Below are 112081 nucleotides of genomic sequence, written 5' to 3'. Positions count from 1 at the left end.
TCGTCGAACTCCGGCGCCCCCATGTGCGCGACGACCAGCGCGAGCCGCGGGTGGCGGGCCAGGACGCGACGGGTCGACTCCGGACCGGTGAACTCGTTCGGGACCGGGCCGGAGCCGGCGTGCACCACGACCGGCGTGCCGGCGTCCTCGAGCACGCCCCAGACGGGCGCGAGCAGCGGGTCGTCGAGGTGGAACTCCCCCACCTGCAGGTGCAGCTTGAAGACGTCGACGCCGGCCTCGACGGCCTCGGCGACGTACGCCGCCGCACCGTCCTCGGGGTAGAAGGTCGCCGACCGCAGGCTCTCCGGCACCCGCTCGGCGAACCCCGCGGCCCAGTCGTTGAGGTACGTCGCCACGCCGGGCTTGTGCGCGTACGGCAAGGCCGAGAAGCGGCGTACGCCCATCGCCCGCAGCAGCTCGACCCGCTCGTCGACGCCGGTGCGGTAGCGGATCGGCCAGTCCCGGCCGATCTTCGGGCCGGCGCCGTCGAAGACCGCCCACACCGCCCGCTGGATCGGCGGCGGGAGGAAGTGCACGTGCACGTCGAACAGCCCGGGCAGCCCGAGCGCCTCCCAGAACGCGACCACGTCGGGTACGTCGCCGCGCCGGTCGACCGGCTGCTCCTCGCCGGCGAGCGGCGCGGCGGTGGCCGGCTCAGTCACGCATGCCCTTGAGGAACCGGCCGACTGCCTGCTCCTTCTCGCGGTTGGCGGTCCGCTCGGCGATCGAGTTGCGCTTGTCCCACGACTTCTTGCCCTTGGCCAGGCCGATCTCGATCTTGGCGCGACCGTCCTTGAAGTAGAGCGCGAGCGGCACGACCGTCAGGCCCTTCTCGCTGACCCGCCGCTCGATCTTGTCGATCTCGGTGCGGTGCAGCAGCAGCTTGCGCTTGCGCCGGGCGGAGTGGTTGGTCCAGGTGCCCTGGGAGTACTCCGGGATGTGCACGCCGTGCAACCACGCCTCGCCGCGGTCGATGTCGACGAAGCCGTCGACCAGCGACGCCCGGCCCTGTCGCAGCGACTTGACCTCGGTGCCCTGCAGCACGAGCCCCGCCTCGAAGGTGTCCTCGATCGCGAAGTCGTGTCGCGCCTTCTTGTTCTGCGCGATCATCTTCTGGCCCTGCTCCTTCGGCATCCCACCAGTCTCCCAGAGACGCGCAACGCGGTTGCCGGGGACGCCGCGTTGATACCCCCCGGCGGTAGCGGGCGTACCACCTCTTGGTGGTACGCCTGCACCCCACCAGCAGCCGCGCCGGCAGCCGGGCTCAGAAGAACTGCATCGGGTTCGTCGAGGCGCCGTTGGCGAGCGTGGTGAAGTGCAGGTGGCAGCCGGTGGACCAGCCGGTCGACCCGACGTACCCGACGACCTGGCCGCGCTCGACGTGCTGGCCGGGGGCGACGGTGTAGTGCGTGGCGTGGTTGTAGACGGCCGTGATCAGCCGGCCGTTGACCTGACCGACGTTGAGGTAGAGCCGGTTGCCGTAGACCGAGGAGTAGTAGCGCGTCATCACGGTGCCGGAGGCGACGGCGTACATCGGCGAGCCGCACGCGGCGCCGAAGTCGGTGCCGTCGTGCATGCCCCAGTAGTGGTAGATCGGGTGCTCGCGGTAGCCGTACGGCGAGGTCACCGGGCCGTCGCTGGGCCGCATGAGCAGCCCGTCGGTCGTGCCGCGGTAGCCGCGGTGGCGCATCCGGGCGCGGCGGGCCTGCTCGAGGATGCGCTGCTTGATCCGGCGCTCCTTGGCCTTGAGCCGGTCGAGCACGGCCTGGTCCTGGGCGCGGGCACGGGCGGCGGCCTGCTGGGCGGTACGCCGGTCGGCGACGAGGCCGCGCACCTTCGTCGCCGCGCTGCGCGTCTCCTCGTGCAGGACCCGCATCGTGTCGAGGTGCTCCGCGGCGTCGCGCCGCTGGTCGGCGACCTCGTTGGTGGCGTCCTCGACGTTGTTCTCCCGCACCTGCAGCAGCACCTCGGCGGCGTGCAGGTCGTCGTAGGCCCGGGTCTCGCGGCCGACCATCACGTCCTGGGCGGCCATCCGCCGGGTGAGGTCCTCGGGGGTCTGGGCGTCGAGGATGGAGGCGAACGCGAGCAGCTCCGGGTCGCCCTGCTCGTAGATCGAGGTGATCGTGTCGGTGACCCGCTCGCGCTGGGCCTCGAGCGCGACCTGGCCCTCGGCGAGCTCCTCGCGGGCGGCCGTCAGGCGCGCCTCGGCCGCCTCGAGCTTGGCCTGCATGCGCCGGTCGAGCCGCTGGGCGGCACCGAGCCGGGTCCGCGCGTCCGCCAGCTCCGCCTTCGCCTCGCGCAGCTGGGCGACCGCCGCCTCGAGCCGACCCGCGGCCTTGCGCAGCCGGGCGCTGGAGTGCTCGAGGTCGCCGGCGGCGTGCTTGAGGTCCTTCTGGACCTGCTGCTGCTGGTCCTTCAGGTCGTCCTCGGCACCAGCGAGGGGGACGGTGAGCGCACCGACGGCGACGGAGCAGGCGATGGTCGCTGCGGCCAGTCGTCGGCGTGCGGCACGGGGGAAGAAGCGCACCGGGTCAGCCTTCGTCTTCGGCGGATCAGGGGATGGAGAGGCGGGTGTGACTCGTGGTGCCTCTGTGACACCGGGACGACCGTAAGCGACCCGGGTCAGACCTTGAGGTATTTGCGGGTCAGCAGGAGTGTCGGCAGCAGGGTGAGCACCGGCCCGAGCACCGCGATCGCAGCGATGGTCGAGGTGTACTCCGGCAGGCCGATCCACGGCATGAACGTCAGGCCGGTGGCCGCGCGCTCGTGGATGCCGAACCACATGAACGCCCCCAGCGCCCCCGCGGCGAGCGCGACGCCGACCACGGCGGTGACGATCGCCTCGAGCAGGAACGGGAGCGCGATGTAGAGCGTGGACGCACCGACCAGTCGCATGATGCCGATCTCCCGGCGCCGCGCGAGCGCGGCCAGCCGGATCGTGTTGGCGACGAGCATCAACGCCGCGAGGACGAGGAACGCCGCGGTGCCCCACGCGCCGTACTTCAGCGCCGTGATCGACCCGTAGATCGGCTGCAGCACCTCCCGGGCGTCACGGATCGAGGAGACCCCGGGCAGGCCCTGCACCGCGCTGGTGACGCCCTCGAACTCGTTGGGGTCCTCCAGCGTGATCCACACCGACTGCGGCATGTCGTCGACGGTCGCCGCCGGGTTGGGGCCCTCGAACCGCTCGGGACCGAGGAGCTCCTTGATCTTCTCGAAGGCCTCCTCCTTGGTCTCGAAGTAGTGGCTCGCCGCCTCCGGGTTCTCCTCGATCGCCTCGGCGATCGCGTCCTTCTGCGGCTCGGTCACCTCGCTGGTGCAGCGCGGGTTGTCGTCGTCGTCCTTGCACAGCCACACCGTGATCTGCAGCTGCGAGCCCCACTGGTCGGCCGCCTTGTCGGCCTGCTGGTTCAGCAGCAGGCCGAGGCCGACGAGGGTGAGGGAGACGAACAGCGTCAGGACGACCGCGATGTGCATCGACACGTTGCGGCGCAGGCCCTGGCCGAGCTCGGTGAAGACGTAGCGAAGCTGCATGAGGGAGGGGCGCTCTCGTTCCGTGAGGGGTACGACGGGTGGTCGGCGCGGGGCCGTCGGGTCGCTGAGGGTGCGGGGCTGGTGCGGGGCTAGTGCGGGGCTAGTGCTGGAAGCCGTAGGCGCCGCGGGCCTGGTCGCGCACGACCCGGCCGTCCTCGAGCTCGATGACCCGCTTGCGCATCTGGTCGACGATGCCGTGGTCGTGGGTGGCCATCACGACGGTGGTGCCGGTCCGGTTGATCCGGTCCAGCAGCTTCATGATCCCCACCGACGTCGACGGGTCGAGGTTGCCGGTCGGCTCGTCGGCGATGAGGATCATCGGCCGGTTCACGAACGCGCGGGCGATGGCGACCCGCTGCTGCTCACCACCCGACAGCTCGTCGGGCATCCGGTCGGCCTTGCCCTCCAGCCCGACCAGCTCGAGCGTCTCCGGCACGACCGTGCGGATGTCGGCGCGGGAGCGCCCGATCACCTGCAGCGCGAAGGCGACGTTCTCGGCGACCGACTTGTTCGGCAGCAGCCGGAAGTCCTGGAAGACCGTGCCGATCTGACGGCGCAGCCGCGGCACCTTCCAGCCCGCGAGCCGGTTGATCTCCTTGCCGGCGACGTAGACCCGGCCCGAGCTCGGCCGCGCCTCGCGGAGCATCAGCCGCAGCGCGGTCGACTTGCCCGAACCGGACGCACCGACCAGGAAGACGAACTCGCCCTTCTCGACGTCGACCGACACCTGGTCCAGCGCCGGGCTGCCCGTGCCGGGGTAGGTCTTGGTGACCTTCTCGAAGCGAATCACCCGGAAGACGGTACGCGAGCGACCCCACCACCCCGGGGACCGGCGAGCCGCGGCTCACTACGGTGTGGCCCATGCCATCCGGGGTCCGTGCGCTGCTCGCCAGCGTCCTCGCGACCGGTGTCGTCGTCGGCTCCGGCGTGGCGCTGACCGGCCCCCAGGACGCCGCGGACACCGCCGATCGGACCGCTCCCCCAGCCGCCGGGCCCGCGGTCCTCGCCCCCGGCACCGGGCTGGAGGACCTCGAGACCCGGGGCCTCGCCGCCCTCCGCGCGCCCTTCTGCGCAGGCGTCACCGCGGCCGCCGTCGAGGACGCGCTCGGCGGGCCGGCCGTCCGCGCCGAGGCCTACGACAACGGCGAGACCGCCGAGCTCACCCCGCAGGTCACCGACGTCGCCCACGAGCACGGATGCACCTGGGGCGGAGCGCGTACGACGGCGCGCGGCTGGGTCTTCGCCCCGCCGGTCACCCCCGCCCGGGCGCGGGGGCTGGCCGACGGCGCCACGGCCGGCCGGGGCTGCTCGCGCGTCGCGGACGCACCCGACCTCGGCGAGCCGGGCGTGGCGCTCGTGTGCCGGCGCGGCGACGTGCGCGAGGCGTCGTACCGCGGGCTGCTCGGCGACGCGTGGCTGGTCTGCTCGATCACGGCACCGCGTTCGCTGGACCGCACCGAGCACCTCGAGCGCGCCAGCCGCTGGTGCGCCGCCGTCGTCACGGCGACCACAGGCGCGACCGTCCCCGGCTGACCCCGCCCGGGCGGGCCATCTCGTCGACCGATCGGCCCGTGACCGGCGGATCCGCTGCCCGAGCGTCCGTCCGCGGGTTAGTTTCGCTCCGCCATGCGCACCACCTCCTCCCTCCTCGTCCTCGCCCTCGGCGCCGCCCTCGTCCCGGCGGTGGTCGCCCCCGCCGCCGCGGACCGTGCGGACCGTGCGGACCGCCCCGGCTCCTCCTCCGTGACCACGGTGGCGGGCGCCACCGACGGTCCCGTGGTCGTCGTCGACCCGCTGCCCGAGGAGCTCCCGCCGACGGCCCGCCGGTTCGTGCCCCGCGCGCCGTACCCGCTCACGGAGACCTTCGCGCTGCACAGCTCCCCGGGCGCCTCCCGGGTGGTCCACCTCGACTTCGACGGCGCCACCGTGACCGGCACCGAGTGGAACGAGGGGGACGCGCCGTTCCCGTCGGGCTTCCACGCCGGCTGGGACACCGACGGCGACCCGACGACGTTCTCCGCCGGCGAGCGGACCGCGATCCAGGAGATCTGGGCACGCGTGGCGGAGGACTACGCGCCGTTCCGGGTCGACGTCACCACCGAGGACCCCGGCCCGGCCGCGATCCGCCGCAGCGGCCCCGACGACACGGCGTACGGCATGACGGCGCTGGTCACCGACAGCGACGCCGCCTGGGCCTGGTGCGACCGAGAGTGCGGCGGCGTGGCCTACCTCGACGTGTTCGACGTCGTCGACGGCGGCCGGCTGCGACCGGCGTGGATCTTCCCCGGCGGCGTCCAGGACCACCCCGGCCGCATCGCCGAGGCGGTGAGCCACGAGGTCGGGCACACCCTCGGCCTGGAGCACGACGGCCGCGGCTCGGAGGAGTACTACGAGGGGCACGCCTCCTGGGGACCGATCATGGGCGCGCCGTACACCCGCACGGTCACCCAGTGGAGCGACGGGAGCTACCCGGGCGCCACCCAGCGGCAGGACGACGTGTCGGTCGTCGCGGCCTCCGGAGCGCCGCTGCGCGCCGACGAGGGCAGCGCGCTGCCCACGGGCACGGCGTACGTCACCACCCGCACCGACACCGACGCCTACGAGCTCGGCGCGTGCGCCGGGAACGTCACCGTGACCGTGCGCCCGGCCGCCGTCGGCCCGGACCTCGACCCGCGGGTGGCGCTGGTCGACCCCGCCGGGGTCGAGGTCGCCTCCGCCGACCCGCTCGGCCCGGCCGCCGCCACCCTCACCTCCCCCGTCACCGGCAGCGGCTGGCAGGTCGTGGTGGACGGCGTCGGCGCGCCGTCGCTCGGGTACGACGACTACGGCAGCATCGGCGCCTACACCCTGACCGTCGCCGGGTGCGACGGGAGCACGCCCGACCCCGGCCCGCAGCCCGAGCCCGAGCCGGAGCCCGAGCTCGAGCCGGTGGTCCTCGAGCGGCCGGGAGCGGTCGCGCGACCGACGGTCCAGGCGGGCGCCAAGGGCGGCGCGGCGACCGCGGCGCTGCGCTGGCTCGCGCCGGCGGACGACGGCGGCGCGCCGGTCGCGGCGTACCAGGTCCTCGCCTACCGGGTGAAGGGCAGCAAGGTCCTGCAGACGGTGCGGTCGGAGACGCTGACGGTCACGGCCGCGACGTTCGAGGCGGCCGCCGGGAGCCGCTGGCGCTTCGCGGTGCGGGCGCGCAACAGCGAGGGCTGGGGCCCGGTCGGACCCCGCTCGGCGACCGTGCGGGTGCGCTGAGCGCGCCGGTCAGTTCTCCTCGGCGCGGTCGGCGCCGCGGCGCCAGCGGATGCCGGCCTCGAGGAAGCCGTCGAGGTCGCCGTCGAAGACCGCCGAGGGGTTGCCCGACTCGTGCCCGGTCCGCAGGTCCTTGACGACCTGGTAGGGGTTCAGCACGTAGTTGCGCATCTGGTCGCCCCACGACGCCTGCACGTCGCCGCGCATCTCGTCGAGCTGCGCCTTCTCCTCGGCCTTCTTCCGCGCGAGCAGCTTGGCCTTGAGGACCACCATCGCGCTGGCCTTGTTCTGCAGCTGGCTCTTCTCGTTCTGGCAGCTGACGACCGTGCCGGTGGGGAGGTGCGTCAGGCGCACGGCGGAGTCGGTCGTGTTGACCGACTGGCCGCCGGGACCGCCGGAGCGGTAGACGTCGACGCGGATCTCCTCCTCGGGGATCTCGATCTCGTCGGTCTGCTCGAGCACCGGCACGACCTCGACCGCGGCGAAGCTGGTCTGGCGGCGTCCCTGGTTGTCGAACGGGCTGATCCGCACCAGGCGGTGGGTGCCGGCCTCGACGCTGAGCGTGCCGTAGGCGTACGGCGCGTGGATGGCGAAGGTGGCCGACTTCAGGCCCGCCTCCTCGGCGTAGGAGGTCTCGAAGACCTCCACGGGGTACTTGTGCTGCTCGGCCCAGCGCGTGTACATCCGCATCAGCGACTCGGCGAAGTCCGCGGCGTCCACGCCGCCGGCGCCCGCACGGATCGAGACCAGCGCCTCGCGGGCGTCGTACTCGCCGTTGAGCAGGGTGCGGACCTCGAGCGCCTCGACGGCCTTGCGGATCCGGCCCAGCTCGGCCTCGGCCTCGGCCATGGAGTCGGCGTCGCCCTCCTCCTGGCCGAGCTCGACGAGCACGCCGAGGTCCTCGATCCGGTCGGAGAGGCCGGTGAACCGCTCGAGCTCGCCCTGGAGCGCGGAGAGCCGGCCGGTGACGCGCTGGGCGTTGGCCTGGTCGTCCCACAGGTCGGGCGCGGCGACCTGCTCGCCGAGGTCGGCGATCTCCCTGCGCATGGCGTCGACGTCGAGCACCTGCTCGATCGTGCGCATGGTCGCCTGGAGCTGCTTGATCGCTACGTCGAAGTCGGGGCCTGCCACGAGGGTGAAGAGTACGCCGCTCGCCAGGCGCCGCGGGCATCGCGGGCCGGGCGCGGGCCGGGCGCCGGGATCAGGCCCGGGTCAGGACAGCGGGGTGCCGAACACCTGGGCGACGTACCAGACGCCCTCGTCGGACTTCCGGGCGGCGATCCCCATGTGGGTGTAGCCCTTGCGCAGGATGTTCGCGCGGTGGCCCGGCGACTTCATCCAGCCCTTGCGGACGACGGTCTTGCCGTCCGGGTAGCCGTAGGCGACGTTCTCCCCCACCATCGTCAGCAGGCAGCCGTCGAGCAGCGGCCCGAGCAGCTGGTGGAAGATGTCGCTCTTGCCGGCCATCAGCTTGGCCTGGCGGACGGCGGCCTTCTTCAGGCAGGTGCTGGCCTTGAGCTTGGCGCGGTCGTGGTTGGCGCGGACCTTGTTGGTCGTGGAGAACGCCGCCGAGGCGTACTCCGTCGGCGTGACGGCCTGCGCCGGGGAAGGCAGGACGAGGACGGCCGCGGCGAGGGCCAGGCCGAGCAGTGCGGTTCCGAGACGTGCGAGCACAGCAGCACGGTAGAGGCCCGAGAGGCGCGCCGGCAGCCCCTCCGCGCAGGTCTGGCCGATCGGTCAGCCGGTCGTGGTCAGACCGGGACGGCCGTGACGACCACGTTGCTGAGGTAGCGGGTGCCGTCCCAGTCCTCGCAGGTGATGACGACCAGGCGGCCGGGCGCGTCCTGGCTGAACAGCCGCTCGGCGTCCGAGGCGAGGCGGCCCTTGGTGTAGATGCGGACCTTCGCGACGGCGTACCGCAGCACGCCCCGATCGGTGCGCACCACCACCCGGTCGCCCTCCGTCAGCTGCTCGAGGTCGTCGAGGGCGCCGCCGCCGGTGTGGACGGTGTGGCCGGCGACCAGCGCGCTGCCCTCACGGTCGCCGGGCTTGGCGCCGTCGGCCCACCAGCCGAGCCGCTGCGGGTCCGAGGGCGGGACGAGGGTGCGGTCGGGGGCCTTGACCGGCTCGACCGGGGCGTCGACGCCGAGGTCCGGGATCCGCAGGCGGACCGGAGCGCCGGGCCGGCGCGGGGCCGGGACCGCCTCCGCTGTGGTCCCGAGCGAGGGGCTGGTCGACCAGCCGGGCGTGGCCGACGGCTGGTCGGTGACGACCTGGCGCTGGCCGGGGTCACGCGCCAGCCAGACCCCTCCGCCCACGACGAGCGCCGCGGCCACGGCCAGGGCCAGCCAGAGGCCGGCCCGGCCGCGACCGCGGCTCGTCGTCTGCTGCTGGTCAGGCACCCTGACGGCGGCGGACCATGGCGAGGGCGGCGATGCCGAGACCCAGGCCGATCACGATCCAGGGCACGGGCGAGGACACGAAGTCCATCACCGGGCCGTCCTCACCGGCGTCGACGGCCGTGGGCACGGCCGAGTCGTCGTCGTCGGCGCTGGCGGTGGTCCCGAGGACGCCCGCCTCGTCCGAGGGGGACGCCGAGGCCTGGACGCCGAGCACGCCGGCGTCGGTCTCGTCGGCCTCCTCGCTCTCACCGGCGACCCCCGGCGTGGTCGGCCCGTCGGTCGGCTCGTCGGTCGGCTCCTCGCTGGGGTCGACGCTCGGCGAGGCCGACGGGGTCTCGGCGCACGGCTCGACCCAGAACACCTTGGTCTTGGTGTCGTTGCCGTTGCTGCGTGGCGTCGCCACGGTCAGCTTGACGTGGTAGCCCTGCTTCGGGTGCGGCTCGCCGTCGAAGGAGAGGGTGTACGTCGCCACGCCGTCGAGACCGGTGTCGGTGCCCGCACCGCTGGCCGGGTCGCCGCCCACGAACACCGTCGACGGGCCGTCGACGCTCAGGCCGACGTCGCTGGTCGGCGCGTGCATCGCGAAGGTGACCGTCGAGATGATGTCGGCGCCCTCGTCGAAGCCGTACCACTCGACCTGGAAGGTGCAGCCCGGGTGCGGGCTGTTGTTCGGGATGCCGTCCATCTCGCCCAGCGGCGCGATCTTCACGGTGCCGTTGTTGCCGGCCGGGTCGCCGTTGCCGCCGCCGTTGCCCGGCTTCGGGCCGTTGCCCGGCTTGGGGCCGTTGCCCGGCTTGGGGCCGTCGCCGTTGCCCCCGCCGTTGCCCGGCTTGGGGCCGTTGCCCGGCTTGGGGCCGTCCTCGTTGCCGTTGCCGGGCTTGGGCCCGTTCCCCGGCTTGGGGCCGTTGCCCGGCTTGGGGCCGTTCCCGTTCCCGTTCCCGGGCTTCGGGCCGTCCTGGGCGGCTCCGTTGCCATTGCCCTGGCCGGCGCCCTGGCCCTGGCCGTTGCCGTTGCCCTGGCCGGCGCTGCCGTTGCCCTGGCCGTTGGCCTGCTGGCCCGGGGCCTCCTGGCTGGAACCGCCACCGTTGCCGTTGCCGCCGCCGTTCCCGTTGCCCGGGTCCGCGGCCACCGGGGCCATCCCGGCCCACCCGGTCACTGCCACCGCCGCGGCGATGGCGAGGTACTTCTTCGCAGGCGCGACTGATCGCATAGCTGTCTCCGTGTCCTGCCGGGAGTTGCCCGGTGCATGAGTGAGTGATCGGTGCACCGGGTCCCAGCGGCGCAGCCATGTGGACACCGTGTTGCCGCTGGTCAGACCCCCCAAACCACCCACGGATCGCTGGTCTGGACCAGTCCCGCATCACACGTCACCTGATGCCCCTGACACCGGTTGGACATGGCCTCTCCGGCTCCTCCGTCCGCCCGCTCCCCCACGCCGGCCGCCGAGCCGCATGTAACGACAGGTTCGCTGCTGTGTCGGCACGCTGCAACGTGCCGACACAGCGGCGAACGTCGCGTTACATGGGCCGCCGCGGCTGGAAGTCCGCCTCTCCGGCCACACCCGTCCCGTTGTCCACAGATCGCCGGACGAACCCTTTACAGCCCGCGATCGGCGGTGATGATGGAGCGGTCGGCAGCAACCATCTCGGGGGACCTGCATGTCACTGACCCATCCCGCCGCGCCGCCCCGCGCGGACCGCACGGACCTGGTCGAGCAGCTCGACCAGGTCGTCCGCGAGGCCGTGCGCCGCGAGGGCGTCGACCCGCAGCGCGACGCCGCCGTCGTACGCCGCATCGCCGAGTCCGTCGTGCGCGACCACGACCAGCGCAGCCTCACCGGTCAGGTCGCGGCCGTCCACGACCCGAGCGCGGTCGTCGGCGAGCTCGTCGCTCGGGTGGCCGGCTTCGGTCCCCTCCAGCCGTTCCTCGACGACCCGACCGTCGAGGAGATCTGGATCAACGACCCCACCCGCGTCTTCATCGCCCGCAACGGCCGCCACGAGCTCACCAACTTGATGCTCACCAGCGCGCAGGTCGACGAGCTCGTCGAGCGGATGCTCAAGTCCAGCGGCCGCCGCGTCGACGTCAGCACGCCGTTCGTCGACGCGATGCTCCCCGAGGGCCACCGGCTGCACGTCGTGCTGCAGGGCATCAGCCGCGGGTTCTCGGCCGTGAACATCCGCAAGTTCGTGCTCAAGGCCGCCCGCCTGTCCGACCTGGTCGAGCTCGGGTCGCTGAGCCCCCGGGCAGCGACCTTCCTCGAGGCGTCGGTGCGCGCCGGGCTGAACGTGATCGTCGCCGGCGGCACCCAAGCGGGCAAGACGACCATGCTCAACTGCCTGGCCGGCGCGATCCCCGGCGGCGAGCGGGTGATCTCCGCGGAGGAGGTCTTCGAGCTGCGCTTCCACCACCCGGACTGGGTGCCCCTGCAGACCCGGCAGTCCGGACTCGAGGGCACCGGCGAGGTGCGGCTGCGGGAGCTGGTCAAGGAGAGCCTGCGGATGCGGCCCAGTCGCATCGTCGTCGGCGAGGTCCGCGCCGAGGAGTGCCTCGACCTGCTGCTCGCCCTCAACGCCGGCCTGCCGGGGATGTGCACCATCCACGCGAACTCCGCCCGCGAGGCGCTGGTCAAGATGTGCACGCTGCCCCTGCTCGCCGGCGAGAACATCTCCGCCCGGTTCGTCGTCCCCACCGTCGCCTCGTCCGTCGACCTGGTCGTCCACCTCGGCGTCGACGAGCACGGCGTACGCCGGGTGAACGAGGTCGTGGGCGTCCCCGGGCGGGTGGAGAACGACATCATCGAGACCGAGCCCGTCTTCCGCCGCTCCGGCGGCGAGCTGCGGCGCGTGGGTGGCATGCCGCCGCGGGTCGACCTGTTCGAGCGGGCCGGCATCGACGTCCACGCGATCCTCGCCGGGCCGCTCCGCGAGGGCCGCTGAGGTGGGCGCGCTCGTCGGTCTCGGCGTCGGCGTCGGCCTGCTGCTGGTGTGGTCGGCGTTCTTCGTGCCCCGCACTCCGCGCACCGACACCCGCACCGCGGGCAGGACGGACCGGCTGCTGGCCCGCGCCGGCATGCGGTCGGTCTCGCCGGCGTCCTTCCTCGCGCTGTGCTTGGTCTCCGGCGTCGTGGCGGCGGTCGTGGTGCAGGCGGTCTCGGCGACGGCGCCCGTCGCGCTCGCCTTCGGCGCGATGGGCGGCTACCTCCCGGTCGCCGTGGTCTCCGGCCGGGCGCGACGCCGGCAGCGCGAGCTCGCCGAGGTGTGGCCGGAGGCCGTCGACCACCTCACGAGCGCCGTCCGCGCGGGGCTGTCGCTGCCCGATGCGCTGGCCGCCCTCGGCACGCGCGGGCCGGAGCCGCTGCAGCCGGCGTTCGCGGACTTCGCCCTGGACTACCAGGTGACCGGCCGGTTCGGCGAGTGCCTCGACCGGCTCAAGGACCGGCTGGCCGACCCCGTCGGTGACCGGGTGGTCGAGGGCCTGCGCGTCGCCCGCGAGGTCGGCGGCGGCGAGCTCGGCCGGCTGCTGCGCAACCTGTCGGGCTACCTGCGCGACGACCTGCGGACCCGCTCGGAGCTGGAGGCACGCCAGGCCTGGACCGTCAACGGCGCCCGCCTGGCCGTCGCCGCACCGTGGCTGGTGCTCCTCTTCATGTCCTTCCAGTCCGAGGTCATCCGCCGCTACGCCTCCCCCGGAGGCGTGGTCGTGCTGGTGGTGGGCGCCGCGACCTGCGTCCTGGCCTACCGCCTGATGATGCGCATCGGCCGGCTGCCCACCGAGCGGCGGATCCTGTCGTGACCCCCGCGGCGTGGGGTGCCCTCCTCGGGGCCACGACGGCCGCCGGGCTGCTGCTCGTCGCCACGCGCGTCGCCGCGACGCGGCGCCCGCAGCTGTCGGTCCGGGTGCTGCCGTACCTCCGCGACCTGCCGCGCGCCGGCGCCACCGCACCGGCGACGCCGCCCCGGTCGGTGGTCGCGGCCGTGTACGGCCCGCTGCTGCGCTCGGCCGCCGACACGGTCGAGCGCGTCCTGGGCGGGGCGTCCTCGGTCCGCCGCCGACTGGAGCGGGCGGGGCTCGACCGGAGCGTCCACGACTTCCGGGTCGAGCAGGTGCTGTGGGGCCTCACCGCATTCGCCGTCGCGGCGGCGTACGGCGTCCTCGACGCGCTCGCCGACCCCGGCGGCATGCTGTCCTCCGCGGTGCTGTGCGGCGTCGCCTTCGTGCTCGGGATCGTCGCGCGGGACAGCCACCTGACCGGTCAGGTGCGCTCGCGCGAGCGACGGATCCTCGCGGAGTTCCCGACCGTCGCAGAGCTCCTCGCCCTGTCGGTGGCGGCCGGCGAGAGCCCGGTGTCCGCCCTGGACCGGGTCGTGGCCCGCAGCGGTGGCGAGCTGTCGGCCGACCTGGGCAGGGTCCTGGCGGCCGTCCGCACCGGCGAGCCGGTGTCCGCCGCCTTCGACCGCCTCGCGGCCGCCTCCGGGCTGCCGCTGGTCGCCCGCTTCGCCCAGGGCATCGCGGTCGCCGTCGAGCGCGGCACCCCCCTGGCCGACGTGCTCCACGCGCAGGCCGCCGACGTCCGCGAGGCCGGCCGCCGCGAGCTGATCGAGGTCGCGGCCCGCCGCGAGGTCGTGATGATGGTCCCGGTGGTGTTCCTCGTGCTCCCGGTGACCGTGCTGTTCGCCTTCTGGCCCGGCGTCGTCGGGCTCAGCCTGACCACGCCCTAGCGCTCCGACGCTTCACTGATGTCTCGGGAAGGAACCACCATGGAACACCTCGACGCCGCACTCCTGCGGCTCCACCTGGTGCTGCTGACGCTCACCGCGCCCCGCGAGCGCGACGAGCGGGGCGACGTGCCCGGCTGGGTGCTCGTCACCGTCATGACGGCCGGTCTGGTGATGATGATCTGGAAGGTCGCCGACCAGCAGCTGACCCAGATGCTCAACAGCGCCCTGGCCAAGGTGCAGTAGTGCGGCGGGCGGCCGGTCGCGAGCGCGGGGCCGCCGTCGTCGACTTCGTGCTCGTGCTGGTCGTGCTGGTGCCCCTCTTCCTCGGCATCCTGCAGGTCGCGCTGGTGCTGCTGGTGCGCAACACCGTCACCGCCGCGGCCTCGGAGGGAGCGCGGTACGCCGCCACGGCCGGCCGCGACCCGGCCGACGGCGCCGCGCTCACCCGCGACCAGATCACCGGCGCCGTCTCGGGGCGCTTCGCCCGCGACGTCTCGGCCCGGCAGGTGACGGTCGACGGGCAGCCCGGCGTCGAGGTGACGGTCCGGGTCCGGGTCCCCGCGCTCGGTCTCGGCGGGCCCGCCGTCGAGCTCGACGTGAGCGGCCACGCCGTGGAGGAGCGCCCACTGGAGGACGCTCCGTGAGCGCCGTGCTCGAGACCCGGCTGTCCCGTGGCGAGCGCGGCAGCGCCCTGGTCGAGGTCACCTGGCTCGGCATCCTGCTGCTGGTGCCCATGCTGTGGATCCTGCTCAGCGTCTTCGAGGTGCAGCGCGGCGCGTTCGGCGTGGGTGGCGCGGCCCGGTCGGCGGCGCGGGCGTACGCGCTGGCACCGACCGACGCGGAGGGCACCCGGCAGGCCGAGCTGCTGGCCCGGCGCGCGCTCGCCGACCAGGGCCTCGAGGGCGCACCGCTCGCGGTGCGGATCACCTGCACGCCCTACCCCGCGGACTGCCACAGCGGGACGTCGGTGATCACCGTCCGGATCGAGTCCCGCGTCGACCTGCCGCTGATGCCGGAGGTGCTCGGCGGACAGGCGCCGTCCTTCGCGCTCGACGCGACCCACACCGTGCCGATCGGTCAGTACCAGGAGGTGACCGGTGCGGCGGACTGACCGGGCCCGCCGCGGCGAGCGCGGGCAGGTGACCGTGCTGATCGTCGGCTTCGCGGTGTTCCTCGCGATCGCGGTCGCCGTCGTGGTCGACGCGACGGCGGCGTACCTCCAGCGCTCGGGGCTCGGCACCCTCGCCGACGGCGCCGCGCTGCACGGCGCCGACCTCGGCGCGACCGGCGCCGACGTCTACGAGGGCGGCGTGCCCGAGGGGCGGCTCGAGGTGACCGCGGCCCAGGCCTCGGCGGCCGTGCGCGACTACCTGACCCAGGTCGGCGCCTACCGCCGCTACCCCGGCCTGCGGCACACCGTCGCCGTCGACCCGGCCGAGGACCGCGTCACCGTCCGGCTCAGCGCGCCGCTCGAGCTGCCTCTGACCTTCCCCGGATCTCCCCACCGGCCGACGGTGGCCGCGAGCGGCTCGGCGGTCTCCGGGGTCGACCGTCCCTGACCGAAGTGCTGGTCGAAGTCCGGCACGGGACGTGAGGCTGAGCGTGGGACCGGCGACGGGGAGCGACTTCCACCAGTAGTTCGGTCGACGCTCAGGCCAGGGTGCGGGCGAGCAGCTCACGCAGCTGCTCGAAGTGCCGCTCAGCGGCGGCCTCGTCGTACATCGACGTGTCGGCCATCGTGTAGCCGTGCGGCGCCCCGGCGAACACCTCGTTCGTGTGCGGCCGGCCCGCGGCCGCCAGCGCCTCACCCAGCGCCGTGACCGCCTCGGGAGGCATCGACCGGTCCTGGTCCGCGTGCCCGAAGGCGTACGTCGCCGTCGACCCGGCGATCGCCAGGTGCGGGCTGTCCGGCTTGTCAGTCACCAGACCGCCGCCGTGCCAGCCGCCGACCGCGGCCACCCGGTCCGGGTGCCGCCCGGCGGCCCGGACCGCGAGCCGGGCGCCCATGCAGTAGCCGGTCACCCCGACCGGACCCTCCCCGGCCCGCTCCGCGAGGGCGGCCAGCCAGGCGTCGGTGTCCGGGTCGGACCGGTCGGGCGTGTAGGCGCCGACCCGGTCCATCGCCCCGCCGGCGAAGAACGCCTCGCGGGCCGCCGCCTCCCGCAGGTCCCCCTGCGGCGCCAGCTCCGCCGCCGAGCCGTCACGGTGGAAGACGTGCGGCACCAGCACGAAGTAGCCCCAGGACGCGATCCGGTCGGCCATCTGCTCGACCTGGGGACGCAGCCCGATCGCGTCGACGAAGAACAGCACGCCCGGCCGGCCGGGCTCCCCGGCGACGTACGCCTCGGCCGGTCCGTCGGAGGTGGAGATGGTGATCCGCTCGCTCATGTCGCCGACGCTAGCCAGCCGGCGGTCGAGGCAGCGGGAGGGTCAGCGGACGCGGACGACCGACGTCCGCGCGCGCGGACTGGTCTCGGTCGGCAGGGCCACGGCGTAGTAGCGGGTCGCGCGGGAGCCATTGTGGTCGGTGACCCGCCAGGAGCGCCGGCCGTCCTCGTCGACCCGGCTGCGGCGGATCCGGTCGGCCCGCTCCCCGTCCGGGGTGACCCGGAAGAGGTCGACGACCGCGCCGACCGGGAGGTCGTGGGTCCGCAGCACCAACCGGTCGTCGCCGTTGCGGGCCGCGACGCCGGTCGCGGTGAGCGTCGGGATCAGCGGGCTGCACCGGCAGACGATGCCGTAGCTGACCGTCGAGGCCCCGAGCTCCTCCCCCTCGGCGCCGAGGACCCTGCCGGTCAGCACCGTGTGCTCGCCGAGCACCAGGTCGGTCCGCGCGGTGCCGGCCTCGTCGGTGGTCGTCGTGGCCCTGCCGCTCTCTGGCTCGACGCCCGAGGAGGTCCACGAGAACTCAACCGTCAGGCCCGGCACCGGCTCGCCCCCTCGGCCGGCGAGCAGCTCCGCGGTGACCGTCTCCCCGTAGGACCCGACCGGCAGCGAGAGGGCGACGTCCACCGGCGCCTCGTCCCGCGGCGGAGCCTCCTCCGCCCGCGCCGAGCCCGGCGCGAGGACGAGGAGGACGACCGAGAGGAAGAGCAGCAGGCGCCGGGTCATGCTGCGCACTCTCGTACGGCCGGTGGTGCCCGTCACCGCACGGCGATCGTGGCCGAGGAACGCACGGTGTCCTCGGACGGTCCGGCCTTGACGAGGTACCAGGTCCCCTTCCGAGCGTTCCGGTCGCGCACGCGCCACGCGATGCGGCCGTCCCGGTCGAGCGTGCCGTAGCGGATCGGCACCGCCCCACCGTCCGGTCGCTTGCGCATCAGCTTGACCCAGGCGCCGGCGGCCAACTCGTGCCGCACGAGGACCCGGTCGTCGCCGTTGGCGGCGTCGATCGCTCGCAGGTCCGGACGCGGAGGAGAGCAACGGCAGGGCGTCCGCAGGTGGGCGTACCCCTCGTCCCGAGCGGTCGTGACCACACCCTCCGTATCCGTCACCTGCGCCTCGACGGCGTAGGGACCCGAGCTGTCGAGACGGAAGGCGTAGGTCGCGAGGCCGGTCTCGTCCGTGACGCCGTCGACCACCTCGGTCACGTCGGGTCCGGGCCCGGAGCGGAGGAAGGTCACGGCCAGCCCGGCCGCCGGCGCCCCGTCGATCGTGACCGTCAGCCTCGCCGTCGCGGAGTAGGAGGCGAGGCCGTCCGGCACGTCGAGCACGAGCACCGGCGGGGAGGCGGCGACCGCCGGAGCGGCCGCCGAGGGCCCGAGCGGCGCGAGGAGGAGCAGGGCGAGGGCGAGGACGAGCAGCACGACCCGGTTCATGCGGGGAGTGTCCCCCATCCCGACGGCCGTGGGAACCGGATCACTTCACCTCGGAGCGCAGCACCCGCCACACGCCGTACGCCGTGGGGAGGACGAGCCACACGATGCCGGTGACGCCGAGCTGGACCCACTGCTCGCCGGTCATCGTCTCGTCGAACAGAGCGGTCTGGGCGTAGTTGAAGTCGACCCAGGGCTGGAGGTCGGCGAACCACTCCTGGAAGGCCGCGAGCATCCCGAAGACGGTCGGCAGCAGGGCGGAGTAGACGAAGTAGGCGACGATCGCGGGCGCGGAGGACCGGATCACCACGCCGAGCATGAAGCCGACGAGCAGGCCGAGGACGTTCGCGAGGAAGATCTGCGCCAGGGCGGTCGCAGAGACGTCCCAGACGGCGTCGGTGCCGTTGACCGCCGAGCCGAGCAGGTTGCCGAGCACGCCCACGCCGGCGGCGACGACCATCGACACGACCGCCACGGCGACCGAGACGAGGGCCTTGGCCGCGATGACCCGCCCGCGGCTCGGGACGAGGGTGAAGGTGGTGAGGCCGTTGCGCTGGCTCCACTCGCCGGTGACCGACAGGATCGCGATGATCGGCAGGATCACCGCCATCGGGAAGCCGATCGCCGAGGCGAACGACTCGTAGGTGATCGCCGAGTCCGGCGCGAAGACGACCGTCGCGGCCGTCGCCAGCACGGCGAGGATCACGATGCTCGCCATCAGCCAGAAGCCGGACCGGGTGTCGAACATCTTGCGCAGCTCGACCTTCGCGAGCCGGCCCATCGGGATCGGGGCGGGCGCCGGGCGGTCGGCGGTGCGGACCCCGGCGGGGTCGGCGGGGTGGGCGGTGTCGGCGGTCAGGGCGGTCATGCTGCGGCTCCTTCACGGGCGGTGTCGGCGGTGAGCTCGAGGAACATCTCCTCCAGGCCGGCGCCGTCGGCGGCGCGCAGCTCGAGGAGGGGTACGCCGGCGGCCTGGGCGACCTCGCCGACCACCTCGCAGTCGGCGTCGACGCGCAGGGCGCCCGACCCGCCGGCGGTGACCGTCAGGCCGGAGCCGGTCAGCGCACGGGCCAGGTCGTCGACCGCGTGAGCCCGGACGAGCGTGCCGGCCGACGCGAGCAGCGCGGCCTTCGTGCCCTGGGCGACGATCCGGCCCTGGCCGATGACGACGAGGTCGTCGGCGACGACCTCGATCTCGTGGAGCAGGTGGCTGGAGAGCAGGACGGTGCCGCCGCGGTCGGCGTACCCGCGCAGCAGGTCCCGCATCCAGCGGATGCCGGCCGGGTCGAGGCCGTTGGCCGGCTCGTCGAGCACGAGCGCGCGCGGGTCGCCGATGAGGGCGGTGGCGATGCCGAGCCGCTGGCGCATGCCGAGGGAGTAGTCCTTGACGCGCCGCTTGGACTCGGCCGGGGTCAGGCTGACCAGCTCGAGCATCTCGTCGACGCGCCGCCGCGGCAGGCCCATCGTCTCCTGGGCGAGGGTGAGGACCTCGCGGCCGGTGCGGCCGGCGTGCTGGGCGGAGGCGTCGAGCAGCACGCCCACCTCGAGGCCGGGGTTGGGGAGGTCGGAGAAGCGGCGGCCGTCGACGGTCGCGGTGCCGCTGGTCGGCGGGGTCAGCCCGACCATGACGCGCATGGTGGTGGACTTCCCGGCGCCGTTGGGGCCGAGGAAGCCGGTGACCCGGCCCGCCTCGGCGGTGAACGTGACGTCGTCGACGGCTCGGAAGCCGCCGTAGACCTTGGTGAGCGCTCGGACTTCGATCATGGTCCGAGCCTCGCGGCGGCGGTGGGCCCGACGCATCGGGGAACGGCTCGGACGCGACCCTGGCCGCACCCCTGAGCCGACCCCTACCCTGGCGCGCGTGACCCCCGAGACCCTCGAGGTCCCCCTCCCCGCCGTCACGCTCTCGTGCCTGGCGTGGGGGCCGGCGGACGGCCCGCTCGCGGTGCTGCTGCACGGGTTCCCCGACACCGCCTGGACCTGGCGCCACCTCGGCCCGCTCCTCGCCGAGCAGGGCTGGCGGGCGGTCGCGCCGCACACCCGCGGCTACGCGCCGTCCGCGATCCCCCGCGACGGAGACCTGCACGTCGCCGCGCTCATGGCCGACGCGGCCGGCGTCCACGCGGCGCTGGGCGGCGACGACCGTGCGGTGCTCGTCGGCCACGACTGGGGCGCGATCACGGCCAACGCGCTCGGCGCGCACCCGGCGTCGCCGTACTCCCGCGTCGTCACGATGGCCGTCCCTCCGCTCGGCGCGATGACCGGCAACGGCCCGTTCGTGCTGGCCCGGCAGGCGCGGATGAGCTGGTACACGGTGTTCAACCAGCTGCCGGTGCTGCCGGAGCGGACCCTCGAGCGGCTCGTGCGCCACCTGTGGGCCGCCTGGTCGCCGGGGTACGCCGCCGACGAGGACCTCGAGCACGTGCTGGCCGCCCTGCGCGAGCCGGCCCACCGGTCCGCGGCGCTGGGGTACTACCGCGCCGCCGCCCGCCCGTGGCGTGTCGAGGCGGCGTACCGCGACTGGCACCGCACCTGGACCGGGACCCCGGTCGTGCCGGCACTCGCGCTGCACGGCGCGCAGGACGGCTGCCTGCACCCGCGCATCGCCGAGCGCGCCGGCGCGGTGCTGGTCGAGGGCGCGGGCCACTTTCTGCAGCTCGAGCGCCCCGACGAGGTGGGCCGGCTGGTGACCGGGTTCCTGACGACCGAGCCGCCGGCATCCTGAGGGACGGGGACCGCTCAGGCGTCGGGCGAGGCGCCCTCGAGACGGAAGCCGACGCCGCGCACGGCGACGACGCGGTCCGAGACGCCCTGGCTCTCCAGCTTCTGGCGGAGACGGCCAATGGTGACGTCGAGCGTCTTGGTCGAGCCGTACCAGTTCTCGTCCCACACGTCGGCCATCAGCCGGCCGCGGGAGACGACCTTGTCGCGGTTCGCGGCGAGGATGCTGAGGACGTCGAACTCCTTCCCGGTCAGCGGCACCTCGTCCTCGCCGGAGTAGACGCGCCGCGCGGCCACGTCGATGCGCAGGACACCGTCGACCGGCGCGGGCTCGCGGGCGCCGGCGGTGCGGCGCAGCAGCGCGCGGACGCGGGCCTGCAGCTCGGCCAGGCCGAACGGCTTGGAGAGGTAGTCGTCGGCGCCGTAGTCCAGGCCGACGACGCGGTCGAGCTCGCCGGCGCGGGCGGTGACGATCATGATCGCGCCGTCGAAGCCGGCCTCGCGCGCGCGGCGGCACACCTCGAGCCCGTCGACGTCGGGCAGGCCGAGGTCGAGGATCACCACGTCGGCGGGGCGGCCGTCGAGCTCGGCGAGCGCCTTCTCGCCGGTCTCGACCCAGCCGACCTCGTACCCCTCGCGCTCCAGCGTCCGGACGAGGGGGAACGCGATGTCCTCCTCGTCCTCGACGACCAGAACCCGGTGACCCATGCCGATGAGCATAGAGGCCCGGTCCTCCGACGTCCGGGGTACGCCGCAAGCGCGGCCGGGCCCGCCGAGGAGCGGTGGCCGCCCGCGCTCACCCGCCCGCGAACAAGTCGCCGAGGTCGGCGATCCGGTCGAGCACCTCGTCGTACCGGAACTGCCGCAGCCCCTCCTCGTCCTCCGCGCCCTTCTCCACCTCGGCCCAGGTCACCGGCGTGGCGACCGTGGGCCGCTCGCGCCCGCGCAGGGAATAGGGGGAGATCGTGGTCTTCGAGCCGGCGTTCTGCGACCAGTCGAGGAACACCTTCCCCGAGCGGCGGGCCTTGGTCATCGTCGCGGTGACGAGCGTGGGGTGCTGCCTCTGAAGCGTCTCCGCGACCTCCTTGGCCAGCGCGGTGGAGTCGTCGGAGGACATCCGGCGCGGGAGGTCGGCGTAGAGGTGGAGACCCTTGCTGCCGCTGGTGACCGGCTTGCAGTCCAGGTCCCGCTCGGCCAGCGCCTCGCGGACCATCAGCGCCACCTGGCAGCACTCGTGGAGCCCGGCCGGCTCGCCGGGGTCGAGGTCGATGACCAGCCGGTCGGCGTTGCGGGGCCGGCCGTTGCGGCCCACGGTCCACTGGTGGACGTGGAGCTCCAGGGCGGCGAGGTTGACCAGCCAGGTGAGCGTGGCGAGGTCCTCCACGATCGGGAAGACGAGCTTGTCGCCGTTGCGGGAGCTGCCGCGGCTGCCCGTGGTCGGGACGGTGGCGGTGCGGACCCACGCGGGAGCGCCGGCCGGTACGTTCTTCTCGTAGAAGCTGCCGTCCTGGACCCCGTGCGGCCAGCGGATCCGGGTCACGGCACGGTCGGCGAGGTGCGGCAGCATCACCGGCGCCACCTGGGCGTAGTAGTGCAGGACCTCGCCCTTGGTCGTGCCCGTCGCCGGGTAGAGCACCTTGTCCAGGCTGCTGATCCGCAGCCGCCGGCCGTCGACCTCGACCGCGACCTCCTGCTTGTCGACCATCCGTCCCTCCCCCGCCGCTCAGCGGCCGATCGCGATGACCGGACGGGCCGCCGGGTCGAGCTTGCGCATCGCGCGGACCAGGAACCACCGCGGCGCGCTCACGCAGCCCGCGGTCGCGCCGCGCCCGTTGACGTGCAGGAAGATCCCCGACCCGCGGTGACGCACCTGGCGGCGGTTGAAGCCGACGACGACCGAGAACTCGTAGGGCTGCCGGTAGTCGGTCAGGCGCTCCGAGGCGTCGGGGTGGCCGCTGGGCAGCCGCCAGCGGAAGCCGCCCTGCGCCTGGTTGCGGTAGCGGTTGTAGTACGCCGAGGCGTTGTCCTGCACCCAGTGGTCGCCTCGGCGGATCCGCCGGTAGCGCAGGTCCCAGTCCTCGGAGCGGCGGTGCGTGCCGAACGCCCACGGCAGCCGGTAGGTGCCGAGCGGAGTCGTGCCGCTGCCCTGCCGCCGCCGCGGGCCTGCCACCAGTCCGCCGTACCCGACCCGGCCGTCGAGCGCCTGCATCCGCTCGACCCAGCCGCGCCGCGTCAGCGCCCAGAAGGTCACGCGGGCACGGAAGCCGCGGGTCCGGTTGACGGTGACCACCTGGGTGGTGCCCTCGCGCAGCCGCACCGGCACGCCGTCGAGCCTGACGGTGCCGGGCGCGGCCTCCACCCGCGCAGCGGACGCGTCGGGCGCAGCGGGCGCCGGCGTGGCCGGCAGCAGCGACGCGCCGAGCAGGGCGAGGGTGGCCAGCAGCGCTCTCACAGGTCCTCCGGGGCGAGGTCGGTGCGGATCCCCTGGTACGACGGCTGGCGCAGGCGCTGGGCCCGCGAGGTGTGGTGGGTGTCCACGTCGACGACGAGCACCGGCTCGACCCAACGGGTCCCGCGCGCGTCGACCCGCGGCACCTCGTCGGCGAACGGGCTGGAGCTCCGGGCGTACGGCGCCAGCGCCTCGGTCAGCGCGGCGCTCGCCCGGCCGCCGATGCCGCTGCCGACCCGGCCGCGGTACCTCAGCCCGTCCTCCGTCGGCTCCCCCACCAGCAGCGCGCCGAGGCGGGTGGTGCCCTCGGTGGGACGCCAACCGCCGACGACGTAGGACAGCCGGTGCCGGTGGGCGAACTTCAGCCAGTGCGGCGAGCGCGCCTCGGGCGTGTAGCGGCTGGCCAGCCGCTTGCTGACGATCCCCTCGAGCCCCTGCTGGTAGGTCGCGTCGAGCAGCATCGCGCCGTCGTCGTACGACGCGGGGACCTGCCAGCCGGTCAGGCCGAGGTCGGCGAGGCGGGCCCGCCGCTCCTGCAGCGGCCGGTCGAGGAGCTCCTCGCCGTCGAGGCGCAGCAGGTCGAAGACCATGAACGTCGCCGGGACCCGGTCCGCGAGGCGCGCGGCGGTGGTCGCCTTGCGCACGTGCATCCGGTCCTGCAGCACGCGGAAGTCCGGCAGCCCCTGCTCGTTGAGGGCGATGATCTCGCCGTCGACGAGCAGGTCGCGGGCGCCCAGCGGCGGCTCGGCGACGTCGGGCCAGGCGAGCGTCACGTCGTTGTCGTTGCGGCTCGTGAGCCGGGTCCGCCCCTCGCGACCGGTGTCCGCGAGGATCCGCACGCCGTCCCACTTGACCTCGTGCGCCCACTCCACGCCGGCCGGCACCGAGGTGCCCTTGGTGGCGAGCATGGGGCGCATGGAGTCATCCTTACCCCATGCGAGCGATCTGGAAGGGTGCGGTGTCCTTCGGGCTGGTCAGCGTGCCGGTCAAGCTGTACGCCGCGACGGAGTCGCACGACGTGTCCTTCCGGCAGGTGCACGCCAAGGACGGCGGACGCATCAAGTACCAGCGGGTCTGCTCGATCGACGGCGAGGAGGTGGCGTACTCCGACATCGCCAAGGGCTACGAGACCGAGGACGGCGAGATGGTCATCCTCGACGAGGACGACCTGGCCGAGCTGCCCTCGACGTCCTCGCGGGAGATCGCGGTCGAGAAGTTCGTCCCCTCCGACCAGATCGACCCGATGCTCTTCGAGAAGAGCTACTACCTGGAGCCGGAGAAGTCCGGAGCCAAGCCGTACGCCCTGCTGCGCCAGGCGCTGATCGACGCCGACCGGATGGCCGTGGTCACCGTCGCGCTGCGCAACCGCACGACCATCGCGGTGCTGCGCGTGCGCGACGACGTGATCGTGCTGCAGACGATGATGTGGCCCGACGAGGTGCGCACCCCCGACTTCAGCGTCGAGACCGGCGAGGTCAAGGACGCCGAGGTCAAGATGGCCACGATGCTGGTCGAGACCCTGGCCGGCGACTTCGACCCCTCGGAGTTCGAGGACGACTACGCCGAGGCCGTCGAGGCGCTCGTCAAGGCCAAGATCGAGGGCGGCGAGGTCAAGCGCACCCCCACCTCCACCAAGTCCTCCGGCGAGGTCGTCGACCTGCTCGCCGCGCTGCAGCGCTCCGTCGACGCGGCGAAGACGGCCCGCGGCGAGGCACCGCGCGCCTCCGACCTCGACGACGCCGACGACGCCGACTCCGACGCCGACAACGACACCGACAACGACGAGAAGCCGGCGGCGAAGAAGGCGTCCGCGAAGAAGGCCCCGGCCAAGAAGGCCCCGGCCAAGAAGACCCCGGCCAAGAAGACCGCTGCGAAGAAGGCGACCGGCTCGACCACGAAGAAGAGCACGACCAAGAAGGCCGCGGCGAAGAAGGCGAGCTGAGCCCCGGCCCGGCGGGGCGGCCGCAGGGCGACCGCGCGGGCGGGCGAGTTATCTGCGTCACGTCCCCGCAGCACCGCTCAGGCCGGCGCCACGCGGGCCGATGACCGGGCAGCTCGTCCCTCACAGAAACGGGAGCCGCCATGGACCCCCTCGTCGCAGCCGACCCCCGGTCGACGGCCCTGCTGGCCACGTGGACCCTGGTCCACCGGGCCGTGGTGGGAGCCCGCGAGGCGGGATCGGTCGCCGGGGCCCAACGGCTGGTGGAGCAGGCGATGGTCGCCCTCGAGGTGTACGCCGCCGGGGCCGGCCCGGCCGGGGGCGAGGAGCAGACCGACGCGCACGTCGCGCTGCAGCGGGCGACGCTGACCGAGCTCGCCCACCTGCTCGCCGCCCTGGTGCCACCGGCCCCGGAGCTCGTCGCCCCGGCCGAGCAGTGGTCCGCCGGCTCGGAGCTCGAGCTGTGCTCCGCGCCGGTCCGGGCCGGCGACGCGCTGTGCCTGCTGCGTCGCAGCGGGGATGCCCGCGTCGGTGGCGACGACCTGCTCACGCGGGCCTCCGCCGCGCTGCGGGAGCGCGACCAGCTGGTGCAGGTCGACGACGACCACCTGCTCGTCGTGCTGGCCGCCGTCTCCCTGCCGGTGGCGTGGCGGCGGATGAGCGGCCTCGTCGGTGCGCGACCGGTCGCCGGCGGCGGTCGGGCGGTGGTCGTCCACGCGGGCCTGGCCGCAGTGGGCGAGACCGGCCCGGCCGCCGCGCTCGAGGACGCCCGCGTCGCCCTCCAGGAAGCGGCGACCGACGCCGGCGGGCGCATCGCCCTCGCCCGCGCCGCCTGAACCACCCCGGCCCGGCAAACCGCTCGCCGTCGGGCCCGGCAACGCCTACGGTCGGCGTCGTGGAGGTCATCGGCACGCGGGCCCGGAAGCTCCCCGCCCCGCCGCACGTGGTGTGGCGCTCCCTCGCCGTGCCCGACGAACCCCGTGCCCGGCCCTGGCTGGCCCCCGCGCTGCTCGCCGACGAGGTGGTGCCGCAGGTGCTCGAGGCCGACGAGCCCCGCGGCCTGGTGTGGTCCACGCTGTGGCCGCACCGGCCCGACGACCGGATCCTGCTCGAGACCGGCGCGGCACCGGGCGGGGACACCCGGCTGCGATTCACCCACCTGACCCCGCACCCGCTGCCGCCCGAGGCGACCGTCGGCCACCTGCGCAGGCGGGTCAACCACCTGCTCTTCGCCGACCTCCGCTTCTCCTACGGCGGCTAGCAGCCCGACCTCTCGCGGGTCACCGCCCCCGCGCGGCGGCGGAGTCGGCGAAGAAGCGGTCCAGGGTCGCCAGCAGGGCGTCGCTGGCGCGGGGGGCGACGACGTTGACCACCTCGCCGAACGCGCCGGCGAGCGTGCCCACGGTGAGCGGTCGGTCCTCGAGCGCGCGGACCACCTTCGCGGCGGCCTGCTCGGGGGTGGCGCCGCGGCCGGCGTACGCCTCGGTCGGGGCGGTCATCGGGGTCTGCACGAGCGAGAAGCGCATGTTGGTGAAGGTGACGTTCTCGAAGAACGTCTCGCGCCCGGCGATCCGGCTCCATGTGTCGAGCGCGGTCTTGGAGGCGATGTAGGCGGAGAACTTCGGCGCCTTCACCTGCACGCCCCAGGTCACGACGTTGACGACGTGGCCGAACCGCTGCTCGCGCATCGCCGGCAGCAGCCCCATCGTCAGCCGCACCGGGCCGAGGAAGTTGACCGCCATCGTCCGCTCCACGTCGTGGAACCGGTCGTAGGACAGCGCCAGGCTCCGGCGGATCGACCGGCCGGCGTTGTTGACCAGGTAGTCGACGGCGCCGTTCTCCGCGAGCACCCGCGCCACCAGCGCGTCGACGGCGTCGCCGTCGGTGAGGTCGCAGGGGTACGCCGCGGCCGCCTCGCCGATCCGGGCGCGGACCCGCTCGAGCTCCTCCGCCCGGCGGGCGACGAGCAGGACGCGCGCCCCGCGCTCCGCGACGGCGTACGCCGTGGCCTCGCCGATCCCCGAGCTGGCTCCGGTGACGAGCACCGTCCGGCCGGTGAGCGGGCTGGGCCGCCGCAGCACGCGCCGGCCCACCGCGAGCGGGGTCTGCAGGAGCAGGCTCATGCGGTCGCGTACGCCGGCGCGACGAGCGGCCAGGGCCGGGCCGCCTCGAGCTGGGCCGAGAGCGAGAGCAGCGTCGGCTCGTCGTCGGTCCGGCCGACGAGCTGCACGCCGACCGGCAGGCCGTCGGGGGCGGGGCCGCACGGGACCGCGGCGGCCGGGTTGCCGGCGACGTTCCACAGCGCGGCGTACGCGATCGCGGGCATCGCCGCCAGCGCGGAGCGGACCGTCCCCTTCCCGTCGAGGACCCCGACCGGAGCCGGCCGGTGGGCGACCGCCGGGGTCAGCAGGACGTCGACGTCGTCGAAGACCCGGTTGGCCTTGGCCGAGACGGTCTCGGTCATCGCGAGCGCCCGGTCGAGGACGCGCGGGGTGACCCACGAGCCGAGCCGGTAGGTCTGCCGCGTGCGCCGCTCGAGCCGGGCGAAGTGCTCGACGGTGTCGGCCTCGGCGCGGATGCCGCCGAGGAACTGCGGCACGAACGCCGCGGTCGGGTCGGGGTAGAGCGGGTCGACCTCGCGCACGTCGTGGCCGAGCCCGGTCAGCAGCCGCGCGGTGTCCTGGACCGCCCGGACGTGCAGGGGGTCGGGCCGGACGCCGCGGGTGACCGGCTTCGTGGTCCAGCCGATGCGCAGCCGGCCCGGCTCGCGCCGGGCGGCCGCAGCGAACGAGCCGGTCTCCCCCGCCCGCCACCGGTCCACGTCGGTGTGGCCGCGGACGACGTCGTACACGAGTGCACTGTCGAGGACCGAGCGGGCCAGCGGCCCGGCCGTGCCGAGCGCCCACCACAGGTGGTCCCCCGGCGCCGAGGTGACCCGTCCGCGCTGCGGCTTCAACCCGAACAGGCCGCAGTGGGCGCTCGGGATGCGGATCGATCCGCCGCCGTCGCCGCCCATGCCTACGGGCACCATCCCGCTGGCCACCGCGGCGGCCGTCCCTCCGCTGGACCCGCCCGGGGTACGCGTGCGGTCCCAGGGGTTGCGGGTGTAGCCCCGCGAGGACGACTCGGTGTAGGGCCAGGCGCCGAACTCCGGCATCGTCGTCGTCGCCACCACGACGGCCCCCGCGGCGCGCAGGCGGCGCACCACCTCGGCGTCCGCCAGGGCCGGCGTCGAGTTGCCCTCGCCGCCGAAGGTCGTGACGAGGCCCTCGACCGCGAGCTCCTCCTTGATGACGACCGGTACGCCGTGCAGGGGCCCGGGCACCTCGCCCGCCGCCCGCGCGGCGTCGAGCCGGTCGGCGTCGGTGCGGGCCCGGTCGGCTGCGAGCCGGGAGACCGCGTTGAGGCCGCCGTCGCGGTCGGCGATCCGCGCGAGCGCGGAGTCGACCACGGCGCGGACGGTCCGCTCCCCCGTGGTGGTCAGGCGCACGGTCTCGGCCACACCGGCACTCGTCAGGTCGGTCACGCGGGGCGCTGGGTTCACGCGGGCACCCTACGGCTCAGGCCAGCGAGGCCAGCCACGCGTCGTGCAGGTCGCTGTAGCGGCCCTCCCCGCCGGCCACCAGCTCCGCGGGTGAGCCGTCCTCGACGATCCGGCCGTGCTCCATGACGATGACCCGGTCGGCGATCTCCACCGTCGAGAGCCGGTGGGCGATGATCACCGCCGTCCGCCCCGCGAGCACCGTCCGCAGCGCCCGTTGCACCATCCGCTCGGAGGGGATGTCGAGCGACGAGGTGGCCTCGTCGAGGATCAGCACCGCCGGGTCGGCGAGGAACGCGCGGGCGAAGGCGACCAGCTGCCGCTGGCCGGCGCTCAGCCGCCCGCCGCGGTTGGCGACGTCGGTCTCGTAGCCGTCGGGCAGCGCCGCGATGAAGTCGTGCGCCCCCAGCGCCGTCGTCGCCCCGACGACCTCCTCCATCGTCGCGTCCGGCTTCCCGAACCGGATGTTGTCGGCGATCGTCCCGGAGAACAGGTAGTTCTCCTGGGTGACCATCACGACGTGCTCGCGCAGGTCCGCCGAGGACAGCCGGCGCACGTCGGTGCCGTCGAGGAGGACGCGGCCCGCGACGGGGTCGTAGAACCGGGTCGCGAGTTTGGCGAGCGTCGTCTTCCCGGCGCCGGTGGTGCCGACCAGCGCCAGCGTCTGCCCGGCGGGAACGACGAGGTCGAGGTCGGGCAGGACCGGCCGGCCCGGTGCGTACTCGAAGACCACGTGGTCGAAGCGCACCTCACCGCGTGCCTCGCGGACCGGGACGGGGTCGGTCGGCTCCGGCACCCCCGGCTCCTCGTCCAGCACGCCGGCGAGCTTCTCCAGCGCGGCCGAGGCGGACTGGAAGGTGTTGTAGAACTGCGAGATCTCCATCATCGGCTCGAAGAACGCCCGCAGGTAGAGCAGGAACGCGGCCAGCACGCCGACGGTGACGTCGCCGTGGAAGGCGAGGTAGCCGCCGTAGAGCAGCACGACCCCGATGGTGACGTTGCCGATCAGGCGGATGCCCGGCATGAACCAGGCGACCAGCCGGAAGGCGTGGAGGTTCGCGGCGCGGTACTGGTCGTTGACGTCGTCGAAGATCTCCTGGTTGCGCGGCTCCCGGCGGAACGCCTGCACGGCACGGATGCCGCCCATGGACTCCACGAAGTGGACGATGACCAGCGCGACCTTCTCGCGGGTCCGGCGGTAGCTGTCCGCGGACGCCTTGCGGAACCAGTTGGTCAGCCACGCGAGGAACGGCCCGCACAGCAGGGCGACCAGGCCGAGCTCGACGTCGAGGAAGAGCAGCAGGCCGGCGGTGCCGATGAGGGTGAGCGCGGCGGTGACCAGCCCGTCGAAGCCGGTCTCGAGCATCTCGTAGATCGCGTCGACGTCGGAGGTCTGCCGGGAGATCACCCGGCCGGACGTGTAGTCGTCGTGGAAGGCCGGGCTCAGCGCCTGGAAGTGGCGGAAGACGCGACGGCGCACCTCGAGGAGGAGGTCCTGGCCGATCCGGCCGGACCGGACGAGGAACACCTGCCGGGCGACCGCCTGGGTCAGCGTGGCGACCAGCATGATGCCGACGATCGTCAGCAGCGGCACCAGGTCGTCGTCGCGGCGGATCGGCGCGATGCCGGTGTCGATGCCCTCCTTGACGAGGTACGGGATCGAGAGCCGGGCGGCGTTCTCGACGACCACGACGAGGACGAGCAGCTGGACCGCCCGCTTGTACGGCCGCAGCAGCTCGCCGAGCAGCCGGCGCGAACCGCTGCCGAGCCGCCCGGCCAGCTCCCGCTCGCGGGCCTCGACGTCGTCGACCTCGGCGACGCCGCGCCACGAGGAGCGCTCGGGGCTCTGGGGGCTCTGGGGGCTCTGGGGGCTCTGGGGGCTCTCGGGGCTCTGCGCGCTCACGCGACCACGCCCGGGACCTCGGCGGGGTCGGCGTCCGCGGCGAGCAGCTCGCGGTACGCCGGCACGGTCTCGAGCAGCTCGCGGTGCTGCCCGACGTGGGTGATCGTGCCGCCCTGCAGCAGCGCCACCTTGTCGGCCAGCATGACCGTCGAGGCGCGGTGGGCGACCACCAGCGCGGTCGTCGACCCGAGCACGGAGGCCAGCGCCTGCTCGACGAGCTTCTCGGTGTGCACGTCCAGGGCGGAGAGGGTGTCGTCGAGGACGAGCACCTCGGGGCGGACCAGCACGGCGCGGGCGAGCGCCAGCCGCTGCCGCTGGCCACCGGACAGCGCCATCCCCTGCTCGCCGATCCGGGTGTCGAGCCCCCAGGGCAGGTCGTGCACGAAGCCGGCTTGCGCGACCTGCAGCGCGGACTCGACGTCCTCGTCGCTGGCGTCGGCCCGGCCCAGCGTGACGTTCTCCCGCGCGCTCATCGAGAACAGCGTCGGCTCCTCGAAGGCCGTCGCGACCAGCCGTCGCAGGTGGCCCAGGTCGAGCTCGCGCACGTCGACGCCGTCGAGCGTGACGCGGCCGGCGGTGACGTCGTGCAGGCGCGGCACCAGCGCGGTGAGCGCGGTCTTGCCGGCCCCGGTCGCGCCGACCACGGCGACCGTCTCACCGGGCCGCAGGTCCAGGTCGACGCCGCGGAGGACGGGCTCGTCCGGGGCGTCGGGGAAGGCGAAGTCCACGCGCTCGAAGCGCAGGTGGCCGCGCGGCTCGGCGATGGTGCGGGTGCCGCCGACGATGTCGGGCTCGGTGTCGAAGATCTCGAGGATCCGGGCCGCGGCGGTCATCGCCTCCTGCGCCATCGCGAGGATGACGCCGAGCGAGGAGACCGGCCAGACCAGGGAGAGCAGCAGGGTGATGAACGCGACGAGCTCGCCGGGGGTGAGCGCGCCGCGGCCGACGCCGATGGCGCCGAGCAGGAGCACCACCACGACCGCGAGGTTGGGGATGACCTCCAGGAACGTCCAGAACCGGGCGGAGAGCCGGACCTTGTCCATGCTCGTGGCCTGCAGCCGCCGCGCGGCCTCCTCGTAGCGCCGGGAGACGTGCTCGGAGCGGCCGAAGGACTTGATCACCCGGATGCCGACCGCGCCCTCCTCGGCGTGCGTCGCGAGGTCGCCCTGCTCGTCCTGCACGCGGCGGGAGACCACGACGTAGGCCTTCTCGAAGCGCATCGAGAGCCAGATGATCGGCACCGCGGCGAGCGCCACGACCAGGCCCAGCGGCCAGTACATCGTCAGCAGGACGATGGTCACGACGGTCAGCTGCAGGATGTTGATGACGAGGAACAGCAGCCCGAACCCGCTGAAGCGCCGGATCGCGCTCAGGTCGGTCGTCGCCCGGGAGAGCAGCTGGCCGGACTGCCAGTGCGAGTGGAAGCCCATCGAGAGCTCCTGCAACCGCGCGTAGAGGTCGCGGCGCAGGTCGGTCTCGAGGCCGAGCACGGCGTTGGACTGCACCCAGCGGCGGACCCAGACCAGCACGGCCTCGAGGACGCCGAGCGCGAGGGCCAGCAGGCCCAGCGGCAGCACCCCCGAGACGTCGCGGTCGGTGATCGGCCCGTCGATCAGCGCGCGGGTCACCAGCGGGATGGCGATCGAGAGCGCGACCGCGCCGACGGCGGCCGCGGCCATGACGACGAGGGCGGGCACGTAGGGCCGGAGGTACCCCCGCAACCGCCAGAGGGAGTGCACCCCGGCAGGCGGGTCCGAGACGGGGATCGTTGACATCGTCATCGACCCTAGGGGCCGCCCCCGACAGTGACCCAACCGTTATCGCGACGGCTCCGAACACCCCGGGAGCCGCCTCACCCGAACGCATGAGCCGCGAGGGCGTCGGGTAACGGGGGCTCGCACCGGAGGGTGCCCGGACCACGGGCATGCAGCACCGCAGCTCCACCAGCTGCACGACCAGGGAGGACGGTGACGGTGTCCGCGACCCCTGATCTCGTCGTGCTGCTCGACGAGGACGGCCGCCCGTGCGGGACCGCCCCGCGGGCGAGCGTCCACACGACCGACACACCGCTGCACCTGGCGTTCTCCTGCTACGTGCTGGACGACGACGACCGCCTGCTGCTCACCCGTCGCGCGGTCACCAAGCGCACCTGGCCCGGCGTGTGGACCAACTCCTTCTGCGGCCACCCGCGCCCGGAGGAGGACCCGGTCGCCGCGGTCCACCGGTACGCCGGCCACGAGCTGGGCCTGCAGGTCACCGACGTGCGCTGTGTGCTGCCGCGGTTCCGCTACCGCGCGGTCGACCCGGGCGGCATCGTCGAGAACGAGCTGTGCCCCGTCTACGTCGCCCGCACCGACGGCACGCCCCGGCACCACCCCGACGAGGTCGAGGAGAGCGTGTGGCTCCCGCTCGACCGGGTCCGCGCGGCGCTCGACGCGGCGCCGTGGGCGCTGAGCCCGTGGCTGCGCGAGCAGGCTGCCGAGCTCGAGGCCGCCGACTGGTTCGCAGCGCCGACCGGGGCGACGGCATGACCGGGGCGACCGGCGTGAGCGGCGACTGGGTCGCGCGCGAGCTCGACGAGCAGCTGGGGTCCCCCGCCGGCGCGACGGCGGGGCCGGACGAGTCCGCCCTCACCCGCGCGCTCGCGGACGCGACGACCGGCGGCAAGCGCTTCCGCCCGCACCTGGTGGAGTCGGTGCACCGGCTCCTGGGCGGCCGCCGAGCCGACGCCGTACCAGCCGTCGGCGCCGCGCTGGAGCTGCTGCACACCGCGTTCGTGGTCCACGACGACGTCATCGACGGCGACGACACCCGCCGCGGCCGGCCGAGCGCTCCGGGCACCTTCCGCGCGCACGCGCAGCGCGCGGGCGCCTCGCCGGCGGCCGCGGACGCCTACGCCCTGGCCGGCGCCGTGCTCACCGGCGACCTCGCGCTCGCCGCGGCCGTCCGCGCGGTCGCGACGGCACCGGCTCCTCCTGCCACCGTCGCGCGGCTGCTCGACCTGCTGGACGCCGCGCTGCGCATCTCCGCCGCCGGCGAGCTGGCCGACGTCCGGTTCTCGATGGGCCTCGCCGAGCCGTCGCTGGCCGACGTGCTGACGATGGAGGAGCACAAGACGGCCGTCTACTCCTTCGAGCTCCCCCTGCAGTACGGCGCCGTGCTGGCCGACGCCGAGGAGTCGGTCGTCCTGGGCCTGGGCCGGGTCGGTCGCCAGCTCGGCCTGGCCTACCAGCTGCTCGACGACGTGCAGGGCGTCTTCGGCGACCCGGCCCGCACCGGGAAGTCCGCGCTCGGCGACCTGCGCGAGGGCAAGCGCACGCCGCTGGTCGTCCATGCCCGGACGACGTCGGCGTGGCCGGTGGTCCGACGACACCTCGGCGACCCCCACCTCGGGCCCGCCGGTGCGGCCGAGGTCCGCCGGGCGCTCGAGGCCGGCGGTTCCCGGGCGTTCGTCGAGGAGCTCGCCGCCGGCTACGTCGCCGCCGCCACCGCGCAGACCGCCGAGCTGGGCCTGCCCGCGGAGCTGGTCGCCTGGGTGGGCGACATGTCCCAGACCCTGACCCGAGGAGCAGCATGACCGCGATGGAGCGCACGCCGGGAGGCTCCGAGGAGCAGTCGCAGGGCCGGCCCGCGTGGGCCGGCCGACGGGGCGGCGCGACGCCGGGCAGCCCCGCCGACGACTACGACCGGGTCGCGGAAGCCGCCGCCGCGGTCGTCATCAAGCGCTACTCCTCGTCCTTCGGCCTGGCCACGCGGCTGCTCGCCGAGCCGGTCCGCACCCACGTCCGCAACGTCTACGCGATGGTCCGGGTGGCCGACGAGGTCGTCGACGCCCCCCGGCCCGACGGCACCCGCGCCCACCAGGCGCGCGTCCTCGACGCCCTCGAGGCCGACGTCCACGCGGCGATGGCCACCGGGCACAGCGCCAACCTCGTCGTCCACGCCTTCGGCCGCTCCGCCCGCGCGTGCGGCATCGACCGGTCGCTGGTGGACCCGTTCTTCGCCTCGATGCGCACCGACCTGTTCCGGGTCGAGCACGACGCCGAATCGTTCGCGCGCTACGTGTACGGCTCGGCCGAGGTGGTGGGGCTGATGTGCCTGCGCGCGTTCCTCGCCGACGAGCCGGGTGGCCACGCGACGTACGACCGCCTCGCCCCGGGGGCCCGCCGGCTCGGCGCGGCCTTCCAGAAGGTCAACTTCCTGCGCGACCTCGCGGCCGACGACGGGCAGCTGGGACGCCACTACTTCCCGGGCCTGGACCCGGCGCGCCTCGACGACCGCGCCCGCGACCTGATCCTCGCCGACATCGAGGCCGACCTCGACGCCGCCGCCGAGGCGATCCGCCAGCTGCCGGCCGGCTGCCGCAGCGCGGTCGCCCTCGCCCACGGGCTCTTCGCCGAGCTCTGCGCGCGGCTGAGCGCCACCCCGGCCGAGCGGATCCGGACCGAGCGGGTGCGGGTGCCCGGGCCGGCCAAGGCGCGCGTCGTCGCCCGGACCCTCGTGCGGGGCACCCGATGAGGGACCCCGGGACGGCCGTCGTCATCGGCGGCGGCATCACCGGCCTGGCCACCGCCGCGCTGCTGGCGGCCGACGGCTGGTCGGTGGACCTGCTCGAGCAGCGCGACGAGGTCGGAGGGCGCGCCGGCTCGTGGGAGGCCGACGGCTTCCGCTTCGACACCGGCCCGTCCTGGTACCTCATGCCCGAGGTCTTCGAGCACTTCTTCGCGATGCTCGGCACGACCGCGGCCGAGCAGCTCGACCTGGTCCGGCTCGACCCGGGCTACCGGGTCTTCTTCGAGGGCCGCGACGAGCACCTCGACATCGCCGCGGACCGGGACGCCAACATCGCCCTCTTCGAGTCGGTGCAGCCCGGCGCGGGCGACGCGCTGGCGGCGTACCTCGACTCCGCCCGGCACGTCTACGACCTCGCCGTGCAGCAGTTCCTCTACACCAGCTTCGAGTCCTCCGCCTCGCTGCTGAGCGCGAACATTCTGCGCAACGGACCGCGCCTGTCCGGCCTGCTCACCCGCTCGCTGGAGAGCCACGTCGCCGCGCGCTTCGAGGACCCCCGGCTGCGGCAGGTGCTGGGCTACCCCGCGGTCTTCCTCGGCACCTCGCCGGAGCGGGCGCCGAGCATGTACCACCTGATGAGCTGGATGGACCTCGCCGACGGCGTGCTCTACCCGCGCGGCGGCTTCACCACGCTGATCGAGGCCGTCGCACGGACGGCCGAGCAGCACGGCGTGCGGATCCGCACCGGCTGCACGGTCGAGGAGATCCGCACCAGGCCGGCCGCGCGGGGCCGCGCGGTCGCGACCGGGGTGGCGTACGTCGCCGCCGACGGCACCCGCGAGCAGCTCGACGCCGACGTGGTGGTCGGCGCCGCCGACCTGCACCACCTCGAGACCCGGCTGCTGCCGCGGCCGCTGCAGACCTACCCGGAGTCGTGGTGGCGCAAGCGCGACGCCGGTCCCGGCGCGGTGCTCGCGCTGCTCGGCGTCGACGGCGGGCTGCCCGAGCTGGCGCACCACTCGCTGTTCTTCACCAGCGACTGGCGGGCGAACTTCGACGACATCTTCGGCCGCGCCCGGCGGGTGCCCGACCCGGCCTCGATCTACGTCTGCCGGCCCAGCGCGACCGACGACACCGTCGCCCCCGCGGGCAAGGAGAACCTGTTCGTGCTGATCCCGGTGCCCGCGGACCCCGCGATCGGGCACGGAGGTGTCGACGGTGCCGGCGACCCGGCCGTCGAGAAGGCCGTCGACGCCGCGATCGACCAGGTCGCGACCTGGGCCGGGGTGCCGGACCTGGCGGCCCGGGTCGAGGTGCGCCGGACCATCGGCCCGGCCGACTTCGAGGACGGCCTCAACTCCTGGCAGGGCGGCGCGCTCGGGCCCGGCCACGTGCTCAAGCAGAGCGCCTTCTTCCGCGCCGGGAACGTCTCGCGCAAGGTCGACGGGCTCTTCTACGCCGGCTACGCCACGCGCCCCGGCATCGGTCTGCCGATGTGCCTGATCTCCGCCGAGCTCGTCCTCAAGCGGCTGCGCGAGGACCGCTCGACCGGCCCCTCCCCGGAGCCCGCCCCGGAGCCGCACGCGTGAGCGCGCTCTACCTGCTGTCGATCCTCGTGCCCACCGTCTGCATGGGGCTGGTGGACCGGCGCTGGCGCCTGTTCCTCTTCCGGGCGGGCTCCGCGCGCCGCGCGCTGGCGGTCGTGGCGGCCGGGACCGTGCTGTTCCTCGTCTGGGACCTCATCGCGATCGGCGCGGACATGTACCACCGCGGCGAGTCCGACGCGATGACCGGCATCGAGCTGGCCCCCGAGCTGCCGCTGGAGGAGCTGTTCTTCATCGTGTTCCTCTGCTACCTCACGATGGTGTTGCACCAGCTGTTCCGGCTCCTGCTGGCGCCGCGCGTGCGGAGCGAGGCATGACCTACGCCGGCCTCGCGGGGATCTTCCTCGTCCTCTCCGCCGCGGTGCTCGTGGTCGCGGCCGCGCTCCGCCGTCCCGGCCGCGCCTGGTGGGCCGCGACCGCGCTGACCGCCGCCGCGCTGTTCGTGCTGACCGTGGTCTTCGACAGCCTGATGATCCTCGCCGACCTCTTCCGCTACGGCGAGGGCGCCGAGCCGGCGTTCCTGCTGTGGAAGGCGCCCGTCGAGGACCTCGCCTGGCCGCTCGCCGCCGTGCTCGCGCTGCCCGCCCTGTGGCTGCTGCTGTCCGAGGAGGAGGATCGGTGACCGTGACCGCCACCGCGCCCGCCGGCCGCCGCGCACCGCGCCGAGGACCGATCCCGCTCCTGGGCCAGGTGCTCGGGTCCTCGCGTCCGCTCTCCTGGGTCAACACCGCCTACCCCTTCGCCGCGGCGTACCTCCTCGCCGGCGGGGACGTCGACACCCTCCTCGTGCTCGGCACCCTGTGGTTCCTCGTGCCGTACAACCTGCTGATGTACGGCGTGAACGACGTCTTCGACTACGAGTCCGACATCCGCAACCCGCGCAAGGGCGGCGTCGAGGGCGTCGTGCTCGACCAGTCGGTGCACCGGCTGACGATCGGGCTCGCCATCGCCACGAACCTCCCGTTCGTGGCCTACCTGGTGGCCGTCGGTGACGGCGCCTCCCGGCTGGTGCTCGCGGTGAGCGTGTTCGCGGTGGTGGCGTACTCCGCCCCGGTGCTGCGCTTCAAGGAGCGGCCGTTCCTCGACTCGCTGACCTCCAGCACCCACTTCGTCAGCCCGGCGGTCCTCGGCCTCGCGCTGGCCGACGCGCCCGCGGACACGACCACGGTCGCGGCGGTCCTCGGCTTCTTCCTGTGGGGCATCGGCTCGCACGCCTTCGGCGCCGTCCAGGACGTCGTCGCCGACCGGGCCGGCGGCATCGCCTCGGTGGGCACCGTCATCGGCGCCCGCGGGACGGTCTGGTTCGCGCTCGGGGCGTACGTCGCCGCCGGGCTCGTCCTGCTCGCCCTCCCCTGGCCGGGCACCCTCGCCGCGGCGCTCGTCCTGCCCTACGTCGCCAACGTCGCGCCGTTCGTCCGGGTCACCGACGCCACCTGCGAGGGTGCCAACGCGGGCTGGCGGCGGTTCCTGTGGCTGAACTACGTGACCGGCTTCCTCGTCACCCAGCTGTTCATCTGGATCTCGCTGCGCTGAGCGGCTCCTGGCGGGTGTCCAGCGACCTCGTGGTCGCTCCACACGCGTCCTGCGCATGGTGCAGCGACCACAAGGTCGCTGAAGAGGGAGTCAGCGCGAGAACCGGTCGCGCCACCGCAGCCACGGCGGCGAGACGGCCCAGTTGACCTCGAGGGTGCGGCGGGCCCGGTCGAAGCGCCGGCGCAGCTGCGCGCGGCCGCGGAGGCTGCGGCCCGAGACGCCGACGACCAGCATCGGGTCGAGGCGGATCCGGCGAGTCGGGCCGAGCACGAAGGCGAGGTCCATGTCGTCGTGCAGCTCGGGGTCGAGCCGGTGGACGTCGGCCCGCACCGCCTCCCAGGTCGACCGGCGCAGCGCCATGCTGGAGCCCCACAGGGCGGTGTGGCCGAGGGCGAGGTGGGTGAGCAGGTAGTACGCCCCGAGGTACGCCGCCGCCGCGACGTGCCGCACGCCCCACGGCAGGTCGTGGAACGCCCCGACGCCGGTCGCGGCGTCCAGCCCGGAGTCGCTCATCCGGCGGGCGACGCGCTCGACCCAGCGCGGGCCGGGCCGCGAGTCCGCGTCGAGCCGGGCGATCACCTCGCCGGTCGCGGCGTCGTAGCCGGTGGCGGCCGCCGGCGGGATGCCGACCCGCGGCTCCTCCACCACCCGTGCGCCGAGGTCGCGGGCGACGGCCGCGGTGTCGTCGGTCGAGCCGTTGTCGACGACGACCACCTCCAGCGGGGCGACCGTCTGGCGCGCCAGCAGGTCCAGGCACCGCCGCAGCGCGGGCGCGTCGTCGCGGGCGGGGATGACCACGCTGACCGTGGGCAGCGGGCGGCTCGGGCGGGTCACCGGCGCGCCCCGCGCAGCAGCAGCCCGCTGCCGAGCAGCACCCCGGCGACCAGCGCCCCGACCATGCCGGCGGCGAGGTCGCCGACCGTGTCGTCGTACCCCACCTGGATCCGGCTGTCGAGATAGGTGTGCCCGTACCACTCGCCGAGCTCCCACACGACCGCCAGCGCCGTCCCGGTCGCGGCCGTCAGCACCGTCACCGCCGAGCGCGGGAAGCGCAGCGCGGTCTCGGCCGCCGACGCCATCCCGACCCGCACCAGCACGACCTGCACCAGCGCCGCGATTACGCCGGTCGCGGCCGCGTGCACGACGACGTCGAGCCACGGCACCTTGAGGTACCAGTCGAGCACCGCGGCCCAGGCGGCCACCAGGATGGTCAGGCAGTACGTCGCGTCCAGCGCACCGGGCGCCGACGCCGCCCGCGGCACCATCGTGCCGCCGAGGACGAGGAAGAACACCGCCCCCGCGATCCCGCCGTACGCCGCCAGGCCGACCACCAGGCTGACCAGCGCCGCGACCCGCAGGCCGTCCGCCGCCACCAGCCTGTCCACGCAGCCGAGCCTAGAGGGGTCGCCGCCGCCGGCCGCGCTCAGGTGAGCAGCCCCCGCACCACCCGCAGGGCGACCGAGAGCCGCGCGAGGTCGGCGGCGTCGTCGGCGCAGATCTCCTCGAGCGTGGCGGCGGCGCGGCCGACGACGACGCCGTCGGCGTCCTCCCAGCTCGCGACGCGGGCGGGCGCGGGGTCCTCGGCGGAGGTGCTCCGCAGCACCTGGGCGGTGAGCTGGGCGTGCACCGAGTGGAGGTCCTCGCGCAGCGCCGCGCGCGCCATCGTCTGCCAGCGGTCCTGCCGCGGCAGTGCGACGATCCGCTGCACCACGGCCGGCAGGCCGAGCCGCTCGCCGAGGGTGAAGTGCACGCGCGCCACGTCGGCCGCGTCCAGGTCCTCGCGGGCGGCGGTCTCCACGATCCCGAGCACGGCGTACGCCGGCGACAGCACCGCCACCCGCTCGGCCAGGTCCGCGGGCACGCCGTCGCCGGCGAGCCGGTCGCGGCGCCCCTCGAAGGACGCGAGCTCGCGGCCGGTCATCAGCTCGGGCAGCCGCCCGACGACCGCCTGCACCGGCCCGCGGAACTCCTCGACCGTCGCCTGGCTGTCCAGCGGCGGCCGCCGGTGGGCGACCAGCCAGCGGGTGGCCCGCTCGACGAGCGTGCGCATCTCGATCCGCATCCGGGTCTGGACGCGCGCGTCGAGCCGGTTGTCGTAGCCCTGCAGCTCCAGCCGGAGCGGCAGCGAGGCGAAGATCTCGCGGGCGACGAAGTTGGCGCGGGTGAGGTCGGCGACGTCCGCGCCGGTCTCGCCGGCCAGCCGCGGCACGAAGGTCATGCCGGCGCCGTTGACCAGGTCGTTGACCACCTGGGTCACGATGATCTCGCGGCGCAGCGGGTGGCTCTCGACCTGCGGCCCGAAGCCCTCCCGGACCGGCTGGGGGAAGTAGTTGCGCAGGTCCAGCTCGAGGTAGGGGTCGTCCGGCAGGTCGGAGGCGAGCAGCCGGTCGGCGAGGACGATCTTGGTCCACGACAGCAGCACCGAGAGCTCGGGGACGGTCAGCCCCTCGTGCCGCTCGATGCGGCGCCGCACCTCCGCACGCGAGGGCAGGCCCTCCACCTCGCGGTCGAGCACGCCCTGGTCCTCCAGCCGCCGCATCCACTCCTCGTGGACGTGCAGCAGCGAGGGGGCGTGCGCAGCGGCGTTGGCCAGGGCGAGGTTCTGCTCGTAGTTGTCGCGCACCACCAGCTCGGCGACCTCGTCGGTCATCTCGGCGAGGACCGCGTTGCGCTGCTTGGTCGTCAGGTCGCCGTCGCGCACCACGCGGTCGAGCAGGATCTTGATGTTGACCTCGTGGTCGGAGGTGTCGACGCCCGCGGAGTTGTCGATGAAGTCGGTGTTGATTCGGCCGCCCTCGCCGCCGACGCCGGAGCGGGCGTACTCGATCCGGCCGGCCTGGGTGAGGCCGAGGTTGCCGCCCTCGCCGACGCAGCGGGCCCGCAGGTCGCGGCCGTCGACGCGGATCGCGTCGTTGGCCTTGTCGCCGGCGGCCGCGTGCGGCTCGTCGGAGGCCTTGACGTAGGTGCCGATGCCGCCGTTCCACAGCAGGTCCACCGGGGCGCAGAGGATCGCCCGGATGAGCTCGTGGGGCGTGAGCCGCTCGACGTCGTCGGGCAGGCCGAGCACGCGGCGTACCTGCGCGGAGACCGGCACCGACTTGGCCGACCGCGACCAGATGCCGCCGCCCTCGGAGAGGAGCGACTCGTCGTAGTCGCGCCAGCTCGAGCGGGGCAGGTCGAAGAGCCGGCGCCGCTCGGCGAAGGACGTCGCGGGGTCCGGGTCGGGGTCGAGGAAGATGTCGCGGTGGTCGAACGCGGCCACCAGCCGGGTGTGCTCGGAGCGGAGCAGGCCGTTGCCGAAGACGTCGCCGGACATGTCGCCGATGCCGACGGCAGTGAAGTCCTCGGCCTGGCAGTCGATGCCGCGCTCGCGGAAGTGCCGCTGCACCGAGACCCAGGCGCCGCGCGCGGTGATGCCCATCGCCTTGTGGTCGTAGCCCACCGACCCGCCGCTGGCGAACGCGTCGCCGAGCCAGAAGCCGTAGTCGGCGGCGACGCCGTTGGCGATGTCGGAGAACGTCGCCGTCCCCTTGTCGGCGGCGACCACCAGGTAGGTGTCGTCCCCGTCGTGGCGCACGACGTGCGGCGCCGGCACCGTCGCCCCGTCGACGAGGTTGTCGGTGACGTCGAGCAGCCCGCGGATGAACGTCCGGTAGCACGCCTGGCCCTCGGCGAGCCAGGCGTCGCGGTCGGTCTGCGGCGGCAGCTGCTTGCAGTAGAACCCGCCCTTCGCGCCGACCGGCACGATCACGGTGTTCTTGACCATCTGCGCCTTGACCAGGCCGAGCACCTCGGTGCGGAAGTCGTCGCGCCGGTCGGACCAGCGCAGCCCGCCGCGGGCCACCGAGCCGAAGCGCAGGTGCACCCCCTCGACCCGCGGGGAGTGCACGAAGATCTCGAACCGCGGTCGCGGCGCGGGCAGGTCCGGCAGCTGGGAGGGGTCGAGCTTGAAGGACAGGTAGCGCCGCGGCGCGCCGTCCGGCCGGTCGCCCTCGGGCCGGAAGTAGTTGGTGCGCAGCGTCGCGCCGACGTGGGCGAGGTAGGAGCGCAGGATCCGGTCGTGGTCGAGGCTGACGACGTCGTCGAGCGCGCGGAGCACCTGCTCGCGCAGCTCGCCCTGCCGGGCGGCCCGGTCGTCGGGGTCCGTGCCGGGACCCTCGCCGGCGTACGCCGGGTCGAACCGCGTCTCGAACAGCTCCACCAGCAGCCGGGTGATGTCGACGTTGCCGACCAGGGCACCCGCCAGCGAGCTCAGCGCGAAGGGCGACCCGCCCTGGCGCATGTAGCGCGCGTAGGCCCGGAGCACCGACGCCTGCCGCCAGGTCAGGCCGGCCGCCAGCACGAGCGCGTTGAACCCGTCGGTCTCGCTGTAGCCGTCCCACACCGCGCGCAGGGCGTCCTGCACGAGCTCGCGGGCCTGCGCGGGCAGGTCTCCGCCGTGCCGCAGCCCGAACTCGTAGACGAAGGACCGCCGCCCGAGCCCGGTGAGCTCGTAGGGCCGCTCGTCGACGACCTCCACGCCGAGCGACGAGAGCATCGGCAGCACGGTGGAGAGCGACAGCGGCTCGCCGATCCGGTAGACCTTGAGCCGCACCTCCCCGCGCCCCGCGTCGAGCTCCTCGTGCAGGGCGAGGTCGATCCCGTCCTCCCCCGGGATCGCCTCCAGCCGGCCGACGTCGATCGCCGCGGTGCGCGCGGTGAAGTCCTCCTGGTACGCCGCGGGGAACGACTCGACGTAGCGCCGGGCCAGCGCCGTCCCCGCCTCCTCGCCGTGCCCGGCCAGCACCGCGGTCGTGACGTCGTCGCGCCAGCTGCGGCTGGCCTCGGTGAGCCGGCGCTCGAGGTCGGCGGTGTCGAGGTCGGTCTCCGCGCCCGAGGCCCGCGCCTCGGCCGGGAGGTGCACCACGAAGTGCACGCGGGCGGTCGTCGACTCGTCGATGCGGACCGTGAACTCCACCGACTCCCCGCCGAGGCGCTCGGCGAGGATCGCGGCGAACCGCTCGCGGACCGCGGTGTTGTAGCGGTCGCGCGGCAGGTAGACCAGCACCGAGACGTAGCGCCCGTAGGTGTCGGGCCGCGCGAAGATCCGCACCGCACGCCGCTCCCGCGCCTGCATCGCGGCCTCGGCGACGGGCGCCAGCTCGTCGACCGGGGTGTGGAACAGCTCGTCGCGCGGATAGGTCTCCAGCGTGTCGAGCAGCGCCTTGCCGTCGTGGCTGCGCGGGTCGAAGCCGGAGCGGGCCAGCACCGCGGCCGCCTTCTCCCGGACGAGCGGGATGCGCATGAGCGACTCGGTGTACGCCGCGCTGGAGAACAGCCCGAGGAAGCGCCGCTCGCCGACGACCTCGCCGGCCGCGTCGAACGTCTTGACGCCGACGTAGTCGAGGTACGCCGGCCGGTGCACCGTCGAGCGGGAGTTGGCCTTGGCGAGCACCAGCAGGGTCTTCTCGCGAGCCTTCGCGCTGACCTTCTCCGGCAGCCGGCCGGACTCCTCGGACTGCGGCGGGTCGAAGCGCAGGATGCCCAGCCCGGTGCCGGGGTCGGCGCGGAGGTGGTCGTGCCCCTCGCGCTCCTCGAGGTGGTACTCCCGGTAGCCGAGGAACGTGAAGTGCTCGTCGGCCAGCCAGGTCAGCAGCTCGCGTGCCTGCCGGACCTCCTCGGGGTCCAGCGGCGGCGGCGACTGCTCGAGCCCGTCGACGATCTCGCGGATACGGGCGTGCATCTTCGACCAGTCCTCGACCGCCTCGCGGACGTCGCCGAGCACCCGCTGGAGGTCCTCCTCGAGCGCCGCGACGTCCTCGTCGTCGGCGAGCCGGTCGACCTCGACGTGCATCCACGACTCGCGGACCGCGTCCTCGGCCGGCTCCTTCGCGCCGTCTTCGACGGGCGTGACCGACCGCAGCGCCCCGGCGACGTCGCGGACCACGTCGAAGAGCGGGTGCACGACGACGTGGACGTCCCGCAGCTGGCGGGAGAGCTCCATGGTCAGCGAGTCGACGAGGAACGGCATGTCGTCGACGACGACCTCGACCACCGAGTGCCCGCCGGCCGACCAGCCGTGCTCGGCCACCGTCGGTGTGGAGACCCGGACCGCGGCGCGGCCCTGCGGCCGGTCCTCCGCGAGGCGGTGGTGGGACGCGAGGGCGCCGTACACGTCGGTCTCGCTGCGCTCGAGCAGGTCCTCGGGCGCGACGTGACGGTAGTAGCCGCGCAGCAGCTCACCGACCCGGTCGTGCGGCGGCCCGCCGCTCCCGCGGCCCGCCCTCGCCAGCTCGATCGCCCTGCCGAGGAGGTCGGCCTTGTCCCGGTCCTGCGTCGCCCTTGACACCCCGGTGACCCTAGGCCGTGGTGACCTGGCTCTCAACACGGCGGGGGGCTCCGGCGTACCGGCATGATGGCGCCCATGAGGCTCCGTCACGACCTGGTGTACGACGCGCCGCCGCAGGCGGTCTTCGAGATGCTCGCGGACCCGGTGTTCCGCGAGTCGGTGTGCACCGCGATGGGGGTCGTCTCGGCCGAGGTGGGCCTCGAGCGGACCGGTACCGGCTTCACCCTCACCGTCGACCAGGTGCAGCGCACCGACGACCTGCCGTCGTTCGCGCGCACCTTCGCCGGCGAGACCACCCGGGCGGTCCAGCACGAGGAATGGGCCGACACCACCGGGGGCACGGTGCGGATCGAGGCGCCCGGCAAGCCGACGACCGTCACCGGGACCGTCACCCTCCGCGCCGAGGGGTCCGGCACCCGCGAGGTGGTGGAGCTCGAGGTGAAGGTGAAGGTCCCGCTGGTCGGCGGCAAGCTGGAGAAGCTGATGTCCGAGAAGATCGTCGCCGGGCTGGAGGCCGAGCAGGCCGTCGGCACGGCGTACCTGAAGGGGGCCTGATGGCCAAGCAGATCACCCACGACCTGACCTACGACGCCCCGGCGAGCGCGGTCTACGCGATGCTCACCGACGCGTCGTTCCGCGAGGAGGTCTGCGACCGCTCCGGCGTGCTGCGCCACGACGTGACCGTCAGCGGCGAGGACCTCACGAACGGCGCGCACGTGCGGATCCAGCAGTGGCAGAGCGCCGACGGCATCCCCTCGTTCGCCAAGAAGCTGGTCGGCGACCAGATCGAGATCATCCAAGAGGAGACCTGGACCTCGCCCACCGCGTGCGACGTCACGGTCACCATCCCCGGCAAGCCCGGCGAGATGTCCGGCACCGTCCGACTCGAGGAGGACGGCGGCGTCACGACCGAGCACGTCGAGCTGACGATCACCGTCCGCATCCCCCTCGTCGCCGGCAAGATCGAGTCGCTCGTCGCCGACATGCTGCTGAAGTCGCTCAAGGTCGAGAACACCGTCGGTCGGGAGTACCTCGCGCGCTGAGGCGGCGGGCGGCGGGAGTCCCGGTCTCCCCTGAGAGGTCGGGGTGGTCCGGACCGGCGGTGACCCGGCCGGGGCCGGCTCGTTGGCGGGGCATGCTCGCCCGCGTCCTGCTCTCGCTGATGATCGTGCCCGCGTTCGCGGTGGCCAACGACGCGGTGGTCGACCGGCTCGAGGGCCGGCGCTACTGCCTCGACGACCACCTCGCGGCGCGGTCGGCCGAGCTCACCGACCTGCTGTGCGTGACGGTCGGGGTCGACGGCCCGCCGCTGCCCGCCACCGACCTCGGGGGCCTGCTCGACTGAGCCCCACCCGGGCCCCACTCGTCGTACCCACCCGACGTACGCCGCCTCGTGATGCCCAGAGAGCGCCGGAGCGCACCCTGGGCATCACGAGGCGGCTGGGTCAGTCCTCGGGGTCCTCGCGCTCCTCGCTGCGCCGGCGCAGCACGATGACCACGCCGAGCACGAGGAACGGGCCGAACGCGAGCAGCAGCGTCAGCGCCTGCTCCATCGGGTGGAGCGCGCCGAGGTGGAGGGGGAGCACGGCTCAGCCCATGTACGGGTAGCGGTAGTCCGTCGGCGGCACGAAGGTCTCCTTGATCGAGCGCGGCGAGGTCCACCGCAGGAGGTTGACCGCCGCGCCGGCCTTGTCGTTGGTGCCCGACGCGCGGCCCCCGCCGAAGGGCTGCTGGCCGACCACGGCCCCGGTCGGCTTGTCGTTGACGTAGAAGTTGCCGGCGGCGAACCGCAGCTCCTCGCTGGCCCACGCGATCGCGCGCCGGTCCCGGGCGATGACGGCACCGGTCAGGGCGTACGGCGCCGCCGACTCCATCTGCCGCGCGACCTTCTCGAAGTCGGCGTCCTCGTAGACGTGGACCGCGAGGATCGGGCCGAAGTACTCCGTGGAGAACATCTCGTCGGTCGGGTCGCCACCCTCGACGACCGTCGGCCGGACGAACCAGCCGACGGAGTCGTCGGTCTGCCCGCCCACGAGGACGTCGAGCCCGTCGGTCGCCTGCGCCCGCTCGATCGCGGCCCGGTGCTTGGCGAAGGCCCGCCCGTCGATGACGGCGCCCATGAAGTTCGACAGGTCGCGCACGTCGCCCATCGCGATCGACTCCACCTCGGCCAGCAGGTCGTCGCGCATCGCGTTCCACACCGACCGGGCGACGTACGCCCGCGAGGCGGCGGAGCACTTCTGTCCCTGGAACTCGAACGCGCCGCGGACCAGCGCGGTGCGGACCACGTCGGGGTCGGCGGAGGGGTGGGCCAGCACGAAGTCCTTGCCGCCGGTCTCGCCGACCAGGCGGGGGTAGGCGCGGTAGGAGGCGATGTTCTCGCCGACGGTGCGCCACAGGTGCTGGAACGTCGGGGTCGAGCCGGTGAAGTGGATGCCGGCCAGCTCGGAGTGCGCCAGGGCGACCTCGGAGACCGCGAGGCCGTCGCCGGGGAGCATGTTGATGACGCCGGGCGGCAGGCCGGCCTCCTCGAGCAGCTGCATGGTCAGCGACGCGGCCAGCTGCTGGGTCGGCGAGGGCTTCCAGACCACCGTGTTGCCCATCAGCACCGGCGCCGTCGGCAGGTTGCCCGCGATCGCGGTGAAGTTGAACGGCGTGATCGCGTAGACGAAGCCTTCGAGCGGGCGGTGGTCGGTGCGGTTCCAGACGCCGGGGCTGTTGGCGATGGGCTGCTCGCGCATGATCTGGGCGGCGTAGTGGACGTTGAACCGCCAGAAGTCGATCAGCTCGCAGGCCGCGTCGATCTCGGCCTGGAACGCCGTCTTGGACTGCCCGAGCATCGTCGCGGCGTTGAGCCGCTGGCGCCACGGGCCGGCCAGCAGGTCCGCGGCCCGCAGCAGCACGGCCGCCCGCTCGTCGAAGGGCAGGTCGCGCCAGCCCGGCGACGCGACGCGGGCCGCCTCGACCGCCGCCTCGGCGTCGGCGGTGGTGCTGTTGCGCGTCACGCCGAGCACGTGCTGGTGGTCGTGCGGCTGGACGACCTCGATCTCCGCGCCGCCGCCGGGGCGCCACTCCCCGCCGATGCGGGCGGGCAGCTCGGCGCGGTCCTTCTCCAGCACCGCGATCTCCGCGAGCAGCGCCTCGCGCTCCGGGCTGCCGGGCGCATAGGTCAGGTTCGGCTCGTTGACCGGAGCCGGCGGGGTGGTGGTGGCGTCCATGGTCGCCACCGTACGAGCCTCACCCGGAGATCAGGAACTCGATCTCCTGGGTCGCGAACCACGCGAGGTCCTCGTCGGGGTCGGCGTCGGTCGGTCGGTCCTCGGTGTCGGCGTGCACCGCGACCACCCGGCGCAGCGGCACCGGCCCGTCGGGGTCCGCGCCGTCGGCCAGCTCCGCCACGACGACGACCCGCCGGCCCGGGCCGTCCAGGACCGCCGCGGAGGCGTCCGCGGCGCCCAGCAGCGCGGCGTACTCCCCCTCCTCGGTGTCGTCCGGCGCGACGACCCGGTCGGTCCCGGCCGGCAGCTCGCCGCTGGCGTGGAGCTCGGCCAGGCCGCGCAGGGTCGTCGGCAGGTAGACCCTCACGGGCGGCTCCCTCGGGGTCGGGCGGGGCGGGCGGGCGCGGTCGCGCCCTTCCGGCCCCGGGGGGCGCGGGTGCGGCCGCCGTTGACGGTGTCGAGCAGCTCGTCGAGCGCCTCGGAGATGCAGGTGCCGAGCAGGTCGGCGTCCGGCAGCTGGTCGCGGTCGGCGGTGATGCCGTAGTAGACCCCACCGTCGTACGACGTCACGCCGACGGCGAGCGGGTGGTCCTGGACCAGCGGGTGCACGGGGTAGCTGGCGACCATCCGCGCGCCGGCGGCGTACAGCGCCGACTGCGGGCCCGGGACGTTGGTGACGCTCACCTGGTAGCCACGCCGCACCTCGCTGGCGGCCAGCCGCGAGCCGATCGCGTGGAACGTCGTGGGGGCGAAGCCGGCGATCCCGGCCAGGCGGTTCGCGGCGACCCCGCGGCCGGTCTCCTTGTGCGCCTGGAAGGAGTAGCTCACCTGGTGCAGCCGCACGACCGGGCTGGCCTCCCCCACCGGGAGGTCGACGTAGTGGGCGGCGATCTGGCTGCCCAGCGAGGTCGCCTCCAGCTCGGTGTCGATGACCGAGACCGGCACCACGGCACGGATCCGGCGGAAGCCGCGCAGCGACTCGTCGCGCGTCATCAGCCACGCGCGCAGCCCGCCGGTGACCGTGGCGAGGATGACGTCGTTGACGGTGCCGCCGTGGACGTCGCGCACGCGCCGGTAGTCCTGCAGCCGGGTCTCGACCGTGACCACGCGGCGCTGCTGGGAGAGGGGGCCGCCCAGGGCTCCGGCGCGCTGCGGTCGGCGCCCGGCCAGACCGCCCAGCACCCGAGCGGCGGTGCCGGCGGTGGACTCGGCGGTGCGCAGCAGCGCACCGGTGGTGCCGCGGGCGGCGTCGAGCACGGTGCGAGGGTCGCTGAGCGAGTCGCGGGCGGCCTCGGCGAGCACCGCCGCGGACGAGCGCCGCCGACGGGGCTGCCACTCGTCGCCGCCCAGCAGCTTGGGCTCGGGGCTCACGTCGAGCAGCAGCTGGCCGAGGTCGACGGTCTCCACACCGTCCACGAGGACCTGGTGGGCCTTGGAGAGCAACGCGACCCGGCCGCCGGTGAGGCCCTCGACGAGGTACATCTCCCACAGCGGTCGGGTGCGGTCCAGCGGCCGGGAGACGATCCGGCCGACCAGCTCGCGCAGCTGGTCCTGGGTGCCCGGGCGCGGCAGCGCCGAGCGGCGCACGTGGTAGGCGAGGTCGAAGTGGTCGTCGTCGACCCACACCGGGTTCGCCAGGCGGCCCGGCACCTGCTGGAGCCGCTGGCGGTAGCGGGGCACGAACGAGATCCGGTCGCGGATCAGCTCCACCAGTCGGTCGTGGTCGAAGCCGGACTCCGCGCACTCGAAGATCTCGACCGTCGCGTTGTGCGCCGGGGCGGACGGCGTCTCCTCGGCCAGGAGCGCGAGGTCGCGGGGCCGCAGCCGCTCGCTCATCCGGCTCTCACTCCCTCGTGGGTGTCGTCGGTCGTCGGGGGCTCGTGGCCGTCTGCTGCACCAGGGACCCGTACCCCGTCGCGCTTGCTCAACGTGCGATTCTGGCAGACGTCACCCGCCGACCCCATGAGGAAAGTCACCACATGCAGACCACCCGACGACTCGCGGCGACCACCGCGGTCCTGGCCCTCACCCTCGCCGGCGCCACCGCCTGCGGCGACGACGAGCCCGCTCCGGAGTCCTCCGGCGACCCGAAGACGATCGAGGTCACCTTCGAGGGCGGGACGGTCACGCCGAACGGCGAGCGCATCGAGGTCGGGGTCGGCCAGGAGGTCGAGCTGGTCGTGCAGGCCGACGAGTCGGGCGAGATCCACGTGCACTCCACCCCTGAGCAGTCGCTGGAGTACGGCACCGGCACCACCACCCTCCCGATCACCCTGGACCAGCCCGGCGTCGTCGAGGTCGAGTCGCACGACCTGGACCAGGTGATCGTGCAGCTCGAGGTCCGGTGAGCGACGGGCGGTACCTCGCCCACGGGATCGGCGGCGCCAAGGACCTGCCGATCTCCCCCGAGCTGGCGATCGCCGGCGCGGTGGCCGCGCTGACGGTGTCCTTCACCGTCCTCGCCGTGGCGTGGCGGTCCCCGAGGTACGACGCGGCGACCTCCGGCCGCGCGGCGCCGTACCTCCAGACGGTCGTGGACGCCACGGCCTTCCGCGTCGTCCTGCGCGTGCTGGGCATGGCGGTCTTCCTCTGGGGCGCGTACGCCGCGGTGCTCGGCCAGGACCTGCTGACCAACCCGGTCTTCGGGATGTTCTACGTCTGGTGGTGGGTCGGCCTGGTGCCGCTCTCGCTGCTGCTCGGCCCGGTGTGGAAGGCGATCAGCCCGGTCCGCACGATCAACCTGGCGTTCGCGAGGATCTCCGGCAGCGACCCCGACCAGGGGGTCTTCCGCTACCCGGAGCGGCTCGGGGTGTGGCCGGCCGCGATCGGCCTCTACGCGTTCGTGTGGATGGAGCTGGTCTACCGCTTCTCCACCGAGCTGGGTCCGGTCCGGCTCTGGATCGCGACGTACGTCGCGGTGATGCTGCTCGGCGGGGCGCTGTTCGGCAACACCTTCTACGAGCGCGCCGACCCCTTCGAGGTTTACTCCTCCCTCGTCGCCAAGCTGTCCCCCTGGGCACGCCGGGACGGGCAGCTGATCGTCCGCAGCCCGCTGGCCAACCTCGACTCCGTGACGGTGCGGCCGGGGCTCGTGGCGGTGATGGCCGTCCTCTTCGGCTCCACGGCCTTCGACTCCTTCAAGGAGTCCTCGCCCTGGGTGCGCTACATCCAGTCCAGCGAGGTCTCGGTCTCGCTGCTGAACAACCTCGCGCTGCTGGCCTTCTGCGTCGGCGTCGGTCTGATCTTCGCCGTCGGCACGGCGGCCACGGGGGTGGGCCCGGGTACGTCGCGGTGGAGCCTGCCGAACCAGTTCGCGCACTCCGTGGTGCCGATCATCGTCGGCTACATCGTCGCGCACTACCTGACGTACTTCGTCGAGGTCGGCCAGCTGACGCTGATCCAGGCCAGCGACCCCCTCGGCGAGGGCCAGGACCTGCTCGGCACCGGCGACTGGAGCGTCAACTACTGGCTCTCCTACCACCCGACGCTGCTGGCCAACACCAAGGTGCTGGCCGTCGTGATCGGTCACGTCGTCGGCGTGGTCGCCGCCCACGACCGGGCGATCAGGCTGCTCCCCAAGCGGCACCAGCTCACGGGCCAGCTGCCCCTGCTGCTGGCGATGGTCGCCTTCACCGTCGGCGGTCTCTACCTGCTGTTCGCCGCCTGAGCCCGCGCCGCCCGTCGCCGGTCCCGGTCCCGGTCCCGGCGGGCGGGGGCCGGGGCGGCTGCTGGGCCGGCTGCTGGGTGGGCTGCAGCGCGTCGACGACGGCCGCCACGGCCCGCGTGGCGGGCGACTCCCCCGACTCCAGCAGCGTGCGGCCGGCGACGACGGCGCGGTCGACCCCCGCCCGGTCGTCAGGCACGAAGTGGAGCGAGGCGATCCGCCCGAAGCCCGCCACCATCGCGGCGACGTCCCGCTCGGACCACCCGAGGGTCGGCCGCATCCGGTTGACCACGACCCGCACCGGCGCGCCGCCGGTCACCTCGCCGAGCTCCACGAGACCGCGCGCCAGCCGCGAGAGGCCGACGGGGTCGGCGGTGCCGACGACGAGCAGCTCGTCGGCGGCCCCGATCGCCTCGAGCGTCAGCCGGTTGCGGCCCGGACGGGCGGGGTCGATCCCGTCCTCCTCGAGGCTGAACCCGGTGTCGACGACGACGTCACCGTGATCGCGCCCCACCTCCAGCAGGTGCTCCACGGTGCCGGCCCGGACCTCGGCCCACCGGTCGGCCCGCGGGAGCCCGGTCACGACGCTGAGGTGCTGGTCGAGGCCGCGCTGCACCGAGGTGAACCCCTCGGCCAGCGTGCCGGCCGTCGCCAGCCGGGCGGCGGACAGGAGCCCCGAGACCTCGTCGAGGATGCCGAGCTGCTGGGCCGCCGTCCCGCCGTACGGGTCGCCGTCGACCAGGATCGTGCGCCGGCGCCGGCGGGCCAGCTCCGCGGCGACGGCCGCCGCCACCGTCGTCCGTCCCGGTGCGCCGGCCGGCCCCCAGACCACCACCGCCCGGCCGCGCGGGCCCCGCGGACCCGGCTGCTCGGCGGGCGGCGCGCCCGCGTCGGGGCGGGCGGACGGCGGCGCGTGGCGCGGCATCGTCGGCGGCGCCCCAGGGGCGCTGAGCGCCGCGACCACGGCGTCGGGCAGCAGGTGCAGCGCCGCCTCGTCGACGACCCCGACGATGCCGATCCGCGAGGCGCGCAGCCGGCCGGCGTCGACCGCGTCCGCGGGGACCACCGCCACGGGCTGCACGCCGTGGTGGCGCAGGTGGTCGACGGCGGCCGCGTCGAGCCCGGGGGCGTCGATGCCCACCACCGCCACGTCGGCCTGGCCCGCGGAGGCGGCGGCGAGCAGGTCGTCGACGTCGACACACCGCTTGAGGACGACCACGTCGCGCCGTCCGTCGAAGCGGCGCAGCGCGTCGGACTCCCAGGCCGCCCCGACCCCCACGAGGAGGACGACGACCGGGTTCACGAGACCTGGGTGACGGTCGTGAGCGGGTTCTCGACCCGGGCCAGCCTGGCGAAGAACTGCTCGGCCGCGTCCTCGGCCACGGCGACGACCAGCTGCCGCTGCCCGGTGGCGCCGAAGCCCTCGTCGAGGCGGGGCGCGTCGACCACCACGACGTCGTCGAGCACCGGGCCGTCGGGGGTCCCGGCCGAGCCGGTGAGGTACACGTCGACGACCGAGCCGTCGGCCACGGCCGGCGGCACCAGGTCGACCGCGAGCGGCACGGACACCGCGCCGGTCTCGTCCACGGTGCCGACCGCGGCGCGTGGCAGCAGCTCCCCGGCGCCCACCCCGCGCACCAGTGCGAGGTCGGCCGGCAGCTCCTCCTCGACGCGGAAGTAGCGGTCGCCGGCCCCGCCGTCGGCGAACCGCACCCGCTGGGCCACGAGCTCGTCCGCGGTGACCCGGTCGCCGGCGCCCAGGTCGGCGGTGACCGCCCAGACCGCGACGGTGTCGTCGGCCGCGTCGAGCAGGCGGGCACCGCCCACGACGGACGCCGCCACGATCAGCACGCCGATCCACAGCCGGGGGTCGCGCCACCCCGGTCGGCCGGCGCGCGCCGCGGAGGGCGGCGCCGGTGGGGTCGGAGCGTCGGTGGCCACGGGGACAGTGTGCAGACGGCGGGGTCCCTCGTCACCCCGTCCTCCACAGATCGGCGGGGCACGGACGAGGACCGGGGGTCGGAGGTGCCACCATGTCCCCATGGCCGGTCCGCCCCGCTTCCTCACGCTCGCCGACGTGGCCGAGGTGCTCAACACCTCGAGCGCGCAGGTGTACGCGCTGGTCCGTCGCGGCGAGCTCCCCGCCATCAAGATCGGCGGGCGCGGTCAGTGGCGCGTCGAGGCCACCGCGCTGGAGGACTTCATCCAGCGGATGTACGACCAGACCCGCACGTTCGTCGACGAGCACCCCTTCGTGGAGGCCGGGGTCGACGCGGGCGAGGCCCGCGAGGCGGAGCCGCGCGGCGAGTGACGCCGCCGGCGCTCAGCCGGTCTCGGCGCCGAGCCGGACCGCGATCTCCCGCTCGTCGCCGTCGCGGACGACGGTGAAGGCGAGCGTCTCCCCGGGCTGGTGGGTCCGGATCGCCACGATGAGCGCGATCCCGTCGGTCACCCGCTCGCCGTCCACGGCGACGATCAGGTCGCCGGCCCGCAGGCCCGCCTCCGCGGCCGGGGTGTCCTCGAGGACCTCCTCGATCTCCGCACCGCGGCCGTCACGTTCCCCGGTCTGCACCTGGGCGCCGATGACCGGGTAGCTCGCCTTGCCGGTCCGCAGGATCTGGTCGGCGGTGACGCGCACCTGCTCGATCGGGATGGCGAAGCCGACGCCGATGTTGCCCGACTCCCCGCCACCGAGCATGCCGCCGCCGGTCGTCGCGATCGCGGAGTTCACGCCGACCACCTGGCCGCGCAGGTTGACCAGCGGGCCGCCGGAGTTACCCGGGTTGATGGCGGCGTCGGTCTGCACGGCGTTGATGTACGACGAGTCGTTGGCCGAGTCGCCGGTCGTCACCGGTCGCTTCAGCGCGCTGACGATGCCGGCGGTGACCGTCGAGCTCAGGCCCAGCGGCGACCCGATCGCGACGACACCCTCACCGACCCGCAGCGCGGTGGACGCGCCGAGCGCCGCCGGCTTCATGCCCTCCACCTCGGCGGCGTAGAGCACCGCCAGGTCGTAGACCGGGCTGCGGCCGACGACCTCCGCGTCGTACCGGTTGCCGTCCTGGTCGACGATCTCGATCGCGCCGTCGTCCTCGGCCGCGTCGGCCACGACGTGGTTGTTGGTGACCACGTGCCCGCGGGCGTCCAGCACGAAGCCCGAGCCGGTCGCGCCATTGGCCTCGCCCTCGAACGCCGCGGAGATCTGGACCGTGCTGGGCAGCAGCTCCTGGGCCACCGCCGCGACGGAGCCGTCCTCGACCTCGAGCGGCGCCTCGGTGCGGACGTCCTCCTCGTCGAGCCCGGAGCCGACGAGCGACGAGCCGGACTCCTCCTGCACCGCCTCGTAGACGATGCTGCCGAAGATCCCGCCGGCGACGCCGACGACCAGCGCGAGCGCTGCCACCAGCGGCCACATCCAGCCGGGGACCCGTCCGCGGGGTGCCGACGGGCGGGCAGCGCCGGCGGCCACCGGGTAGGGCTGGCCGTAGGGCTGGCCGTACGGCTGGCCGTAGGGCTGGGGCTGCTGCCCGGGCTGCGGGGCGTGCGGCGCGGGCCGCGACGCGTCCCACTGCATCGGCCGCGGCTGGGCGGTCGGCGGGAGCCACGAGCCGCCGGCGGCCGGAGCGGTGTCCTCCGGGCCGGGGCGGGCCTCGCCCGCGGGGCGGCCGAGGGGCTGGGTCTCCTCGGAGCCGTCCGGGCCGGGCTGCTGGTCGTTCACGACCACATCATGCCGGGCCGGTGGTCGGGCGCAGGGCGCGGCCCGGCGGCGGTCAGGGCCGGCGCGAGGTCGGGACGCCGGTGGTCGGCGACGGCGCGGGCGTGCCGATCTGCGTCACCGGGGCGCGGCGGTCGACCGGGGGCGCGTCCGCGGGGGCGGCGCCGAGCGCGATGACGCCCATGACGGCCGCGCCGACGGCGCCGCCGCCGATGGCGACGAGACCCGCCGCACGTCGTCCGCGGTGCTGCTCGCGCTCGGCCGCCATCGCGAGGAACACGTCGCCGGGGGGCAGGCCGACGGGGCCGTCGGGTCCGCAGCGCAGGGCGCCCTTGAGGTGCTCCGGCGCCCCGCCGCAGTCGCCCATCGACAGGCCGACCAGGCGCGTCTTGACCCAGCCCTCCCGCTCGACGAGGTCACGGCAGGCGTGGCAGGCGTGCACGTGCGCCCACGCCCGCTCGGCCTCGGCGGCGTCGAGCTGGCCGTCGAGCAGGGCGCTGACCTTGGCGCCGAGGTGGCCGCCGAGGTGCCCCATCACCGCTCGGCCCCGGGGACCAGCGAGTCGTGGCCGACGGGCCCGGAGTACCGCTGGCGACCGTCCGCCGGCGCCCGGTGGGCCAGGGCCTTGCGCAGCATCGCGCGGCCGCGGTGGATCCGCGAGCGCACCGTGCCGAGCTTGGCGCCGAGGATCTCGGCGATCTCCTCGTAGGAGAGGCCCTCGACGTCGCAGAGAACGACGGCGGCGCGGAAGTCCGGCGGCAGGGTCGCCAGGGCACGCTCGACGTCGTCGTCGAAGCGCTGGTCGGCGTACGCCACCTCCGGCGCGGGCGCGGGGCTGGTCAGCCGGTCGGCCCGCTCGTCGGAGAGCGCGTCGAAGCGGATCCGCTGCTTGCGGCGGGCCTGGTCGAGGAAGAGGTTCGTGGTGATCCGGTGCAGCCAGCCCTCGAACGTGCCGGGGGTGTAGCCCGACAGCGAGCGGAAGACCCGGACGAAGACCTCCTGGGTGAGGTCCTCGGCGTCGTGGCGGTTGCCGGTCAGGCGGTAGGCGAGCCGGTAGACGCGGTCGGAGTGCTGCTCGACGACCTCGTCCCACGTGGGCACCCCGGGGGTGCGTGCCTGCTCCGGACCGGGCGCTGCGTCCCGCTCGTCCATGACGGTCCCTCTCCACCTGACCACTGCGTCCCCCTCACCGTAGGTGCGCTCGCTGAGAGTTGCCTGTGAGCACGGTCGCCCACGTCCTCGCCAACGAGCCGGGGCGCGCCGGTGTTCCCGGGTGAGCCGCGCGGCCCGGGCGCGGTAGGTTCGGCGGGTGACGACGACGCCGGTGAGTGCTGCCAGCTGGAGCTATGCCGAGGAGTTCGTGGCCGAGGACGAGGTCCTCGCCGCCGCGCGCGCCCGCGCCCAGGAGGTGGGGGTGGTCGCGATCGGACCCGGCGGCGGGGCCGCGCTGCGCTTCCTCGCCTCCGTCCTCGACGCCCGGGCGGTGGTGGAGATCGGCACCGGCACCGGCGTGTCCGGGCTCTGGCTGCTGCGCGGGATGCGCGCCGACGGCGTGCTCACCACCGTCGACATCGAGACCGAGCACCAGCGCCTGGCGCGGCAGTCCTTCAACGAGGCCGGCATCGCCAGCCAGCGCGCCCGCACGATCTCCGGCGCCGCGCTCGACGTCCTCCCCCGGCTCACCGACGGCCACTACGACCTGGTCTTCTGCGACGGCGACAAGCGGGAGTACGCCGCGTACCTCACCGAGGCGCTGCGGCTGCTGCGTCCCGGCGGCGTGGTGGCCTTCGACAACGCGCTGTGGCACGACCGGGTCGCCGATCCCGCCCAGCGCGACGAGGAGACCGTCGCCATCCGCGACCTCGGCCGCGCCGTCGTCGAGCACCCCGACCTGGTCAGCCTGCTGCTGCCGGTCGGCGACGGGCTGCTGGTGGCCAAGAAGACCTGGAACCCCGAGTCCGACTGACCGGCTCGGCACGCCCCGACTCCGGACGTCCCACGGCAGTCCCGCAGGCGCGCCGCCGACCCTCAGCCGCGCACCTTCCGCGGCCACCAGAACCGGTCGCCGAGGAGCAGCGCGGCGGCGGGGACGAGCACGGTCCGGACGAGCAGGGTGTCGAGCAGGACGCCGATGCAGATGATCGTGCCGAGCTGGGCGAGCACGACGAGCGGCAGCACGCCGAGGACGGCGAAGACGGCGGCCAGCAGGATGCCGGCGCTGGTGATGACCCCGCCCGTCGCGGCCAGCGCCCGGAGCATCCCGTCGCGCGCGCCGTGCCCGGCGGCCTCCTCGCGGGCGCGGGTGACCAGGAAGATGTTGTAGTCGACACCGAGCGCGACGAGGAACAGGAACGCCAGCAGCGGCACCGACTCGTCGAGCGCGGAGAAGCCGAGGGGGCCGGTGAACAGCCACCACGCGGCGCCCATCGACGCGGCGTACGTCCCGAGCACGGTGGCGACGAGGATCAGTGGGGCGACGACGGAGCGCAGCAGCAGGAGCAGCGCCGCCAGCACGAGGCCGAGGATGAGCGGGAGGATGACGACCCCTTCGCGCGCGGCACCCTCGCGGGCGTCGATCGCCGAGGCCTCGGTGCCGCCGACGTGGGTGTCGTCCAGGCCGTCGACCGCCTCGCGGATCGCGGCGATCGCGGACTCCGCCTCGCCTGACCCGGGCGACCCCTCGAGCACCACGTTCAGGGAGGCGACACCGTCCCCCTGGGGCCCCGGCTGCACCGAGGCGACGCCCTCGGCGCCCTCGACCGCCCGCGCGACCTCCTGCGGGTCGGCGGTGGTCACGACGCGGGTCGGATCGGTGAGTCCCGCCGGGAAGGACTCCGCGAGCCGCGTCGAGGCCGAGATCGCCTCCGGCTCGTCGAGGAACTGCTCGTCCTGGTCCAGCCCCGTGCTGATGCCGAAGAGCCCGATGGTCAGCGCCGCGATCACCGCGACGGTCGCGCAGGCGAAGACGGCCGGCCGGCGGGCGACCCGGGCACCGACCCGGTGCCAGAAGGAGTCCATGTCGACCAGGGCCGCCTGCCCGGTGCGCGGGACCTTCGGCCAGAAGACCCAGCGGCCGCACAGCACCAGGGCGGCCGGCAGCACGACGAGCGCGAAGAAGGCCGCGACGACCACGCCGATCGCGCAGGCCAGGCCGAGCCCGCGGGTGGTCGGCACGACCGAGAGCAGCAGCGTCAGCAGGCCGAGCACCACGGTCGTGGCGCTGGCGAGCACCGCCTCGGCCGTCCGCGCGAGCGCGGTCGCCATGGCGGCGTACCGGTCCTCGACGTGGCGCAGCTCGTCGCGGTAGCGGGAGATCAGCAGCAGCGCGTAGTTGGTGCCGGCGCCGAAGACCAGCACGGAGAGGATGCCGACGGTGGACTCGTCCCAGGCGACGTCGAGCGCGGCCATGACCTGGGTGGAGGCGATCGCGGCGAACCGGTCGGCCACGCCGACCACGGTGAGCGGCACGAGCCACAGGACCGGGCTGCGGTAGGTGATCACCAGCAGCAGCGCCACGACGCCCGCGGTGACGGCCAGGAGCCGGAAGTTCGCGCCGTCGAAGACCGCCGCCAGGTCCGCCTGGACCGCCGCGGGGCCGGTGGCACGGGCGGTGACGCCGTCGGGCGCGGTCTCCTCGAGCTCCTCGCGGAGGTCCTCGACCTCGGCGGAGACGTCGGTCGCCGACCCGGAGGCGACCTGGACGATGGCGATGGCCGCCGTGCCGTCCTCGGCGACCGAGACGGGCCCCTGCGGCCCGCCGCCGACCGCGTCGAGGTCCTGGGCCACCGAGCGCAGCTCGTCCAGCGCGCCTCGGTCCAGCTCGCCCTCGTCGGCGGTCCAGAGCACGACCGCGGTGTCGGACCCCTCGTCGGGGAGCCGCTGCTCGAGCTCGGTGGCGAGCGTGGAGTCGAGGTCGCGCGGCAGCTGGTCCAGCGGCTCCTGGGGGCGGTCGCCCTCGCCGAGCAGCACCAGCCCGAGCAGCGCCGCGACGAGGGGCAGGAACGCGAAGAGCCACGCGGTGCGGCGCGCGACGATGCGCGAGGTGACCGGGTGCGGTCGCTGGGAGGACCGGTGCTCGGGCCGGTGCTCGGGCCTGTGGTCGGTCACGGCGTTCTCCTCGGCGGGTAGGATCTTGTTCAGCTACGAAGATGCTAAGCAGGTGAGACAAATGACCGACGGCCGAGCGCTGATGGTGGCGCTGCGCGAGCTCGTCGAGGCCGGCGCACGGATGCGGCACACCGTCGCCCGGGCCGCCGGTCTGGGCGAGCACGAGATGGTCGCGCTGCAGCACCTCAGTCGCCGCGCGATCGGCCCGGCGGAGCTGGCCCGGCTCCTGGGCGTCTCCACGGCCGCCTCCACGGGCATCGTCGACCGCCTCGCCGCGCGGGGACACGTCGTGCGTCGGGCGCACGCGGATGACCGTCGGCGCACGGAGGTGCACCTCACCGAGAGCGGCCGCGCGGAGGTGCTCGCGCACCTGTCCCCCATGCTCACGGCGCTCCGCGCGCTGGAGCAGGAGTTCGACGACCACGAGCGCGCCGTCGTCGAGCGCTACCTCCTCGGCGCGACCCGTGCCCTGCGGGAGGTGGGCGAGGGCGCCGGGTCGGTCAGCCCCGAGGAGTCGCCTCGAAGCCTTCCCAGCCCTCCGCGACCGCCACGACGTCCCACGGCTCGATGAGCACCGGCGGCGCACCGACCATCCGCGAGCCGGGGACCTCGGCGGCGCCGGCCGTGAACTCCTCCTGGAACGCCGCCCGCGCCTCGTCGCTGGCGAAGAGGTAGAGCCCCTCGAACCACTCGCCGGGCCGCACCCGCCAGGTCTTGAACCGCAGCCCGGCCATGCCCGTGAACCGCGCGTGCGAGGTGTCGGCGACGTACGCCGCCAGCTGCTCCTCGACGCCGTCGGGTGCCCCGACGAGCGACCAGCGGATGCTCAGTCCCTTCACGCGCGGCGGCCTCAGCCGATCCCGTCGAGGGGCGCGTCGCCGCCCAGCCACGCCAGCAGCGCCCGGGCACCGAAGCCGGTCGGGCCCTCGGTCCACTCGTCCATGTCGGCCGGCGCGTCGCCAACCGAGGCGACGTCGAGGTGGGCCCACGGCACGTCGCCGACGAAGTGCTGCAGGAACAGCGCGGCGGTGATCGCCCCGGGCCCGCCGGCGCCGTTGTCGGCGTCGGCGACCTTGGAGGCCAGCTTGTCCTCGTAGACCGCGGCGAGCGGCATCCGCCACAGCGGCTCACCGGCGGCGTCGCCCGCGGCCGCGATCGCGGCGGCGAGGGTCTCCCGGTTGGCGAAGAAGCCGCCGACCTGCTGGCCGAGCGCGACCTTCATGGCGCCGGTGAGGGTGGCGACGTCGACGACGACGGCCGGGCCGAGCTCGGCCACGGCGTACGCGAGGGCGTCGGCCATGACCACGCGGCCCTCGGCGTCGGTGTTGGTGATCTCGGTGGTGCGGCCGCCCCAGTGCCGCACGACGTCTCCGGGACGCAGCGCGTTGCCAGAGACGGCGTTCTCGGCCATGGGCACGAGCCCGACCACCCGCACCGGGCAACCGACGTCGGCCAGCGCGGCCATGGTGGCGAGCACGACGGCGCCGCCGGTCATGTCGCGCTTCATGTTCGTCATCGCCTGGGCCGGCTTGATCGACAGCCCGCCGGTGTCGAAGGTGATGCCCTTGCCGACCAGCACCACGGTCGGGACCTTGCGGCCCGCGCGGCGCGGCGCGTAGTCCAGCTGGACGAGCCGCGGCGGCGTCGCCGAGGCCTGCCCGACGCCCAAGATGCCGCCGAAGCCCTCGGCGGCGAGCTGCTTCTCGTCCCAGACGCGGAAGCCGAGGCCGGCCTCGTCGGCGACGCGGCGGGCCTCCTCGGCCAGCCAGACCGGGTTCTTGAGGTTCGAGGGGACCGTCGCGAGCGTGCGCGAGCGCCAGCCGGCGCCGGCCACGGCCCGCGCGCGGGCCAGCGCGCCGTCGTACGCCGCCGGGTCCAGCGCCGCGAGCACGAGCTGCTCGGCGGGCACGCGCTCGGGGGCGGCCGAGCGCCAGGAGAAGCCGAAGGAGCCGAGCACGAAGCCGACCGCGAACGGCTCGAGCCCGGTCTCGGGGTCCAGCGCCGGGACGGACGTCGCGACGGTGACCCCGGTCGTGGTGCCGGTGGTGCCGACGACCGCGCGGGCGAGCGCTGCCCCGGCCTTGCGGAAGTCCGCGGGCCGCTGGTCGCCGACGCCCACGAGCAGCACCCGCCGCAGGGCGGGCCGCTCGGGCGTGCCGAGCGGGACGGGGTAGGCCACGACCTGCCCCGCGCGGCCGGTGGCGCGCCCGGACTCCAGCAGCGCCAGGAGGTCGATGCCGAGCTGCTCGGTGACCTCCTCGGCGCCGGGGCCGAGCAGGGGTGCGGCGTCGTCCCCCTCACCGGGCACGACCGGCAGAGCCACGACCTCCGCTCCGTCGACGGCGAGCGGACGCTCCCCGCTCAGCGCGAGCCGGGGCCGGGAGTCCTGCGGGAGGGCGGTGGTGGGGTCTGCTGGACGGTCGGTGGGGGGCACGACGCGGCGTGGTGCGGGCGCTGCCGGCGTCAGCCGACGACGGCCTTGAGGGCGTCGCCCAGGGCGCCGGCCTCCTCGGCGTTGAGCTCGACGACGAGACGACCTCCACCCTCGAGCGGGACGCGCATGACGATGCCGCGACCTTCCTTGGTGACCTCGAGCGGACCGTCACCCGTCCGCGGCTTCATTGCCGCCATCCCGGCACCTCTTCTCGTCTAGCAGTCCTCGACACCGACGAGGTCCAGGCGCCCCGCCAGCCGTGTGAGATCCATTATCCCCCATCGGCGGGTGAACCGTGACCGGTCCCCACACCTCGGCCCACTCCACGCCCCCGGCGCCGACCGCCCCCGGCGCCGTCGGGACGGTGGCAGACTCCGGCCATGCTCGCGCGGTCGGCCCTCTTCGACCTCTACGGCGACCACCTCCGTGCCCGCGGCTCGCAGGCGCCCGTGGCGGCGCTGGTGCGCCTGCTCGCCCCCGTCGGGATCGCCGCGCCGGCCGTCCGCACCGCGATCTCCCGGATGGTGATCCAGGGCTGGCTGGAGCCGGTGGCGCTGGCCGAGGGGCGCGGCTACCGCGCCACCGAGCAGGCGACGCGCCGTCTCGACGAGGCACGGGCCCGCATCTACCGGCGGCGCGACGAGCCGTGGGACGGGCACTGGCACCTGGTGCTGCTCACGCCGCCGGGCGACCGCAGTGCGCGCGCCCGCCTGCGCGCCGACCTGGCCTACCTGGGGTACGCCGAGCTGGCCGACGCCGTCTGGGCCGGTCCGGTGGCGAGCCCCGAGCTCGACGGCGTCCTGGCCCGGGCCGGCGCCACGGCGCGGACCGCGCGGGCCCGCGACGTCGATCCCCCGCCGGTCGAGGCGTGGGACCTGCCGGCGCTGCGGGCGTCGTACGACGGGTGGCCGGAGCTCGCGCGCGACCTGGTGGCCCGGCACCTCGCCGCCCCGGGCGACCCGGACGAGGCGGCGTTCGCGGCGCGGTTCCACCTCGTGCACGAGTGGCGCAAGTTCCTCTTCGCCGACCCTGGGCTGCCGCCGGACGTGCTGCCGCCGGATTGGCCGCGGGCGGCGGCGGCCCGGCACTTCGCGGTGGAGGCCGACCGGCTCAAGCCCGCGGCGGACAGGTTCGTGGCCCGCTGCCTGCCCGGGGCGGCAGACTGCCCCCCATGACCGCCGCGAACCTCACGCCCGATGCACAGAACGCCCCCGTGCTCCTCGACGTCTCCGAGGGCGTCGGGACCATCACCTTGAACCGGCCCGACGCGATGAACAGCCTCGACATCGCGACCAAGGTGCTGCTGCGGGAGGTCGTCCGGCAGGTCGCCGAGGATCCCGCCGTGCGGTGCGTGCTGCTCACCGGCACCGGCCGGGCGTTCTGCACCGGCCAGGACCTCAAGGAGCACGTGCAGCTGCTCCACAACGGCGGCAGCGAGGCGCTGTTCTCCACCGTCGACGAGCACTACAACCCCATCGTCACCACGCTCGCCGGCATGGCCAAGCCCGTCGTCGCCGCCGTCAACGGCGTCGCCGCGGGTGCGGGCGCGAGCCTCGCCTTCGCCTGCGACCTGCGGCTGGTCGCCGACACCGCCGGCTTCAACCTGGCCTTCGCCAACGTCGGCCTCTCCTGCGACACCGGCGCCAGCTACCACCTGCCGCTGCTCGTCGGGCGGGCCAAGGCGCTCGAGCTGCTCTACCAGCCGCGCACGGTCCCCGCGGCCGAGGCGCTCGAGCTGGGCCTGGCCACCTCGCTGCACTCCCCCGACTCCCTCGCGGACGAGGCGCGCGCCCTCGCCGTCCGCCTCGCCGCCGGCCCGACCGTCGCCCTCGGGTCGATCCGCCGTTCCGTGGCGTACGCCGCCGGCCACACGTTCGAGGAGGCCGTGGCCTACGAGTCCTCGATGATGCAGCTCACCGGCGCGACCGAGGACCACCGGGCCGCGGTCGACGCGTTCGTCGCGAAGCAGAAGCCCGTCTTCGAGGGCCGCTGAGCGTCGCCCGCGGCTGCGAGGGGCCCGGGGGGCGTCGGCGATCGTTCAATTGCGCCGTTCCAGCGCCGCCGCGACCTCGAACCGGTCCACAACCGCGCAATTGAACGATCGTGTGCGGCCGGGCCCGACTAGCGCTGCGCCCAGTCCAGGTGCGACCGGTAGCCGTCGAAGACGGCGAGCACCTGGTCCGGGACGACCGTGCGGAGCCGGCGGCGGGACGGCTTCGCGCCGTACTCGACCGTGAGCGCGGCGCCGGCGAAGCGGTCGTTGAACCAGCCGGTCATCGTGCCGTGGCAGACGCCCCCGCAGTCGAAGGTCTTCCGCGGCAGGCCGAGGTGACGGGCGACCGTGCGGGCGAAGCGGGGGCGCTTGGTGTCGGTGTCGACGCCGTGCAGCGGCTGGTGGAAGCTCAGCAGCCGGTCGGGCCGCACGTCGGCGAGGAAGCCCATCATCGCCTTCGTCTCCGGCTCCGACGCGGCCTTGGACCCGGACTCGTAGTTCCCGTCGAGGTCGGCCCACCGGTAGGGGAAGTTGCGGTTCAGGTCGACGCCGCGGGCGTTGCGGCGGGTGCCGGCGGCGAGTCCGTCGGGGTTGTACGTCGGGACGACCCACAGGTCGACGCCGACGACGGGAGCGCCGTCGCGCAGGGACCGCAGGATGTGCCGGGTGGCCGGCTCGTTGCCGTGCATCGTCGAGATCAGCACGACGGTCGGCACGTCGGGCCGGTCAGGCTCGCCGAGGTGCCAAGCGAGGATGTCGCGGCCCTCGACGGAGGTGCCGATCACCCGCGTGCCGACGACGGCGGGCCGCTCGGCCGCGCGGTCAGCGGGAGCAGGCGCCGCGGCGGCGGGCGCTGCGGGGGCGGTCGCCGCGGTGGTCAGCGCGACCGCGGTCCCGGCGACGGCGGCGAGCAGGCGGGGGAAGCGCACGACGATGCTCCTTCAGACGACCGAGGTCAGGTAGGCCCAGGTGAAGACGCAGACCCCCGCGAGCGTCCCCAGGTGGGCGAGGAGGGAGAGCCCGGGCCCGCCGGACCAGGAGTCCTCGGCGCCCTCCGACGCGTGCCGCCCCTTGCTCGGCAGCCAGCGCACGAGGATCCCGATGCCGGCGACGACGAGCAGCCACCAGAACGCGAGGCCGACGATGCCGGCGGTGTCGCCGCCGAGCGCGGAGTCGGCGGGCGCGAGCAGGAAGACGGTCCAGGTGACCAGCGCGGCGACGCCGGCCCCGGTGTGCAGGTCGAGCAGCCGCCGGCCGACCCGCGTGCGGCCGGCACCGCGGTCGGACCGCAACCGCAGGCGCGTCAGCGCGACCACGACCACCCCGAGGGCGGTCAGGACGTAGACGACGGCGACCTCGCTCGACACGCGGCGCAGTCTGCCCTACGGCGTGTGGCCGTCGCCACGCACGTCCGGGGCGTCCGCCGGCGCGACCTCGCGCTCCCGGGCCAGCCGGTCCAGCAGCGCGTCGACGTCAGCCATCCGGTAGCCGCGGAGGGCCAGGGGGAACCGCACGCGCCGCAGGTCGTCCGCGGACAGCGCGCCGCCGGCGGGCAGGTCCACCGCCGGCCGGTCGTGCTCCGGCTCGGCCATCGGCGCGCCGCGGCCCGCGGCGACCGCCGCGATGCCGCCCATCACCACGACGACCAGGATCGCGAAGAACCACATCATCGCTCGTGCCCCTCCCGCGCGGCCTGCATGATCGCGACGACCTCGTCGAGGTCGTCGGTGAGCGTGAGCATGTCGAGGTCGGCCGGCGCGATCTTGCCCTCCGCGGCGACGGTGTCGCGCAGCCAGCCCAGCAGCCCGCCCCAGTAGTCGGTGCCGATCAGCACGATCGGGAAGCTGGTCACCTTGCGGGTCTGCACCAGCGTCATCGCCTCGAACAGCTCGTCGAGGGTCCCGACGCCGCCGGGCAGCACGGCGAAGCCTTGGCTGTACTTCACGAACATCGTCTTGCGGGCGAAGAAGTAGCGGAAGTTGATCCCCACGTCGGCCCACTCGTTGAGCCCGGTCTCGAAGGGCAGCTCGATGCCGAGGCCGACACTGACGCCGCCCGCCTCGCTCGCGCCCTTGTTGGCCGCCTCCATGGCCCCCGGCCCACCACCGGTGATCACCGCGAACCCCGCCTCCGCGAGGCGGCGGCCCAGCTCCTCCCCCGCGGCGTACGCCGGGTGGTCGGCGGGCGTGCGGGCCGACCCGAACACCGCGATCGCCGGCCCGAGCTCGGCCAGCGCGCCGAACCCCTCCACGAACTCCGCCTGGATCCGCATGACGCGCCACGGATCGGTGTGCACCCATCCGCTGTCGCCGCGGGAGTCGAGCAGCCGCTGGTCGGTCGTCGAGCCGTCGACCTGGTCGCGGCGCTGGACGATCGGCCCCTTGGACTTCGACCTCATGCCGCGCCTCCCGCCGTCTGGCCCGTCTGGCCCGTCTGGCCGGTGAGCCACGCGTGCAGCTGCCGCTCGCAGCGCTCGATGTGCTCGACCGGCACGTGCTCGTCCTGCTTGTGGGCGTACAGCGGGTCACCCGGCCCGAAGTTGACCGCCGGCACCCCGAGGGCGGTGAAGCGGGCGACGTCGGTCCAGCCGAACTTCGGCGCGACCTGCCCGCCGACCGCCTCGACGAACGCCTTCGCGGCCGGCCGGTCGAGCCCCGGCAGGGCGCCCGGCGACATGTCGGTCAGCCGGACGTCGTACCCCTCGAAGAAGTCGCGGACGAACGCCTCGGCCTCGGCCTCGCTGCGGTCCGGGGCGAAGCGGTAGTTCACCTCGACGACGCACTCGTCGGGCACCACGTTGCCGGCGACGCCGCCGGAGATGCGGACCGCGTTGAGGCCCTCGTGGTACTCCAGCCCGTCGATGACCGGCCGGCGCGGCTCGTAGGCGGTGAGCCGGTTCAGCACGTCCGCGGCGCCGTGGATCGCGTTGACCCCGCGCCAGGACCGGGCGGAGTGCGCGCGCTCGCCGGTCGTGCGCACCTCGACGCGGAGCGTGCCCTGGCAGCCGGCCTCCACCGAGGCGTTCGAGGGCTCCATCAGGATCGCGAAGTCGGCGGCCATGAGGTCCGGGCGCGCCTCGGCGAGCAGCCGGAGGCCGTTGTAGGTCGCGTCGATCTCCTCGGCCTCGTAGAGCACGTAGGTCACGTCGCGCACCGGCTCCGGCACCGTCGCGGCGAGCCGCAGGATGACCGCGTCGCCGCCCTTCATGTCGCAGGTGCCCAGGCCGTGCAGCACGCCGTCCTCGAGCCGGCTGGGCAGGTTGGCGTTGACCGGGACGGTGTCGAGGTGCCCCGCGATCACCACCCGCTCGCCGCGGCCGAGGTCGGTCCGGGCGACGACGGTGTGGCCGTGCCGGACGACCTCGAGGTGCGGCAGCGCCCGCAGCGCCGCCTCGACGGCGTCGGCGATCTCCGCCTCGTCCCGGCTGACCGACTCGATGTCGACGAGGGCGGCGGTCAGCGTGACGGCGTCCAGCGAGAGGTCGAGCGTGGCCATGGGGCCATCCAACCAGCCGGGCCCGGCGCCGCCCGCTGGACAGGTGTCCAGCAGACCCTTCCGCGCGAGTGGAACACGTTCTAGTCTCGCCCCCATGCGCAACGGACTCGTCCTCTTCACCTCCGACCGCGGCATCACGCCCGCGGCCCTCGCGAAGGCCGGGGAGGACCGGGGCTTCGACACCATCTACGTGCCCGAGCACACCCACATCCCGGTCAAGCGGACCGCCGCGCACCCGGGCACGGGTGACGAGACGCTGCCCGACGACCGCTACCTCCGCACGCTCGACCCCTGGATCTCGCTGGCCACGGCCGCCGCCGTCACCACCCGGATCCGCCTCTCCACCGCGGTCGCGCTGCCGGTCGAGTCCGACCCGATCACGCTCGCCAAGCAGATCGCCACGCTCGACCACCTCTCCGGCGGCCGGGTCACCATCGGCGCCGGCTTCGGCTGGAACACCGACGAGCTCGAGGACCACCACGTCCCGCCCGGCAAGCGCCGCACGGTGCTGCGGGAGTACGTCGAGGCGATGCGCGCACTGTGGACGCAGGAGGAGGCGTCGTACGCCGGGGAGTTCGTGTCGTTCGGGCCCTCCTGGGCCTACCCCAAGCCGGTCCAGGCGCACGTGCCGCTCATCATCGGCGCCGGCGGCGGCCCGAAGACGTTCCGCTGGATCGCCGAGAACGCCGACGGCTGGATGACCACGCCGACCCAGCGAGACGTCCTCGGCAACATCGAGTCCCTGAAGAAGGCCTGGGCCGAGGCCGGCCGCGACGGCGCCCCCGACATCCGCGTGCTCATCGCCTTCAAGCCCGACCCCGCCGACCTCGCCGCGTGGGCGGAGGCCGGCTGCACCGAGCTCATCTGGGGCGTCCCGGACAAGGCCGAGGACGAGGTGCTCGCCTCGCTCGACCGGATGGCGGGCCGGCTCGGCCTCGGCGGTTGATCAGGCCTTCGCGACCGTCACCTCCGGCTCGGACGCGTCCGCGGGGACGAGCTCGAGCGAGGTGGCCAGGGTCTCGGAGGTGAGCAGGGCGCGGTGCGTCTCCGCCGCGGCCAGCACGTCGGCCGGGCCGGCGACGGTCAGCGCGATCCGGTCGGAGACCTCCAGCCCGGCGTCGCGACGCGCCTGCTGCACCTGACGGACCAGGTCGCGCGCCAGGCCCTCGGCGGCGAGGTCGGGCGTGACGTGCGTGTCGAGCACGACGAAGCCGCCGCTGCGCAGCACACCGGTGGCCGTGGCCTCGTCGGTCGACCCGGCGACGGTCTCGAGGGTGTACTCCCCCTCCTCCAGCGCCAGCCCGCCGGCGGTCACGGTGCCGTCCTCGGCCACCGACCAGTCGCCGTTCTTGGAGCCCTTGATCGCCAGCTGCACGTCCCGACCGAGCCGCGGGCCGGCGGCGCGGGCGTTGACGGTCAGCTTCTGCTCCACGCCGTACGACGCCGCCTCCTCGGAGTCCGCGGCGAGCAGGCGCACCTGCTTGACGTTGACCTCGTCGGCGACGATCCCCTCGAACCCGGCGAGGGCGGCCGGGTCGTCGACGACCACGGTCAGCGTCGACAGCGGCAGCCGGTTGCGCAGGTTGCCGGCCTTGCGGAGCGCGGACGTGGCCGAGCAGACCTCACGGACCTGGTCCATCGCGGCCACGAGCGTGTCGTCGGCCGGCAGCGCCTCGACGTCGGGCCAGTCGGCCAGGTGCACCGACCGCTCGCCGGTCAGCCCGCGCCAGACCTCCTCGGTGGTCAGCGGCAGCAGCGGGGCGACGGTCCGGCAGACCACCTCGAGCACGGTGTACAGGGTGTCGAAGGCCTCGGTCGAGTCACCCCAGAACCGGTCGCGGGAGCGACGGATGTACCAGTTGGTGAGCACGTCGAGGAACGACCGCGTCGTCTCGCAGGCGTCGGCGACGGCGTACTCGTCGAGCTGGGTGGTCATGGTGGCGACGTACTGGCGGAGCTTGGCCAGGAGGTAGCGGTCGAGCGGGTCCTGGGAGTCGGTCGACCACTGCGCGTCGTGCCCGGCGCCGTCGTTGGCCGCGTTGGCGTAGAGCTGGAAGAAGTACCAGCTGTTCCACAGCGGGATCATCACCTGGCGCACCGAGTCGCGGATGCCCTGCTCGGTGACGACGAGGTTGCCGCCGCGCAGGATCGGGCTGGACATGAGGAACCAGCGCATCGCGTCGGCGCCGTCGCGGTCGAAGACCTCGCGCACGTCGGGGTAGTTGCGCAGCGACTTGCTCATCTTGTTGCCGTCGCTGCCCAGCACGATGCCGTGGCTGATGCACGACTGGAACGCCGGCTTGTCGAACAGCGCCGTCGCCAGGACGTGCAGCGTGTAGAACCAGCCGCGGGTCTGCCCGATGTACTCGACGATGAAGTCGCCCGGGAAGTGGCCCTTCGCTCCGCCGTCCTCGGGCGCGGTCCCGTCGAACCACTCGGCGTTCTCGAACGGGTAGTGGTTCTGCGCGAAGCTCATCGAGCCCGAGTCGAACCACACGTCGAGCACGTCCGGCACGCGACGCATCGTCGAGGCGCCGGTCGGGTCGTCGGGGTTCGGCCGGACCAGGTCGTCGACGTAGGGCCGGTGCAGGTCCGGCTCGCCGTCCTTGTTGCGCGGCAGCGTGCCGAAGTCGCGCTCGAGCTCCTCGAAGGAGCCGTAGACGTCGACGCGGGGGTACGCCGGGTCGTCGCTCTTCCACACCGGGACCGGGCTGCCCCAGAACCGGTTGCGGGTGATCGACCAGTCGCGCGCGTTGGCCAGCCACTTGCCGAACTGGCCGTCCTGGATGTGGTCGGGCACCCAGCGGATCTGCTGGTTCAGCTCGAGCATCCGCTCCTTGATCGCGGTCACCTCGACGAACCACGACGAGACGCCCTTGTAGATCAGGGGCTCGCGGCAGCGCCAGCAGTGCGGGTAGGAGTGGTCGTAGGTCTCGCGCCGCAGCAGGACCGTGCCCGCGGTCACCGCGCCGACGGCGTCGCCGGTCTCGCCCCGCGTCGCGGCCTTGAGGTGGTCGATGACGTGCGGGTTGGCGTCGAAGACCTGCATGCCGGCGTACTCCTCGACGGGGTGGGTGAAGCGCCCGTCCTTGCCGACCGGCATCACCGGCTCGATGCCCTCGCGGTCGGTGACCTCCTTGTCGACCTCACCGAACGCGCCGGCGGTGTGCACCAGCCCGGTGCCGTCGGTCGTCGTGACGGCGTCGTCGGCGGGCACCACGCGGAACGCCCGCTCGTGGCCGAGGTAGTAGGAGAACGGCGGCGTGTAGGTCAGGCCGAGCAGGTCGGTTCCCTTCCCGCGCCACACGACGGTCGGCTCGTCCCCCAGCTCGCGGGCGTACGACGCCAGGCGGGCCTCGGCGAGCACGTAGCGGGTGCCCTCGGCCTCGACGGCGACGTAGTCGATGTCGGACCCGACCATGACCGCGAGGTTGCTCGGCAGCGTCCACGGCGTGGTCGTCCAGACGAGGAGCTTGGCGCCCTCCAGCTCGCCCTCGGAGGTGATGTCGTAGCCGACGGTGACGGCCGGGTCCTGACGGTTCTGGTAGACGTCGTCGTCCATGCGCAGCTCGTGGTTCGACAGCGGCGTCTCGTCGTTCCAGCAGTAGGGCAGGACGCGGAAGCCCTCGTAGACCAGGCCCTTGTCGTGCAGGCGCTTGAAGGCCCAGATGACCGACTCCATGTACTCCGGGTTCATGGTGCGGTAGTCGCGGTCGAAGTCGACCCAGCGCGCCTGGCGGGTGACGTACTCCCGCCACTCGCCGGTGTACTTCATCACCGACTCGCGGCAGGCCTCGTTGAACCTGTCGATGCCCATCTCGACGATCTCGTCGGTGGTCTTGATCCCGTTGAGCCGCATCGCCTCGAGCTCGGCCGGCAGGCCGTGGGTGTCCCAACCGAAGCGGCGCTCGACGCGCTTGCCGCGCATGGTCTGGTAGCGCGGGACGATGTCCTTGACGTAGCCGGTCAGCAGGTGGCCGTAGTGCGGCAGCCCGTTGGCGAACGGCGGGCCGTCGTAGAAGACGAACTCGTTGCTCGCGTCGGCGCCCGGGTCGCGCTGGTCGATGCTGGCCTGGAAGGTGCCGTCGGCGTGCCAGTAGGCGAGGACCCGCTCCTCGATCGCGGGGAACTGCGGGCTCGACGGCACGCCGCTCTCGGAGGTGGAGACCTTCGGGTACGTCATCGTTGCTCCTGCAGCTTCGGGATGGATCCTTCTCGAAACCACAGGGACGATCCTCCGGACCGCGGTACCACCCTGCTTGCCGGGCCCGGTGCTGCTGGGCCGACCGCTCATCTGGGGCTGTGACGGGCCTACCCGTCCGGTTCTACTGAGGACTCGCGTCCCGTTCTTCCGGAGGCTCGCCGCTGATGACGGCTCGAACGCCTGTGGGCCCAGGGTACGGCGCCGCCGCGTGCGCCCGCCAATCGGTTGCCCGGTCAGCGCGGGCGGAGCCAGACCTTGCGCTGGTCGGGGTGGACCTCGACGAAACCACCCAGCGGCGCGGCCTCGATCGTCAGGGACGCCCCGCGGGCGCGGAGCAGCTTGACCCGCAGGTAGACCTTGACGGACTCGTCGCGATAGACCCGGGCGCCGTAGACGGCGGGCTCGGTCCGGACGCCCCGTCCGGACCCGGTGACGAGAATGCCGTAGGCATCGGACCCGGCGTTCCGGATCGTGACCTCCACCGAGGTCCAGCGCCCGGGGCGCAGCTCCTTGCCCCTGACCGCGCGGATCTCCACGGCGCCGACCGGGTCGGCGATGACGTACCCGTCGTTGGTCCCCTCCCTCCGGTCGAGCACCACGCCGTCGGCGGCGACGACCGCCAGCTGGACGCAGGTCCACGCCTGCCGGCCCGCGCCACCGGTGAGGGGCAGCTCCACCCGGACCGAGGCACCCTCCCGGCTGTTCGGCCGGACCGGCTCGAACGTCGGCGTGCCGACCAGGCGCCGCACGAGGCACGTGCCGTCCTCGCGCTCGTTCCCCAGCGACACCTGGATCTCGCTGTCGGTCGCCTCCTCCGGTGCTGCACCGAGCGTGACGGTGCCGGACACGAGGCCGGGGTTGACGACGAGGTACGCGTCCTCGATCCGGTGCGCCGGCTCGGCCGGCGGCTCCGCCCCGTCCGGGCGCGTCTCGAAGCTCCACATGTCGCCCGAGGCGGCGACGGCGGGGGCCGTCGTCCCGGTGGGCAGGCCGGCCAGGAGCCCCAGGCCGACCACGAGGGACAGGGCACGAGCGAGCACGCGGGTCATCGAGGCTCCTGGTGTCGAGGCCCCGTCGGGGCCGGAGGACAAGACCTTAAGCGCCCGGCGCGTCCCGAGCGCCCCGTCGACGGACTACCCGGCGGACGTCGGCGCGGTGGAACATCTCGTCCTCCCAGGAGAACCGCAGCACCAGCCACCCGTGGACGACGAGGCCGGTGCAGCGCCGGCAGTCGCTGGCGAGCTGGTCGCGGCCGCCGTGCCACGCCAAGGAGTCGGCCTCGATCGCGATCCGGAGCCGGCGGAGGTTCCCCCCGAACCCGTCGCGGAGCGCCGAGTCCGCGACGGCCAGCGGGTCGGCGAACGGCAGGGACCTCGAGCAGTCCACGAGCGTCCGCGCCGGAGTGGTCACCCGACCGTCGCGCTCGCCCGGCGCCAGGTCCGCCCGGTGCAGGTGGACGCCGCGGGCGCCGGCGCCCCGCCGACATCGGGCCACGGTGACGTGCGGCCGGTCGGGTCTCGTCGCGAGCGGCCACCGGGGGAGCAGCGCCGCGCTGGTGGGCGGGACGACGCCCGTCACGCGGTGTGCAGCGGCGAGCGCCTCGTCGACCTGGGTAGCGCCCGGCGTCCCCGGGCCAGGCGGGCCAGGTGCTCGGGGACCTCCAGCGCCGACATGGCTCCACGCTGGCCCATCGGGGCCGTGGGTGCACCGCGTCATCCACAGGCGCCGCTCGTAGACTGCTCGACCGTGACCGACGCAGCCACCGCCAAGCCGACCACCGCCTGGGGCCACGGCCTCGCGACCGTGACCGACGACGGGACCGTGCTGGACGTGTGGTTCCCGCAGCCGGCGCTCGGCGCGTGCGACGGGGCCGAGGTGCCCGCGGAGCTCACGGCGCTCGAGGGCCGCGACGAGGTACGCCGTGTGGTCCGCGAGGTGCGGACCGTCGAGGTGGCGGACCTGCAGGCCGCGCCCACCTCGACCGAGGACGTCTGGCTGCGGCTGCACCTGCTCAGCGCGCGGCTGGTCGTGCCGCGCACGATCTCGATGGACGGCGTCTTCGGCCTGCTGACCAACGTCGTGTGGACCTCGGCCGGCCCCTGCGCGGTCGACGGCTTCGAGCTGACCCGCGCCCGCCTGCGGGCGGCCGGCCAGCACGTGACGGTGTTCGGCGTGGACAAGTTCCCGCGGTTGGTCGACTACGTCGTGCCGAGCGGCGTGCGGATCGCCGACGCCGACCGGGTCCGCCTCGGCGCCCACCTGGCCGAGGGCACGACCGTCATGCACGAGGGCTTCGTCAACTACAACGCCGGCACGCTCGGCACCTCGATGGTCGAGGGCCGGATCTCCGCCGGCGTGCTCGTCGGCGACGGCTCCGACGTGGGTGGCGGCGCGTCGATCATGGGCACCCTCTCCGGTGGCGGCACGCAGGTCATCTCGATCGGCCAGCGGTGCCTGCTGGGCGCCAACGCCGGTCTCGGCATCTCGCTCGGGGACGACTGCGTGGTCGAGGCGGGCTGCTACGTCACGGCCGGCACCAAGGTCACCGTGACCGACATGGACGGCAAGCCCCGCGTGGTCAAGGCGCTGGAGCTCTCCGGCACCAGCAACGTGCTGTTCCGCCGCAACTCGGTGACCGGCACCGTCGAGGCCGTCCCGTGGCGCAGCGAGGGCGTCGAGCTCAACGCCGCGCTCCACGCCAACTGACCCGCGGGCAGGGCCGGTTTCGGCCCGTCCGGAGACTGTCCCCATGAGGATGGGGAAGGGCGTGGCGCTGCTCGGGGCCGCCGCGCTCGGCGTGAGCGCCTACCTCGGGTGGGACGTGCTGCGCGAGGCGACGCCCTTCTCCGGCGGCGAGCAGTGCACCGCCACGGTCGACGGGCGGACGGTCCAGCTCGAGGTCGAGCAGGCCGAGAACGCCGCGCTGATCACGGGCATCGCCGTCGGCCGCGGCCTGCCCGCACGCGCCGCGACGATCGCGCTGGCCACGGCGTACCAGGAGTCGGAGCTCTACAACATCGACTACGGCGACCGGGACTCCCTCGGCCTGTTCCAGCAGCGGCCCTCGCAGGGCTGGGGCACGGCCGAGCAGGTGCTGGACCCGGTGTACGCCGCCAACCGCTTCTACGACGAGCTGGTCGACGTCGAGGGCTACGAGTCGCTGGAGGTGACCGTCGCCGCGCAGCGGGTCCAGCGCTCGGGCTTCCCCGACGCGTACGCCGACCACGAGGCCGACGCGCGGGTGCTGGCCTCGGCGCTGACGGGCAACTCCCGGGCGGCGTTCACCTGCGAGGTCGACGGCGACGCGGAGGAGGCCTCCGACGACCTCACCGCCTCGGGGCTGGTCCCCCGCGCGGACAAGGTACGGCGCGAGGTGGAGAACGTCTTCGGGCAGCAGTCGCTCGGCGGGTTCGCACCCGGCGGCGTCCGCGACGGCCACATGGAGGGCTCGACGCACTACGACGGCCGCGCGGTCGACGTCTTCTTCCGGCCGGTCGACGAGACCAACCGGGTCCGCGGCTGGGCGCTCGCGCACTACCTCGTCGCGATGGCCGACCGGCTCGACGTGCAGACCGTGATCTTCGACGACCGGATCTGGAAGAACGGCTGGCGCTCCGGCTCGGGGTGGCGCGACTACGACCCGCCCTCGCGCTCCGGTGACCGCGCGATCCTCGAGCACCGCGACCACGTCCACGTGGACGTCTTCGACTGACCCACCCGGGTGGGACAGGTCGCCGTCGGTCCAGGTTTTCCACAGATCGGCACGGTTCGGCTGCGCGAAGGGCCTCCGAGGGCGTTCCATGGAAGCCCTTCCACGCAGCCACCCGAGACGAGAGCGACCACGACGATGTGCGACCACTCCCCCGCCTGCCCCGCCCCCACCGACGCCGCCTGCTGGTCGGCCCACGTCACCGCCGACCACAGCGAGCAGGGCTGGTGCCGGCTCTGCAACGGCGTCGTCCTCTTCGACGACGGCCACTACCTGACCCCCGACGGCTCCGACCACCTGCTGCAGGTGCTGGCCTCCTGAGGTAAGCCGCGCCGGGGCGGGTACCCGTCGGGCGTGCCTGCCGATCCAGCCCCCGAACACGCCACCGAGCCCGCCACCGAGCCCGCCACCGAACACGCCGCCGAGGCCGCCGGCCCGTACCCCGTCGACCCCCGCGCCCGCGAGCGCCGGATCGGCGCCGGGCTCGGCTGGCTGGCCACCTGGTCCTGGCGCTGGGTGGGTGTCGCGATCGCGGCCGCGGTGCTCGGCTGGCTGGTCGGCATCCTGTGGCCGGCCATCTTCCCGGTCTTCCTCGCCCTGATCCTGGCCTCGGTGCTGCAGCCCGCCAGCAACCTGGTCGTACGTCGCCTGCGGGCTCCACGCTCGCTGGCGGCCGCCCTGGTGCTGCTCGGGTCGCTGGCGCTCGTGGGCGTCGGCGTCGCCGCCATCGCGCCGTCGGTCGCGGGCCAGGGCGACCAGATCGCCTCCGACGCCAGCGAGGGCCTCGAGCGGCTCGAGGAGTGGGCCGTCGAGCGGGAGCTCGTCACCGAGGAGCAGGTCACCGACGCGCTGGCCGACGGCCGGCAGCGGCTCCAGGACAGCGCCGGCTCGATCGCGAACGGGCTGCTCTCGGGCGTCAACGCGGTCACCTCGGGCCTGGTGACCCTCGCGCTGACGCTGGTGCTGACGTTCCTGTTCCTCAAGGACGGCCACCGGTTCCGCCCCTGGGCGGCGCGGATGACCGGCCCGCGGGTCGGCGAGCACCTCGACCGCGTCCTCGACCAGGTGTGGACCACCCTCGGCGGCTTCGTCCGCACCCAGGCGATCGTGAGCTTCATCGACGCGGTCCTCATCGGCATCGCGCTGGCCGTCGTCGGGGTCCCGCTGGCGGTGCCGCTGGCGGTGCTGACGTTCTTCGGCGGCTTCGTGCCGATCCTCGGCGCCTTCGTGGCCGGCGCGCTCGCGGTGCTCGTGGCCCTGGTGTCGGTCGGGTTCCAGGGCGCGCTGATCATCCTGGCGGCGATCATCATCGTCCAGCAGCTCGAGGGCAACGTGCTCCAGCCGTGGCTGCAGTCGCGAGCCATGCAGCTGCACGCCGGCGTGGTGATCCTCGCCGTCACGCTCGGCTCGACGCTGTTCGGGATCGCGGGCGCGTTCCTCGCGGTGCCGGTCGCCGCGATGGCGGCCGTGGTGCTGCGCTACCTCTCGGGGCTCGCCGACCCGCCGACGTACGCGACCGAGCCGCGCGGCGAGGCGTGAGGGGTCAGGCCAGGCGTGCCGCGGCCGCGGCGACCCGCTCGTCGGTGGCGGTGAACGCCACCCGGACGTGCCGGGCGCCGGCCGTGCCGTAGAACGAGCCGGGCGCGACCAGGATGCCGCGCTCGGCCAGCGCCGCGACCGTGTCCCAGCAGTCCTCGTCGCGGGTGCTCCACAGGTAGAGCGATGCCTCGGAGTGGTCGACGCGGAAGCCGGCGCCCTCCAGGGCGTCGCGCAGCACCTGCCGGCGTGCGGCGTACCGGCCGTGCTGCTCGGCGGCGTGCGCGTCGTCGTCGAGGGCGGCGGCCATCGCGCGCTGCTGCGGGCCGGGCATCTGCAGGCCGAGGTTCTTGCGGACGGCCAGCAGCTCGCCGACCAGCGCGGCGTCACCGGCGACGAAGGCGACGCGGTAGCCCGCCAGGTTGGAGCGCTTGGACAGCGAGTGGACGGCGAGGATGCCTTCGGTCGAGCCGCCGCAGACGTCCGGGTGCAGCACCGAGACCGGCTCGGCCTCCCAGGCGCACTCGAGGTAGCACTCGTCGGAGACGAGGATCGTCCCGCGCTCGCGGCACCACTCGACGACCTTGCGCAGGTGCTCGACGGGCAGCACCCGGCCGGTGGGGTTCGAGGGCGAGTTGAGCCACAGCAGCTTCGGCACCTCCGGCCCGAAGGCCGTCAGCGAGTCGGTCGCCACCGCGCGGGCGCCCGCGAGCGCCGCACCGACCTCGTAGGTCGGGTAGGCCAGCTCGGGATAGCCGATGAGGTCGCCCGGCCCGATGCCGAGGTGGACCGCCATCGAGCCGATCAGCTCCTTGGAGCCGATCACCGGCAGCACCTGGTCCAGCCCGAGGCCGGTCACCCCGTGCTTGCGCTCGAGCCAGTCGATCGCCGCCTGCCGCGTCTCGGGGCGGCCCACCGTCAGCGGGTAGCCCGGTGAGTCCGCGGCCGCGCGCAGCGCCTCCTGCACCACCTCGGGGGTGGGGTCGACCGGCGTGCCGACCGAGAGGTCGACGATGCCGTCAGGGTGCTGCCGGGCCTGCTCGGCGTACCGGACCAGGTGGTCCCACGGGAAGTCCGGCAGCCGCGAGGAGACGCTCAAGGAACGGCTCAGTGGTCCTGGTTCTGCGGCTCGAGGCCCGCGATGAACGGGTGGTCCTTGTCGATCTCACCCATCTTGGCGGCGCCGCCCGGCGAGCCGAGGTCGTCGAAGAAGCCGACGTTCGCGGTGTAGTAGTCCTTCCACTGCTCCGGCACGTCGTCCTCGTAGAAGATCGCCTCGACGGGGCAGACCGGCTCGCACGCACCGCAGTCGACGCACTCGTCGGGGTGGATGTAGAGCATCCGCTTGCCCTCGTAGATGCAGTCGACGGGACACTCGTCGACGCACGCGCGGTCCTTGACGTCGACACACGGCTGCGAGATGACGTAGGTCACCGGGTCCTCCTGGGCGCAAAGGGATGCACGTACTGGAGCAACCCTAGTATCCGGACGTGGCCGTTCCGTCAGAACCCCAGGATGTGGGCGCGGGGGCCGCCCCCGCGACCGGGCAGCACCTGCTCGGACCGCACGTCGTCGGCCAGCGCGTGGTGGTACGTCGCGTGGTCCCCGGCGAGGTCGGCCCGACCGGGGGGCCGGCGTTCACCGACCTGCTCGGCACCTGCCTGGCGTGGACGCCCGGCCCCGGCGGCTCCTGCGTGCTGCAGCCCGACGCGCGCGCCGGCGAGCCGATGCCCGAGCCGGTGTGGCTCGCGCTGGCCGACATCGTCTCCGGCAAGCCGGTGCCGCCGCGGCCGAGCCACCGCCTGCGGGTCGAGCCGCGGGAGGCGCAGCTGCGCGCGCTGGCGCTGTGGCCCGACCTGGTGACCGAGGAGCTCGACGGCTGGCTGCTGCGGCACTCCCCCGCCTCGCCGAACCGGCGGGCCAACTCGGTGCTCGCCCTCGGCCCGCCCGGGTGCGGTCTCGAGGCGGCCGAGCAGCGCGTGCTGGCGTTCTACGCCGCCACCACCGGGCGGCCGGTCGCCGCGGTGCTCGTCGACGGACAGGAGGAGGCCGCGCTGCGCGGACGCGGTTGGGTGCTGGAGAGCGACGACGCGGACACGGTCTTCTCGGTCGCCGGGGTGGCCGCGGCGCGCCGCGCCCTGCGGGCCGTCGGCAAGGTCGACGGCGAGGGTGAGGTCGAGCTGGAGCAGCTGGCGCCGGGGGTCGTGCGCGCCGACCTGCCGGGGGCGTCCGGCGTGGCGGCGTACGACCGGGACTGGGTGGGGTTCCGCAGCCTCCGGGTGGACCCGGCGCACCGGCGGCGGGGGCTCGGCCTGCGCGTCATGGCGGCGCTGCTCGGCTGGGGCGCCGAGCAGGGCGCGACGACGGCGTACCTGCAGGTGCTCGCGGACAACGCGCCGGCGCTCGCGCTCTACGACCGGCTGGGGTTCGTCGAGCACCACCGGTACCGCTACCTCGCGCTCGAGGAGCGCTAGCAGCCCAGGCCCGCGAGGCGGGCCGGCCCGCGGCGGCCGAGCGCGTCGAGGGCGACCCCGATGGCGACGTCGCTCGACGGGAGCAGCAGGTGCTCGGAGAGGTCGCCGGCGCAGAGGTCCTGGACGGTGACGTTGGTGGTCCGCGGGCCCGGCGCGAGGAGGCCGGAGGTGTGCGGCAGGACCACCTCGTCGTACCTGGTGGTCACCTGCGTCCAGCTGACCCGGCCGGGGGTCTCGTCGCCGGCGTTGAGGTCGCGCAGGAACGTCGAGCCGGCGGCCTGCTGGCGGCAGGCCGGGCACGAGACGCCGGAGCCGACGAGCGGGAACGTCGAGCCGTGGTGGGTCGCGGCCAGGCTGACCACGTCGTCGACGACGCGGGCGCCGCCCAGCCGGGCGACGTAGTAGCGCGCGAGCAGCCCGCCCTGGGAGTGGCCGACCAGCGAGACCTTCGCGGCGCCGGTCGCGCGGAGCACGCGGCGTACGTAGGCGCGGAGCTCGACCGCGGACAGCGTGACGTCCTGGGTGCCCTGCTGGCCGTACTCCAGCGACCACACGCACCAGCCCGCGTCGGTCAGCGCCGTCGACATCCGCTCCCAGCCGTAGCTGCGGTCGCCGAACGTGCCGTGCACCAGCACCACCGGGACCGGCCGCTGCGCCGATGGTCGGCAGGACCAGTCGTTGGCGCCGGGCGGGTCCGGGTCGAGGACGGGCGTGCTCGCGCCGACCGGACCGGGCGCCAGGGCGACGAGGCAGGCGAGCGCGCCGGTCAGCAGCACGACGAGCAGGCGCCTCAGCACGGCGGCCGGAAGTCCTTCCGCGCCGGACCCGGACGGGTCAGCGCGTCGAGGGTCCAGGCGATCGCGGTGCGGCTCATCGGGATGAGCAGGTGCTCGGCGAGGTCACCGGGGCAGGAGTCCTGGATGGTGGTGTTCGTCGTGCGCGGGCCGGGCTCGAGGTAGCCGGACAGGTGCGGCACGACGACCTCGTCGTAGGCCGTGGTCACCTGCGTGTAGCTGACCCGGCCGGGCGTCTCGTCGCCGGCGTTGAGGCGGGTCAGGAACGGCGAGCCGACGGCCTGCTGGTTGCAGGAGTAGCAGACCAGGTCGAGGACCGGGTTGGTGAGCAGCGCGAGCCCGGTGCCGCCGCTGAGGACGGTGCCGTGGTTGGACGGGGCCAGGCCGACGAGGTCGTCGACGACCTTCGCGCCGCCGAGGAACTTGATGTAGTGGCGCGGCATCATCCCGCCCTGCGAGTGGCCGACCATCGACACCTTCGCGGCGCCGGTCGCGGCCAGCACGCGCTCGGTGAACCGCTGGAGCTGCTTCGCGGAGGTGGCGATGTCGCCGGTCCCGCGGTTGCCGTAGTCGAGGGAGTAGACGCAGAAGCCCTTCGCCTTGACCGCGGCCGACAGCGGGTCGAGCAGGCTGCGGCGGTCACCGATCGTGCCGTGGACCAGGATGACCGGCGTAGGCCGCTTCGCGGTCGGGCGGCAGTCCCAGTCGTTGGCGCCCACCGGGTCGCCCGGACCGCCGGGCAGCGGCAGGGGGAACCCGGACGGCGCGGCCCCGGCCGGGCCCGCCGATCCGACGATCGCGAGCGGGGCCAGCAGGAGCAGGAGGGCCGAGACGACGGCCGCGAGGGGTGCGCGCACGTCTAGACCAACGACGCGGAGCGCCCGCGGTTACCGCCGGGTCACTCGCAGACGACCGTGTCGGACGGGGTGTACGTCGTGTGGAAGTTCTCCCGCCTGACCACCTCGTCCTGGCCCGGCTCCTTGAAGTACCGCACGACGTCGACCTGGAAGCCGGAGTAGCCGGTGTTCGGGTAGCAGTCGTCGGTGCTCAGCGTCCGCGTCTGCGGGGGCGTGAACGCGTAGCGCTCCGAGGTGGTGGTCTCGATGTCCCAGACCTTGGTCGACCACATCGAGACCGTGACGACGCCCTGGCCACCCGGGGTGCTCGGCGTGACCTCGGCGTCGATGAGCACGCCGTACGGCGTGTCGTTGCGGAAGCGCAGGTCCACCGCACCCCACGCGACCGTCGCCTCGCGGCCGACCGGGTAGCGGTCGATGTAGAAGGAGTGCGGCTTGTGCTCTACGTCCTCCAGGCCGGCGAAGAACATCGCGTTGAACAGCGTCGTCGCCATCTGGGAGACACCGCCACCGAGGTCCTCGACGAGGATGCCGTCGTTGATGACGAAACCCTCGGTGAAGCCGTTCTCCGCGGTGCGCTCCCCGACGGTGTCGTTGAGCGAGAACGTCTCTCCCGGCTTCAGCACGGTGCCGTCGACGATCTCGGCCGCGCGGCCGATGTTGATGTTGCGGTAGTCCGCGTGGGGGTAGTAGGTCGTGAACGTCGAGACCTGCTCGGTGATGCGCAGCTTCCGGGCGTCCGCGGTGGTGAACTCCGGCTCCGCGACCCGGGCCTCGACCTCCAGGCGGCGCTCGTCGCCCTCGCGGGTGACCAGGTCGAGGAAGGTCTCGCGCACGTCCCCCGGGTCGTAGGTGACGCCCGGCTCGGCCGGGACGACCTCCGGCTCGCCGCCGACGAGCGCCACCGTGGCGTCGACGGGCGCGCCGTCGTCCCCGACGGCGTCGCCGACCAGCTTCTCGAGCGCCTGCTCGTCGACCTCGGGGACGAGCTCGCCGTCCTCCGGGGCCAGCGCCAGGACCTCGGTGAACTCGCGCGGCCGCAGCTGCACCGGCGCGTCGCCGAAGACCAGCGTCACCGGCGCCGAGACGGCTGGGTTCGCGAACTCCTGGACCGCCGTCCGCACGTCCGCCTCGTCGATCTCGGGCTCGACGTCGACGAGGGGCAGCTCGACGCTCGGGTCCTCGGAGAGGTACGTCGCCGCGAGCTCGTCGCGCAGGGCGTCGACGTCGACCTCCTGCCCCGCGCGCGGGTCGGTCGTGACGACCCGGCCCGCCTCGAACCGGACCGCGCCGTCGCGCGCGGGTCGGCCGACCTCGCGCTCGACCGGTGCCAGCGCCTCGGCGAGCGCGCTGTCGTCGACGGTCACCACGGCGTCGAGGTCGTCGCCGTCGGTGTAGTAGGCCCACAGCCGCCGGGGGTCCCAGGACCGCCCGCCACCGGCCTCGGCGACCGACGCCTCGTGGTCGACCGCGAGGCCGGCCGCCGCGGGGTCGAGCTCGAAGGAGCCACCCTCGGCGGTCAGCGTGACCGGCCGGTCCGCGCGGTCGGCGAGCCCCTCGCGCAGGGTGCGGACCGCGGCGTCCGGGGTCCGGCCGCCGATCGGCACGCCCGCGACGGTCGTGCCGCGCGGCACCTTGTCGCCGGCCAGCGCGTAGGCCACGACCCAACCGACGCCGACCAGGACCACCAGCCCCAGCAGGACGAGGAGGACGGCGCGACCGCCGGCCTTCTCGCGGGACGGGGCAGTCTGGGGCTCGCTCACGCCCGCCATCCTAGGAAGGTGGGCCATCCGCGGCGGGTTCCGGTTGTCTCCGGTGGGGTCCCTGGCGCACACATTCGTTCAATTGCGCGGTTCTGTCGGGGTGGAAGCGCTCCCAGGCGTCCACAACCGTTCAATTGAACGATCGTCGACGTCCGGACCGGTCCCGAGCCCGGTCCCGAGCCCGACGATCCCGGGGCACGCCGCGCCCGCGATCCGTGCTCCGGAGCGCGCACCGTCGTTCATGTGCCCGGTTCCGACGCCGGAGCCGCCCGACCCGGCCGCGGCAGCGTGGCGAACGAGACGACGAGCAGCACCAGCGCCAGACCGAGCAGCAGGTAGCCCGCGCCGCCGGCCGGCACGACGAAGTCACCCTCGGGACGCTCCTGCAGCACGGCGGCCAGCCCGGCGGCGTACGCCACGGCGAAGGGGGGCCTGGTCGACCAGCGCGCGGGCAGGGCGAGCACGGCGGCCACCGCGGCGGCGGCGCCCAGCAGCAGGCCCCACCACAGCTGGTGCAGCGCCACCGTCGCCACCGCGACCGCCAGGCCCAGCGCCGCGCAGGCGACCGCGGCGGCCACCAGCAGCACGACCGCGCCGAGCGCCCTCATGCCCGCCGTCAGAGGCCGGCGAACAGGTCGGTCTCGAGCCCGTCCTCGCCCACGGGGCCCGGCGTGCCCTTCGCGATCCGGTAGAACTCCAGCCCCCAGGCGGTCGCGCCGACGTTGTTGCTGAGCGCGAAGAACGGACCGTCCGTCGTCACCTGCGTCGGATAGGCCTTGAGCGCGGCCATCTTGCGGTCGACGAAGTCGGTCGCGTCCACGCCGGCGGCGAGGTTCTCGTCGGGGGTGACGAAGTGCGGGAGCGGCCCGTCGGGGTCCATGCCCTCGAACGACGTGGTGTCGCCGGCCTCCCGGAGCATCCGCAGGCCTTGGCGCATGCGGCTCTCCGACATCGCGCCCCAGTAGATCTTCGCGACGTCCCACGGCTCGCCGAGCTCGAGACGGTACGACGGCACGGCCGCGAGCTGCGCGGCGTACATGGCGACCCGGTGGGCCTGGATGTGGTCGGGGTGGCCGTAACCGCCGAACTGGTCGTAGGTGACCAGGACCTGCGGCCGGACCTCGCGGATCACCGCGACGAGGTGGTCGGCCGCCTCGGTGAGGTCGGCGTTCCAGAAGGCGTTGGGGTGCTTGGCGATCACCTCGGGGTCGCCGATGGCGTGGCCGTCGGGATGCCAGGCCATGCCGGAGTCGCGATAGGTGCCGAAGCCGCCGAGCCAGCGGTGGTCGGTCACGCCCAGCTCGGCCATCGCGTCGGCGATCTCGCCGCGGCGGTGCTCACCGAGGCGGTCCTCCTTGTCGGCGGCCAGGTGCTCGAGCTCGGGGACCAGGATCTCGCCCATCTCGCCGGCCGTGCAGGTCACGAGCGTGACGCCGCGGCCCTCGGCGACGTACTTCGCCATCGTCGCGCCCTGGCCGATGGTCTCGTCGTCGGGGTGGGCGTGGACGAGGAGCAGGCGCTGCTGGGGCTGCTCGGGGCGGTCGGCCATGGTGGTGATCCTAGGGTCGCTTGATCCGGCGCGGCTGCGTCGGGAGGTCGAGGGGTGAACCCGCGGCCGGTCCGGTGTGTTCCGCGCCGTCGTCGGCGTCCAGCCAGCCGTCGTGGTCGTCGACCAGCAGCTCGAGGGCCACGACCGGCGCGTCGGTCAGCACCGCCCAGGGGTGGTCCTCGTCGTCGTCCTCGCCTGCGAGCCGCTCGCGCTCGACGTGCGCGTCGTACCCGTCCTGGCGCAGGCGCCGCACCACCCGGGCCGCGTCGTCCTCGTCGAAGAACACCGCCCGCAGGGTCGGGCCGGCCGACCGCAGCTCCCGGGCGATCTCGGCCAGGAACGGGCGGTCGGGCTCGAGCCAGTCGACCTCGTCGAGCTCGTCGGGCCCGAGCCACCGCAGCCGGTCGTGGGTGTCGTCGCGGGGCTCGGGCTCCTCGGCGTCGCCGCCGATCCGCACCAGGGCGGCCGCGAGCTCGTGGGTCCCGCTGATGGGTACGACGCCGTCGAGCCACCGCACCACGTCGACCTCGACGCCGAGCTCCTCGGCGAGCTCGCGCTCCAACGCGGCCTCCGGCCGCTCCCCCGGCTCGACCTTGCCGCCGGGCAGCTCCCAGCGCCCGGCCGCCTCCGGCGGACGGGTACGACGTGCAGCGAGCACGCGACCGCCCCGGACGATCGCGGCGCCGACGACCCTGGTCCTCACGACGCTGACTCTAGATTCGTCCCATGCACGGTGTGCACCTGACCCGGACCGCGGAGAACGTCGCCGAGATCGACGCGCTCGCCGCGCGGCTCGCCCCCTCGGGAGGCGGCCGCGTCCCGCTCGCGGAGTTCCTCGACGACGTACGCGCCTCGGGCCGGCGCGGACGGCGCGGGCCGCTGGGCCGGCTGCTCGGGCGTCGGGTTCGGCGGTCGTTCACCTGGGACGCCACCGACCGCCGCGACCCCCTCTGGTGGCCGCAGGGCGTCTCCTCCTCCGCCGACGCCACGGCCTCCGGTCTCGTCGAGGGCCGCCGGGTGCTGGTGGTGTCGTGGTACGCCCACGGGTCGGGTGAGGACCGCCAGGGCTCCCGGCTGACCTTCGTCGACCTCGACACGCTCCGCTACCGGCACGTGCTGCTGGTCGTCCCCCGCGCGATGGACGGAGAGGCGCACCTCGAGCCGCTCCGGGTGCACGCCGGCGGGATCGTCTGGCGCGGTCCGTACGTCCACGTCGCCGCGACCGGGCGCGGCTTCGTCACGGTCCGGTTGGACGACCTGATGTGGGCGCCGGTCGAGGGCGACTCGCTGTTCGGCTACCGCTACGTCCTCCCGGTCCGCCTCACCCACCGGGCGGCGGCCGACGAGGGGATCGAGCGGCTGCGCTACTCGTTCCTCTCCCTCGACCGGTCCGTCGAGCCGCCGGGCCTGCTCGCCGGCGAGTACGGTCGTCGCCAGCAGACGCGGCGGCTCGCGCACTACCCGCTCGACGAGGCCGGGCTGCCCGTCCTCGACGAGTCCGGAGTGGCGCGCCCTGTGGGCCTCGACGACGCCGGTCTGGCGGGCATGCAGGGCGCGGTCACCGCGGCGGGCTCCTACGTCGTGACGGCCTCGCACGGGCCGTGGACGCCCGGGTCGCTGTACGCCGGCCGGCCCGGCGCCTTCCGGCGCCACCGGTGGGCGCTGCCGATGGGGCCCGAGGACGTGACCTGGTGGCCCTCGGACGACCTGCTGTGGACGGTCACCGAGCACCCGCGCCGCCGGTGGGTCGTCGCCGTCCGACCACCCGGCTGAGGAACGAGACGACCGGCCGCCCTCCCGAGGGAGGACGGCCGGTCGGTGGTGGCCCCTGGCAGCGACGTCAGGGGCCGGCTGGGGAACGGGTCAGCGCACGCGCTTGACGTTCGTCGTCGCGCCCTTGTGGGCGCTCTGCTTCACGACCTTCGCGACGTACTTCGTGAACTTCTTGCCGTTCTTGTCGGCCACGCGGAAGGTCTTCGCGCCGCTGGCGTTGAGCTTGGCGGTCGTCACCAGCTTCTGCTTGCCGTTGACGACCCTGAACAGCTTGACGGTCGCCCCGGCCGCGACCTTGCGGGTCTTGACCTTGAGCACGTCCCGCTTCGCACCGTTGTCGTTGCCGGTGAGCTTGGCGACGATCGCCTCCGGCTGCTGCGGCTCCGGCGGCGTGACGGCCTCCCGCCAGGTGATCGGCTCGGAGTCGGCGGTCGCCGTCCGGGTCGCCGTCACCGGGTCACCGTCGGCGTCCACGGTGGTGCGCGCGACGTCGAGGGCGGCGGTGAGGGTCTGGACGACCTCGTTCTGCGACGACGCCACGACGTCGGCGTTCGCGTTCGCGAAGTCGGTCAGCGTCCGGTTGAACTCGCCGTCGGTGCGGATGTCCGCCTCCGGCGTGTCGTCGCTGATGGTCGCCTGCTGGTCGCCGACGAGGTTGCCGAACTGGTCGCGCGCGAACAGGTTGAACCGGACGTCCTGACCGATGGTCGCCGGACCCTCGCCGCGGCGGTCGAGCTCGACCTCCTCGACGTTGAGAGCGTTGCGGGAGTCGTAGGTCACCGTGCGGGTCTCGGTGACGCCGCCGGCGGTGACCGTGATGGTCGCGGTGACCCGGCCGTCGTCGTCGAAGCCCTCGTCGCGGCCGATGGTCGCCACGATGCCCGCCTCGTTGCCGGCGTCGCCGGTCGAGACCTGCTCGTCCTTGCCCAGGTCCTGGTACACGCCGAACAGGTCGCCCGCGTCGTCGTTCTCGGCGTCCAGCGCGAGGTCGTCGCGGGTCTCGGCGTTCGGGCTGAGGAAGCCCTTGTCGACCGAGACGGTGACCGGGACGTCGTTGAGCGCCGCGCCCTGCTGACCGCTCTGGGCCTGGCCCCGGACCGTGATGTCCAGGTCGACCGGCTTGCCCGGCGCCGGGTTGCCGTCGAAGAGCGACTGCACCGCGACGTCGATCGAGCCGACCTGCGCCTGCTGAGCGAAGCTCACCGTCGTCTGGGCGGCCGCGTCGGCCGTCGGGGCGTCGCCCGTGCCCTGGAGCCCGGTGGCCACCGCGTTGACGACCGTCGTCTCCGGGGTCGGGGTGACGTTGGGCGCCACCGGCGGGTCGGTCAGCACGACACGGAACTCGCCGTTGGCGTCGGTGGTCGCGGTCGCCGTGCCGCCGGCGACCGTGGTGCCGTTCGGCTGCTGCGCGGTCGGGGCGAACGAGACGTCACCGTTGCCGGTCTCGGTGATCGTCACCGTGCGACCCGCGAGGTTGGCGCCACCGGTGCCGGTGAGCGCGAGCCGGCCGACGACCGTGTAGCTGCCGTTGACCGGGGCGTTGGCGTTCGCGCCCTCGGCGAAGGTGATCTCGGACTCCGCCGCCTGGAAGGTCAGCGGCTGGCCGTTGATCAGACCGGTGCCGCCGACGTTCGGCCGGCGCACCTCGAGGGTGTAGGCGCCCGGCACCTGCGTGCCGCCCGCCGCCGGGTTCGCGAACGGGATGGCCACCTCGCCGTCCTCGTTCGTCGTCGCGGTGGTGCTGGTCCACTCCGTCGACTGGTTGGCGCCGGTCCCCGAGGGGTCGACGGTCCAGCGGTACTGCACGGGCTGGCCCGCCACGCCGTTGCCCTGCTGGTCGTCGACGGAGGCGGTGAAGACCGTGTTCGCCAGCTCGTCGAGGTCGTAGGCAGCGCGGTTCGGCTCCGCCGCGACGCTGACGGTCGTCGGCTGCTGCTGGTAGGCGCCGAGCGTGAAGGACGGCGCCTCGACGTCGGCCTCCTGGTAGCCCGGGCTGCTGTTGGTGTCGGCGTACGCGACGTACGTCCCGGCACCGAGACCGGTGAGCGTGACCTGCCCGTTCGCGTCGGTCTCGCCGACCTTCGGGTTGTCGGTGGCCGGGTTCTGGTCGGTCGTGTTCGTGTCGCGCGTGAACCCGACGTTGGCGCCGGCGACGGGGTTGCCGTTCTGGTCCGTGACGGTCACCGTCGCGGTGGTCGTGCCGCCCTCGGGGATGTTGGTGCGCGCCGGCGTCACCGCGACCGTGCGCACGGTCTGCAGGTAGTACGTCGACGCCTCGGTGTCCTCGTCGGTGCCGGCCGTCGCCGTCAGCGCGGCCTGGTTCGCCTCGGTGCCGGCGGCGAACGGGTAGCCGTTGGCGGGGTAGCGGAGCACGCCGGCGAACCGGGAGACGCCGTCCTGGCCGCGCGTCGACGACAGGCCGGTGACGGTGCCACCGGTGTTGAGCGCGTCGGTGACCGAGATGTCCCCGGTCGGGGCCGAGGTGGTGCCGCGGACGGCCACGTTGCCGTCGCCGTCGATCGGGTCGCGGAAGAAGCCGCGGTTCCCCTCGGTGCCGAGCTCGACGGTCGGCTGTCCGCTGACGACGGTCGCGGACTGCACCACCGCGTTGCCCTCGCCGGTGTTCGGCACGGCGCGCAGCTCGACGGTGTCACCGGTGCGGACGTCCGTGGGCTGGGTCCATTCGGCGACGAAGGCGCCGTCGGCGTTGCGGGTGACCGGGCCGCCGATGTTCTGCCAGGCGCCGGTGGTGCCGCGGCGGTACTGGAACGTGATCGAGGTGATGGAGCTCGGCGCGACCGCCACCAGCGACTCGGTGGTGTTCGTGCCGTCGTTGTCGAAGGACAGGGTCTCGGCGTCACCGTCGCCCGTGAGCAGGGTGAGCCCCTGCACCTGGGTGTCGAGGGGGACGGCGTTCGCGGTGCCCGCCATGAGCGGTACGCCGGTCACTGCCAGGGCCGTGATGGCGGAGCCCGCCAGGCCCTTCTTGATGCCGCTGCTTCGCATGCGTGTTCAACCTCCGTGTCGGTTGACCGGGACGTTCCCGGCCGACTCGAGCGGATCGAGCCCGCCCGGGCGGTGGTCTGGACCAGCGCCCGGCGTTCTTTACCCAAGCTCTTCGGAGGCATTCGCCCGCCCTGGACGCGTGACCGGTCGCACACCGGAACCGCCCCACAGGCCCTGGGCGGCCGCAACGGTCTGGTCCACAGGCCACAAATGCCAAGAACGCCGTGCGTCGCACGGCGTTCTTGTCGGGGTCCGGCGGACCGGTTGCCCTAGGGTGAGACAGGCGGTCCGGACCATTCTCGCGCAGCGGCAAACAGAGAATGGCCCGGACCGCGTCTGTGTGTCCCGACTATCGGTGGGTTGCAGCCCCGGGGGCTGCGGGAGCTGGGCCCCCGGTGGGAGCTCCTCCCCGGGCCCGAAGGCCCGGGGAGTCACCCGTGGTTGGTGCTAGATCAGCGGATGCGAACGGTGTTCGACGTGCCCTCGTTCGAGGTCTCCGTCGGGCGAACGACCGCGAAGTAGCGGCTGTTGCGGTTGCCGTTGTTGTCAACGCGGAGCCACGTCACGAAGCCGCGGTCGTTGAGCGCCTTGGTCTTGACGCGACGCTCCTTGCCCTCCTTGTTGATCTTCCACAGCTCGACGGCCGCACCGGCAGCCGCGTCGACCGGGGTGACGTCCACGCGGACGCGGTCGTAGCCGTCCGAAGCGCGGTTGCTGCCCGAGGCGACGGCGTTGATGTCGACCGGGTCGGTCTCGTCCGGGACGTCCTCCTTGACGTTCACCGTCGCCTCGGCGACGTTGGACGACGCGGAGAGGCCCGGGCCGGTGTCGGTGGTGTCACCGGCGTTGATCCGGTTGGCCTGCGCGCCGAACTGGAACCCGAAGCCGGGCACGCCCTGGACGCGGATGGTGACCGGGCCGACGGCGTCGTCGTCGAGACGAACGTTCAGCTTGATCTGACCCTGAGCGTTGCTGACGGCGTCGGTGTCCTGCAGCTCACCCGGACCCGAGACCTGAACGTTCAGGTTGCCGGCGAAGAAGCCCTGGATCGGGTTGCCGAAGGCGTCCGTGACGACGGCCGTGAAGGTGACCTGCTCGTCGTCGGCCTCGGCCTCGGCCGGACCGCTGACCGAGACGTTGCGCGCCTGCGACTGGTCGTTCTGCGGCGAGACCGTGAACTGCGCGGTCTTGGTGCGGCCGGCCGAGGTGACGGTCAGCGTGACGAGACCGGACTTGGTGCCGATGATGTCGAACGTGTCGGTACCGATGACACCGGTCTCCGTGGCGGAGCCCTGCGCGAGACGGGTCTCGCCGTTCTTCAGGATGAGCGCACCGTTGTCCACCGAGACGGTGACGGGAGCACCGGTCTCGCCGCCGGCGATGGCGACGTCGATGAACTCCGCAGCCGTGTTGGCGTTGGTGTCGGTCAGCGGGATGGTGGTCACGCTGGCCGGGTTGTACGCCGAGCCGCCGGTGTTGGTGTTGTCGAGCGAGATGGTGAAGTCGCGACCGACGCCGTCCGTGGTGTAGCGGATGGTGGCGGTGTCGGTGTCGACGACCGCATTGCTGAACTGGTCCGGGAAGACCTGGAACAGGACCGAGTCCTGGCCGTTCGGAACCGCGTTCACGTCGGTGAACGTGAAGGTGGCCTGCCCGTTGGCGTCGGTGGTCTTGCGCGCCTGCGGCTGGGCGTCGATGTTCGACGGACCGGTGCGGCGAGCGTCGACCTGCGCACCCGCGACCGGGAGACCGAACTGGTCGAGCACCGTGACGGGGATGGTGACGTTGCCGTCGATCGCCGACACGTAGGTGTCCGCAGCCGACTCGACGCTCGTGATCTCGGCGCGGTCGAAGTTGAAGTCCAGGTCGAGGCCCGAGCCGACGACGTCGATCGAGTCGGTGTCCTGGATGGTGCCGGCGTCCGGGGTGATGGTGACGGAGCCGACGCCGTTCGCGTCGAGCACGGTGGAGACCGTGGTGGAGTTCTTGCCGCCGAAGGTGACGCCGTTGCCGGTCACCGTCAGGACGACCGTGCCGCCGGCGTTGGCGGGCGAACGGAAGTCGAGGCGGATCGAGGTCTGGTCGACGCGCACAGAGATGTCGTCGGCCGGAGCGTCGTTGGTGATGTCGCCAGCACCCTGGTCGCCGAAGCCGTTCCAGCTGTCGGCGCCGGTGACGACGTCGAGCTCGTTGGCGTTGGTGAAGGTGGCGCCACCGACGACGTCGAGGGTCGCGGTGTCCGAGCCGTTGTTCGGCGCGTCGTCGGCGATGGCCTCGATCGTGTACAGGCCGGGGGTGCCGGACTGAGCCGTGAACGTCGCCGAGCCGCTGCGGATCTCGTCAGCGGTGATGTCGCCACCGTTGATCGTGACCGCACCCGGAGCGTTCAGCTCGATGTCCTCGGCGCCCGAGAGCTGCGTCAGGCGGCCCGCGTTGTCGCGGATCGTGACGGTGTAAGCGCTGCTCGCGGTGCCCTGGGGAGCGGTCTGGTTCGCCGGGGTGATGTCGACCGAGGCGACCGGGCCGGAGGTCTGGACGGCGACGGGCGCGCGGGCCTCGTCGACCTCGACCGTGCCGTTGCCGTTCGGCTGCGCCGGGCCGTCGGTGTCGGTGTCGGGGCCGCCACCGTCAGTGTCGGTGTCGGGGTTGGCCTCGGCGTCGTCCTCGAAGATCGCGAAGTTCGCCGTGCTGCCAGCGGCCGGCGTGGTCACGCGGACGCGGACGGTGATCTGGTCGAGACCGTCGTTCGGCGTGGTGTCGTTCGCGGTGCCGCTGGTGACGACCGGGCCGGCCGCGACGAGCTGCACGGACTGGTTGGCGTTGTTCGGCGAGTTCGTCAGGTCGGTGCCGATGACCTTCAGGTTGGCCGGGGTGACGTTGCGGACGTTCAGGACGACGAGCGCGCCCTCGGTGCCGCCGTTGCGAGCCGGGCCCACGCTCTGGACCTGGATGACGTCGCCGGTCTCGGCGGACGCCGGGGAAGCGAGCGCCGGGATACCGGCGACCGCGAGCGCGGAGATCGCGGAAACCGCGAGACCCCGCTTGATGCCGCTGCTGTTCATGCGTGTGTTTCCTTCCGGAATGATTAAAGGTGGCGAGCGAGCTCGCCGGCAGGGAACCACCGATAGGGCCCCTGTGGCCCAGGACACGGATTCCCGAGCCGAGGTGAACACTAGGGATCCGGCTTAGACCACCCGGAACTTGTTGCAGGTCGTCTTTACTTCTGCAATAAATAGGCCCGACGACGTGAACCGGGTCATGGAGTCGCCTCGACGCACCTGCCCGGAAGGAACCGATGACCAGCACCGGCGAGAGCTCGGGGGCGGCCCGCCGGCGCGGTCGACCGCAGAAGCTGCCCGTCGACAACACGCCGGTGACCGAGCTGGGTGTAGGCGTGGACCAGCGGGTCGCGTGGTTGCTGAGCACGAACCGGCTGCTCGGGCCCGACCCCGATCTGGCGCGGCGCGAGGGGTTCCTGCGCGTGCTCAAGGAGCAGGGCGTCCAGGTGGACAACACCCGCGTGTCCCGGTGGGAGTCGGGGCTGCAGGCCGTGCCGGGGCGGGTGGTGGCGACGTACGAACGGGTCCTCGGGCTGCCCGAGGGGTCGTTGGTGTCGGTGTCGGCGGGCCTGCGGCGCTCCTTCGGCAGCGGCCCGGCGCCGCGGGAGACCTCGCTGCGCGACGAGGACCTGACGACCGGGTCGTTCGAGGGGATGCTCGACGCCGCCGAGCGCGGGGACGCCGGCGGGGCGCTGTGGCTGCGGCTGGCCGAGCAGCTGCACCGCTTCGACCGCGTCTTCCTGCGCAAGGAGGAGTGGACGAAGCTGTGCGGCCGGCTCGTCGAGGAGCTGGGGGTCGCGGTCGGCCCGGCGTACGTACGGCGCTACGAGGCCGCCGCGACGATGCTGCGCCACCGCGCGGCGCAGCGCCCCATGCTCCGCGCGATCGGCAGCTTCGTGGTGCACCCCGACACCCAGGTGGTGGCGCCGGTGCTGAACCTGCTGACCGAGCTGCCCGACGCGCCGGCCGGCGACCTCGTGCTGCGGCTGCTCGGCAGCGACGACGGCAACCTGCGCCGCGCGGCGGCGTCCGTCGCGGCGTACAAGATCGCCCGCGGGCACCTCCTGCCCGACGCCCTCCCCCAGCTGGAGAGCGCCGTGGTCGGTGCGCTGCGGCGGCCGGACCCGCTGGACGGGCGGCTGGACTTCTTCGACCTCGCCGTGCACCTGCCGCAGCCGTCCTGGGAGCAGGTGAGCGGAGGGCTGCGGACGCGGCGGGCGTTCGGGATGGTGACCCAGGCGCGGGCGACCGCCGAGCTGGTCCCCCACGCCCAGACCGTCGCGATCGTCGCGGAGCTCGCGGCCACCGCGCAGGCGCAGACCCCGACGCAGCACTCCCGCGAGCCCGACCCGATGCTCCGGCGGCTGCTGCGCGAGGCGCTGCTGCACGTGCACAAGCCGCGCCGCCACCACGCGGCGCTGGTGATCGCGGCCAGCCCCTATGCGCCGGCCGTGGCGGAGCAGTGCCTGCGCCTGACCGGCCACCCCAACGACCTGCTGTCGGCGCGGGCGTGGACGGTGCTGATGCGCATCGGGCACGGCGGCCGCGAGGACAAGGTCATCCGGCGCACCCGCAGCGAGGAGCGGCCGACCATCCGGTCGCGAGCCCTGGTCAACCTCGGCATGGCGCGCGGCGACCTGCCGGACGAGGACGCGACGCTGCTCGCCGACGCCGCGGTCACCCAGCAGCGGCCCGCCGAGCGGCACGCCACCCTGTTCGCGCTCGGGATGCAGGGGGCCACCGAGATCAAGGCGCTCGCCGAGCACGACCACGACGACGTACGCCGCGCGGCCTCCTGGTGGCGCGAGCGCGGGCCGGCCATCCACGACGCCGACGTGGTCAGCGTGCCGTAGCGGCGCGATCCGGGGGGTCTTCAGCGACCGTGTGGTCGCTGCACACACGTCAGGACGCGTGTGGAGCGACAGCAGGGTCGCTGGACATCGGGCGCGGCGACCGGTGGCGGGGGGTCAGCGGGGCTGGCGGGCGAGCTGGCGGGACTGGGCGACGAGGCGGCCGGTGGAGTCCCAGACCTCGCAGTCCTCCTCGAACATCCCGCCGGCCATGTTGCGGGTCGCGTGCCGCACCTTGAGCCAGCCCGGGGCGGGGACGGCGCGGACGTGGGCGGTGAGCTCGAGGGTCGGCGCCCACCCGGGCATGCCGAGGTCGAAGGTGACCGGCGGGAGCGCGTCGACGGCCAGCAGCAGCGAGACGGGGTCGGGCTCGCGGCCGTCGGCCAGCTTGAACCAGGCCGAGATCACCCCGGTGCGACCCGGCTCGCCGACCGCCCAGCCGACGTGGTCGGGGTGGAAGCGCATGTCGAAGCGCTGCATCAGGGGCGCGACGCGGCGCACCTCCTCCGGCGCCAGCGACGACGGCACGCACTCCTCGACCGGCGGGAGGTGCGGCTCCTCGGCGGTGGTGCGGACGTCGTCGCCCAGCCTCGTGAGGTCGCCGTACGTCGCCAGCGCGGTGATCCGCGTCTGGTCGCCCTGCCGGAGGTCGGCGGCGACGGTGGCCATCGAGCCTCCGTCGCGCCGGACGTCCAGGGCCACCTCGGCCGGGCCGGCGACCGAGGCCGAGAGGTAGTACGCGCTGACCGACAGCGGGTGCGGCTTGGTCGGCAGGTGCTCGCTGATCGCGCGGCCGATGATCGCCAGCAGGTACCCGCCGTTGATGCCGCCGCCGACGTGCCAACCCTCCGAGAGGTCCGCTGCGTAGGTGTCCGCGCCGGTAGGCGTGACGGCGGTCTGGGCGTCGTACTCGTGCATGCCCCGGACCGTACCGACCGGCGGCTGCGCGATGATGCGCGGCATGGGTGCCTACGACGAGGGCGGCGAGCCGGACCCGCGCTACACGCTCGCCAACGAGCGCACGTTCCTCGCCTGGGTCCGCACCGCGCTGGCGGTCATGGCCGGCGCGGTCGCGCTGCACTCCCTCGAGGTGCCCGAGCCGGCGTGGCTGCGACAGACGATGGTGGTCGTGCTGGTGCTGCTCGGCGGCGGCACGACGGCACTGGCCTACCGGCGGTGGTCGCTCGTGGAGCGGGCGATGCGGACCGGTCGGCCGCTGCCGCGGTTCGGGCTGGGCGCGGTGATGACCGGCGCGGTGCTGGTGGCGGCGGTGCTGCTCGCGGTGACGCTGGCGCTCGGCTGAGGTCGGCGGGAGCACCGCTGACGAGACACGCCTGAAACAAGCGTTCCCTACGGTCCGGCGGGTGATCCTGCAGCCCGGCACCGGACCGATCCGCTCCGCGACGTACCTGCCCGCCTCACCGGAGACGGTGCTGTGGGGACGGCTGCCGTGCGCGGCCGACGAGCCGGCGCTGCGGGTGGCGGTCGGCACGGAGGTCACCTTCGACACCGTGAGCCACGAGGGGATCCTCGAGGACCAGGGCCGCGACCCGGAGCGGTTCTTCGGCGACCGCGGCGTGACCGACGTGCTCAAGGACGCGGTCGCGATCGCGGCGAGCGACCTGCCGCGCACGTTCGGCGTCGACGGGCCGCACGTGGTGAACCGGCCGGTGCTGGTCGAGGGCGCGGAGCCGGGCGACCTGCTGGCGATGACCCTGGTCGAGACGCTGCCGCGGGTGCCGTACGGCGTGATCTCCAACCGGCACGGGCGGGGCGCGCTCGTCGGGGAGTACCCGCTCGAGGCCGCCGCCTGCTACTCCGCCTTCGCCACCGTCACCGACGACGGCACGCACGGCCGGCTGCCGCTGCGGCCGGGCGAGGAGCCGGCGGTGTCGTTCCCGCTGGCGCCGTTCCTGGGGATCATGGGCGTCGCCGTGGCCGGTGACCAGCGGCCGCACTCGGTGCCGCCGGGGCCGCACGGCGGCAACCTGGACATCAACCTGCTGACCGTCGGATCCACCCTCTACCTGCCGGTGCAGGTGGCCGGGGCGCTGGCCTACGTCGGCGACCCGCACTTCGCCCAGGGCGACGGGGAGGTCTCGTTGACCGCCATGGAGGCCTCGCTGCGGGCGACGGTGCGCCTCGACGTGGTGCCGCGGGAGGAGGCGGTACGCCGCTTCGGCGAGCTGGCCGGGCCGCTGGCCGAGACGACCGAGCACCTCCTGCCGACCGGTCTCGACGAGGACCTCGACGTGGCCGTGCAGGACTGCGTGCGCGCCGCGATCGCGCTGCTCGCGGCGGCGTACGGCATGGACCGGTCCCTGGCCTACGCCTACCTCAGCGCCGCCACCGACTTCCGGATCTCCCAGGTCGTCGACGTCGTCAAGGGCGTGCACGCCCGGATCAGGAAGAGTGACTTCGCATGAGCACCTCCCCCACGCCCGTCCCGCGGCCCGCCCCCGGGCCGAGCGGCGCGTCGAAGCCCGTGCCCGCCGGTCTCGTGGAGGCGTTCTGGGCCTACGAGCGCGCGCTGATGTCCGACGACCTCGACGCGCTCGACCGGCTCTTCGCGCCCGGCCCGACCACGTTGCGCGGCGACGCGGCCGGCCTGCTCGTGGGTCACGACGCGATCAGCGCGTTCCGTGGCCGGCGCGGGGGCGCGCCGCGGCGGCGGATCGTGCAGACCCACGTGCAGACCGTCGACGACGACCACGCGCTGGTGGTGGCGGTGACCGAGCTGGAGCGGGGCGGCCGCGGCCTGCAGACCCAGCTGTGGGCACGGCTGGCCGACGGCTGGCAGGTCACCGCCGCGCACGTCGCGGTCCCGCCGCCGGCGCTCGACACGCGGGTGTGGCGCGTGGTCGGCGAGCCGCTCGTCCACGGCGCCGGCACCGGGCCGCTGGCCGGGGAGTCGGTGGCCGTCAAGGACCTGTACGCCGTCGCCGGGCACCGCACCGGCGCCGGCAACCCCGCGTGGCTCGACGCGGCGCCGACCGCCCGGGACCACGCCCACGCCGTCGCGCGGCTGCTCGCCGCGGGTGCCGACGTGCGCGGCATCGCGCGGACCGACGAGCTCGCCTGGTCGCTCGCCGGCACCAACGCCCACACCGGCGCGCCGCCCAACCCGCGGGCGCCGTACCGCGTCCCGGGCGGCTCGTCCTCCGGCTCGGCCTCGGCCGTCTCGCTCGGCCACGCGACCATCGGCCTCGGGACCGACACCGGCGGCTCGATCCGCGTGCCCGCGGCGTACCAGGGCCTCTTCGGCATCCGCACCACCCACGGCGCCGTCGCGGTCGACGGGCTGCTGCCGCTCGCGCCGTCGTTCGACACCGTCGGCTGGCTGACCCGGTCCGCGGCGCTCCTCGCGGCCGTCGGCGACGTCCTGCTGCCGGAGCCGCCGGCGTCCTCGGCCGGCGGCTCCGAGGAGGTCGTGGTCGTGCCCGCGCTGCTCGACCTCGCCTCGCCCGAGGTGTCCGCGGCCGTCCGCGGCCTCGCCCCGGACACCTCCGAGGAGCGCTGGCCGCTCGAGGACCTGCCGGCGTGGCTCGACGCGTTCCGGACCGTCCAGGCCTGGGAGGCCTGGCAGTCGTGGGGCGCATGGCTCGAGGGGCGGCTGCACGTGCTCGGCCCGGACGTGCGCGGGCGGTTCGAGCAGGCCCGGACGCTGACGGACGCGGAGGCCGGCGCGGCCCGCGCCGTCGTCGACGAGGCACGGACGACGGTCCGGGCGCTGGTCGGCGGGCGGGTCCTGCTGCTCCCCTCCGCCTCCTCGGTCGCCCCGCGCCTCGACGAGGACTTGGAGCCGGTCCGCGCCTCGACGCTGCTGCTCACCTGCCTGGCCGGGCTCGGCGGGCTGCCCGCGGTCTCGGTGCCGGTCACGACGTCCCCGGCGGCCGGCGGGCTGCCCGCCGGCGCCTGCCTGCTCGCCGCGCCCGGCCGGGACCGGGACCTGCTGCGGCTCGCCGGGGTGCTCGGCGGCGAGGGGTCGGCGCGCTCCGAGGGGACACGATCGTTCAATTGAACGACTGTGGCGGGTTCTCGGCCCGGAACCCCGACACAACCGCGCAATTGAACGATCGTGTGCGCCCTCGGGACCACATCGAAACGCAGCGGCGGCGACCGTAACGCCGCTGAAACGGCGGTTTCGATCCGCCGACACGCGGGCTGCCTAGTTTCAGCCGCTCCAGGGAGGAGCGGACGTGCGGATCGAGCAGTTCAACGCGATGGGGCAGGACGAGGCGGCAGCGACCGTCCGGCCCTGCGCCGACATCGCGGCGTGGGTCGACGCGGTCGTCGCGGACCGGCCCTACGCCGACGTCGACGCGCTGGTGGCGCACGGCGAGGCGCTGGCCGCGACGTGGACCGGCGCGGAGGTCGAGCAGGCGCTGGCCGACCACCCGCGGATCGGCGAGCGGCACGCAGGTGACGGCGCCAGTGCGGCGATGTCGGCCAGCGAGCAGTCGGGCGTCGCGAGCGGCACCGGCGGCGACGCGGACGTCCGACAGCGGATCGCCGCGGGCAACGCGGCGTACGAGCAGCGCTTCGGCCGCGTCTTCCTCGTCCGCGCCGCCGGGCGCAGCGCGGAGGAGATCCTCGAGCAGCTCGACCGGCGCCTGGACCACGACCCGACCACCGAGCTCGAGGTCACCCGTGGCCAGCTCGCCGAGATCGCCGCGCTGCGGCTGAGGGGGCTCTTCGCATGACGACCCTGTCGACCCACGTGCTCGACGCCGCGGCGGGCTCGCCCCGCGCGGACCTGGAGGTGGTCCTCGAGGTGGTGCCGGCCGGCGGTGGGGCCGCCGAGCTCGAGCGGGTGCGCACCGACGCCGACGGCCGGGCGCGCTTCGCGACCGCGGTCGAGGGCGGCCACCACGCACTGACGTTCGCGACCGGCACCGCGTTCCACCCGGTCGTGCGGGTCGACGTCACCGTCGACCCCGCAGAGCCGCACCACCACGTCGCGCTGCTGCTGAGCCCGTTCGCCTACACCACGTACAAGGGGAGCTGAGCGGTGGCAGCGGGAGACGTCGTCCTCGGCGAGAACCAGTACGGCAAGGCGGAGTGCCGCCTGGTCCGGATCGACCGCGAGGTCGCGCGGCACCGGATCACCGACCTCACGGTGACCAGCCAGCTGCGCGGTGACTTCGAGGCCTGCCACACCGACGGCGACAACAGCCAGGTCGTGGCCACCGACACCCAGAAGAACACGCTCTACGCCTTCGCCCGCGACGGCGTCGGCGCGCCCGAGGAGCTCCTGCTCCGGCTCGCCGAGCACTTCACGACCGGCTTCCCGTGGGTCGTCGGCGGCCGGTGGGAGGCGCAGCAGCACTCCTGGGACCGGGTCGAGGTCGACGGCGCGCCACACGACCACTCCTTCGTCCGCACCGGCCGCGAGACCCGGACCGCGCTGGTCCAGCGCGACGGCGACGAGGTGTTCGTGCTGGCCGGCCTGCGCGACCTCACCGTCCTGAAGTCGACCGGCTCGGAGTTCCACGGCTTCCCCCGCGACCGCTACACGACCCTGCCGGAGACCGACGACCGGATCCTCGCCACCGACGTGACCGCCTGGTGGCGCTACGCGGAGCTGCCGGACGGTCCCGGCGGGTTCGACGCGACGTACGCCGCCGTGCGCGACCTCCTGCTCGCCACCTTCGCCGAGGTGCACTCGCTCGCGCTGCAGCAGACGATCTTCGCGATGGGCAAGGCCGTGCTCGACGCCTTCCCGGGCATCGCCGAGGTGCGGCTGTCGTGCCCGAACAACCACCACTTCCTGGTCGACCTCGAGCCGTTCGGGCTCGACAACCCGGGCGAGGTCTTCTTCGCCGCCGACCGGCCCTACGGGCTGATCCAGGCGACCGTGCAGCGCGAGGGCGAGGCCCGCAAGCCGCGCGCCTGGGCGACCGTGGCGGGGTTCGCGTGAGCCGCGCGGCCGGCACTGCGCCGACGAGCGCGTACGCCGCCGTGCGGGCGCGCCAGGTGCTCGTCGACGGCGCGCTCCGGCCGGCCACGGTGACGATCGCGGACGGGCGGGTCAGCGGCGTGGAGCCGGTGGACCACCCGGTCGTCGGCCCCGTGCTGGACGTGCCCGCCGCGGCGTACCTCCTGCCGGGCGTCGTCGACACCCACGTCCACGTCAACGAGCCGGGCCGCACGCACTGGGAGGGCTTCGCCACCGCGACCCGCGCGGCCCACGCCGGCGGCGTCACGACCCTCGTCGACATGCCGCTCAACTCGGTGCCGCCGACCACGACGCTTGCCGGGCTGCGCGCGAAGCAGGCGGCCGCGGCCGGCCAGCTCGCCGTCGACGTCGCGTTCTGGGGCGGCGCGGTGCCGGGCAACGTCGCCGACCTCGAGCCGCTCCACGAGGCGGGCGTCCTGGGCTTCAAGTGCTTCCTGTCGCCCTCCGGCGTGGACGAGTTCCCGCCCCTCGACGCCGCCGGCTTCGAGGAGGCGCTCGCCGAGGTCGCCCGGCTGGGCAGCCTGATGGTCGTCCACGCCGAGGACCCCGAGGTCCTCGACGCGGCGCCGCACCCGCCGAGCCGCGCCTACGCCGACTTCCTGCTCTCCCGGCCCGACGAGGCCGAGACCAGGGCCGTACGTCGCGTGCTCGACGGCGCGCGGGCGACCGGCGCGCGCGTGCACGTGCTGCACCTCTCCAGCGCCCGGGCGGTCGACCTGCTGGCCGACGCCCGCGCCGAGGGCGTGCCGGTCACGGTCGAGACCTGCCCGCACTACCTGTGCCTGGAGGCGGACGCGATCCCGGACGCGGCGCCCGAGTTCAAGTGCTGCCCGCCGATCCGGGACCGTGCGAACCGCGAGCAGCTGTGGCAGGCGCTCGTCGACGGCGTGGTCGACGTCGTCGTCTCCGACCACTCCCCCGCGACGGCGGAGGAGAAGTCGCGGGGCGGCGGTGACCTCCAGCAGGCGTGGGGCGGCGTGGCCGGGCTGGAGGTCGGGTTCACCGCCGTGGCCGCCGAGGCCGCCGCTCGCGGCATCGGGGTCGAGCGGGTCGCCCGGTGGATGGCGACCGGCACCGCCGACCTCGTCGGCCTCCACCACAAGGGCCGGATCGCGCCGGGTGCCGATGCCGACCTGGTCGTCCTCGACCCGACCGCCACCACCGAGGTCCGCGCCGCCGCGCTGGCCCACCGCAACCCGATCAGCGCCTACGACGGGATGGCCCTGGCCGGGCGCGTCACCCGCACGCTCGTGCGCGGCGTGGCCGACGCCGACCCCACGCACGGCCGCATGCTGACCCGGGTCGACGCCCCGGCGGTGACCGCATGAGCGCGCCGGTCAACCCGCCCCCGCGGCTGCTGATGGGCCCCGGTCCGATCAACGCCGACCCGCGGGTGCTGCGGGCGATGTCCGCCCAGCTGGTCGGGCAGTACGACCCCGCCATGACGGCGTACATGACCGAGACCATGGCGCTCTACCGCGAGGTCTTCCGCACCGCCAACGAGCAGACCTTCCTCGTCGACGGCACCTCCCGCGCCGGCATCGAGGCGGCGCTGGTCAGCCTCCTGGAGCCCGGCGACCGGGTGCTGGTGCCGGTGTTCGGCCGCTTCGGCCACCTGCTGGTCGAGATCGCCGAGCGCTGCGGCGCCGAGGTGCACACCGTCGACGTGCCGTGGGGCGAGGTCGTCGAGCCCGAGCAGGTCGAGGCCGCCGTCGCGGCCGTGCGCCCGAAGGTGGTCGCGGTGGTCCAGGGCGACACCTCGACCACGATGTGCCAGCCGCTGGCGGACCTCGGCGAGATCTGCCGGCGCCACGACGCGCTGCTCTACTGCGACGCGACCGCCAGCCTCGGCGGCAACCCGTTCGAGGCCGACGCCTGGGGCCTCGACGTGGCCACCGCGGGCCTGCAGAAGTGCCTGGGCGGACCGTCGGGCAGCGCGCCGATCACGATCTCCGACCGCGCGGTGGCCCTCATCGAGGGCCGCAAGCACGTCGAGGCCGGCATCCGCGAGGAGCAGGACGCCGCCCGCGGCACGCGCATCGCCAGCAACTACCTCGACCTCGCGCAGGTCATGGACTACTGGGGCCCGCGCCGGCTCAACCACCACACCGAGGCGACGACCATGCTGTACGGCGCCCGCGAGTGCGCCCGCCTGCTCGTCGAGGAGGGCCTCGAGGCGGCCGTCGCCCGCCACGCGCTGCACGGCCGGGCGATGCTCGAGGGGGTCCGCGGGCTCGGGCTCACCGTCTTCGGGGACGTCGCGCACAAGATGCACAACGTCGTCGCGGTCGAGATCCCCGACGGCGTCGACGGCGACGCGACCCGCGGGGCGCTGCTGGAGGACTTCGGCATCGAGATCGGCACCTCCTTCGGTCCGCTCCACGGGCGGGTGTGGCGGATCGGCACCATGGGCCACAACGCCCGCCGGGACGCCGTCCTCACCACCCTCGCCGCCCTCGAGCAGGTGCTGCGGGCGGCCGGGGCGCCGGTCACCGCCGGCGGCGGCGTCGGCGCGGCCCGCGAGGTCTACGCATGAGCGCCCCGCACGCGCGCGCCGACGACGCGGCGACCGCGCTGGCCCGTTGCGACGCGCTGGCCGCGCTGAGCAGCCGGCCGGACGCGGTCGAGCGGGTGCACCTGACACCCGAGCACGCCCGCGCCAACACCCTGGTCGCCGGCTGGATGGAGCAGGCCGGGCTGCGCCCGTGGCAGGACGCCGCCGGCAACCAGTGCGGCCGCCGGGAGGGCGTCACCCCCGGCCTGCCGGCGCTGCTGCTCGGCTCCCACCTGGACACCGTCCCGGACGCCGGGAGGTACGACGGCCCGCTCGGCGTGGTCATGGCGCTCGCGGTGGCCGAGCGGTTGCGCGGTCGCGAGCTGCCGTTCGCCCTCGAGGTGGTCGGCTTCGGCGACGAGGAGGGCGCCCGGTTCGGTGCCGCGCTGCTCGGCAGCCGCGCGCTCGCCGGCACCTGGGACGAGGCCTGGTGGTCGCTCGTCGACCGCGACGGCACCACCCTGCGGGAGGCGTTCGAGGCCTTCGGGCTGGACCCGGACCGGGTCGGCGAGGCCGCGCGACGGCCCGAGGAGCTGGTCGGCTACCTCGAGGCGCACATCGAGCAGGGGCCGCACCTGGAGGCGGCCGACGCCTCGCTGGGCTACGTCACGACGATCGCCGGCGCCCGGCGGTTCGTGCTGAGCGTCCACGGCGAGGCGAGGCACGCCGGCGGGACGCCGTACTCCCGGCGGCGCGACGCGCTCGTCGGCGCGAGCGAGGTCGTGTCGGCCGTCGAGCGGCTGGCCCGGGCGACCGGCGACCACGGCTGCATCGCGACCGTCGGCCGGATCGAGGTGACGCCGGGCGCGGTCAACGTGGTGCCCGGCCGGGCGGACCTGACCCTGGACCTGCGGGCCGCGACCGACACCGAGCGGGACGCGATGTGGGAGACGATGCGCACCGAGGCCGAGACGCTGTGCGCGGCACGCGGGCTGCGGCTGGAGGTCGTCGAGACGCACTCCGCCCCGGCCGCCCCGTGCGCGCCGTGGCTCCAGCAGGCGGTGGTCGACGGGATCGCGACCACCGGCGACACCGACCCGATGGGGCTGTGGAGCCGTGCCGGGCACGACGCCATGGCGGTGGCGGCGGTCGCCGACATCGCGATGCTGTTCCTCCGCTGCGCCGACGGGATCAGCCACCACCCCGACGAGGACGTCCGCGAGGTCGACGTGGCCCGCGGGATCGACGCCCTCGAGCAGGCCGTGCTCGCGGTGGCCGCGGCCGTCACCGAGCGGGGTGCGGCGTGAGGATCGACGAGCGGATCGCGCGGCACCACGGGGAGCTGTCGCCGCAGGAGCGCAAGGCGGCGGCCACGCTGCTGGAGCACCTCGACGACCTGGCGACGTACCGCGCCGCCGAGCTCGCCGTCCTCGCCGGGGTCTCCAAGGCCACGATGAGCCGGCTCTTCCGCAGCCTGGGCTTCGCCGACTTCGACGAGGTCCGCGAGCACCTGCGCGCGCTGCGGACCGCCGGCGAGCCGCGCCGGGTCGACGGCAGCCCCGACCTCGCCGTCCACGCCACCGCGGAGGGCGACGCCATCGCCCGCGCGGTCCAGCAGCCGGCCCTGCTCGACGCCGCCCGGGTCCTCGGCGCGGCCGGGCGGCTGCTCGTCGTCGGCTGGCGCAACAGCCACCCCGTCGCCCTGCACCTGCGCCAGCAGCTGGTGCAGGCCCGCTCCTCGGTGACGCTCGCGCCGCTGCCCGGCCAGGTCATGGGCGAGGAGCTCGCCGACCTCGGCCCGGGCGACGCGGTCGTGGTGCTGGGCTTCCGCCGCCGCCCACGCGGGTTCGCGGAGTTCCTCGAGGCGGCGTGCGCGACCGGTGCGACCGTCGTGCTCGTCGCCGACCCGACCGCGCTGCCGCACGCCGGCCGCGTCGACCTCTGGGTCGAGTGCCCCGTGCAGAGCGGCCTGGCCTTCGACAGCTACGCCGCGGCGATGAGCGTCGTGAGCGTGCTGGCCGACGCGGTGCTCTCCCAGCGCGGCCGGCCCGCCCGCGAGCGGGTCGGCTCGATCAGCCGGACCTACGACGTGCTGGGCGAGGTGGAGGGCTGATGGACCTGAACACCGTCACCTCCTTCCGCCGCCCGACCGCCCGGGAGGACCTGCGGCTTGGCGCCGGCGAGACGCTGCTCGCCGGGGGCACCTGGCTGTTCTCCGAGCCGCAGCCCGGCACCACCGGCCTGGTCGACCTCACCACCCTGGGCTGGCCGGCCGTCGAGCTGCTCGAGGACGGCACGCTGCGGATCGGCGCCACCTGCACGGTCGCCGAGCTCGTCGGCTCGCCGCTGGTCGACCCGCTCGCGCCGCTGGTGCGCTCGGCGGCCGACGCGCTGCTCATGTCGTTCAAGATCCAGCACGCGGCGACCGTCGGCGGCAACATCGCGCTCGCGCTGCCGGCCGGGGCGATGACCTCGCTCACCGCCGGGCTGGGCGGCGTCGCGGTCGTGTGGACCCCCGACGGGGGCGAGCGGCGCGAGCCCGTGGCCGAGCTGGTCCGCGGCGTCGGCACCACCTCGCTGGCCGCCGGGGAGGTCCTGCGGGCCGTCGACGTACCTCCCGCCGCCCTGGCCGTCCGCACCGCCTTCCGCCGGATGTCGCTCACGCCGCACGGACGCTCCGCATCCGTCGTCGTGGGGGCCGGCGACCGCATCACCGTCACCGCCGCCACCACCCGGCCCGTCGTGCTCGACGCGGGCCGACTCGAGGAGGGACTCGCCGCCGTGGACTGCTGGTACGACGACCCGCACGGCGCCCCCGACTGGCGCGCCGCGGTCACCGCCACCCTCGCCCGCGAGGTCGTCCGGGAGCTGGGCGCATGATCGTCGACGGCAGGCCGGTCACCGGCGAGCCCCGCCCGGGCCAGTGCCTGCGGACCTGGCTGCGCGAGCAGGGCACCACCGCGGTCAAGAAGGGCTGCGACGCGGGCGACTGCGGCGCCTGCTCGGTGCTGGTCGACGGCCAGCCGGTCCACTCCTGCGTGCACCCGGCGGTCCGCGCGGTCGGGCACGAGGTCACCACCGCCGCGGGGCTCGGCACGCCCGAGGCGCCCTCACCGGTGCAGCAGCGCTTCCTCGACGCGCAGGGCTTCCAGTGCGGCTTCTGCACCGCGGGGTACGTCGTCACCGCCACCGCGCTCGCGGAGGAGGACGGCACCGTCCAGCGCGACGGGCTCGCGCAGGCGTTCAAGGGCAACCTGTGCCGCTGCACCGGCTACCGCTCGATCCGCGACGCGCTCGCCGGCAAGACCAACGTCGCCGCGACCGGCGCCTTCGGCTGCTCGACCGCGGCCCCCGCCGGCCGGCGGCTCGTGACCGGCCGCGAGCACTTCACCCTCGACCTCCCGACCGAGGGCGTGCTGCACGCCAAGCTGCTCGCCAGCCCGCACCCGCACGCCCGGATCACCCGCATCGACACCTCCCGGGCCGAGGCGCTGCCGGGGGTCCACCTCGTGCTGACCCACCGCGACGCGCCCGACGTCCTCTACTCCACGGGACGCCACGACAGCCGCCTCGACGACCCCGACGACACCCGGCTGCTCGACGACGTCGTGCGCTTCCGGGGGCAGCGGGTCGCCGTCGTCGTGGCCGACTCCGTCGCGGTCGCCGAGCAGGCGCTCGGCCTCCTCGAGGTGGAGTACGCCGTGCTGCCGGCCGTCCTCGACCCGGAGGAGGCGCGGCGGCCGGGGGCGCCGCTCGTGCACGGGGAGAAGTCCCCCACCGCCTCCCGGATCGCCGACCCCTCGCGCAACGTGGTCGCCCAGACCCACGGCGAGGTCGGCGACGTGGCGGCCGGCCTGGCCGCCGCTGCGCACCGCGTCTCCGGCACCTGGCGCACCAGCCGCGTCACCCACGCCGCGATGGAGACCCACGGCGCGCGGGGCTGGCTCGACGAGGACGGCCGGCTGGTCGTCCGCAGCGCCACCCAGGTGCCGTTCCTCGTGCGCGACGAGCTCGCCCACGTCCTCGACCTGGACCCCGATCGCGTCCGCGTGGTGACCGGCCGGGTCGGCGGAGGCTTCGGCGGCAAGCAGGAGATGCTCGTCGAGGACGTCGTCGCGCTCGCCGTGCTGCGCACCGGGCGCCCCGTGCAGCTGGAGCTGACCCGCGAGGAGCAGTTCACGATGGCGCCGGGGCGGCACCCGATGCGGGTCGAGGTCGAGCTGGGCGCCGACGCCGAGGGCGTGCTCACCGCGATCCGGCTCGACGTCCTCAGCGACACCGGCGCCTACGGCAACCACGGCCCGGGCGTCATGTTCCACGCCTGCCACGAGTCGGTCGCGCTCTACCGCTGCGCCAACAAGCGCGTCGACGCCGAGGCGGTCTACACCCACAACGTTCCGGCTGGCGCGTTCCGCGGGTACGGCCTCGGGCAGGTCCTCCTCGGCATCGAGTCCGCCCTCGACGAGCTCGCCCGTGAGGTCGGCATCAGCGCGACCGAGATCCGGCGGCGCAACGTCGTGCGGCCCGGCGACGAGTTCGTGGTCAACGGCCCGCCCGACACCGACCTGGTCTTCGGCAGCTACGGCCTCGACCAGTGCCTCGACCTCGTCGAGGACGCGCTCGCCCGCGGCGACGGCGACCCGGCGCCGCCCGGGTGGCTGGTCGGCGAGGGGATGGCCCCGGCGATGATCGCGACCATCCCGCCCCGCGGCCACCACGCCGAGGCCACGGTCACCCGCGAGCCGGACGGCACGGTCACCGTCGGCGTCGGCACGGCGGAGTTCGGCAACGGCACCGCCACCGTCCACGTCCAGCTGGTGGCCGAGGAGCTCGGGATCGACCCGGCCCTCGTGCGGGTCCGCGGCGGCGACACCGACGCGGCGACGTACGACACCGGGGCGTTCGGGTCCACCGGCTCGGTCGTCGCCGGCGGCGCGGTCGTCGCGGCCGCGCGCGACCTGCGGGCACAGCTCGACGCCGGCGCCGGCACGGACGGGGGGCCGGTCGTCGGCCGCGGCGAGCACCACGGCTCCCCGCGCTCGGTGGCCTTCAACGTCCACGGCGTCCGCGTCGCGATCGACCCCGCCACCGGCGAGCTGCGCATCCTCCGCTCGGTGCACGCGCTCGACGCCGGCGTCGTGATCAACCCCGAGCAGCTGCGGGGGCAGGTCGACGGCGGTGTCGCCCAGGGCATCGGCAGCGCGCTGCTCGAGGACGTGCGGATCGCCGGAGACGGCGAGGTCACCACGCGGACCTTCCGCGGCTACCGCGTCCCGCAGATGGGCGACGTCCCCACCACCGAGGTCCTCTTCGCCGACACCCACGACACCCTCGGCCCGCACGGTGCGAAGTCGATGAGCGAGGCGCCGTACAACCCCGTCGCCCCCGCCCTCGCCAACGCCGTCCGCGACGCCCTCGGCGTCCGCCCGCACGAGCTGCCGATGACCCGCGACCGGCTCTGGCGGCTGGCGCGCAACGCCCGTTCCAGCACCCCGCCCAGCACCCCGCCCGCCACCCCGCCCGCCACCCCGCCCGCCACCCAGGAGGAACCATGACCGACCAGACCTGGCTCGATCGCGCCGTCGACCTCGCCGTCGAGAACGTCGCGGCCGGCGGCGGACCCTTCGGGGCGCTGGTCGTCCGCGAGGGGGTCGTCGTCGCCGAGGGCACCAACCGGGTCACCCCTGACCTGGACCCGACCGCCCACGCCGAGGTCGTCGCGATCCGGCGGGCGTGCGCGCAGCTGCGGGACTTCTCCCTCGCCGGCTGCACGCTCTTCACCTCCTGCGAGCCCTGCCCGCTGTGCGTCTCGGCCTCGCTGTGGGCGCGCCTGGACCGGGTGGTGTACGCCGCCGACCGCGACGACGCCGCGCGCGGCGGCTTCGACGACCGGGCGTTCTACGACCTGATGGGCGCCGACCGGGCCACGTGGCCGATGGCGGTGGCCGCCGTGCCGGTGGAGCACCGGTTCGCGCCGTTCGAGGCGTGGCTCGGCCACGACGACCGCACCCACTACTGACCCGGCCGCCACACCCGACCCCAGGACCGGGGTGAAACGAACGTTTTAACCGGCCGGAAACCTCGGGCGCCGAGCCGCGAAATCCGCCGTACCTACGGTCCTGCTCGACCCAGATGCCGTGCCGGGACGGCAGCCACCCGCACCTCGCCCGACCAGATACGGAGCACCTCCATGACCTCACGCTCGCGCGCCACCCGCGCCGGGGCCCTCCTGGCCGCCGCCGTCCTCTCCCTCGCCGCCTGCGGCTCCGACGACGGCGACTCCGAGCCCACCTCGGGCGGCAGCGAGGCCGGCGGCGACCTCGGCGCCCTGACCCTGCAGCTGTCGTGGATCAAGAACGCCGAGTTCGCGGGCGAGTTCTTCGCCGACGCCCAGGGCTACTACGAGGACGCCGGCTTCACCTCGGTGACCATGGACCCCGGCCCGGGCGCGATCGAGACCCTCGTCGCCACCGAGGACGCCGACTTCGGGCTCAGCAACGCCGTCTCCGCCGCCCAGGTGATCGCGGAGGAGGACGCCCCGCTGAAGATCGTGGGCACCAAGTTCCAGAAGAACCCGTTCACGATCCTCTCGCTCAAGGACGGCGGAGACATCGCGACGCCGCAGGACCTGGTCGGCAAGAAGATCGGCGTGCAGGCCGGCGGCAACGAGACCCTCTTCGACGCCCTGCTCGAGGTCAACGGGATCGACCCGGCGGACGTCGAGAAGGTCCCCGTGGAGTACGACCCCGCCCCGCTCATCGACGGGGAGGTGGACGGGTTCCTCGCCTACATCACCAACGAGTCGATCACGGTGCAGGCGCAGGGCATCGAGGTCACCAACCTGCCCTTCGCCGACAACGGCCTGCCCTTCGTCGCGGAGTCGGTCATCACCACCGAGCGGATGATCGAGGAGGAGCCGGAGAAGGTGAAGGCCTTCCTCGAGGCCGAGATCCGCGGCTGGCAGGACGCCCTGGCCGACCCCGACGAGGGCGCCCGGATGGCCGTCGAGGAGTACGGCAAGGACCTCAAGCTCGACATGGACAAGGAGCTCGAGCAGTCCGAGGTCCAGGCCGGGCTGATCGTCACCCCCGACGTCGAGGCCAACGGGCTGTTCACCATCACCGACGAGCTCATCGAGCAGAACCTCGCCACCCTCGAGGCCGCCGGCATCGAGATCGAGGCCGAGGAGCTCTTCGACCTCTCGCTGCTCACCGAGCTGCTCGAGGAGAAGCCCGAGCTCACCGAGCTCCCCTCCTGACCGCCGCCGCCCGTCGCTGCTGCGCCGCTCCCAGCCACCTGAGAGGCACCACATGTCCGACGTCACGCTGACGTCGACGGACACCGGTGCCGGTGGGGCCACGGCCTCCACCGGCACCGGTGTGCGCATCGACCACCTCACCAAGACCTTCAAGGTCGGCCGCCGCTCGGTCACCGCCCTGGAGGACGCCACCTTGTGGACCGACAAGGGCAGCTTCCTGTCCCTGCTCGGCCCGTCCGGCTGTGGCAAGTCCACGATCCTGCGGATCCTCGCCGGCCTCGAGCAGCCCACGTCCGGCACGGCCCTCGTCGAGGGCCGCACGCCGCTGGAGCTGCGCCGCGACCACGAACTCGGCATCGCCTTCCAGGACGCCGCGCTCCTGCCCTGGCGCTCGGTCGTCTCCAACATCCGCCTCCCCTTCCAGGTCTCGGGGCAGAAGCCGGACGAGGCGCTGGTCGCCGAGCTGATCCGGCTCGTCGGTCTCGAGGGCTTCGAGAAGGCCAAGCCGGCCCAGCTCTCCGGCGGCATGCGGCAGCGGGTCTCCATCGCCCGCTCGCTGGTCGTCAAGCCGTCGGTGCTGCTGCTCGACGAGCCGTTCGGCGCACTCGACGACATGACCCGCCAGCGGCTGAACGTCGAGCTGCTGCGCATCTGGACCGAGAAGCCCGCGACGACACTGATGGTCACCCACGGCATCTCCGAGGCCATCTTCCTCTCCGACAAGGTGGCGGTGATGAGCGCGCGGCCCGGCCGGGTCAAGGAGGTCATCGACGTAGATCTGCCGCGGCCCCGCACGCCGGACCTCATGCGCACGCCGGAGTTCCACGCGCTCCACGACCGCGCCTCCGAGCTGCTCTTCGGGGAGGAGTGATGGCGACCGGGTCGCTGCGCTCCCTCGGCACGAGCACCCTCGGGATCCTCGCCCTCGTGGCGCTGTGGTGGGTCGCCGCGCTCACCGTGCTGTCCGGCGTACGCATCCCCACGCCGGACGGCGTCGTCTCCACCGCCGTCGACGACGGCTGGGCGTTCTACTCACTGCACTTCGGGATGACGCTGCAGGAGGCCGCGGTCGGCTTCGCGTACGGCACCGTCGCCGGCCTCGTCGTCGCCTCGCTCGTGCTGCTCGTGCCGATCGCGGAGCCGGTGCTGATGCAGGTGGCAGTCATCAGCTACTGCGTGCCGCTCGTCGCGATCGCACCCGTGCTCTTCATCGTCATCGGCAACCCCGACGAGGGGCAGCGCTCCGGCACGGCCACCGCCCTCGCCGCACTGTCGGTGTTCTTCACGACCGTCGTCGGCACGGTCCTGGGGCTGCGGTCCGCGGACCGCACCAGCCTCGACGTCGTCGCGGTGTACGGCGGTGGGCCGTTGCGCCGGCTCGTCACGGTGCAGCTGGTGGCGGCGCTGCCGTCGGTGCTCGCGGCCCTGCGGATCGGCGCGCCGGCGGCGTTCCTCGGCGCGATCCTCGGGGAGTACGTCGGCGGGGTCCAGCGCGGCGTCGCGCTCGTCCTCAAGATCGCCCAGCAGAACGTCGACGTCGAGCAGGCCTGGGCCGTCGGCATCGGCTGCGCGCTCGTGGCGGGCGGCTGCTACGCGGTCATCGGGCTCGTCGGCCGGCTGGTCACGCCGTGGTCGCAGGGGGCCGCGTCGTGAGCGCGCTGCTGCCCGGCGACCTCGGGACCACCCCCGGACGCACCGGGTCGTTCCTCCGCTCGGTGGTCCGCCAGGTCGCGACCATGGCGTTCGTCCTCGTCGTGGTGGTGCTGCTGTGGATCGCCGCCCTGCGGGTCTGGGACGTCTCGACGTACGTCGGCAAGACCCCTTCGGAGGTGTGGACGAGCCTGTTCGGCGAGGACGACTCCGCGGAGCTGCGCTCGGAGATCTGGACGCTGCTCCTGCAGACCCTCACCGACGCCGGGATCGGCTTCGCCGCGGGCATGCTCACCGCCGTCGTGCTCGCGGCGCTGATCGTGCGGTACCGGATGCTCGAGGGCGCGGTCATGCCGGTCGCACTCGTCCTGCAGACCGTCCCGCTGATCGCGCTGGCGCCGATCCTCATCCTCATGGTCGGTCGCGGCTACGCGATCGTCGCGATCATGAGCGCGATCGTCGTGCTCTTCCCGGCGCTCGTGAACATCGTCGTCGGGCTCCGCTCGGTCACCCCGCAGATGCGTGACCTGGTGCTCGTCTACGGCGGCTCCCCCTCGACGGTGCTGGTCCGGGTCGGCTTCCCCTCCGCGCTCCCCGCGCTGTTCGCCTCGGTCCGCATCGCCGTCCCCGGCGCGCTCACCGGCGCACTGCTCGCGGAGTGGCTCGCCACCGGCAAGGGCATCGGGTACGCCGTGGTCTCGGCCGCCAGCCGCTCGCAGAACGCCCGGGTCTGGGCGCTCGTCGTCGTCGTCACCCTCACCGCCCTGCTCCTCTACCTGGTCGCCCAGCTCGTCGAGACCGCCGTCCTCAGCCGGTTCGGTCGCACCGCGACCACCGGCTGAGGGCGCCCGCCCGGGCGATGGGTACGCCGGGCCCGGACCGTCGGTCGAGCAGCGGACCTCGGCGAGCGTCGGCCGTTGGTCGAGCAGCGAGCCTTGGCGAGCGTCGTCGAGACCCGGTGAGGTGCGCAGGGCCTGACACGCTGGTCGAGCAGCGAGCCCTGGCGAGCGTCGTCGAGACCCGGTGAGGTGCGCAGGGCCTTGCGGTGATCGTCCGGCCCTCGGAGGCGCCGTGCGAGGTGATTCGAAGGAAGGCGTGCTTGCGCGCCGCTGTGGTCGAGGTGCTTGGTCGCGGTCGCTGGTCGGGTTGCGGGCAGGCTGTGGTTCCCCCCGAATCGTGGAGGGCTTCTCTATGCGGCTTCCCGGTCGGGGGCCGCTGTGTCCTCGTAGTTGACCGGGCTCATCATGCCCGCCGAGCTGTGCCGGCGTTCGTGGTTGT

Annotated in this window: 111 protein-coding genes and 1 pseudogene (1 of these 112 cut by a window edge); 55 read left to right on the top strand and 57 right to left on the bottom strand. The window is 74.1% G+C overall.

Features of this window, described 5'->3' with window-relative positions; translation table 11 throughout:
- The 5 genes from QWY28_RS06045 to ftsE all read right to left on the bottom strand — a co-directional run.
- Nucleotides 1-662: the 5' portion of an amidohydrolase family protein gene (locus QWY28_RS06045; protein ID WP_336622405.1), read on the bottom strand. 271 nt of this gene lie to the left of the window's left edge; only the first 662 of its 933 coding nucleotides appear in the window; it begins with the start codon at nt 660-662; its stop codon lies beyond the left edge, outside the window.
- Nucleotides 655-1134: an SsrA-binding protein SmpB gene (smpB, locus tag QWY28_RS06040; protein WP_300951421.1), complete on the bottom strand. Its 480-nt coding sequence runs from the start codon at nt 1132-1134 to the stop codon at nt 655-657. Before smpB ends, QWY28_RS06045 begins: the two co-directional genes overlap by 8 nt.
- A 130-nt stretch (nt 1135-1264) precedes the next feature.
- Nucleotides 1265-2527, bottom strand: coding sequence for a peptidoglycan DD-metalloendopeptidase family protein (locus QWY28_RS06035; protein WP_300951420.1), 1263 nt, complete (start codon nt 2525-2527; stop codon nt 1265-1267).
- A 95-nt stretch (nt 2528-2622) separates the two neighbouring features.
- Nucleotides 2623-3534, bottom strand: coding sequence for a permease-like cell division protein FtsX (gene ftsX / locus QWY28_RS06030; protein ID WP_300951419.1), 912 nt, complete (start codon nt 3532-3534; stop codon nt 2623-2625).
- A gap of 100 nt (nt 3535-3634) precedes the next feature.
- Nucleotides 3635-4324, bottom strand: a complete 690-nt coding sequence (ftsE, locus tag QWY28_RS06025; protein WP_300951418.1) for a cell division ATP-binding protein FtsE — start codon at nt 4322-4324, stop codon at nt 3635-3637.
- A gap of 71 nt (nt 4325-4395) precedes the next feature.
- On the opposite strand from ftsE, the gene QWY28_RS06020 reads away from it, so the two are divergent.
- Together QWY28_RS06020 and QWY28_RS06015 are read left to right on the top strand one after the other, a co-directional pair.
- Entirely contained in the window at nt 4396-5067 is a 672-nt protein-coding gene (locus tag QWY28_RS06020; protein ID WP_300951417.1) for a hypothetical protein, read from the top strand.
- Nucleotides 5068-5160: 93 nt separating this feature from the next.
- Nucleotides 5161-6777 (top strand): zinc-dependent metalloprotease, encoded by a 1617-nt coding sequence (locus tag QWY28_RS06015; protein ID WP_300951416.1) that lies wholly within the window; start codon nt 5161-5163, stop codon nt 6775-6777.
- A gap of 9 nt (nt 6778-6786) precedes the next feature.
- On the opposite strand, the gene prfB is transcribed toward QWY28_RS06015, so the two are convergent.
- The 4 genes from prfB to QWY28_RS05995 form a co-directional block, all read right to left on the bottom strand.
- A complete protein-coding gene (gene prfB / locus QWY28_RS06010) occupies nt 6787-7905 on the bottom strand; it encodes a peptide chain release factor 2 (protein WP_300951415.1) in 1119 nt (372 codons plus the stop codon).
- Nucleotides 7906-7986: 81 nt separating this feature from the next.
- On the bottom strand, nt 7987-8448 hold the full coding sequence (locus QWY28_RS06005) for a CAP domain-containing protein (RefSeq protein ID WP_300951414.1): 462 nt from the start codon (nt 8446-8448) through the stop codon (nt 7987-7989).
- A gap of 77 nt (nt 8449-8525) precedes the next feature.
- Nucleotides 8526-9176 carry a class F sortase gene (locus tag QWY28_RS06000; protein WP_300951413.1) on the bottom strand — a complete coding sequence of 217 codons (651 nt, stop codon included), beginning with the start codon at nt 9174-9176 and terminating at the stop codon, nt 8526-8528.
- Nucleotides 9169-10386 (bottom strand): hypothetical protein, encoded by a 1218-nt coding sequence (locus QWY28_RS05995; protein ID WP_300951412.1) that lies wholly within the window; start codon nt 10384-10386, stop codon nt 9169-9171. The genes QWY28_RS06000 and QWY28_RS05995 overlap by 8 nt, the downstream gene beginning before the upstream one ends.
- Nucleotides 10387-10834: 448 nt before the next feature.
- Here QWY28_RS05995 and QWY28_RS05990 point away from each other — a divergent pair, with 448 nt between their 5' ends.
- Genes QWY28_RS05990 through QWY28_RS05960 form a run of 7 tightly spaced genes read left to right on the top strand, consistent with a single transcriptional unit; the run spans nt 10835 to nt 15456 of the window.
- The gene (locus tag QWY28_RS05990) at nt 10835-12115 is read left to right on the top strand and encodes a TadA family conjugal transfer-associated ATPase (RefSeq protein WP_300951411.1); all 1281 of its coding nucleotides are present in this window, start codon (nt 10835-10837) and stop codon (nt 12113-12115) included.
- Between the two features lies 1 nt (nt 12116).
- Complete coding sequence (locus QWY28_RS05985) at nt 12117-12971, top strand: type II secretion system F family protein (RefSeq protein ID WP_300951410.1); 855 nt, start codon at nt 12117-12119, stop codon at nt 12969-12971.
- Nucleotides 12968-13897, top strand: coding sequence for a type II secretion system F family protein (locus QWY28_RS05980; RefSeq protein WP_300951409.1), 930 nt, complete (start codon nt 12968-12970; stop codon nt 13895-13897). Before QWY28_RS05985 ends, QWY28_RS05980 begins: the two co-directional genes overlap by 4 nt.
- A 39-nt stretch (nt 13898-13936) precedes the next feature.
- Nucleotides 13937-14140 carry a hypothetical protein gene (locus QWY28_RS05975; protein ID WP_300951408.1) on the top strand — a complete coding sequence of 68 codons (204 nt, stop codon included), beginning with the start codon at nt 13937-13939 and terminating at the stop codon, nt 14138-14140.
- Entirely contained in the window at nt 14140-14541 is a 402-nt protein-coding gene (locus tag QWY28_RS05970; RefSeq protein ID WP_300951407.1) for a TadE/TadG family type IV pilus assembly protein, read from the top strand. Before QWY28_RS05975 ends, QWY28_RS05970 begins: the two co-directional genes overlap by 1 nt.
- On the top strand, nt 14538-15008 hold the full coding sequence (locus tag QWY28_RS05965; protein WP_300951406.1) for a hypothetical protein: 471 nt from the start codon (nt 14538-14540) through the stop codon (nt 15006-15008). Before QWY28_RS05970 ends, QWY28_RS05965 begins: the two co-directional genes overlap by 4 nt.
- Nucleotides 14995-15456 (top strand): pilus assembly protein TadG-related protein, encoded by a 462-nt coding sequence (locus tag QWY28_RS05960; RefSeq protein ID WP_300951405.1) that lies wholly within the window; start codon nt 14995-14997, stop codon nt 15454-15456. The genes QWY28_RS05965 and QWY28_RS05960 overlap by 14 nt, the downstream gene beginning before the upstream one ends.
- A gap of 91 nt (nt 15457-15547) precedes the next feature.
- Here QWY28_RS05960 and QWY28_RS05955 read toward each other — a convergent pair whose 3' ends face one another.
- Genes QWY28_RS05955 through QWY28_RS05935 form a run of 5 tightly spaced genes read right to left on the bottom strand, consistent with a single transcriptional unit; the run spans nt 15548 to nt 19476 of the window.
- Nucleotides 15548-16285, bottom strand: a complete 738-nt coding sequence (locus QWY28_RS05955; protein WP_300951404.1) for a dienelactone hydrolase family protein — start codon at nt 16283-16285, stop codon at nt 15548-15550.
- Between the two features lie 42 nt (nt 16286-16327).
- Nucleotides 16328-17008 carry an Ig-like domain-containing protein gene (locus QWY28_RS05950; protein WP_300951403.1) on the bottom strand — a complete coding sequence of 227 codons (681 nt, stop codon included), beginning with the start codon at nt 17006-17008 and terminating at the stop codon, nt 16328-16330.
- Nucleotides 17009-17040: 32 nt separating this feature from the next.
- A complete protein-coding gene (locus tag QWY28_RS05945; RefSeq protein ID WP_300951402.1) occupies nt 17041-17715 on the bottom strand; it encodes a hypothetical protein in 675 nt (224 codons plus the stop codon).
- 40 nt (nt 17716-17755) lie between these two features.
- Entirely contained in the window at nt 17756-18580 is an 825-nt protein-coding gene (locus QWY28_RS05940; RefSeq protein WP_300951401.1) for an ABC transporter permease, read from the bottom strand.
- Entirely contained in the window at nt 18577-19476 is a 900-nt protein-coding gene (locus QWY28_RS05935) for an ABC transporter ATP-binding protein (RefSeq protein ID WP_300951400.1), read from the bottom strand. The genes QWY28_RS05940 and QWY28_RS05935 overlap by 4 nt, the downstream gene beginning before the upstream one ends.
- A gap of 97 nt (nt 19477-19573) precedes the next feature.
- Here QWY28_RS05935 and QWY28_RS05930 point away from each other — a divergent pair, with 97 nt between their 5' ends.
- Nucleotides 19574-20437 carry an alpha/beta fold hydrolase gene (locus QWY28_RS05930; protein ID WP_300951399.1) on the top strand — a complete coding sequence of 288 codons (864 nt, stop codon included), beginning with the start codon at nt 19574-19576 and terminating at the stop codon, nt 20435-20437.
- A 14-nt stretch (nt 20438-20451) separates the two neighbouring features.
- Here QWY28_RS05930 and QWY28_RS05925 read toward each other — a convergent pair whose 3' ends face one another.
- From QWY28_RS05925 to ligD (QWY28_RS05910), 4 genes are all read right to left on the bottom strand, one after another.
- Nucleotides 20452-21141 carry a response regulator transcription factor gene (locus QWY28_RS05925; RefSeq protein ID WP_300951398.1) on the bottom strand — a complete coding sequence of 230 codons (690 nt, stop codon included), beginning with the start codon at nt 21139-21141 and terminating at the stop codon, nt 20452-20454.
- 88 nt (nt 21142-21229) lie between these two features.
- On the bottom strand, nt 21230-22138 hold the full coding sequence (gene ligD, locus QWY28_RS05920) for a non-homologous end-joining DNA ligase (RefSeq protein WP_300951397.1): 909 nt from the start codon (nt 22136-22138) through the stop codon (nt 21230-21232).
- 18 nt (nt 22139-22156) lie between these two features.
- Complete coding sequence (locus QWY28_RS05915) at nt 22157-22885, bottom strand: L,D-transpeptidase family protein (RefSeq protein WP_300951396.1); 729 nt, start codon at nt 22883-22885, stop codon at nt 22157-22159.
- Complete coding sequence (gene ligD, locus QWY28_RS05910) at nt 22882-23799, bottom strand: non-homologous end-joining DNA ligase (protein ID WP_300951395.1); 918 nt, start codon at nt 23797-23799, stop codon at nt 22882-22884. The genes QWY28_RS05915 and ligD (QWY28_RS05910) overlap by 4 nt, the downstream gene beginning before the upstream one ends.
- A gap of 17 nt (nt 23800-23816) precedes the next feature.
- Between ligD (QWY28_RS05910) and ku the strand changes: the two genes are divergently transcribed.
- The 3 genes from ku (at nt 23817) to QWY28_RS05895 (ending at nt 26082) form a co-directional block, all read left to right on the top strand.
- The gene (gene ku / locus QWY28_RS05905) at nt 23817-24824 is read left to right on the top strand and encodes a non-homologous end joining protein Ku (protein ID WP_300951394.1); all 1008 of its coding nucleotides are present in this window, start codon (nt 23817-23819) and stop codon (nt 24822-24824) included.
- A 140-nt stretch (nt 24825-24964) separates the two neighbouring features.
- Entirely contained in the window at nt 24965-25657 is a 693-nt protein-coding gene (locus QWY28_RS05900; protein ID WP_300951393.1) for a hypothetical protein, read from the top strand.
- 59 nt (nt 25658-25716) lie between these two features.
- Nucleotides 25717-26082 (top strand): hypothetical protein, encoded by a 366-nt coding sequence (locus tag QWY28_RS05895; RefSeq protein WP_300951392.1) that lies wholly within the window; start codon nt 25717-25719, stop codon nt 26080-26082.
- Between the two features lie 19 nt (nt 26083-26101).
- Here QWY28_RS05895 and QWY28_RS05890 read toward each other — a convergent pair whose 3' ends face one another.
- Genes QWY28_RS05890 through QWY28_RS05875 form a run of 4 tightly spaced genes read right to left on the bottom strand, consistent with a single transcriptional unit; the run spans nt 26102 to nt 32040 of the window.
- Nucleotides 26102-26944, bottom strand: coding sequence for an SDR family NAD(P)-dependent oxidoreductase (locus QWY28_RS05890; protein ID WP_300951391.1), 843 nt, complete (start codon nt 26942-26944; stop codon nt 26102-26104).
- Nucleotides 26941-28365 carry an amidase gene (locus QWY28_RS05885; protein ID WP_300951390.1) on the bottom strand — a complete coding sequence of 475 codons (1425 nt, stop codon included), beginning with the start codon at nt 28363-28365 and terminating at the stop codon, nt 26941-26943. Before QWY28_RS05885 ends, QWY28_RS05890 begins: the two co-directional genes overlap by 4 nt.
- A gap of 16 nt (nt 28366-28381) precedes the next feature.
- Entirely contained in the window at nt 28382-30265 is a 1884-nt protein-coding gene (locus QWY28_RS05880) for an ABC transporter ATP-binding protein (RefSeq protein WP_300951389.1), read from the bottom strand.
- Nucleotides 30262-32040, bottom strand: coding sequence for an ABC transporter ATP-binding protein (locus QWY28_RS05875; protein WP_300951388.1), 1779 nt, complete (start codon nt 32038-32040; stop codon nt 30262-30264). The genes QWY28_RS05880 and QWY28_RS05875 overlap by 4 nt, the downstream gene beginning before the upstream one ends.
- Nucleotides 32041-32238: 198 nt before the next feature.
- Between QWY28_RS05875 and idi the strand changes: the two genes are divergently transcribed.
- The 7 genes and pseudogenes from idi to QWY28_RS05840 all read left to right on the top strand — a co-directional run bounded on the left by idi (nt 32239) and on the right by QWY28_RS05840 (nt 37914).
- A complete protein-coding gene (gene idi / locus QWY28_RS05870; RefSeq protein ID WP_300951387.1) occupies nt 32239-32796 on the top strand; it encodes an isopentenyl-diphosphate Delta-isomerase in 558 nt (185 codons plus the stop codon).
- The gene (locus QWY28_RS05865) at nt 32793-33842 is read left to right on the top strand and encodes a polyprenyl synthetase family protein (protein ID WP_300951386.1); all 1050 of its coding nucleotides are present in this window, start codon (nt 32793-32795) and stop codon (nt 33840-33842) included. Before idi ends, QWY28_RS05865 begins: the two co-directional genes overlap by 4 nt.
- The gene (locus QWY28_RS05860) at nt 33839-34783 is read left to right on the top strand and encodes a phytoene/squalene synthase family protein (RefSeq protein WP_300951385.1); all 945 of its coding nucleotides are present in this window, start codon (nt 33839-33841) and stop codon (nt 34781-34783) included. The genes QWY28_RS05865 and QWY28_RS05860 overlap by 4 nt, the downstream gene beginning before the upstream one ends.
- Nucleotides 34780-36366 (top strand): phytoene desaturase family protein, encoded by a 1587-nt coding sequence (gene crtI / locus QWY28_RS05855; RefSeq protein WP_300951384.1) that lies wholly within the window; start codon nt 34780-34782, stop codon nt 36364-36366. Before QWY28_RS05860 ends, crtI begins: the two co-directional genes overlap by 4 nt.
- Before the next feature lie 41 nt (nt 36367-36407).
- Nucleotides 36408-36584: pseudogene (locus QWY28_RS24720) on the top strand (hypothetical protein); the annotation flags it as partial.
- A gap of 110 nt (nt 36585-36694) precedes the next feature.
- Nucleotides 36695-37003, top strand: coding sequence for a lycopene cyclase domain-containing protein (locus QWY28_RS05845; RefSeq protein ID WP_300951382.1), 309 nt, complete (start codon nt 36695-36697; stop codon nt 37001-37003).
- Between the two features lie 2 nt (nt 37004-37005).
- Nucleotides 37006-37914 carry a prenyltransferase gene (locus QWY28_RS05840; protein ID WP_300951381.1) on the top strand — a complete coding sequence of 303 codons (909 nt, stop codon included), beginning with the start codon at nt 37006-37008 and terminating at the stop codon, nt 37912-37914.
- 90 nt (nt 37915-38004) lie between these two features.
- Here the strand turns inward: QWY28_RS05840 and QWY28_RS05835 are convergent, their stop codons facing one another.
- Genes QWY28_RS05835 through QWY28_RS05825 form a run of 3 tightly spaced genes read right to left on the bottom strand, consistent with a single transcriptional unit; the run spans nt 38005 to nt 44242 of the window.
- Nucleotides 38005-38748: a glycosyltransferase family 2 protein gene (locus tag QWY28_RS05835; protein WP_300951380.1), complete on the bottom strand. Its 744-nt coding sequence runs from the start codon at nt 38746-38748 to the stop codon at nt 38005-38007.
- On the bottom strand, nt 38745-39299 hold the full coding sequence (locus QWY28_RS05830) for a DUF2238 domain-containing protein (RefSeq protein WP_300951379.1): 555 nt from the start codon (nt 39297-39299) through the stop codon (nt 38745-38747). Before QWY28_RS05830 ends, QWY28_RS05835 begins: the two co-directional genes overlap by 4 nt.
- A gap of 38 nt (nt 39300-39337) precedes the next feature.
- Nucleotides 39338-44242, bottom strand: a complete 4905-nt coding sequence (locus tag QWY28_RS05825) for an NAD-glutamate dehydrogenase (RefSeq protein WP_300951378.1) — start codon at nt 44240-44242, stop codon at nt 39338-39340.
- A 75-nt stretch (nt 44243-44317) separates the two neighbouring features.
- Here QWY28_RS05825 and QWY28_RS05820 point away from each other — a divergent pair, with 75 nt between their 5' ends.
- The 3 genes from QWY28_RS05820 to QWY28_RS05810 all read left to right on the top strand — a co-directional run bounded on the left by QWY28_RS05820 (nt 44318) and on the right by QWY28_RS05810 (nt 45587).
- Nucleotides 44318-44797, top strand: a complete 480-nt coding sequence (locus QWY28_RS05820) for a DUF2505 domain-containing protein (RefSeq protein WP_300951377.1) — start codon at nt 44318-44320, stop codon at nt 44795-44797.
- A complete protein-coding gene (locus tag QWY28_RS05815; protein WP_300951376.1) occupies nt 44797-45285 on the top strand; it encodes a DUF2505 domain-containing protein in 489 nt (162 codons plus the stop codon). Before QWY28_RS05820 ends, QWY28_RS05815 begins: the two co-directional genes overlap by 1 nt.
- A gap of 92 nt (nt 45286-45377) precedes the next feature.
- A complete protein-coding gene (locus QWY28_RS05810) occupies nt 45378-45587 on the top strand; it encodes a hypothetical protein (RefSeq protein ID WP_300951375.1) in 210 nt (69 codons plus the stop codon).
- A 100-nt stretch (nt 45588-45687) separates the two neighbouring features.
- Here QWY28_RS05810 and QWY28_RS05805 read toward each other — a convergent pair whose 3' ends face one another.
- The 4 genes from QWY28_RS05805 to QWY28_RS05790 are packed head-to-tail and all read right to left on the bottom strand — an operon-like array spanning nt 45688 to nt 49296.
- Nucleotides 45688-45828 carry a hypothetical protein gene (locus QWY28_RS05805; protein WP_300951374.1) on the bottom strand — a complete coding sequence of 47 codons (141 nt, stop codon included), beginning with the start codon at nt 45826-45828 and terminating at the stop codon, nt 45688-45690.
- Nucleotides 45829-45831: 3 nt separating this feature from the next.
- Entirely contained in the window at nt 45832-47460 is a 1629-nt protein-coding gene (gene pruA / locus QWY28_RS05800) for an L-glutamate gamma-semialdehyde dehydrogenase (protein ID WP_300951373.1), read from the bottom strand.
- A 19-nt stretch (nt 47461-47479) separates the two neighbouring features.
- Nucleotides 47480-47827 (bottom strand): DUF6912 family protein, encoded by a 348-nt coding sequence (locus QWY28_RS05795; RefSeq protein ID WP_300951372.1) that lies wholly within the window; start codon nt 47825-47827, stop codon nt 47480-47482.
- Complete coding sequence (locus QWY28_RS05790) at nt 47824-49296, bottom strand: WS/DGAT/MGAT family O-acyltransferase (protein WP_300951371.1); 1473 nt, start codon at nt 49294-49296, stop codon at nt 47824-47826. The genes QWY28_RS05795 and QWY28_RS05790 overlap by 4 nt, the downstream gene beginning before the upstream one ends.
- A gap of 143 nt (nt 49297-49439) precedes the next feature.
- On the opposite strand from QWY28_RS05790, the gene QWY28_RS05785 reads away from it, so the two are divergent.
- Both QWY28_RS05785 and QWY28_RS05780 read left to right on the top strand, forming a co-directional pair.
- Complete coding sequence (locus QWY28_RS05785; protein WP_300951370.1) at nt 49440-49808, top strand: hypothetical protein; 369 nt, start codon at nt 49440-49442, stop codon at nt 49806-49808.
- Nucleotides 49805-51127, top strand: a complete 1323-nt coding sequence (locus QWY28_RS05780; RefSeq protein WP_300951369.1) for a hypothetical protein — start codon at nt 49805-49807, stop codon at nt 51125-51127. The genes QWY28_RS05785 and QWY28_RS05780 overlap by 4 nt, the downstream gene beginning before the upstream one ends.
- Here the strand turns inward: QWY28_RS05780 and QWY28_RS05775 are convergent.
- On the bottom strand, nt 51090-52427 hold the full coding sequence (locus tag QWY28_RS05775; RefSeq protein ID WP_300951368.1) for a CpaE/TadZ family protein: 1338 nt from the start codon (nt 52425-52427) through the stop codon (nt 51090-51092). The two genes, QWY28_RS05780 and QWY28_RS05775, sit on opposite strands and share 38 nt — an antisense overlap.
- Nucleotides 52424-53065, bottom strand: coding sequence for a hypothetical protein (locus QWY28_RS05770; protein WP_300951367.1), 642 nt, complete (start codon nt 53063-53065; stop codon nt 52424-52426). The genes QWY28_RS05775 and QWY28_RS05770 overlap by 4 nt, the downstream gene beginning before the upstream one ends.
- A gap of 100 nt (nt 53066-53165) precedes the next feature.
- Between QWY28_RS05770 and QWY28_RS05765 the strand changes: the two genes are divergently transcribed.
- Nucleotides 53166-53435, top strand: a complete 270-nt coding sequence (locus QWY28_RS05765) for a helix-turn-helix domain-containing protein (RefSeq protein WP_300951366.1) — start codon at nt 53166-53168, stop codon at nt 53433-53435.
- Between the two features lie 12 nt (nt 53436-53447).
- Here QWY28_RS05765 and QWY28_RS05760 read toward each other — a convergent pair whose 3' ends face one another.
- Genes QWY28_RS05760 through sigE form a run of 3 tightly spaced genes read right to left on the bottom strand, consistent with a single transcriptional unit; the run spans nt 53448 to nt 55991 of the window.
- Nucleotides 53448-54842: a S1C family serine protease gene (locus QWY28_RS05760; protein ID WP_300951365.1), complete on the bottom strand. Its 1395-nt coding sequence runs from the start codon at nt 54840-54842 to the stop codon at nt 53448-53450.
- A gap of 52 nt (nt 54843-54894) precedes the next feature.
- Complete coding sequence (locus QWY28_RS05755) at nt 54895-55374, bottom strand: anti-sigma factor (protein WP_300951364.1); 480 nt, start codon at nt 55372-55374, stop codon at nt 54895-54897.
- The gene (sigE, locus tag QWY28_RS05750; protein ID WP_300951363.1) at nt 55374-55991 is read right to left on the bottom strand and encodes an RNA polymerase sigma factor SigE; all 618 of its coding nucleotides are present in this window, start codon (nt 55989-55991) and stop codon (nt 55374-55376) included. Before sigE ends, QWY28_RS05755 begins: the two co-directional genes overlap by 1 nt.
- A 157-nt stretch (nt 55992-56148) precedes the next feature.
- Here sigE and QWY28_RS05745 point away from each other — a divergent pair, with 157 nt between their 5' ends.
- Nucleotides 56149-56805, top strand: coding sequence for an O-methyltransferase (locus QWY28_RS05745; RefSeq protein ID WP_300951362.1), 657 nt, complete (start codon nt 56149-56151; stop codon nt 56803-56805).
- Between the two features lie 62 nt (nt 56806-56867).
- Here the strand turns inward: QWY28_RS05745 and QWY28_RS05740 are convergent, their stop codons facing one another.
- Entirely contained in the window at nt 56868-58946 is a 2079-nt protein-coding gene (locus QWY28_RS05740; protein WP_300951361.1) for an MMPL family transporter, read from the bottom strand.
- Between the two features lie 61 nt (nt 58947-59007).
- On the opposite strand from QWY28_RS05740, the gene QWY28_RS05735 reads away from it, so the two are divergent.
- On the top strand, nt 59008-59517 hold the full coding sequence (locus tag QWY28_RS05735) for a MarR family winged helix-turn-helix transcriptional regulator (protein ID WP_300951360.1): 510 nt from the start codon (nt 59008-59010) through the stop codon (nt 59515-59517).
- Here the strand turns inward: QWY28_RS05735 and QWY28_RS05730 are convergent.
- From QWY28_RS05730 to QWY28_RS05720, 3 genes are read right to left on the bottom strand one after another with little or no spacing between them, the layout of a single operon-like run.
- Nucleotides 59447-59785: a hypothetical protein gene (locus QWY28_RS05730; protein ID WP_300951359.1), complete on the bottom strand. Its 339-nt coding sequence runs from the start codon at nt 59783-59785 to the stop codon at nt 59447-59449. The two genes, QWY28_RS05735 and QWY28_RS05730, sit on opposite strands and share 71 nt — an antisense overlap.
- Before the next feature lie 11 nt (nt 59786-59796).
- Complete coding sequence (locus QWY28_RS05725; protein ID WP_300951358.1) at nt 59797-61380, bottom strand: leucyl aminopeptidase family protein; 1584 nt, start codon at nt 61378-61380, stop codon at nt 59797-59799.
- 29 nt (nt 61381-61409) lie between these two features.
- A complete protein-coding gene (locus tag QWY28_RS05720; RefSeq protein ID WP_166191440.1) occupies nt 61410-61577 on the bottom strand; it encodes a DUF3117 domain-containing protein in 168 nt (55 codons plus the stop codon).
- 183 nt (nt 61578-61760) lie between these two features.
- Here QWY28_RS05720 and QWY28_RS05715 point away from each other — a divergent pair, with 183 nt between their 5' ends.
- Nucleotides 61761-62555, top strand: a complete 795-nt coding sequence (locus QWY28_RS05715) for a PaaX family transcriptional regulator (RefSeq protein ID WP_300951357.1) — start codon at nt 61761-61763, stop codon at nt 62553-62555.
- Nucleotides 62552-63373, top strand: coding sequence for an enoyl-CoA hydratase/isomerase family protein (locus tag QWY28_RS05710; RefSeq protein WP_300951356.1), 822 nt, complete (start codon nt 62552-62554; stop codon nt 63371-63373). The genes QWY28_RS05715 and QWY28_RS05710 overlap by 4 nt, the downstream gene beginning before the upstream one ends.
- 128 nt (nt 63374-63501) lie before the next feature.
- Here the strand turns inward: QWY28_RS05710 and QWY28_RS05705 are convergent, their stop codons facing one another.
- The 5 genes from QWY28_RS05705 to dapE are packed head-to-tail and all read right to left on the bottom strand — an operon-like array spanning nt 63502 to nt 66868.
- Nucleotides 63502-64302 carry a M14 family zinc carboxypeptidase gene (locus QWY28_RS05705; RefSeq protein ID WP_300951355.1) on the bottom strand — a complete coding sequence of 267 codons (801 nt, stop codon included), beginning with the start codon at nt 64300-64302 and terminating at the stop codon, nt 63502-63504.
- A 12-nt stretch (nt 64303-64314) separates the two neighbouring features.
- Complete coding sequence (locus QWY28_RS05700) at nt 64315-64740, bottom strand: hypothetical protein (RefSeq protein ID WP_300951354.1); 426 nt, start codon at nt 64738-64740, stop codon at nt 64315-64317.
- 15 nt (nt 64741-64755) lie between these two features.
- Nucleotides 64756-65043, bottom strand: coding sequence for a DivIVA domain-containing protein (locus QWY28_RS05695; RefSeq protein WP_300951353.1), 288 nt, complete (start codon nt 65041-65043; stop codon nt 64756-64758).
- On the bottom strand, nt 65040-65771 hold the full coding sequence (locus QWY28_RS05690) for an LOG family protein (RefSeq protein ID WP_300951352.1): 732 nt from the start codon (nt 65769-65771) through the stop codon (nt 65040-65042). Before QWY28_RS05690 ends, QWY28_RS05695 begins: the two co-directional genes overlap by 4 nt.
- On the bottom strand, nt 65768-66868 hold the full coding sequence (dapE, locus tag QWY28_RS05685; protein ID WP_300951351.1) for a succinyl-diaminopimelate desuccinylase: 1101 nt from the start codon (nt 66866-66868) through the stop codon (nt 65768-65770). The genes QWY28_RS05690 and dapE overlap by 4 nt, the downstream gene beginning before the upstream one ends.
- A 94-nt stretch (nt 66869-66962) precedes the next feature.
- Here dapE and QWY28_RS05680 point away from each other — a divergent pair, with 94 nt between their 5' ends.
- Nucleotides 66963-67814, top strand: coding sequence for an LLM class F420-dependent oxidoreductase (locus QWY28_RS05680; protein WP_300951350.1), 852 nt, complete (start codon nt 66963-66965; stop codon nt 67812-67814).
- On the opposite strand, the gene ileS is transcribed toward QWY28_RS05680, so the two are convergent.
- From ileS to QWY28_RS05665, 3 genes are all read right to left on the bottom strand, one after another.
- The gene (ileS, locus tag QWY28_RS05675; RefSeq protein ID WP_300951349.1) at nt 67815-71051 is read right to left on the bottom strand and encodes an isoleucine--tRNA ligase; all 3237 of its coding nucleotides are present in this window, start codon (nt 71049-71051) and stop codon (nt 67815-67817) included.
- 254 nt (nt 71052-71305) lie between these two features.
- Nucleotides 71306-72121, bottom strand: a complete 816-nt coding sequence (locus QWY28_RS05670) for a hypothetical protein (protein WP_300951348.1) — start codon at nt 72119-72121, stop codon at nt 71306-71308.
- A gap of 46 nt (nt 72122-72167) precedes the next feature.
- Nucleotides 72168-72650, bottom strand: a complete 483-nt coding sequence (locus QWY28_RS05665) for a hypothetical protein (RefSeq protein WP_300951347.1) — start codon at nt 72648-72650, stop codon at nt 72168-72170.
- Between the two features lie 168 nt (nt 72651-72818).
- Here QWY28_RS05665 and dapD point away from each other — a divergent pair, with 168 nt between their 5' ends.
- From dapD to QWY28_RS05645, 4 genes are all read left to right on the top strand, one after another.
- Nucleotides 72819-73778 (top strand): 2,3,4,5-tetrahydropyridine-2,6-dicarboxylate N-succinyltransferase, encoded by a 960-nt coding sequence (gene dapD, locus QWY28_RS05660; protein WP_300951346.1) that lies wholly within the window; start codon nt 72819-72821, stop codon nt 73776-73778.
- 43 nt (nt 73779-73821) lie between these two features.
- Nucleotides 73822-74784: a VldE C-terminal domain-containing protein gene (locus QWY28_RS05655; protein ID WP_300951345.1), complete on the top strand. Its 963-nt coding sequence runs from the start codon at nt 73822-73824 to the stop codon at nt 74782-74784.
- 135 nt (nt 74785-74919) lie between these two features.
- Nucleotides 74920-75102 carry a DUF5999 family protein gene (locus QWY28_RS05650; RefSeq protein WP_300951344.1) on the top strand — a complete coding sequence of 61 codons (183 nt, stop codon included), beginning with the start codon at nt 74920-74922 and terminating at the stop codon, nt 75100-75102.
- Nucleotides 75103-75135: 33 nt separating this feature from the next.
- Nucleotides 75136-76320 carry an AI-2E family transporter gene (locus tag QWY28_RS05645; RefSeq protein ID WP_300951343.1) on the top strand — a complete coding sequence of 395 codons (1185 nt, stop codon included), beginning with the start codon at nt 75136-75138 and terminating at the stop codon, nt 76318-76320.
- 4 nt (nt 76321-76324) lie between these two features.
- Here QWY28_RS05645 and dapC read toward each other — a convergent pair whose 3' ends face one another.
- Together dapC and fdxA are read right to left on the bottom strand one after the other, a co-directional pair.
- Nucleotides 76325-77416 (bottom strand): succinyldiaminopimelate transaminase, encoded by a 1092-nt coding sequence (dapC, locus tag QWY28_RS05640; RefSeq protein WP_300951342.1) that lies wholly within the window; start codon nt 77414-77416, stop codon nt 76325-76327.
- 8 nt (nt 77417-77424) lie between these two features.
- Nucleotides 77425-77751: a ferredoxin gene (fdxA, locus tag QWY28_RS05635; RefSeq protein ID WP_300951341.1), complete on the bottom strand. Its 327-nt coding sequence runs from the start codon at nt 77749-77751 to the stop codon at nt 77425-77427.
- A gap of 56 nt (nt 77752-77807) precedes the next feature.
- Between fdxA and QWY28_RS05630 the strand changes: the two genes are divergently transcribed.
- Nucleotides 77808-78791 (top strand): GNAT family N-acetyltransferase, encoded by a 984-nt coding sequence (locus tag QWY28_RS05630; protein ID WP_300951340.1) that lies wholly within the window; start codon nt 77808-77810, stop codon nt 78789-78791.
- On the opposite strand, the gene QWY28_RS05625 is transcribed toward QWY28_RS05630, so the two are convergent.
- From QWY28_RS05625 to QWY28_RS05600, 6 genes are all read right to left on the bottom strand, one after another.
- Nucleotides 78788-79588: an esterase/lipase family protein gene (locus QWY28_RS05625; protein ID WP_300951339.1), complete on the bottom strand. Its 801-nt coding sequence runs from the start codon at nt 79586-79588 to the stop codon at nt 78788-78790. The genes QWY28_RS05630 and QWY28_RS05625 overlap by 4 nt on opposite strands.
- A complete protein-coding gene (locus QWY28_RS05620; protein ID WP_300951338.1) occupies nt 79582-80442 on the bottom strand; it encodes an esterase/lipase family protein in 861 nt (286 codons plus the stop codon). Before QWY28_RS05620 ends, QWY28_RS05625 begins: the two co-directional genes overlap by 7 nt.
- A gap of 41 nt (nt 80443-80483) precedes the next feature.
- The gene (locus QWY28_RS05615) at nt 80484-82205 is read right to left on the bottom strand and encodes a VanW family protein (protein WP_300951337.1); all 1722 of its coding nucleotides are present in this window, start codon (nt 82203-82205) and stop codon (nt 80484-80486) included.
- Between the two features lie 239 nt (nt 82206-82444).
- Nucleotides 82445-82813, bottom strand: a complete 369-nt coding sequence (locus QWY28_RS05610) for a hypothetical protein (protein WP_300951336.1) — start codon at nt 82811-82813, stop codon at nt 82445-82447.
- 8 nt (nt 82814-82821) lie between these two features.
- Complete coding sequence (gene mshB, locus QWY28_RS05605) at nt 82822-83754, bottom strand: N-acetyl-1-D-myo-inositol-2-amino-2-deoxy-alpha-D-glucopyranoside deacetylase (protein WP_300951335.1); 933 nt, start codon at nt 83752-83754, stop codon at nt 82822-82824.
- A gap of 10 nt (nt 83755-83764) precedes the next feature.
- The gene (locus tag QWY28_RS05600) at nt 83765-84457 is read right to left on the bottom strand and encodes a (deoxy)nucleoside triphosphate pyrophosphohydrolase (protein ID WP_300951334.1); all 693 of its coding nucleotides are present in this window, start codon (nt 84455-84457) and stop codon (nt 83765-83767) included.
- A 23-nt stretch (nt 84458-84480) separates the two neighbouring features.
- Here QWY28_RS05600 and QWY28_RS05595 point away from each other — a divergent pair, with 23 nt between their 5' ends.
- A complete protein-coding gene (locus QWY28_RS05595; protein ID WP_300951333.1) occupies nt 84481-85527 on the top strand; it encodes a hypothetical protein in 1047 nt (348 codons plus the stop codon).
- Nucleotides 85528-85617: 90 nt separating this feature from the next.
- Here QWY28_RS05595 and QWY28_RS05590 read toward each other — a convergent pair whose 3' ends face one another.
- Together QWY28_RS05590 and QWY28_RS05585 are read right to left on the bottom strand one after the other, a co-directional pair.
- Entirely contained in the window at nt 85618-88533 is a 2916-nt protein-coding gene (locus QWY28_RS05590; RefSeq protein ID WP_300951332.1) for a beta strand repeat-containing protein, read from the bottom strand.
- A 452-nt stretch (nt 88534-88985) separates the two neighbouring features.
- Nucleotides 88986-91595, bottom strand: a complete 2610-nt coding sequence (locus tag QWY28_RS05585) for a beta strand repeat-containing protein (protein ID WP_300951331.1) — start codon at nt 91593-91595, stop codon at nt 88986-88988.
- A 233-nt stretch (nt 91596-91828) separates the two neighbouring features.
- Between QWY28_RS05585 and QWY28_RS05580 the strand changes: the two genes are divergently transcribed.
- Nucleotides 91829-93445 (top strand): hypothetical protein, encoded by a 1617-nt coding sequence (locus QWY28_RS05580; protein ID WP_300951330.1) that lies wholly within the window; start codon nt 91829-91831, stop codon nt 93443-93445.
- A 114-nt stretch (nt 93446-93559) separates the two neighbouring features.
- Here QWY28_RS05580 and QWY28_RS05575 read toward each other — a convergent pair whose 3' ends face one another.
- Nucleotides 93560-94360, bottom strand: a complete 801-nt coding sequence (locus tag QWY28_RS05575; protein ID WP_300951329.1) for a thioesterase family protein — start codon at nt 94358-94360, stop codon at nt 93560-93562.
- On the opposite strand from QWY28_RS05575, the gene QWY28_RS05570 reads away from it, so the two are divergent.
- The 17 genes from QWY28_RS05570 (at nt 94359) to QWY28_RS05490 (ending at nt 111645) form a co-directional block, all read left to right on the top strand.
- Nucleotides 94359-94745, top strand: a complete 387-nt coding sequence (locus QWY28_RS05570; protein ID WP_300951328.1) for a YidH family protein — start codon at nt 94359-94361, stop codon at nt 94743-94745. The two genes, QWY28_RS05575 and QWY28_RS05570, sit on opposite strands and share 2 nt — an antisense overlap.
- Nucleotides 94746-94806: 61 nt before the next feature.
- Complete coding sequence (locus QWY28_RS05565) at nt 94807-95868, top strand: acetamidase/formamidase family protein (RefSeq protein WP_300951327.1); 1062 nt, start codon at nt 94807-94809, stop codon at nt 95866-95868.
- A complete protein-coding gene (locus QWY28_RS05560) occupies nt 95865-97463 on the top strand; it encodes an AtzH-like domain-containing protein (RefSeq protein ID WP_300951326.1) in 1599 nt (532 codons plus the stop codon). The genes QWY28_RS05565 and QWY28_RS05560 overlap by 4 nt, the downstream gene beginning before the upstream one ends.
- A 178-nt stretch (nt 97464-97641) precedes the next feature.
- Nucleotides 97642-98145, top strand: coding sequence for a 2-oxo-4-hydroxy-4-carboxy-5-ureidoimidazoline decarboxylase (gene uraD, locus QWY28_RS05555; protein ID WP_300951325.1), 504 nt, complete (start codon nt 97642-97644; stop codon nt 98143-98145).
- A complete protein-coding gene (locus QWY28_RS05550) occupies nt 98142-98450 on the top strand; it encodes a hydroxyisourate hydrolase (RefSeq protein WP_300951324.1) in 309 nt (102 codons plus the stop codon). The genes uraD and QWY28_RS05550 overlap by 4 nt, the downstream gene beginning before the upstream one ends.
- 3 nt (nt 98451-98453) lie before the next feature.
- On the top strand, nt 98454-99362 hold the full coding sequence (gene pucL / locus QWY28_RS05545; RefSeq protein WP_300951323.1) for a factor-independent urate hydroxylase: 909 nt from the start codon (nt 98454-98456) through the stop codon (nt 99360-99362).
- Complete coding sequence (allB, locus tag QWY28_RS05540) at nt 99359-100729, top strand: allantoinase AllB (RefSeq protein ID WP_300951322.1); 1371 nt, start codon at nt 99359-99361, stop codon at nt 100727-100729. The genes pucL and allB overlap by 4 nt, the downstream gene beginning before the upstream one ends.
- Nucleotides 100726-101937 (top strand): pyridoxal-phosphate-dependent aminotransferase family protein, encoded by a 1212-nt coding sequence (locus QWY28_RS05535; RefSeq protein WP_300951321.1) that lies wholly within the window; start codon nt 100726-100728, stop codon nt 101935-101937. Before allB ends, QWY28_RS05535 begins: the two co-directional genes overlap by 4 nt.
- On the top strand, nt 101934-103202 hold the full coding sequence (locus QWY28_RS05530; RefSeq protein WP_300951320.1) for an allantoate amidohydrolase: 1269 nt from the start codon (nt 101934-101936) through the stop codon (nt 103200-103202). The genes QWY28_RS05535 and QWY28_RS05530 overlap by 4 nt, the downstream gene beginning before the upstream one ends.
- Complete coding sequence (locus tag QWY28_RS05525; RefSeq protein ID WP_300951319.1) at nt 103199-104008, top strand: MurR/RpiR family transcriptional regulator; 810 nt, start codon at nt 103199-103201, stop codon at nt 104006-104008. The genes QWY28_RS05530 and QWY28_RS05525 overlap by 4 nt, the downstream gene beginning before the upstream one ends.
- On the top strand, nt 104008-104775 hold the full coding sequence (locus tag QWY28_RS05520; protein ID WP_300951318.1) for an FAD binding domain-containing protein: 768 nt from the start codon (nt 104008-104010) through the stop codon (nt 104773-104775). The genes QWY28_RS05525 and QWY28_RS05520 overlap by 1 nt, the downstream gene beginning before the upstream one ends.
- Nucleotides 104772-107450 (top strand): molybdopterin-dependent oxidoreductase, encoded by a 2679-nt coding sequence (locus tag QWY28_RS05515; protein WP_300951317.1) that lies wholly within the window; start codon nt 104772-104774, stop codon nt 107448-107450. The genes QWY28_RS05520 and QWY28_RS05515 overlap by 4 nt, the downstream gene beginning before the upstream one ends.
- Complete coding sequence (locus QWY28_RS05510) at nt 107447-107914, top strand: nucleoside deaminase (RefSeq protein ID WP_300951316.1); 468 nt, start codon at nt 107447-107449, stop codon at nt 107912-107914. Before QWY28_RS05515 ends, QWY28_RS05510 begins: the two co-directional genes overlap by 4 nt.
- A 171-nt stretch (nt 107915-108085) precedes the next feature.
- Nucleotides 108086-109153, top strand: coding sequence for an ABC transporter substrate-binding protein (locus tag QWY28_RS05505; RefSeq protein WP_300951315.1), 1068 nt, complete (start codon nt 108086-108088; stop codon nt 109151-109153).
- Between the two features lie 52 nt (nt 109154-109205).
- Nucleotides 109206-110024 carry an ABC transporter ATP-binding protein gene (locus tag QWY28_RS05500; RefSeq protein WP_300951314.1) on the top strand — a complete coding sequence of 273 codons (819 nt, stop codon included), beginning with the start codon at nt 109206-109208 and terminating at the stop codon, nt 110022-110024.
- Nucleotides 110024-110806 carry an ABC transporter permease gene (locus QWY28_RS05495; RefSeq protein WP_300951313.1) on the top strand — a complete coding sequence of 261 codons (783 nt, stop codon included), beginning with the start codon at nt 110024-110026 and terminating at the stop codon, nt 110804-110806. Before QWY28_RS05500 ends, QWY28_RS05495 begins: the two co-directional genes overlap by 1 nt.
- Nucleotides 110803-111645, top strand: coding sequence for an ABC transporter permease (locus tag QWY28_RS05490; RefSeq protein WP_300951312.1), 843 nt, complete (start codon nt 110803-110805; stop codon nt 111643-111645). The genes QWY28_RS05495 and QWY28_RS05490 overlap by 4 nt, the downstream gene beginning before the upstream one ends.
- Nucleotides 111646-112081 lie beyond the last annotated feature (436 nt).

Origin of the sequence: Nocardioides oceani (assembly GCF_030412965.1) — a bacterium.
Lineage (GTDB): Bacteria > Actinomycetota > Actinomycetes > Propionibacteriales > Nocardioidaceae > Nocardioides > Nocardioides oceani.
The sequence above is the reverse complement of the archived record's forward strand: the minus strand, read 5'-3'. Positions and strand labels throughout refer to the sequence as shown.

What these genes read in the sequence shown, in the direction of transcription:
- QWY28_RS05940 (WP_300951401.1), bottom strand. Translation starts at nt 18,580, where the DNA reads ATGACCGCCCTGACCGCCGACACCGCCCACCCCGCCGACCCCGCCGGG.
- QWY28_RS05735 (WP_300951360.1), top strand. Translation starts at nt 59,008, where the DNA reads ATGACCGACGGCCGAGCGCTGATGGTGGCGCTGCGCGAGCTCGTCGAG.
- QWY28_RS05650 (WP_300951344.1), top strand. Translation starts at nt 74,920, where the DNA reads ATGTGCGACCACTCCCCCGCCTGCCCCGCCCCCACCGACGCCGCCTGC.
- pruA (WP_300951373.1), bottom strand. Translation starts at nt 47,460, where the DNA reads ATGGACGCCACCACCACCCCGCCGGCTCCGGTCAACGAGCCGAACCTG.
- QWY28_RS05990 (WP_300951411.1), top strand. Translation starts at nt 10,835, where the DNA reads ATGTCACTGACCCATCCCGCCGCGCCGCCCCGCGCGGACCGCACGGAC.
- QWY28_RS06015 (WP_300951416.1), top strand. Translation starts at nt 5,161, where the DNA reads ATGCGCACCACCTCCTCCCTCCTCGTCCTCGCCCTCGGCGCCGCCCTC.
- crtI (WP_300951384.1), top strand. Translation starts at nt 34,780, where the DNA reads ATGAGGGACCCCGGGACGGCCGTCGTCATCGGCGGCGGCATCACCGGC.
- QWY28_RS05815 (WP_300951376.1), top strand. Translation starts at nt 44,797, where the DNA reads ATGGCCAAGCAGATCACCCACGACCTGACCTACGACGCCCCGGCGAGC.
- QWY28_RS05680 (WP_300951350.1), top strand. Translation starts at nt 66,963, where the DNA reads ATGCGCAACGGACTCGTCCTCTTCACCTCCGACCGCGGCATCACGCCC.
- QWY28_RS06020 (WP_300951417.1), top strand. Translation starts at nt 4,396, where the DNA reads ATGCCATCCGGGGTCCGTGCGCTGCTCGCCAGCGTCCTCGCGACCGGT.
- ligD (WP_300951395.1), bottom strand. Translation starts at nt 23,799, where the DNA reads ATGCGCCCCATGCTCGCCACCAAGGGCACCTCGGTGCCGGCCGGCGTG.
- QWY28_RS05845 (WP_300951382.1), top strand. Translation starts at nt 36,695, where the DNA reads ATGACCTACGCCGGCCTCGCGGGGATCTTCCTCGTCCTCTCCGCCGCG.
- QWY28_RS05510 (WP_300951316.1), top strand. Translation starts at nt 107,447, where the DNA reads ATGACCGACCAGACCTGGCTCGATCGCGCCGTCGACCTCGCCGTCGAG.
- QWY28_RS05515 (WP_300951317.1), top strand. Translation starts at nt 104,772, where the DNA reads ATGATCGTCGACGGCAGGCCGGTCACCGGCGAGCCCCGCCCGGGCCAG.
- QWY28_RS05975 (WP_300951408.1), top strand. Translation starts at nt 13,937, where the DNA reads ATGGAACACCTCGACGCCGCACTCCTGCGGCTCCACCTGGTGCTGCTG.
- QWY28_RS05535 (WP_300951321.1), top strand. Translation starts at nt 100,726, where the DNA reads ATGAGCGCGCCGGTCAACCCGCCCCCGCGGCTGCTGATGGGCCCCGGT.
- dapE (WP_300951351.1), bottom strand. Translation starts at nt 66,868, where the DNA reads ATGGCCACGCTCGACCTCTCGCTGGACGCCGTCACGCTGACCGCCGCC.
- QWY28_RS05860 (WP_300951385.1), top strand. Translation starts at nt 33,839, where the DNA reads ATGACCGCGATGGAGCGCACGCCGGGAGGCTCCGAGGAGCAGTCGCAG.
- QWY28_RS05755 (WP_300951364.1), bottom strand. Translation starts at nt 55,374, where the DNA reads ATGGGGCACCTCGGCGGCCACCTCGGCGCCAAGGTCAGCGCCCTGCTC.
- QWY28_RS05505 (WP_300951315.1), top strand. Translation starts at nt 108,086, where the DNA reads ATGACCTCACGCTCGCGCGCCACCCGCGCCGGGGCCCTCCTGGCCGCC.
- QWY28_RS05520 (WP_300951318.1), top strand. Translation starts at nt 104,008, where the DNA reads ATGGACCTGAACACCGTCACCTCCTTCCGCCGCCCGACCGCCCGGGAG.
- QWY28_RS05810 (WP_300951375.1), top strand. Translation starts at nt 45,378, where the DNA reads ATGCTCGCCCGCGTCCTGCTCTCGCTGATGATCGTGCCCGCGTTCGCG.
- QWY28_RS05570 (WP_300951328.1), top strand. Translation starts at nt 94,359, where the DNA reads ATGCCCCGGACCGTACCGACCGGCGGCTGCGCGATGATGCGCGGCATG.
- QWY28_RS05765 (WP_300951366.1), top strand. Translation starts at nt 53,166, where the DNA reads ATGGCCGGTCCGCCCCGCTTCCTCACGCTCGCCGACGTGGCCGAGGTG.
- sigE (WP_300951363.1), bottom strand. Translation starts at nt 55,991, where the DNA reads ATGGACGAGCGGGACGCAGCGCCCGGTCCGGAGCAGGCACGCACCCCC.
- ligD (WP_300951397.1), bottom strand. Translation starts at nt 22,138, where the DNA reads ATGGTCGACAAGCAGGAGGTCGCGGTCGAGGTCGACGGCCGGCGGCTG.
- QWY28_RS05865 (WP_300951386.1), top strand. Translation starts at nt 32,793, where the DNA reads ATGACCGGGGCGACCGGCGTGAGCGGCGACTGGGTCGCGCGCGAGCTC.
- QWY28_RS05790 (WP_300951371.1), bottom strand. Translation starts at nt 49,296, where the DNA reads ATGAGCGAGCGGCTGCGGCCCCGCGACCTCGCGCTCCTGGCCGAGGAG.
- QWY28_RS05695 (WP_300951353.1), bottom strand. Translation starts at nt 65,043, where the DNA reads ATGATGTGGTTCTTCGCGATCCTGGTCGTCGTGGTGATGGGCGGCATC.
- QWY28_RS05945 (WP_300951402.1), bottom strand. Translation starts at nt 17,715, where the DNA reads ATGAACCGGGTCGTGCTGCTCGTCCTCGCCCTCGCCCTGCTCCTCCTC.
- QWY28_RS05610 (WP_300951336.1), bottom strand. Translation starts at nt 82,813, where the DNA reads ATGAGGGCGCTCGGCGCGGTCGTGCTGCTGGTGGCCGCCGCGGTCGCC.
- QWY28_RS05495 (WP_300951313.1), top strand. Translation starts at nt 110,024, where the DNA reads ATGGCGACCGGGTCGCTGCGCTCCCTCGGCACGAGCACCCTCGGGATC.
- QWY28_RS05820 (WP_300951377.1), top strand. Translation starts at nt 44,318, where the DNA reads ATGAGGCTCCGTCACGACCTGGTGTACGACGCGCCGCCGCAGGCGGTC.
- QWY28_RS05500 (WP_300951314.1), top strand. Translation starts at nt 109,206, where the DNA reads ATGTCCGACGTCACGCTGACGTCGACGGACACCGGTGCCGGTGGGGCC.
- QWY28_RS05690 (WP_300951352.1), bottom strand. Translation starts at nt 65,771, where the DNA reads ATGAGGTCGAAGTCCAAGGGGCCGATCGTCCAGCGCCGCGACCAGGTC.
- QWY28_RS05590 (WP_300951332.1), bottom strand. Translation starts at nt 88,533, where the DNA reads ATGCGAAGCAGCGGCATCAAGAAGGGCCTGGCGGGCTCCGCCATCACG.
- QWY28_RS05580 (WP_300951330.1), top strand. Translation starts at nt 91,829, where the DNA reads ATGACCAGCACCGGCGAGAGCTCGGGGGCGGCCCGCCGGCGCGGTCGA.
- QWY28_RS05575 (WP_300951329.1), bottom strand. Translation starts at nt 94,360, where the DNA reads ATGCACGAGTACGACGCCCAGACCGCCGTCACGCCTACCGGCGCGGAC.
- QWY28_RS05550 (WP_300951324.1), top strand. Translation starts at nt 98,142, where the DNA reads ATGACGACCCTGTCGACCCACGTGCTCGACGCCGCGGCGGGCTCGCCC.
- ftsX (WP_300951419.1), bottom strand. Translation starts at nt 3,534, where the DNA reads ATGCAGCTTCGCTACGTCTTCACCGAGCTCGGCCAGGGCCTGCGCCGC.
- QWY28_RS05950 (WP_300951403.1), bottom strand. Translation starts at nt 17,008, where the DNA reads ATGACCCGGCGCCTGCTGCTCTTCCTCTCGGTCGTCCTCCTCGTCCTC.
- QWY28_RS05935 (WP_300951400.1), bottom strand. Translation starts at nt 19,476, where the DNA reads ATGATCGAAGTCCGAGCGCTCACCAAGGTCTACGGCGGCTTCCGAGCC.
- ileS (WP_300951349.1), bottom strand. Translation starts at nt 71,051, where the DNA reads ATGACGTACCCGAAGGTCTCCACCTCCGAGAGCGGCGTGCCGTCGAGC.
- QWY28_RS05890 (WP_300951391.1), bottom strand. Translation starts at nt 26,944, where the DNA reads ATGAGCCTGCTCCTGCAGACCCCGCTCGCGGTGGGCCGGCGCGTGCTG.
- QWY28_RS05670 (WP_300951348.1), bottom strand. Translation starts at nt 72,121, where the DNA reads ATGACCCGCGTGCTCGCTCGTGCCCTGTCCCTCGTGGTCGGCCTGGGG.
- QWY28_RS05925 (WP_300951398.1), bottom strand. Translation starts at nt 21,141, where the DNA reads ATGGGTCACCGGGTTCTGGTCGTCGAGGACGAGGAGGACATCGCGTTC.
- QWY28_RS05720 (WP_166191440.1), bottom strand. Translation starts at nt 61,577, where the DNA reads ATGGCGGCAATGAAGCCGCGGACGGGTGACGGTCCGCTCGAGGTCACC.
- QWY28_RS05875 (WP_300951388.1), bottom strand. Translation starts at nt 32,040, where the DNA reads ATGTCAACGATCCCCGTCTCGGACCCGCCTGCCGGGGTGCACTCCCTC.
- QWY28_RS05955 (WP_300951404.1), bottom strand. Translation starts at nt 16,285, where the DNA reads ATGAGCGAGCGGATCACCATCTCCACCTCCGACGGACCGGCCGAGGCG.
- smpB (WP_300951421.1), bottom strand. Translation starts at nt 1,134, where the DNA reads ATGCCGAAGGAGCAGGGCCAGAAGATGATCGCGCAGAACAAGAAGGCG.
- QWY28_RS05710 (WP_300951356.1), top strand. Translation starts at nt 62,552, where the DNA reads ATGACCGCCGCGAACCTCACGCCCGATGCACAGAACGCCCCCGTGCTC.
- QWY28_RS05560 (WP_300951326.1), top strand. Translation starts at nt 95,865, where the DNA reads ATGAGCACCTCCCCCACGCCCGTCCCGCGGCCCGCCCCCGGGCCGAGC.
- QWY28_RS05595 (WP_300951333.1), top strand. Translation starts at nt 84,481, where the DNA reads ATGCACGGTGTGCACCTGACCCGGACCGCGGAGAACGTCGCCGAGATC.
- QWY28_RS05715 (WP_300951357.1), top strand. Translation starts at nt 61,761, where the DNA reads ATGCTCGCGCGGTCGGCCCTCTTCGACCTCTACGGCGACCACCTCCGT.
- QWY28_RS05785 (WP_300951370.1), top strand. Translation starts at nt 49,440, where the DNA reads ATGCAGACCACCCGACGACTCGCGGCGACCACCGCGGTCCTGGCCCTC.
- QWY28_RS05995 (WP_300951412.1), bottom strand. Translation starts at nt 10,386, where the DNA reads ATGCGATCAGTCGCGCCTGCGAAGAAGTACCTCGCCATCGCCGCGGCG.
- QWY28_RS05530 (WP_300951320.1), top strand. Translation starts at nt 101,934, where the DNA reads ATGAGCGCCCCGCACGCGCGCGCCGACGACGCGGCGACCGCGCTGGCC.
- mshB (WP_300951335.1), bottom strand. Translation starts at nt 83,754, where the DNA reads ATGGCCGACCGCCCCGAGCAGCCCCAGCAGCGCCTGCTCCTCGTCCAC.
- QWY28_RS05585 (WP_300951331.1), bottom strand. Translation starts at nt 91,595, where the DNA reads ATGAACAGCAGCGGCATCAAGCGGGGTCTCGCGGTTTCCGCGATCTCC.
- ku (WP_300951394.1), top strand. Translation starts at nt 23,817, where the DNA reads ATGCGAGCGATCTGGAAGGGTGCGGTGTCCTTCGGGCTGGTCAGCGTG.
- QWY28_RS05655 (WP_300951345.1), top strand. Translation starts at nt 73,822, where the DNA reads ATGAGGATGGGGAAGGGCGTGGCGCTGCTCGGGGCCGCCGCGCTCGGC.
- QWY28_RS05900 (WP_300951393.1), top strand. Translation starts at nt 24,965, where the DNA reads ATGGACCCCCTCGTCGCAGCCGACCCCCGGTCGACGGCCCTGCTGGCC.